General features: G+C 58.5%; 106 protein-coding genes and 5 pseudogenes (2 of these 111 cut by a window edge). 55 read left to right on the top strand and 56 right to left on the bottom strand.

What is annotated here, in order from left to right; genetic code table 11:
* Positions 1–1,237 carry the 5' portion of an IS1182 family transposase gene (locus MEB48_RS03500; protein WP_237881881.1) on the bottom strand. It extends 194 nt beyond the left edge of the window, so 1,237 of the gene's 1,431 nt are visible here — the first part of the coding sequence; the start codon lies at positions 1,235–1,237; the stop codon falls past the left edge of the window.
* Between the two features lie 230 nt (positions 1,238–1,467).
* Between MEB48_RS03500 and MEB48_RS03495 the strand changes: the two genes are divergently transcribed.
* On the top strand, positions 1,468–2,502 hold the full coding sequence (locus MEB48_RS03495; RefSeq protein WP_237881880.1) for an aldo/keto reductase: 1,035 nt from the start codon (positions 1,468–1,470) through the stop codon (positions 2,500–2,502).
* Between the two features lie 221 nt (positions 2,503–2,723).
* Complete coding sequence (locus MEB48_RS03490) at positions 2,724–2,963, top strand: DUF1652 domain-containing protein (RefSeq protein ID WP_237881878.1); 240 nt, start codon at positions 2,724–2,726, stop codon at positions 2,961–2,963.
* A 267-nt stretch (positions 2,964–3,230) separates the two neighbouring features.
* On the opposite strand, the gene MEB48_RS03485 is transcribed toward MEB48_RS03490, so the two are convergent.
* From MEB48_RS03485 to MEB48_RS03440, 10 genes and pseudogenes are all read right to left on the bottom strand, one after another.
* Positions 3,231–3,545, bottom strand: coding sequence for a hypothetical protein (locus MEB48_RS03485; RefSeq protein WP_237881876.1), 315 nt, complete (start codon positions 3,543–3,545; stop codon positions 3,231–3,233).
* Positions 3,546–4,093: 548 nt separating this feature from the next.
* Entirely contained in the window at positions 4,094–5,548 is a 1,455-nt protein-coding gene (locus tag MEB48_RS03480) for a tyrosine-type recombinase/integrase (RefSeq protein ID WP_237881874.1), read from the bottom strand.
* Positions 5,549–5,840: 292 nt separating this feature from the next.
* Positions 5,841–6,950 carry a phage integrase Arm DNA-binding domain-containing protein gene (locus MEB48_RS03475; RefSeq protein WP_237882022.1) on the bottom strand — a complete coding sequence of 370 codons (1,110 nt, stop codon included), beginning with the start codon at positions 6,948–6,950 and terminating at the stop codon, positions 5,841–5,843.
* Positions 6,950–7,162 carry a hypothetical protein gene (locus MEB48_RS03470; RefSeq protein ID WP_045060620.1) on the bottom strand — a complete coding sequence of 71 codons (213 nt, stop codon included), beginning with the start codon at positions 7,160–7,162 and terminating at the stop codon, positions 6,950–6,952. The genes MEB48_RS03475 and MEB48_RS03470 overlap by 1 nt, the downstream gene beginning before the upstream one ends.
* 36 nt (positions 7,163–7,198) lie before the next feature.
* Entirely contained in the window at positions 7,199–7,477 is a 279-nt protein-coding gene (locus tag MEB48_RS03465; protein WP_237882028.1) for a hypothetical protein, read from the bottom strand.
* Between the two features lie 36 nt (positions 7,478–7,513).
* Positions 7,514–7,873, bottom strand: coding sequence for a hypothetical protein (locus MEB48_RS03460; protein ID WP_237881872.1), 360 nt, complete (start codon positions 7,871–7,873; stop codon positions 7,514–7,516).
* A 50-nt stretch (positions 7,874–7,923) separates the two neighbouring features.
* The gene (locus MEB48_RS03455; RefSeq protein ID WP_237881870.1) at positions 7,924–8,196 is read right to left on the bottom strand and encodes a hypothetical protein; all 273 of its coding nucleotides are present in this window, start codon (positions 8,194–8,196) and stop codon (positions 7,924–7,926) included.
* A gap of 209 nt (positions 8,197–8,405) precedes the next feature.
* Positions 8,406–8,729 carry a hypothetical protein gene (locus tag MEB48_RS03450; protein WP_237881868.1) on the bottom strand — a complete coding sequence of 108 codons (324 nt, stop codon included), beginning with the start codon at positions 8,727–8,729 and terminating at the stop codon, positions 8,406–8,408.
* A 694-nt stretch (positions 8,730–9,423) separates the two neighbouring features.
* A complete protein-coding gene (locus MEB48_RS03445; protein ID WP_237881866.1) occupies positions 9,424–10,032 on the bottom strand; it encodes a hypothetical protein in 609 nt (202 codons plus the stop codon).
* 274 nt (positions 10,033–10,306) lie between these two features.
* Positions 10,307–12,364, bottom strand: a pseudogene (locus tag MEB48_RS03440) (DNA cytosine methyltransferase).
* Between the two features lie 85 nt (positions 12,365–12,449).
* Between MEB48_RS03440 and MEB48_RS03435 the strand changes: the two are divergent.
* The gene (locus MEB48_RS03435; RefSeq protein ID WP_237881864.1) at positions 12,450–12,755 is read left to right on the top strand and encodes a hypothetical protein; all 306 of its coding nucleotides are present in this window, start codon (positions 12,450–12,452) and stop codon (positions 12,753–12,755) included.
* Between the two features lie 52 nt (positions 12,756–12,807).
* Here the strand turns inward: MEB48_RS03435 and MEB48_RS03430 are convergent, their stop codons facing one another.
* Positions 12,808–13,662 (bottom strand): DNA adenine methylase, encoded by an 855-nt coding sequence (locus tag MEB48_RS03430; RefSeq protein ID WP_237881863.1) that lies wholly within the window; start codon positions 13,660–13,662, stop codon positions 12,808–12,810.
* 112 nt (positions 13,663–13,774) lie between these two features.
* On the opposite strand from MEB48_RS03430, the gene MEB48_RS03425 reads away from it, so the two are divergent.
* On the top strand, positions 13,775–14,494 hold the full coding sequence (locus tag MEB48_RS03425) for a hypothetical protein (protein WP_237881861.1): 720 nt from the start codon (positions 13,775–13,777) through the stop codon (positions 14,492–14,494).
* 18 nt (positions 14,495–14,512) lie between these two features.
* Here MEB48_RS03425 and MEB48_RS03420 read toward each other — a convergent pair whose 3' ends face one another.
* From MEB48_RS03420 to MEB48_RS03410, 3 genes are all read right to left on the bottom strand, one after another.
* The gene (locus MEB48_RS03420; protein ID WP_237881859.1) at positions 14,513–14,734 is read right to left on the bottom strand and encodes a hypothetical protein; all 222 of its coding nucleotides are present in this window, start codon (positions 14,732–14,734) and stop codon (positions 14,513–14,515) included.
* 174 nt (positions 14,735–14,908) lie between these two features.
* A complete protein-coding gene (locus MEB48_RS03415; RefSeq protein WP_237881857.1) occupies positions 14,909–15,208 on the bottom strand; it encodes a hypothetical protein in 300 nt (99 codons plus the stop codon).
* Between the two features lie 11 nt (positions 15,209–15,219).
* Positions 15,220–15,441, bottom strand: coding sequence for a hypothetical protein (locus MEB48_RS03410; RefSeq protein ID WP_237881855.1), 222 nt, complete (start codon positions 15,439–15,441; stop codon positions 15,220–15,222).
* A gap of 57 nt (positions 15,442–15,498) precedes the next feature.
* Between MEB48_RS03410 and MEB48_RS03405 the strand changes: the two genes are divergently transcribed.
* From MEB48_RS03405 to MEB48_RS03360, 10 genes and pseudogenes are all read left to right on the top strand, one after another.
* A complete protein-coding gene (locus MEB48_RS03405; RefSeq protein WP_237881853.1) occupies positions 15,499–16,788 on the top strand; it encodes a tyrosine-type recombinase/integrase in 1,290 nt (429 codons plus the stop codon).
* A gap of 2 nt (positions 16,789–16,790) precedes the next feature.
* The gene (locus MEB48_RS03400; RefSeq protein WP_237881851.1) at positions 16,791–17,105 is read left to right on the top strand and encodes a hypothetical protein; all 315 of its coding nucleotides are present in this window, start codon (positions 16,791–16,793) and stop codon (positions 17,103–17,105) included.
* A 3-nt stretch (positions 17,106–17,108) separates the two neighbouring features.
* Positions 17,109–17,672 (top strand): hypothetical protein, encoded by a 564-nt coding sequence (locus MEB48_RS03395; RefSeq protein ID WP_237881849.1) that lies wholly within the window; start codon positions 17,109–17,111, stop codon positions 17,670–17,672.
* A 164-nt stretch (positions 17,673–17,836) separates the two neighbouring features.
* Complete coding sequence (locus tag MEB48_RS03390) at positions 17,837–18,196, top strand: hypothetical protein (RefSeq protein ID WP_237881848.1); 360 nt, start codon at positions 17,837–17,839, stop codon at positions 18,194–18,196.
* Between the two features lie 62 nt (positions 18,197–18,258).
* Positions 18,259–18,489 (top strand): hypothetical protein, encoded by a 231-nt coding sequence (locus tag MEB48_RS03385; RefSeq protein WP_237881846.1) that lies wholly within the window; start codon positions 18,259–18,261, stop codon positions 18,487–18,489.
* A 98-nt stretch (positions 18,490–18,587) separates the two neighbouring features.
* Complete coding sequence (locus MEB48_RS03380) at positions 18,588–18,908, top strand: phage holin, lambda family (protein ID WP_237881844.1); 321 nt, start codon at positions 18,588–18,590, stop codon at positions 18,906–18,908.
* Positions 18,909–18,918: 10 nt separating this feature from the next.
* Positions 18,919–19,113 carry a DUF7940 domain-containing protein gene (locus MEB48_RS03375; protein WP_237881841.1) on the top strand — a complete coding sequence of 65 codons (195 nt, stop codon included), beginning with the start codon at positions 18,919–18,921 and terminating at the stop codon, positions 19,111–19,113.
* A 71-nt stretch (positions 19,114–19,184) separates the two neighbouring features.
* A complete protein-coding gene (locus MEB48_RS03370; protein WP_237881840.1) occupies positions 19,185–19,364 on the top strand; it encodes a hypothetical protein in 180 nt (59 codons plus the stop codon).
* A gap of 41 nt (positions 19,365–19,405) precedes the next feature.
* Positions 19,406–19,624: pseudogene (locus tag MEB48_RS03365) on the top strand (cell wall hydrolase); the annotation flags it as partial.
* Positions 19,621–20,121 carry a lysis system i-spanin subunit Rz gene (locus MEB48_RS03360; protein WP_237881838.1) on the top strand — a complete coding sequence of 167 codons (501 nt, stop codon included), beginning with the start codon at positions 19,621–19,623 and terminating at the stop codon, positions 20,119–20,121. The pseudogene MEB48_RS03365 and the gene MEB48_RS03360, both read left to right, overlap by 4 nt.
* Here the strand turns inward: MEB48_RS03360 and MEB48_RS03355 are convergent.
* The 3 genes from MEB48_RS03355 to MEB48_RS03345 form a co-directional block, all read right to left on the bottom strand.
* A complete protein-coding gene (locus tag MEB48_RS03355; protein WP_237881836.1) occupies positions 20,097–20,615 on the bottom strand; it encodes a hypothetical protein in 519 nt (172 codons plus the stop codon). The two genes, MEB48_RS03360 and MEB48_RS03355, sit on opposite strands and share 25 nt — an antisense overlap.
* 307 nt (positions 20,616–20,922) lie before the next feature.
* The gene (locus MEB48_RS03350) at positions 20,923–21,810 is read right to left on the bottom strand and encodes an RES domain-containing protein (RefSeq protein ID WP_237881834.1); all 888 of its coding nucleotides are present in this window, start codon (positions 21,808–21,810) and stop codon (positions 20,923–20,925) included.
* A gap of 421 nt (positions 21,811–22,231) precedes the next feature.
* The gene (locus MEB48_RS03345; RefSeq protein WP_237881832.1) at positions 22,232–22,369 is read right to left on the bottom strand and encodes a hypothetical protein; all 138 of its coding nucleotides are present in this window, start codon (positions 22,367–22,369) and stop codon (positions 22,232–22,234) included.
* Between the two features lie 894 nt (positions 22,370–23,263).
* Here MEB48_RS03345 and ltrA point away from each other — a divergent pair.
* Positions 23,264–24,684 (top strand): annotated as a pseudogene (gene ltrA / locus MEB48_RS03340) (group II intron reverse transcriptase/maturase).
* A gap of 301 nt (positions 24,685–24,985) precedes the next feature.
* Here ltrA and MEB48_RS03335 read toward each other — a convergent pair.
* From MEB48_RS03335 to MEB48_RS03315, 5 genes are all read right to left on the bottom strand, one after another.
* A complete protein-coding gene (locus MEB48_RS03335) occupies positions 24,986–25,963 on the bottom strand; it encodes a 2-hydroxyacid dehydrogenase (RefSeq protein ID WP_237881830.1) in 978 nt (325 codons plus the stop codon).
* 21 nt (positions 25,964–25,984) lie between these two features.
* A complete protein-coding gene (locus tag MEB48_RS03330; protein ID WP_237881828.1) occupies positions 25,985–27,283 on the bottom strand; it encodes an MFS transporter in 1,299 nt (432 codons plus the stop codon).
* Positions 27,284–27,382: 99 nt separating this feature from the next.
* Positions 27,383–28,369: a sugar kinase gene (locus MEB48_RS03325; protein ID WP_237881826.1), complete on the bottom strand. Its 987-nt coding sequence runs from the start codon at positions 28,367–28,369 to the stop codon at positions 27,383–27,385.
* Entirely contained in the window at positions 28,362–29,144 is a 783-nt protein-coding gene (locus MEB48_RS03320) for a sugar phosphate isomerase/epimerase family protein (protein WP_237881824.1), read from the bottom strand. Before MEB48_RS03320 ends, MEB48_RS03325 begins: the two co-directional genes overlap by 8 nt.
* An 83-nt stretch (positions 29,145–29,227) precedes the next feature.
* A complete protein-coding gene (locus tag MEB48_RS03315; protein ID WP_330932687.1) occupies positions 29,228–30,253 on the bottom strand; it encodes a LacI family DNA-binding transcriptional regulator in 1,026 nt (341 codons plus the stop codon).
* A gap of 313 nt (positions 30,254–30,566) precedes the next feature.
* Between MEB48_RS03315 and MEB48_RS03310 the strand changes: the two are divergent.
* From MEB48_RS03310 to MEB48_RS03295, 4 genes and pseudogenes are all read left to right on the top strand, one after another.
* Positions 30,567–30,677 (top strand): annotated as a pseudogene (locus MEB48_RS03310) (serine dehydratase beta chain); the annotation flags it as partial.
* 11 nt (positions 30,678–30,688) lie between these two features.
* Positions 30,689–31,696, top strand: coding sequence for a GlxA family transcriptional regulator (locus MEB48_RS03305; RefSeq protein ID WP_237881822.1), 1,008 nt, complete (start codon positions 30,689–30,691; stop codon positions 31,694–31,696).
* Positions 31,697–31,916: 220 nt separating this feature from the next.
* Complete coding sequence (locus MEB48_RS03300) at positions 31,917–33,128, top strand: M24 family metallopeptidase (protein WP_237881820.1); 1,212 nt, start codon at positions 31,917–31,919, stop codon at positions 33,126–33,128.
* Positions 33,129–33,333: 205 nt separating this feature from the next.
* Positions 33,334–34,674, top strand: a complete 1,341-nt coding sequence (locus MEB48_RS03295) for an MFS transporter (RefSeq protein WP_237881818.1) — start codon at positions 33,334–33,336, stop codon at positions 34,672–34,674.
* Between the two features lie 259 nt (positions 34,675–34,933).
* Here the strand turns inward: MEB48_RS03295 and MEB48_RS03290 are convergent, their stop codons facing one another.
* From MEB48_RS03290 to MEB48_RS03280, 3 genes are all read right to left on the bottom strand, one after another.
* Positions 34,934–35,950 (bottom strand): GlxA family transcriptional regulator, encoded by a 1,017-nt coding sequence (locus MEB48_RS03290; RefSeq protein ID WP_237881816.1) that lies wholly within the window; start codon positions 35,948–35,950, stop codon positions 34,934–34,936.
* 308 nt (positions 35,951–36,258) lie between these two features.
* Entirely contained in the window at positions 36,259–37,653 is a 1,395-nt protein-coding gene (gabP, locus tag MEB48_RS03285) for a GABA permease (RefSeq protein ID WP_237882018.1), read from the bottom strand.
* 79 nt (positions 37,654–37,732) lie between these two features.
* Complete coding sequence (locus MEB48_RS03280) at positions 37,733–38,515, bottom strand: creatininase (protein ID WP_237881814.1); 783 nt, start codon at positions 38,513–38,515, stop codon at positions 37,733–37,735.
* Positions 38,516–38,947: 432 nt separating this feature from the next.
* Here MEB48_RS03280 and MEB48_RS03275 point away from each other — a divergent pair, with 432 nt between their 5' ends.
* The 7 genes from MEB48_RS03275 (at position 38,948) to MEB48_RS03245 (ending at position 45,153) form a co-directional block, all read left to right on the top strand.
* Positions 38,948–40,075, top strand: coding sequence for an extracellular solute-binding protein (locus tag MEB48_RS03275; RefSeq protein WP_237882016.1), 1,128 nt, complete (start codon positions 38,948–38,950; stop codon positions 40,073–40,075).
* A gap of 23 nt (positions 40,076–40,098) precedes the next feature.
* A complete protein-coding gene (locus MEB48_RS03270; protein ID WP_237881812.1) occupies positions 40,099–41,019 on the top strand; it encodes an ABC transporter permease in 921 nt (306 codons plus the stop codon).
* The gene (locus tag MEB48_RS03265; protein WP_237881810.1) at positions 41,016–41,813 is read left to right on the top strand and encodes an ABC transporter permease; all 798 of its coding nucleotides are present in this window, start codon (positions 41,016–41,018) and stop codon (positions 41,811–41,813) included. Before MEB48_RS03270 ends, MEB48_RS03265 begins: the two co-directional genes overlap by 4 nt.
* Positions 41,814–41,852: 39 nt before the next feature.
* Positions 41,853–42,944 (top strand): ABC transporter ATP-binding protein, encoded by a 1,092-nt coding sequence (locus tag MEB48_RS03260; protein ID WP_237881808.1) that lies wholly within the window; start codon positions 41,853–41,855, stop codon positions 42,942–42,944.
* 181 nt (positions 42,945–43,125) lie between these two features.
* Positions 43,126–43,701 carry a hypothetical protein gene (locus MEB48_RS03255; protein ID WP_237882014.1) on the top strand — a complete coding sequence of 192 codons (576 nt, stop codon included), beginning with the start codon at positions 43,126–43,128 and terminating at the stop codon, positions 43,699–43,701.
* Positions 43,702–44,086: 385 nt separating this feature from the next.
* Positions 44,087–44,800: a helix-turn-helix transcriptional regulator gene (locus tag MEB48_RS03250; RefSeq protein ID WP_237881806.1), complete on the top strand. Its 714-nt coding sequence runs from the start codon at positions 44,087–44,089 to the stop codon at positions 44,798–44,800.
* Positions 44,801–44,844: 44 nt separating this feature from the next.
* Entirely contained in the window at positions 44,845–45,153 is a 309-nt protein-coding gene (locus tag MEB48_RS03245) for a hypothetical protein (RefSeq protein ID WP_237881804.1), read from the top strand.
* A 133-nt stretch (positions 45,154–45,286) separates the two neighbouring features.
* Here the strand turns inward: MEB48_RS03245 and MEB48_RS03240 are convergent, their stop codons facing one another.
* Positions 45,287–45,469 (bottom strand): hypothetical protein, encoded by a 183-nt coding sequence (locus MEB48_RS03240; RefSeq protein ID WP_237881802.1) that lies wholly within the window; start codon positions 45,467–45,469, stop codon positions 45,287–45,289.
* Between the two features lie 75 nt (positions 45,470–45,544).
* Complete coding sequence (locus tag MEB48_RS03235; RefSeq protein ID WP_237881800.1) at positions 45,545–46,474, bottom strand: LysR family transcriptional regulator; 930 nt, start codon at positions 46,472–46,474, stop codon at positions 45,545–45,547.
* Between the two features lie 126 nt (positions 46,475–46,600).
* Here MEB48_RS03235 and lysA point away from each other — a divergent pair, with 126 nt between their 5' ends.
* Positions 46,601–47,839, top strand: coding sequence for a diaminopimelate decarboxylase (gene lysA / locus MEB48_RS03230; RefSeq protein WP_237881798.1), 1,239 nt, complete (start codon positions 46,601–46,603; stop codon positions 47,837–47,839).
* A gap of 158 nt (positions 47,840–47,997) precedes the next feature.
* Here lysA and MEB48_RS03225 read toward each other — a convergent pair whose 3' ends face one another.
* The 3 genes from MEB48_RS03225 to pdxR form a co-directional block, all read right to left on the bottom strand.
* Entirely contained in the window at positions 47,998–49,263 is a 1,266-nt protein-coding gene (locus MEB48_RS03225; protein ID WP_237881797.1) for an MFS transporter, read from the bottom strand.
* 47 nt (positions 49,264–49,310) lie between these two features.
* Positions 49,311–50,369 carry a sugar phosphate isomerase/epimerase family protein gene (locus MEB48_RS03220; RefSeq protein ID WP_237881795.1) on the bottom strand — a complete coding sequence of 353 codons (1,059 nt, stop codon included), beginning with the start codon at positions 50,367–50,369 and terminating at the stop codon, positions 49,311–49,313.
* Between the two features lie 112 nt (positions 50,370–50,481).
* Positions 50,482–51,987: a MocR-like pyridoxine biosynthesis transcription factor PdxR gene (gene pdxR / locus MEB48_RS03215; RefSeq protein WP_237881793.1), complete on the bottom strand. Its 1,506-nt coding sequence runs from the start codon at positions 51,985–51,987 to the stop codon at positions 50,482–50,484.
* Positions 51,988–52,224: 237 nt separating this feature from the next.
* Here pdxR and MEB48_RS03210 point away from each other — a divergent pair, with 237 nt between their 5' ends.
* From MEB48_RS03210 to MEB48_RS03180, 7 genes are all read left to right on the top strand, one after another.
* Complete coding sequence (locus MEB48_RS03210; RefSeq protein WP_237881791.1) at positions 52,225–53,205, top strand: quinone oxidoreductase family protein; 981 nt, start codon at positions 52,225–52,227, stop codon at positions 53,203–53,205.
* Positions 53,206–53,219: 14 nt separating this feature from the next.
* The gene (locus MEB48_RS03205) at positions 53,220–54,068 is read left to right on the top strand and encodes a TauD/TfdA dioxygenase family protein (protein WP_237881789.1); all 849 of its coding nucleotides are present in this window, start codon (positions 53,220–53,222) and stop codon (positions 54,066–54,068) included.
* 87 nt (positions 54,069–54,155) lie between these two features.
* Entirely contained in the window at positions 54,156–55,208 is a 1,053-nt protein-coding gene (locus MEB48_RS03200; RefSeq protein WP_237881787.1) for a 3-keto-5-aminohexanoate cleavage protein, read from the top strand.
* Between the two features lie 92 nt (positions 55,209–55,300).
* Positions 55,301–56,632 (top strand): MFS transporter, encoded by a 1,332-nt coding sequence (locus MEB48_RS03195; protein WP_237881785.1) that lies wholly within the window; start codon positions 55,301–55,303, stop codon positions 56,630–56,632.
* Entirely contained in the window at positions 56,629–57,291 is a 663-nt protein-coding gene (locus MEB48_RS03190) for a DsbA family oxidoreductase (protein ID WP_237881783.1), read from the top strand. Before MEB48_RS03195 ends, MEB48_RS03190 begins: the two co-directional genes overlap by 4 nt.
* Entirely contained in the window at positions 57,288–57,614 is a 327-nt protein-coding gene (locus tag MEB48_RS03185; RefSeq protein ID WP_237881781.1) for a Rieske (2Fe-2S) protein, read from the top strand. The genes MEB48_RS03190 and MEB48_RS03185 overlap by 4 nt, the downstream gene beginning before the upstream one ends.
* A complete protein-coding gene (locus MEB48_RS03180; protein WP_237881779.1) occupies positions 57,611–58,621 on the top strand; it encodes a YeiH family protein in 1,011 nt (336 codons plus the stop codon). Before MEB48_RS03185 ends, MEB48_RS03180 begins: the two co-directional genes overlap by 4 nt.
* Positions 58,622–58,762: 141 nt before the next feature.
* Here the strand turns inward: MEB48_RS03180 and MEB48_RS03175 are convergent, their stop codons facing one another.
* From MEB48_RS03175 to MEB48_RS03160, 4 genes are all read right to left on the bottom strand, one after another.
* Positions 58,763–59,419 (bottom strand): DUF2931 family protein, encoded by a 657-nt coding sequence (locus tag MEB48_RS03175; protein WP_237881777.1) that lies wholly within the window; start codon positions 59,417–59,419, stop codon positions 58,763–58,765.
* Positions 59,420–59,487: 68 nt separating this feature from the next.
* Positions 59,488–60,141 carry a DUF2931 family protein gene (locus MEB48_RS03170; RefSeq protein WP_237881775.1) on the bottom strand — a complete coding sequence of 218 codons (654 nt, stop codon included), beginning with the start codon at positions 60,139–60,141 and terminating at the stop codon, positions 59,488–59,490.
* A 2-nt stretch (positions 60,142–60,143) separates the two neighbouring features.
* Positions 60,144–61,757 carry a phospholipase effector Tle1 domain-containing protein gene (locus tag MEB48_RS03165; RefSeq protein WP_442969054.1) on the bottom strand — a complete coding sequence of 538 codons (1,614 nt, stop codon included), beginning with the start codon at positions 61,755–61,757 and terminating at the stop codon, positions 60,144–60,146.
* A 260-nt stretch (positions 61,758–62,017) separates the two neighbouring features.
* A complete protein-coding gene (locus MEB48_RS03160) occupies positions 62,018–63,052 on the bottom strand; it encodes an AraC family transcriptional regulator (RefSeq protein ID WP_237881771.1) in 1,035 nt (344 codons plus the stop codon).
* 355 nt (positions 63,053–63,407) lie between these two features.
* On the opposite strand from MEB48_RS03160, the gene MEB48_RS03155 reads away from it, so the two are divergent.
* The 8 genes from MEB48_RS03155 to MEB48_RS03120 all read left to right on the top strand — a co-directional run bounded on the left by MEB48_RS03155 (position 63,408) and on the right by MEB48_RS03120 (position 75,858).
* The gene (locus tag MEB48_RS03155; protein ID WP_237881769.1) at positions 63,408–63,974 is read left to right on the top strand and encodes an RBBP9/YdeN family alpha/beta hydrolase; all 567 of its coding nucleotides are present in this window, start codon (positions 63,408–63,410) and stop codon (positions 63,972–63,974) included.
* Positions 63,975–64,101: 127 nt separating this feature from the next.
* Complete coding sequence (locus MEB48_RS03150) at positions 64,102–66,114, top strand: DUF1302 domain-containing protein (RefSeq protein ID WP_237881767.1); 2,013 nt, start codon at positions 64,102–64,104, stop codon at positions 66,112–66,114.
* 41 nt (positions 66,115–66,155) lie between these two features.
* Positions 66,156–67,514: a DUF1329 domain-containing protein gene (locus MEB48_RS03145; RefSeq protein ID WP_237881765.1), complete on the top strand. Its 1,359-nt coding sequence runs from the start codon at positions 66,156–66,158 to the stop codon at positions 67,512–67,514.
* A gap of 150 nt (positions 67,515–67,664) precedes the next feature.
* Positions 67,665–68,738, top strand: coding sequence for a WD40/YVTN/BNR-like repeat-containing protein (locus MEB48_RS03140; RefSeq protein ID WP_237881763.1), 1,074 nt, complete (start codon positions 67,665–67,667; stop codon positions 68,736–68,738).
* Between the two features lie 31 nt (positions 68,739–68,769).
* Positions 68,770–71,280 carry an efflux RND transporter permease subunit gene (locus tag MEB48_RS03135; RefSeq protein WP_237881761.1) on the top strand — a complete coding sequence of 837 codons (2,511 nt, stop codon included), beginning with the start codon at positions 68,770–68,772 and terminating at the stop codon, positions 71,278–71,280.
* Between the two features lie 7 nt (positions 71,281–71,287).
* Positions 71,288–73,066 (top strand): acyl-CoA dehydrogenase C-terminal domain-containing protein, encoded by a 1,779-nt coding sequence (locus MEB48_RS03130; RefSeq protein WP_237881759.1) that lies wholly within the window; start codon positions 71,288–71,290, stop codon positions 73,064–73,066.
* A 23-nt stretch (positions 73,067–73,089) separates the two neighbouring features.
* Positions 73,090–74,733 carry a fatty acid--CoA ligase gene (locus MEB48_RS03125; RefSeq protein WP_237881757.1) on the top strand — a complete coding sequence of 548 codons (1,644 nt, stop codon included), beginning with the start codon at positions 73,090–73,092 and terminating at the stop codon, positions 74,731–74,733.
* Between the two features lie 117 nt (positions 74,734–74,850).
* Positions 74,851–75,858, top strand: a complete 1,008-nt coding sequence (locus tag MEB48_RS03120) for an Ldh family oxidoreductase (protein ID WP_237881755.1) — start codon at positions 74,851–74,853, stop codon at positions 75,856–75,858.
* Between the two features lie 123 nt (positions 75,859–75,981).
* Here MEB48_RS03120 and MEB48_RS03115 read toward each other — a convergent pair whose 3' ends face one another.
* From MEB48_RS03115 to MEB48_RS03070, 10 genes and pseudogenes are all read right to left on the bottom strand, one after another.
* Entirely contained in the window at positions 75,982–77,562 is a 1,581-nt protein-coding gene (locus MEB48_RS03115) for an aldehyde dehydrogenase (NADP(+)) (RefSeq protein ID WP_237881753.1), read from the bottom strand.
* A gap of 132 nt (positions 77,563–77,694) precedes the next feature.
* The gene (gene abaF, locus MEB48_RS03110; RefSeq protein ID WP_237881752.1) at positions 77,695–79,092 is read right to left on the bottom strand and encodes a fosfomycin efflux MFS transporter AbaF; all 1,398 of its coding nucleotides are present in this window, start codon (positions 79,090–79,092) and stop codon (positions 77,695–77,697) included.
* A gap of 72 nt (positions 79,093–79,164) precedes the next feature.
* Entirely contained in the window at positions 79,165–80,082 is a 918-nt protein-coding gene (locus MEB48_RS03105; RefSeq protein WP_237881750.1) for a dihydrodipicolinate synthase family protein, read from the bottom strand.
* Between the two features lie 116 nt (positions 80,083–80,198).
* A complete protein-coding gene (locus MEB48_RS03100; RefSeq protein ID WP_237881748.1) occupies positions 80,199–81,227 on the bottom strand; it encodes a trans-3-hydroxy-L-proline dehydratase in 1,029 nt (342 codons plus the stop codon).
* A 137-nt stretch (positions 81,228–81,364) separates the two neighbouring features.
* Complete coding sequence (locus MEB48_RS03095; protein WP_237881746.1) at positions 81,365–82,087, bottom strand: amino acid ABC transporter ATP-binding protein; 723 nt, start codon at positions 82,085–82,087, stop codon at positions 81,365–81,367.
* Positions 82,080–82,730, bottom strand: coding sequence for an amino acid ABC transporter permease (locus MEB48_RS03090; RefSeq protein WP_237881744.1), 651 nt, complete (start codon positions 82,728–82,730; stop codon positions 82,080–82,082). The genes MEB48_RS03095 and MEB48_RS03090 overlap by 8 nt, the downstream gene beginning before the upstream one ends.
* Before the next feature lie 10 nt (positions 82,731–82,740).
* Positions 82,741–83,406 carry an amino acid ABC transporter permease gene (locus tag MEB48_RS03085; protein WP_237881742.1) on the bottom strand — a complete coding sequence of 222 codons (666 nt, stop codon included), beginning with the start codon at positions 83,404–83,406 and terminating at the stop codon, positions 82,741–82,743.
* Positions 83,399–85,177 carry a cis-3-hydroxy-L-proline dehydratase gene (gene lhpI / locus MEB48_RS03080; protein ID WP_237881741.1) on the bottom strand — a complete coding sequence of 593 codons (1,779 nt, stop codon included), beginning with the start codon at positions 85,175–85,177 and terminating at the stop codon, positions 83,399–83,401. The genes MEB48_RS03085 and lhpI overlap by 8 nt, the downstream gene beginning before the upstream one ends.
* 10 nt (positions 85,178–85,187) lie before the next feature.
* Positions 85,188–86,006: an ABC transporter substrate-binding protein gene (locus tag MEB48_RS03075; RefSeq protein ID WP_237881738.1), complete on the bottom strand. Its 819-nt coding sequence runs from the start codon at positions 86,004–86,006 to the stop codon at positions 85,188–85,190.
* Between the two features lie 373 nt (positions 86,007–86,379).
* A pseudogene (locus tag MEB48_RS03070) lies at positions 86,380–86,710 on the bottom strand (DUF6124 family protein).
* A 437-nt stretch (positions 86,711–87,147) separates the two neighbouring features.
* Between MEB48_RS03070 and MEB48_RS03065 the strand changes: the two are divergent.
* On the top strand, positions 87,148–88,752 hold the full coding sequence (locus tag MEB48_RS03065; RefSeq protein ID WP_237881736.1) for a methyl-accepting chemotaxis protein: 1,605 nt from the start codon (positions 87,148–87,150) through the stop codon (positions 88,750–88,752).
* Between the two features lie 4 nt (positions 88,753–88,756).
* Here the strand turns inward: MEB48_RS03065 and MEB48_RS03060 are convergent, their stop codons facing one another.
* From MEB48_RS03060 to MEB48_RS03050, 3 genes are all read right to left on the bottom strand, one after another.
* Positions 88,757–88,996: a DUF2789 domain-containing protein gene (locus MEB48_RS03060; protein WP_237881734.1), complete on the bottom strand. Its 240-nt coding sequence runs from the start codon at positions 88,994–88,996 to the stop codon at positions 88,757–88,759.
* 141 nt (positions 88,997–89,137) lie between these two features.
* The gene (locus MEB48_RS03055; RefSeq protein ID WP_237882012.1) at positions 89,138–89,368 is read right to left on the bottom strand and encodes a hypothetical protein; all 231 of its coding nucleotides are present in this window, start codon (positions 89,366–89,368) and stop codon (positions 89,138–89,140) included.
* A gap of 158 nt (positions 89,369–89,526) precedes the next feature.
* Positions 89,527–89,775: a hypothetical protein gene (locus MEB48_RS03050; protein ID WP_237882009.1), complete on the bottom strand. Its 249-nt coding sequence runs from the start codon at positions 89,773–89,775 to the stop codon at positions 89,527–89,529.
* Positions 89,776–90,185: 410 nt separating this feature from the next.
* On the opposite strand from MEB48_RS03050, the gene MEB48_RS03045 reads away from it, so the two are divergent.
* From MEB48_RS03045 to MEB48_RS03030, 4 genes are all read left to right on the top strand, one after another.
* A complete protein-coding gene (locus MEB48_RS03045; protein WP_007907879.1) occupies positions 90,186–90,656 on the top strand; it encodes a hypothetical protein in 471 nt (156 codons plus the stop codon).
* Positions 90,656–90,859, top strand: coding sequence for a hypothetical protein (locus MEB48_RS03040; RefSeq protein WP_237881732.1), 204 nt, complete (start codon positions 90,656–90,658; stop codon positions 90,857–90,859). Before MEB48_RS03045 ends, MEB48_RS03040 begins: the two co-directional genes overlap by 1 nt.
* 119 nt (positions 90,860–90,978) lie before the next feature.
* Complete coding sequence (locus tag MEB48_RS03035; protein WP_237881729.1) at positions 90,979–91,995, top strand: ABC transporter substrate-binding protein; 1,017 nt, start codon at positions 90,979–90,981, stop codon at positions 91,993–91,995.
* A gap of 118 nt (positions 91,996–92,113) precedes the next feature.
* A complete protein-coding gene (locus MEB48_RS03030; protein WP_237881727.1) occupies positions 92,114–92,551 on the top strand; it encodes a DUF3995 domain-containing protein in 438 nt (145 codons plus the stop codon).
* Between the two features lie 144 nt (positions 92,552–92,695).
* Here MEB48_RS03030 and MEB48_RS03025 read toward each other — a convergent pair whose 3' ends face one another.
* The 7 genes from MEB48_RS03025 to MEB48_RS02995 all read right to left on the bottom strand — a co-directional run bounded on the left by MEB48_RS03025 (position 92,696) and on the right by MEB48_RS02995 (position 99,991).
* Positions 92,696–93,058, bottom strand: a complete 363-nt coding sequence (locus tag MEB48_RS03025; RefSeq protein WP_237881725.1) for a Na+/H+ antiporter subunit G — start codon at positions 93,056–93,058, stop codon at positions 92,696–92,698.
* Positions 93,055–93,333 carry a K+/H+ antiporter subunit F gene (locus tag MEB48_RS03020; RefSeq protein ID WP_237881723.1) on the bottom strand — a complete coding sequence of 93 codons (279 nt, stop codon included), beginning with the start codon at positions 93,331–93,333 and terminating at the stop codon, positions 93,055–93,057. Before MEB48_RS03020 ends, MEB48_RS03025 begins: the two co-directional genes overlap by 4 nt.
* The gene (locus MEB48_RS03015) at positions 93,330–93,818 is read right to left on the bottom strand and encodes a Na+/H+ antiporter subunit E (protein ID WP_237881722.1); all 489 of its coding nucleotides are present in this window, start codon (positions 93,816–93,818) and stop codon (positions 93,330–93,332) included. The genes MEB48_RS03020 and MEB48_RS03015 overlap by 4 nt, the downstream gene beginning before the upstream one ends.
* Positions 93,815–95,500 (bottom strand): monovalent cation/H+ antiporter subunit D, encoded by a 1,686-nt coding sequence (locus tag MEB48_RS03010; protein ID WP_237881720.1) that lies wholly within the window; start codon positions 95,498–95,500, stop codon positions 93,815–93,817. Before MEB48_RS03010 ends, MEB48_RS03015 begins: the two co-directional genes overlap by 4 nt.
* Entirely contained in the window at positions 95,497–95,841 is a 345-nt protein-coding gene (locus MEB48_RS03005) for a Na+/H+ antiporter subunit C (protein WP_008029186.1), read from the bottom strand. Before MEB48_RS03005 ends, MEB48_RS03010 begins: the two co-directional genes overlap by 4 nt.
* Positions 95,841–98,771: a monovalent cation/H+ antiporter subunit A gene (locus MEB48_RS03000; protein ID WP_237881718.1), complete on the bottom strand. Its 2,931-nt coding sequence runs from the start codon at positions 98,769–98,771 to the stop codon at positions 95,841–95,843. Before MEB48_RS03000 ends, MEB48_RS03005 begins: the two co-directional genes overlap by 1 nt.
* A 212-nt stretch (positions 98,772–98,983) precedes the next feature.
* A complete protein-coding gene (locus tag MEB48_RS02995) occupies positions 98,984–99,991 on the bottom strand; it encodes a DMT family transporter (protein ID WP_237882007.1) in 1,008 nt (335 codons plus the stop codon).
* A gap of 15 nt (positions 99,992–100,006) precedes the next feature.
* Here MEB48_RS02995 and MEB48_RS02990 point away from each other — a divergent pair, with 15 nt between their 5' ends.
* The 8 genes from MEB48_RS02990 (at position 100,007) to MEB48_RS02955 (ending at position 114,885) form a co-directional block, all read left to right on the top strand.
* The gene (locus tag MEB48_RS02990; protein WP_237881717.1) at positions 100,007–100,570 is read left to right on the top strand and encodes a helix-turn-helix domain-containing protein; all 564 of its coding nucleotides are present in this window, start codon (positions 100,007–100,009) and stop codon (positions 100,568–100,570) included.
* 73 nt (positions 100,571–100,643) lie between these two features.
* Positions 100,644–102,101 carry an FAD/NAD(P)-binding protein gene (locus MEB48_RS02985; RefSeq protein ID WP_237881715.1) on the top strand — a complete coding sequence of 486 codons (1,458 nt, stop codon included), beginning with the start codon at positions 100,644–100,646 and terminating at the stop codon, positions 102,099–102,101.
* A 388-nt stretch (positions 102,102–102,489) separates the two neighbouring features.
* Entirely contained in the window at positions 102,490–104,217 is a 1,728-nt protein-coding gene (locus tag MEB48_RS02980; protein ID WP_330932686.1) for a ShlB/FhaC/HecB family hemolysin secretion/activation protein, read from the top strand.
* A gap of 31 nt (positions 104,218–104,248) precedes the next feature.
* Positions 104,249–112,534 (top strand): two-partner secretion domain-containing protein, encoded by an 8,286-nt coding sequence (locus MEB48_RS02975; protein ID WP_237881713.1) that lies wholly within the window; start codon positions 104,249–104,251, stop codon positions 112,532–112,534.
* On the top strand, positions 112,531–112,977 hold the full coding sequence (locus MEB48_RS02970) for a hypothetical protein (protein WP_237881711.1): 447 nt from the start codon (positions 112,531–112,533) through the stop codon (positions 112,975–112,977). The genes MEB48_RS02975 and MEB48_RS02970 overlap by 4 nt, the downstream gene beginning before the upstream one ends.
* 252 nt (positions 112,978–113,229) lie before the next feature.
* Positions 113,230–113,604 (top strand): SMI1/KNR4 family protein, encoded by a 375-nt coding sequence (locus MEB48_RS02965; RefSeq protein ID WP_237881709.1) that lies wholly within the window; start codon positions 113,230–113,232, stop codon positions 113,602–113,604.
* 141 nt (positions 113,605–113,745) lie between these two features.
* On the top strand, positions 113,746–114,087 hold the full coding sequence (locus MEB48_RS02960) for a hypothetical protein (protein ID WP_237881707.1): 342 nt from the start codon (positions 113,746–113,748) through the stop codon (positions 114,085–114,087).
* A 438-nt stretch (positions 114,088–114,525) separates the two neighbouring features.
* Entirely contained in the window at positions 114,526–114,885 is a 360-nt protein-coding gene (locus MEB48_RS02955) for a DUF6124 family protein (RefSeq protein WP_237881706.1), read from the top strand.
* A gap of 183 nt (positions 114,886–115,068) precedes the next feature.
* Here the strand turns inward: MEB48_RS02955 and ppnN are convergent, their stop codons facing one another.
* Positions 115,069–115,343, bottom strand: the final stretch of a protein-coding gene (gene ppnN / locus MEB48_RS02950) for a nucleotide 5'-monophosphate nucleosidase PpnN (protein WP_237881703.1). 1,099 nt of this gene lie beyond the right edge of the window; 275 of the gene's 1,374 nt are visible here — the last part of the coding sequence; its start codon lies beyond the right edge, outside the window; it ends in the stop codon at positions 115,069–115,071.

Genomic DNA, 115,343 nt, shown 5'->3' with positions numbered 1-115,343 from the left:
TCTCTGGCGCTTTGCTCAGGCGAAGCTGCATTTCCGCTAAGACGGCTTCATGCTCCCAGCGTCGAACTCGTCGTTCCGTGCTCGGCGTGCACTGTGCTTTCAACGTGCAGCCCTGGCATTTCGAACTCCAGTAACGATGCAACTTCAGGCCTTTTTCAACGTTGGAATAGCGCCAGATCAGCGCCTCTCCAGCCGGGCAAATGTATTGGTTTTTTGCCGCGTCATAGATGAAGGCATCGTTATTGAAACGCCCGTCAGCCTTGGCTCCAGAGGTCATCGGCTTGGGCACGTAGGCGGTGATGCCGGCATCGTGACAAGCGAGGATCTGCTCGCTTTTGAAGTAACCTCGGTCAGCCACTACCGACAACGTATCTGACGCCATCGCCTCGCGGGCCTGCTTGGCCATCGAGCTGAGTTGATCGCGGTCGGAACCGACGTTAGTCACCTCATGCGCAACGATCAAATGGTGCTGCGTATCGACCGCTGTCTGCACGTTGTAGCCAACGATTCCCGTGCCGCGCGTCATCATGGAGCGACTGTCTGGATCGGTCAGTGAGACCTGTTTATCCGGCGATTCATTAAGCTGGATTTCGATCGCCTGAAGCTCCTTCATTTGGGTTTTGAGCTTGGCGATTTTCTCTTCCAGTCGCACGGCATTGGGCTCGGAAGCTGTTGGTTCTTGCCGATCAGCAGCATCGAGTGCCGTCAGATAACGGTTGATGCTCGATTCTATTTCTTCCATTCGCCGCTTCAGTTTGGCGCTGGTGAAATTGCGGTCGCGGTTGTTGACTGCTTTGAATTTGCTGCCATCGATGGCGACCAGATTTTCTCCGAACAGTCCCAACTGCTGACACAGCACAACGAACTGGCGACAGACGCCTCGGATGGCCTTGCTGTTGTCTTTTCGGAAGTTGGCGATGGTCTTGAAGTCCGGCATCAAACGCCCGGTCAACCACATCAGCTCGACGTTGCGCTGGGCTTCTCGCTCCAAACGTCGGCTCGACTGGATGCGGTTGAGATAGCCGTAGATGTAGATCTTTAGCAAGATCGCGGGGTGGTAAGCAGGCCGGCCAGTATCGGTTGGAATGGCACCTTCAAAACCCAGATTGACCAGGTCGAGTTCGTCGACAAAGACGTCGACTACGCGCACCGGATTGGAATCGCTGACGTAGTCGTCGAGGCTCTCGGGAAGTAAGGTGCCTTGGCCTCGATGTTCACCTTGGATAAAGCGCTTCATGGGCGATCCCTGCGATGAAATCCTCAGAAATCATAGCAAGGGTTCGCGAAGGCGTTTTTACACACTCTGGGCCGATTGTAGTCCTCCACATCGGCAGCTATACGGCCATCACCGCCATGCAAAGGACCTTTCCGGCAAGTCTGCAATTAGCCGTCTAAACTCCCTGCGCACACATTATCCTCAAACCCTGCGCAGGTTGCCGAAGCTTCCTGCTTTTGAAGGAGCATGCCATGCGTTATCGCATTTTCGGCAATACCGGCCTGCGGGTATCTTCGCTCGCACTGGGCACTGGCAACTTCGGTAAAGGATGGGGTTACGGCTCCGAACTGGACGAAGCACGTAAGATCTACAACGGTTACCGTGAAGCGGGTGGCAATTTCATTGATACGGCCGATCAATATCAATTTGGCCAATCGGAATCAATGCTCGGCGATTTCATGGCTACCGAGCGCGACGAAGTCGTGCTGGCGACCAAATTTTCGCTCGGTGACTCACCCGGTGCCGGCGTCCTTCGTTCCGGCAATAGCCGCAAAGCCATGCTCAGTTCGGTGGAAGCCAGCCTCAAGCGCCTCAAGACGGATAGAATTGATCTTTTATGGGTGCATATGCCCGATGGCGTGACGCCTATCGACGAAATTGTACGGGGTCTGGACGACCTAATCCGCTCGGGCAAAGTTCTCTATGGCGGGCTGTCCAACTTCCCGGCTTGGCGTGTGGCGACAGCAGCCACCCTGGCCGAGCTTCGTGGTTGGTCCGCTATATCGGCAGTGCAATTGGAGTACAGCCTAGTGGAGCGGTCGGCCGAACGTGAACTTCTGCCGATGGCGGCTGCATTTAATCTGGGAACAGTCGGATGGTCACCGCTAGGAGGTGGTTTGCTGACAGGTAAATACCGCAAGGGGGAAACCGGTCGTGCGCAGGGTTTGGGCGCGGTCATCCACGACGAAAGCAGCGAGCGCAAGGTATCGACTGTGGATTCAGTGTTGGCGATTGCCAAAGAGACCGGCCATACACCGGGTCAGATCGCAATCGCCTGGGTGCTGGCCAAGGGAACACTTCCCATCATGGGTCCACGCACGCCGGAGCAGATGGCCGATAACCTTGCGTCAGCGGACGTTCAATTGACGGCGAATCAACTTGAACATCTGGACATTGCCAGCGCAATAACCCTTGGATTTCCACACGACGTGGTTACTGCATCGGGGCCCTCGCTTGCCGGAGGCAAGGCAGACCTCATTGATGCAACGAACCGGGTTATTCGATGACTTGAACAATGGCGTCAGGTACTAGCAGAAAATATTGCTGAAGGTGTATTGAGACAGAGCTGCCGCTTCTGGCCGACTTCTGCCTTTCGCGAAGGCCCCAATCGCCCCATAACGGACATCGACGAAAGGCACTCGCTGATACCAATTTTGCCTCACGCAAGGCCGCAGGCGACCTACTATTATTTCAGGGGAAATCCACTGTGACTCTGAGAACGTAAGTCATGATCTCGATGCGTGAGCTACGCCATATCATCGAATGCGGCTTTCTTCCGTTCTCCTGCACCTGCACGGCAAATCCGGATGGATCGTTGATGATCAAAGTATTCGATCCATCGTCCGGAGAGGTTGAATTGTTGGTCACTGCCGTCACGACAGAGAAGCTGACGTCCAGCCAAGCGATAGCGGAACTCATAGGTGAGTTACGTAGTGAGATAGCCGTCAGACGCACACATTTTGCCTAGGGACGCTTGGGCGCAGCTCTCGAGAGCCAAGATGACTATTGAAAAATTCGAAGAAGACTTGGCCCTGGCGCGTACGGAACTGGCTGCTGCGACTGCGGATGTTATGGCTTTCGTTAGAGCGGGAAAGGCCTTCGGGGACCAGTGGGAGGCCGCCGTTGAGCGAGAGCGCGAGGCACATAAAAGAATGCAGCGGGTGCTCAATAGCCCGTTGGCCTCATCCCTGAGTGGGAAGCAGGAGCCCTAACTGTCTCGCCACTTGCAGCCCAATCAGCTCGTCCCTGAACGACTGGTGGGGGCAAATGCCACCTGCTTCACTCCGGAGAGTGTCTCCGGCTCGTTTGAAAGGGCGGGGAATTGCTCATTGATTAATGAGAGATGATCCAGCGCTTCACGAAACCTGGCATCTGCTCTCGCTCGAAGTTGCAAATAGTGAAGAAACATTTCGCTATCAAGATCTGGTCGATCCAGCAAGTCGATTGCTGATCGATTGAGGGTATTCGCCTCTTCAAAAAGTTTTTCATTCTGCTCCATCGCCAAGCGGCGACAAGCGGAGGGATGGGCATTGGTGCGCTGGGAATACATGGCCACCTCCTAATTCATTTATCCCCTCGAACCGCCACGGCCAAGCCTTTAGGCGAGTAACGCAACCGTAAGATTTTTGATCTCGCGATAGAAGTATGACTGCCCGTATATTGATGAATATCAAAGGGAATCGGTTCAAAAAATCGATTGTTTGAGAGGTAGCGGCATTACCAAAAATTCATTTTTCTGAAGTGTTGGCTGACGCTCTGACGCAAAGACTGACAATGGGTTGCGTTAAGGAAACGTTGAGAGAATGAACGTTATCGCAATGGTCTGAATGGCTGCTACTGGCCGAGGCTGTGTAAAAACGTTTTTGAGCACGACAGATACTCAAAATCGGACTGGAATCGCGCGTCTACGCGAAATCCACATCTGCTGACGTGCCGATTAATTTCAGATTTAACGTAGACGCGTACACTTCAATTTTGGCGGAGCGTTTTTACACACTCTGGGCCGATTTCTGCCGGTTATGAAGCCGAAAATCAAGCTGAAGAACGTGCTCGGCGATGTTTGCGCAACTATGAGGACTCAACACTAAAGATGCCGACTTAAGAAGGCGGTAAAGAGCCAGTCGCGGTATAAGCAGGAAAAGACATCATCGATTCTGCTGGCAGATGCTCGTAGGTTGAGGACAACATGGCACTGAGTCGATCACCCAACAGGTTCCAGGCACACTTTTTTTCTTCGGCATAGTCGTGATGCAGGTAGTGGCGTCTCACCCGCGAGCCGGCCAGCACATGGTTTTGGCAGCGATCGATGACGTCCAGGCTGACACCCAAAGCCTGCATCATGGTCGCGCCCGTGCGGCGCAGGTCATGCGGGGTCCAGTCGCCGTTCTGGCCGTCGGCCAGCACCAGCGTATCGTCGTGACGCCGTCTTGAGAGGGCCTTGCGGTTTTTGAACCGGGCCTGGCGATCGCCGACCTGTTTGCTCACCACTTTCACATCCACATGCCCATCATCTTGCTTGTTGGGAAAGCACCACTGGGAGTCTCCCGTCAGGGTCTTGAGTTCCTGAAAGAAATGCAGCGCAAAGGGCGAGAGGAAAACATGGTGGTCCTGTTTCTTGCCGCGAGTGCCTTTGACGTTTTCACTGGGGAGGAACCACGTTTGCCGCTCCAGATCGACATTTTTCCATTCGGCCTGCAGCAACTCGCCAATCCGGCACAGCGTGCCCAGGCTGATCCAGAGCGCGAGTTGGGTTTCCTTCTTTAGCGGCCGAATGCCGTCATATTTTTGACCGGCGGGGAGGGCGTCGTAATCGGCGGTCATTTGCTGGAAGCGGTTGTGCAGTTCCAACAGCTCAGCCGGGGAAAGGATGCGGCTTCTTTCTGCCTCGTAGTCGGCTGGGATCAGAGGGGAGATGTCGACCAGTTCCGTCGGATCGCCCTCGAGCAATAAGGCCCGCCAGGGCTGACGCTTTCTGGCCCAGCTGAACATCTGAGCGAGGTCGGCGAAGAAACTGATGGCTTGCCGGTGAGCGCCGCGGTTGACCACGGTGCGGATCAGCGCCCGAACATCGTGTTCGGAGACGCTGCTCACCGCGGTCTTGCCGAGTGCCGGAAAAAGGTCTTTGTTAAAACGGCGTTGTAGTTCGGCATTGCCATCTTTGCGCGCCACGCCATCCAACAGCCACGCCTGGGCCAGATCTTGGACGGTCAGCGTTTTCACCTTCGCCGTTTTTACTTGTTCGGCCTCTACGTTAGCCGCGGCGTATGCCTGTGCCTTGGCGGTTTTCTTGTGTTCGTTGGGATTGATCTGCTCATCAATGAGCGCTCGAGCCTGGTTACGGGCCTTGCGGATGTCCGTCAGGGATTTGCGCGGCCAGGACCCGCAGGCGTACTCTTTGTTCTGGTCGCCCCACCGATACCGATAGAAAAAGCTGACCGATACGCCGTCCTTGCGGACTGAGATTCGACCGGCGAGATTGCCATCTTCCCGGAGGATGCGGCCGGCATCTTCAGCGGTCAGCGACTCAAGTTCTTTAATGGTGATTTTGGCCATGAAATGGGTTCCCCCTACTTTTCCCCCCACAAAAACGTCGGCTCTTGATGGACGTTACTGGACTCTCATAGAGCAGAACACCGCTGGAGCTCAAGTAAATACTAGCTTAGAAAAATCCAGAGTAAAATTAGGAAAGCTTTCAAGAAGTATAAAAAAGGAGATGGGGTGCTAGGGGTCGAGTGTTCGAATCACTCCGTCCCGACCATATTTCGTAAGGGGATCAAGCAGTTAGCGGCTTGGTCCCCTTTCTCGTTTCAGGTCTGCGCAAAACCCGCGCAAAACTGGCGCAAAACTACCCGGTGATTTCGCTGATATTCAGGTCTGGAACCTCGGACCAGACGATTTCCTCGTGGTCCCGCTGGTAGTTTTTGGTCATGCCCTCGCTCGCATGCCCCGCGATTTTCTGCCCATCCTTTCCGGCTTTCTTGTAGAGGTGTAGCGACAACGCTCGCACTTCGTGGAAGCCTGGCATCTCTTCTTCCTTCCACCCCGCGTAGCAGTTCGCCGCCTCCCTGGCTTCCTTGAATGCCCGCGTCAAATACCGCTCTTCAACCTTCGTCCAGTGATCCTTGGTCTGCGCCTGTTTCTGTTTCCGGCGATCGGGTTTCCGGTGCACCAGGTAGGGCGATACGACATCGTCACGACACCGGCTGATGACCGCCTGCAACTCCGGCGTTATCAGAAATCGTATCCATGCCGCGTCACTGGCCTTGGCTGTCTTCTTCTGCACCACGTACAGGTAACCCTCCCGACTGCCATCGAAGCGCATATCGAGGATGTCTGTACGGCGTTGAGCCGTGATCAAGGCTAGGTCGATTGCGTTCTGCAGCCAGGCCGGTGACTTCTCCCGAATGGCTTTCAGTCCTTCAATCGTGTGGCGTTTGCGCTGCTTCTTCTCGATCCGGTTGATGGTGCTGGCCGCTGGGTTGTCCGGGCACAGGCCCTTGGCCGCTGCGTGATTGAAGATGTCGATCAATAGCGCCCGGCACTGGTTCGCCGTGCGCGGAGTGAGCGCGTCCAGCATTTCCGCGACCATGCGAATGGATATCTGATCGACCGCCTTTCCTTCGAACTGTTTACGGAATCGCCGAAAGTGCACGGCGTACAGGCCCAGCGTTCCTTTTGCCAGCTCGCGCGGTGGCAAAACGTCGCGTTCGTAGGTATCGAGGAAGCCGGCAAATGATTCTGATGAGCTGCCCATCACAGCACCGATCAGGTCAGCGCCGCGCATGAACTCCAAGTTCAACTGCTTCGCGGCGTCGATCGCCCTGATTCGGTCGCTGCCAAATTGGAACCACTTACCGTCGGTAGGCCGCCGGTAGCGATAAGTCGAGCGCCGCGAATCGAAATACAGGTTAGGCGGGAGGCTCTTGTTCGTCTTGTTGCGCGGCCGTGGGACCATCATGCAGCTCCTTTCAATACCATCGCTACTAGATCATTGCCGTCCGAACGGTTGAATGCGGTCCAGTCAACGTACCAGAGTTTGCCGATCTGCTCGCCGGGTACAACGCCGTTGCGGATGTGGTTGCGGATCGCCTGGGGGCATTGCGGGGTACCGTTTTCGCCCCAGCGCCGACGCTGGAACTCACTGATCTTGATCAGCTCTCGCTTCATTGGATGCTCCATGCCGCGCGTGGCGGCAGAAGGTGGTTACTGGGTGGCTTTGGCGAGGGCGGCGTCAGCGTTCTTCATCGCCGCCAGGGCGTCGTTCACGTACGCCGGATCGAATCCGCCGCACAGGTGGATGGTTGCTTGGCAGGCGCGGAGGTTTTCACGCGTCTGCTTCAGTGCCCATTCATTGATCAGATCAACTGACTGCTGGTGGAGCGTCACGTCAGTTGCGAGAGGACCGGCCAAACAGCCCGTGTACTTTTCAATTCGTTTTTGCAAGCGGACCAATAGCGGTCGGCCGTCGAGTGCGTTGCCCATGGGAATTCCTTGTGGCAGAAGAAGGTGGGGATTGGGTTAGGCGGCGCTTCTCAGCGCTTTGGCGGAGAGCCGCCGGCGGCTCATGAGTGCCTGCAAGCGGTATGCGTGAAATCGGCGCCCATCCTGCGATGTGATTTCCGAAGCCAGGTACGAAAGGTCTTCTTCCAGCTGGCCGAAGTAATAAAGATGCTCGCCATCTCCACCCCATTCGGGCTGGACAGTGGCCCAGTTGCGGGCCTCGAGACACGGTATGCAGGTCTTGAACGACGCCATGTCGCCATCCCAGCTCCCGGAGATGAGTTGGTCTTTCTGGCCGGGCTCGATGTGCCCATGGCATTCCTCGCAGATGTGCACCTTGCGAGCGGTGGGCGTGGATTCCGTTTGAAAATCGGACATAGCGATTTCTCACCCGCCGTTCACCGGCAGGCTGATAGGTGGAAGAGGGGTTAGATGGTGCTGGTCGGGCCAAAGCCGCAGATAGTCAAAGTCTCATCGACCTCTTTCACGACCTTGAACTGGAGGGTCACTGCCCGTTGCGTTGAAAGGTTGAAGTGGTCCCAATACCTGACCACCCACTCGGCCATTTCTTTATGGCGCGGCCCCACCACGGTCCCGTAAATTCCGCAGGCGCCGAGATATCCCATGAACTCGTCGATGTTCATGTATGGCCGGATATCGTGGTCGTCGATGTCGAGCATTCGCTCAAACAGCTCGGCCACTGCGCCAAGGACTTGCGAAAGTGTTGGGAGGTGACGAAGTGCTTTTTGTAGAGCGCCCAGATTTTGAGGGTGAGGCCGCCCGAGTTGAACGCTGTGCAGGCTTCGTCCTCAGCTTTCAGATCGGCCGGATCAAATGCAATTTTAACGATCATCACCGCGGCCCCTTGTAGCAGTACACGTAGGCGAACCAGGCGAGGGCGATCATGGCGTCACCTGCCGGCCCCAGATGCAAACAGGGCATCCTCGGCGTCGTGAATCGAAAGGATGAACCAACCAGGTTCTGCGGGGTGCTGAATCTCCCACGCCGAACAATCAACCTGGCCATCATCCATGTAGGCGTCGAACACATCGACGGACGCGTCGCTCTCCATGTAGGTGATCTTTGTTTCCACCTGGTGGCGCGTACACCAGTCGGCGAACTGCTCTTCGGTAATTTCGTCGTCGAATTCCGACAGGTAGTCGGGGTGCGACCACCAGCCGTTTGCATCGCGATGGACCGGAAGTGAATCAATCAAAACTGTTTCTTCAGGCATGACTGTTCCTTTGCCGCTATAGCGGCTGACTTTGAATAGATGACGAATGGGGCTGGTGAGACGTTTTGCTTCTGCTCGGATCTCTAATCCAGGAAGCAGCAAATTATGGAGTTGCCTCTTTAGGGGGGTTACGGTGCCCCAAAATAGCTTTCGGCTAGAGGCAGCAATTGGACAAAATGGTGGTATTGACTAGCATTGTTAGGACTTCTACAGAATTGGGTGTATTGATCTCGGTCTGTAGGGGGGGCATGTTTTTTATGGGTGGTTTTCGCGCTCGATACGAAAGATTCCCGGTAAAATAAAAGCCTTAAAGAGTGTTGTTAAATGTTGTGTTGTGGGCGCCTAGTCTTGTGCTGGGCTTGGAGATGAGGTATGAAACTTCGTTTGTTAAGGGTTGTGTTTTTCGCGTTTTATTTCTATGCGGTATTGTTTGTGCTTTTTGAGTCTTTATTGATATTTACAGATGCGGATGAGCGAGACTTTTATGATCGCGTAAACGCTGCAATGCCAGTAGGAACTTATAGAACCCAAAATCCGGAGGTGGATAAAGTATATGGCATAATTCTTAGGAGCTACGCTAAGGGTGAGTCGCCGAGATTTGTGCTTTTGAATGTGAGGCTTCTTGAAGTGCTGTACTATATGTTGATTCCGTTTTCCTTGATAATAATGTTGCAGTATATATTGGTTGGAAGGTTTAATATGTTTTATTCGCTAAGACGTAATAATAAGGTTTAAGGTTTTGTATGGTTTGACACACTATTTTTAAACTCACGATACATAGTGAGAATGCCGAGCCACTATGTGAAGCAGCCGTCGCCCACTCGGGGCCGAACAGGTCGGTCAACAGTTCGTTGCGGCAGTGCGCCGCCATGATCGACTCGATATCCCGCAACTCGTCAATCTGGTCGTAGAGGTCGCGGGCATCTTCGAGGTTCAGGCTGTCGCCAAACTCCCAGTAGCCCTTCGTCATCCGGCGCCTGGAAATAACCGACTTACGTGCCAAGGCCAGCAGAGCGTCATTGCGGAACCGCTTCGACCTCAGGCCCTGCTGGAAGTATCCGATGATGTAGGCCTCATCGAGGCGGCAGAAGAATTGCGCGATGGTGTGACCATCCCACATGCCGCCCCAGTAGGCGTGCCAGCTCTTGTCCCAGCAACTGACGGTGATCTTGCCTTTGCACGGTGCCAGGTCTTCGAGGAAGACGGTGATCGGGTCGAGATTCGGCGCGCCGGTGATCACCAACTTCGTGACTGTCGAGCGCTCAACCTGCAGCGGCTGGACCGGTTTGTTTTCTGTGGGCATGGAGCGTCCTATGCCGGGGCATGCCCCAGCGGTGTGGATAGGGAGCGACGAACGGTTTGCCGCAACTAATTACTCATTGCGCCTCCCACGCGCGCGCGCAGGGATAGGATTAGCAATCGCCGGAGCTTCCGGCTTGCTGAACTGGGGGGCGCGCTGATGTATCAACTAATTGAAGAAATACTCTTACAACTGCTGATTAACGAAGTGATAACGCAGGTGAGTCGCCTGATCGAATGGCTTAACACAACGCCTTGGCAGCTATGGTTTGCTTGAGTCAGGCGGCAGCGGCTTGTCGTTCGGCGGCGCGCCAAGGGTCGTTGGCTCGGGCCAGTGCAGCCATCGGCGGTGGGCTAACGCTGTTGCCGCACATGTGCACCTGCTGAGTCTTGGTGAACGGCTTTCCGTCGGCACCGTGGCTGATGATGTAGTCGGCAGGGAAGCCCTGAGCCTTGTACAGCTCTGCCGGCTGCAACATGCGTAGGCAGATGTCGATGATCACGTACGGTGTGCCCTTGATCGTCACCGTGACCAGGGCGAGTCGGTCCTTGGTGGTGATCGTTGGTGCTGGCTCGCCGGCGCCGCTTACGTTCTCGGTGCCGTAGTAACTGATCAGGAATGCCGCGACCCGCAGTGCGCCGGCTTCAATTTCTGGCGAGAGCTGGAACTCGACCAGCGAACTCTTACCGTCGCCGCCCGCCGTGATGGTTGGGGCCGGCTCATTCACACCTTGGCCAACGCTGGCGCCAAACTGGCGCTCCATGAAGGCGGTGACCAGACCGTGGTGGGTGCCGCCTGCGCTGATGGTGTGCAGTGGGGCAGCGATGTCCCGAGCATCGCAGTTGCCGCGCAGATGCACCAGGTTGGCGGTCACCAGCTGCTGCTGGCTGCCAGTGTTGGTGACCGTTGTCATAGGGTCTTCGATGCTCTTGGCGTCGGTGGTGTTGAAGCCACCGTTCATCTGGGCCATGAACACCGTCGAGATCCCCATTGCATGGGCCGCACCGGCTGGGCGCTGGTAGTTGCCACCGCCGGTGATCGTTGGCAGCGGCTCGTCGAGCGTCTTGCCCTCATCAGCAAACCGAAACTTCACCAGGTGCGCCGAGGCGAGGGCATGCTTCACGCCACCAGCGACGACTGTGCCTAGCGGTTGATCCAGTCCAGGCACTCTCGGCTCCTGGCCAGTGCGTTCACCATAACCGGTTTGAATCAGGGTAGGGCTGATCAGCGTCAGCTCGCCGCGGTTGGCGCAGGTCACCGTCGGCAGCGGGGCGTGCGGGTCGTTGATCCGGTCGCTTCCCTGGTGCGTGGCCGGCGCGATGATCGGGCTGGCCATTGCGAATGATCCGCCGCGCGGCCAAGAGGTCACGGTGCGCAGTGGGTCGTGCGCTGACTGAACACTTTCGCCGGACCAGTTCGCGATCGGCACGATAAATGGGTCAGCGGCATCAATGACGAACTTCTTCATGCCTTTGGCAATACGTCGCAGGGTGGCCGGTGCCAGAGGCTTTGGCCGGTCAAAGATGCTTTTGCTCGGGATCGTTCAGTCGATGCACTCGGCGGCCGTGCGCCACTTCTGCTGCCCCTTCACCGGGTGCTTGGCGTGGGTAGGGGCTGGCCAGACAATCGGCTCACCGTCGCAACGGGCGATCATGAACAGGCGTTCCCGGCTGGTTGGCGCGCCGAAGTCGCAGGCTTTGAGGACGCGCCACTCGACGACGTAACCCAGGTGCTGCAGCTTAACGACGAAGGTTGCCCAAGTCTGACCACGTCGCTTCGGGTCAGGCACCAGAAACTGCTGGTGGACCGGAACGACTTCACCTGGCTCGGCAATGCTGCCGCCCAGCTTCATCACTCGGCCGGTCGCCTTGCAGCGCTTGGCGATCAGCGGCCCCCACTGGAGAATCTGTTTCACGTTCTCCAAGCTGATGACGCGAGGCTTCTTCTTGCCTGCCCATTTCAGGCCAATCCACGACAGGTTGCGAATCTCACGCTTGCGCGGCTGGCCGCCAGCGGCCTGGCTGTGATGCGTGCAGTCCGGCGACATGTGGAACCAGCCAACGGCTTTGCCGCCGCATTCGGTGTCCGGGTCACCGTCGAACACATCGGTGGTGTAGTGCACGGCGCCAGGGTGATTTACGGTGTGCATGCTGATTGCCTGGGGGTTGTGGTTCTTCGCCACATTCACCGCGCGACCCAGACCCATTTCCAAGCCGGTACCGGCGCCGCCACCACCACAGAAGAAGTCGACAACGATCTCATCGTCCTGAGTGCTGAAGCCGAGTCCGTATTGAGTTTTGAAATCGAAGGGGTGTTTCTTCTGTTGTGCGGACATAGAGGATCCTCGCCGGCTGGCGTGATTCGTTGAAGTGGGGTATTTGTGTTCGGCCCGGCATGGAGCCGGATCATTAGGAGCTTCTATGAAAATCGATTTGAACAACCCGGGTGCGCTTACGCTTGAGTCTGTAAGCAAGCTCATCGGTTCGGTAAACGATTCAACTCACACTCAACTTCGGGTTAGTGATGAAGGTGTCGCCTTCATGTCTAACACCGATGTAGGCAATCAAAACACTGAAGGCCTTGCATTCAGGTTGGAAACTTGGTGTCAGGGTAATGACTACGTCGGTCAGCGGGCATCAGGTGATGCTGAATGGGTTGGACGTATCTACAAAGTACTGAAGGAAAATTGGCCTGAACCTTCGTCGACTTACTTCGATGTCTACTAAAACGAGCAGTACTCCGCCCGAGCGGTGATCAAGCGCAATAGGTGAGGGTGGATCAGGCGCGTTCGCCGAGATCCAGTCCGATTTGGCTGACGCGATTGACACAAGCCGGGTTCAGCCAAATGCATTCAGTACGACTTGCAGTGCCTCGGGCGGCGGATATCCGTGCTGAGGTGCTGTAATTCGCCCAGCCTGGGAGCAGTTCTGCATACAGGTCGCTCGGATATCCGGACAACACGACCATTCCTTCTAGCTCGAGCAAAGTGCCGAGTAACTCGCGGTGCGCTGCGTCGTCCATCTCATGCTTGTAGTACCTGCCGCTAGATGCGCCCTTGTACCTGGTGACATGCACGTAAGGCGGGTCGACATAGTGCAAGGTCTGCGGCCCGTCGTGAGCTTGGATAACCTCGATCGCCGGTCTTTTCTCGATGAGTACGCCTGTCAGGCGCTGGCCAACCTCGGCAAGCTGTTCGGGGTATGTTGCCCACAGTGCCTGCGCCGTGCCGTACTGCCGCTTAGTGTCGATTCGAAAGCCCGTTACGCCTTTTGTGGCACCGGCAGAGCCGAAACCCATCTGGGCGCGAATGATCGTTCTCCGGGCTCGTTCGATTGGTTCAGTGCTCGGCTCCCACGACAATTCGAATTCCTCGCGGGAGTAGGGGGTGAAAATCAGCCGTTCGGTAAGTCCTGATCGCGTGACCGGATCCTGCAGAATGCGGAACAGGTTCACGATGTCGCCGTCCAGGTCGTTGTACACCTCGGCATACGATCGAGGCTTCTGCATCAGTACGCCAGCCGCACCGCCGAACGACTCGACATAGCATGTGTGTGGTGGAAAGTGTTGCAGCACCCAGGGTGCAAGCCTGAACTTGGCACCGTGGTAGCGGATGACCGGTGCGGTGATGCTCATAAGTGATTTCCAGTCAGGCGCCGTCCTCCGTGTTCGGAGCGACATAGTGGCAATTTGATCTAAAATGGGGTTACATGCGACATTGTCATCGAACCCACTACGGAAAATCGAATTGGATAAGCTACTAATCACAGCCTTTCTTACAGCTCTGGCAGGCTTCATTACTGCGGCTCTAAGTATCGTAAAGCTAGTCAATGAGAAAGAGAGTAAAACAACTGAGTATAGGCAAGCTTGGACGCAGTCTGTTCGAGTTGCTATGGCGGATCTTATTGCAAAAATAAATGCAAAGGCCTCAGCAATGGTAACTGCAAAAAAGAATGTCGATAATTTTTTCGATACGCTCCAGCATAAAGAGAATTCATTTGGAGACGAGGGAAAAAAGGCCATTGTAGAGCTTCAACAAAAATTGCTTGAAAAAGGTTATGAAAAATCTAATTCCTTAACTTCAGAAATTTATCAAGCGTATGCGAGTGTTAGGCTTCATTTTAAACCTGATGATATTGGGTTTAATCGGATAGAGCAGAAATTTGAATGGTGCATGGCTAAATTCGACGAGCTTAAAATTGAAACTAGTCCGGAGAAAACCGGAGCTTTGAAAGAGCAGATTCATAGCGCTGCTAATGATATGACGGGTTTTGCTAGGAATATTCTAAAAGTCGAGTGGGAGACAGTGAAGCTTGGTGAGCCAGCGTATAAGAGAACTAAAAAGTGGTCTATATATGCCTGTGTATTAATGCTGTTTACTTTGCTCACTATTGGTATTCATGCTGTAGTCGTAGATTCAAAGTCGGTCGCTTCAGTCGGTGCGGTTAAGGCTGAAGTAGTTCATTAAACGTTTAAGGTAACCCTCCTATTTCGTGGGATCGATACCAGTTTTTGCGAACTCATCAAGCTGTCGCGACCATTTTTCCGCAACGACAATTTCAGGTCGCGACATGGTGGCGAATCGAGTGGATTCGTAGGCAGTGGCGGCGGCGAGGTTGATCAGTAGGGTCGACACCGTCTCCTGCCATTCTTCGAATTCGTGGCGTTCGCCCAGAATATGAAGAGCATCATCCAATGCCTTCGACACAATCAGCGTGCGCTTCTCGGCGCCGATCCGATCGAGTAAGGCCTACTCCTTGGCGCGCTTGTCCTTCTGAATATCCGCGTTGCTCTTGGCCATGGCCTGCCTCTTCAATTCCTTGGGCCGGTAGATCCAGCCATGTCTGTCGTCGGCGCTGGCGCACCTGGTTGCTGAGTCGCTTCAAGGTGGCCCCGGGAACTTGATGTTGTTCTCACGGGCGATCAGCCTGGCGCGTTTCGATTCCATACCCATTTCCTTTGCCGCCTCGATGACGGTCTTGCCGGCCTCGGCCAGTTTCTTCAGCCTCGGCGCGAGCTTGTCGCGTTCTACCCGCAGCTTGTTGCTGTGGGATGTTCCGAACATGGCCTCTCTTTCACCGCTGACGCCGGAGGGGATTTCCTGCACTCCGTGGCCGGCGCCGAAGTACTGATCCAGCTGCTTGTTCAGGTTCGCGACGATCGAGTCTCGCGGGTTAGGCATTGGCATTCCGATCATTTGTCCCACCCATCGATATTCACCTTCGCTCCGTCGGCGCGCGCCTCCAACACCTGGGCCAAGTTGATCGCCGCCTTCCAGGTGAATCGAAAACCCTTCACCAAGCCGGTCGCCCGCTCGATGACGTGATATGCGTTCACGCCCTTGGTCACGACCTGAAAGCGGATTTTCGCAAACTCAATGAGCAGGGCTATCTGGCGGTGGTTTGCCGTGGACACTTTGACACTATGGAGCAGATCCGCCTACCTTCGACTCGCTCCCACAGTGGTGGCTGCATGAGCACCGCCGTGGTCAACCTCTCTGACGCCGAGATTCGCCGACAGGCCGCTGATTCATCAGTGTGCACTCTGCGTGATCCTCGTCACCCTGGTCTCTATTTTCGATTCAGTGAGGGGAGGGGACGCGGCTCCTGGTATCTGGTGGTGAATCGTTCGTGGCGGAGGATCGCCGGGTATCCTGATCTGAAAGCCAATGCAGTGTTGGCTGTCCTGCCCGAACTGCGTCAGCGCCTGGTGCTCAAACCAAATGCCAGTGCCGCCATCGAGGCGTGGAGCACCGTCGGTAATCTGCTCGACTGGTACGGTGACCGCATGTCATGTGACCGGTCGCTGTCGGACAAGCGCAAAGCGGGCGGCAAGACTGCGATCGCTTGCCACTTGAAGCCCCGCCTCGCCGATCTGCTGATTCGCGACGTCAGCGCCCAGAGCCTCGACCAAATGCTGATGTGGCCGCTGCAGGCCATCCTGTCACTGTCTTACGTCCAGCAGCTCTATCGACTGCTGTCCGCCGCGTTCCGTCAGGCACACAAGCTGGACCTGATCCCGACGAACCCAATGGCCGGCATGAAGTTCGCTGACTTCACCACCGCTCGAATCGTGCCCAAGGCGGCCCGGCTGCGCGGCGTTCAGATTCCTGATGTCCTCAACCTGCTGATCGGCCGTTTCGAGACTGCGCCGGCAGACGCCATGTTGGCCCTGATGATGCTCTGCCACGGTACCCGCATCGGCGAAACCCGCATGACCCGCTGGGCAGATATCGCGCTGCCCGAACGTGAGTGGTTCATCCCAGCCGAGCACACCAAGACCCGAACCGAGCACCGCCTGCCATTGACTGACCAGGTATGCGCGCTGCTGCGTCGGTACCGCGCCGTTCAGCTGGCGGCCGGCTATCAAGGCGCCTACCTGTTCCCATCGCGCCGTGGGCTCGCACTGAGCGACAACCAGGCGAGCGCCGTCTTCACCCGGTTAGGCATGGGCGAGTGGACCAGCCATGACCTGCGCAAGGTGGCCCGTACCGCTTGGACAGACCTCGGCATCGACGGCCACATCGGCGAGATGCTGCTCAACCACTTGCTGGGCAAGATCGCCTCGACCTACATCAACACCCAAGCCACAGAGCAGCGTCGACTGGCTCTGGTGAAGTGGCACGACTGGTTAGATGGGCGTGGCTTCAAGGCGATTCACGGGCAGACGGGCGTTAGATATGAAGATTCGCAAAACACCCTGCAAGTCACGAACGGCGAGGCCTGCAAGATGATTCCGCAATTTGTTAATGGCGAGGTTTAAAAATGATGAAAAAGCAGCATGGCCCCGCCCTTGTGCGCAGTTTGATACCGATGACGGACTGCCCGTCATGTGCCGGAAAGGGGGTAATCAAGGGAGTGTTTCATGAGTTCGATTGCATCGGCTGTCATTCATCCGGCTTCGTTCATGCCCAGACCCTGGAGCCGCTGTTGATTGAAGACCTGGTGGTCCAGCTTGGTCGGATAGTTCGTCGGGAGCGTAGTCAGTTGGTCGGCAAGAACCCAGCACGCTACATCGTTGATGAGTACCAGCAGAGCAATAGCCGCGGCGCCGGCCGCTCGACTTACAAGGGGGATTGAGTCATGGGTATCTATAAGGACGTGATGGGCACGCTGGTCCGGGTGCTGGCCGCCGACAACATCGACAACAGCACCAAGCAATCATGGCAGAAGTTGATCGATGCCGACCTTCGCCAGGGCGGTACCGGAAGTTCGCTTTCGGTACGTGACAAGTTCGATTACGACTGCTGCCTCTATGCCCTGCTGCACCGCCAGCTTGAGCCGGCTCAGTGGGATGTTCTTGTCGCCAAGTACTCGACCCACAAAGCCAACAAGGTCGCAGCTATTGGCCGTCTGGTGGCTCGCATGACTTCTCCGGCGCCGCAACTATTCATTTATAAGGCGCTCACCGCCTGGGCGATCCCAAAGCTGAAGGGTGTTCAGGTCGGCAAGCGATCCACTGACATGATCGTGCTCCCCGCCGAGTTCTACGACATGAATACCTGGGATCTCGCCGGCTCGCCGGAGCGCACTCGTCGCAACTGGCGTGCTGGAATTCACAAGCGTCTTGAGCAGTTGGAAGAGGCGGCAGTCATCAACGCCACCGAGATATTCGATCAAGAACAAATCTTTGTAGACGCCGCTTGACCCTGTGGCCGACTGGCCGTAAATTAGGCCCATCATGTCGATCTTGCGCGTTATGAGATACGACAAACAAAGCCCAGCCATTCGCTGGGTTTTTTGTGGGCAAAACCCCTATTTGCTGTGGTGGCAACTTGATATATTGCGGCCTTGTTTTTAGGAGGGATCCCATGAAAAAAGCTGCTATTGCAATGCTTCTTGCCGCCGTTGCTGCCTCGGGCTGCACTATTCGTGTCGCTGACATGACTGTTGCGAGCACCAAGAACTACAACATCAACGCCTCGAAATTCGTAAAAGGTAAGCGCGTCACTGGGGAGGATAACTACCCGGTAATTATCTTCCCGACTGGCATCCCAAACATGAAGACAGCAATGGATAACGCTATCCAGCAGGACAGTTGTGCGGTGGGCCTGACGGATGTCGTCATGAGTCAGCTGAACCATTCCTTCTTGTTCGGGATGATCGGCTTTCGCGTTGAAGGCGACTTGGTCATCGACACGACGCGTCCAGGGTGCGAAGTCCGCGCTTAAGACGTCAAGAAAAACCAGAGCCTCGGCATTTGCCGGGGCTTTTTCGTATCTGGAGATCGGCAATGCTTGAAGTCATCCGCTGCAAACTTATCTGCCGCCACGTCGAGCCAGGTAGTGACGCAACCAATCCGCTGACCACGGTTCGATTTGATGGTGTGACCGAGCAAGAAGACACCATCTTCGGTAAGTACACGCCATGCGCGAACTTCTACGCCGCCATCGCTTCGAGCGTGGCCGAGAAGCTTGATGTCGGTACGGCGTACTACTTCGATATTCAAAAGGCTGACGCCTAAGCCCTATTCGGCACCCACGTCCCGTCTTTGCTCCGAGCGGATGAGGAAGGTGCGGATTGCCGGACCTATTCAGCTGCCCGACACCGGGACAACGAGACATGAAGATGCCCGAAAAAGACCCGACGTTTTGGGCATTGGTCCTGCTCGCCCTGAAAGAGAACGGCCTCGCCATGTCGCTGACCTTTGCCCTGACCTGGCTGCGTGTGCAGTACGACGGCAAAGAGCCCAGCCCGTGGCGAAAGCTCATCGAGGCCAGTCTCGGCGCCCTGATCGTTATGGTCGTGGGTCTGACCGTGAAGGAGTTCGGCCTGAGCATCGCCTGGTCATTCGCCACCGCTGGCTTCGTCGGTGTGCTGGGCGTTGAGCAGGTTCGGCAATTTGGTAGGAGCTGGGCCAAACGCAAATCCGAAAGCATCTGAGGGCACGACCATGCAACTGATCGACAACTGGAAACAAGCGCTGAGCATGACCAGCGTTCAGGCGGGCGGCGCCATTGCTGCCTTGGGTATCGCTGAACAGCTGATGCCGCAACTACAGTCCGTGCTGCCGCCGGTGGCCTATGGCGTTTTGGGTCTGCTGGTGATGATCGCCCGCGTGGTGCTGCAGCCGAAGCTGACCAAATAGGTGAGCGGTGATGGCGTGCACTGGATGCGCCGCCCGGCGCGAGTGGATTAAAAAGTGGAGTGCAGTTGCATATGAGCGGGCCCGCGACCTCCTTGTTGGAGCAGATGTTGATCGAGCAGCGGAAGCAGACCGAACTGCTGACGCAGATCGCGAACAACCAGATAGTGCTGATCCAGGCAATGGCTGAGACCGAGCCTGAAGACTCTGATGCACAGCCCCTCACGTACATGGATGGCACGCCATGCCGCTGAGGCCGCAGAAGCCATGCAACGCCCAGGGCTGCAATGTGCTGAACTATGCCTACCTGAGCGGTGCAAAGCCGATTCCGTTCCGAGAGTTCGCCCAGGCACAGATCGCCGCTGAACAGGTGATGACCGGCAAGGTTCCAGATCCCACTGGTGGGGCTACGCACTATTACGCGACGACTATGCAAAAGGCTCCGGACTGGTCCGTGCGCGCCAAGCAGACGCTGAAACTTGGGCATCACCTCTTCTTCAAGGATGTGCCATGAGCCAGGTGCCGTGGCGATTGATTGGTGTGTTGGCGTTGGTTCTGATCGCAGTCGGCGGTACTTGGCAAGTACAGGACTGGCGCTACGGCAAGCAACTCGCCGAACAGGCTAGCTTGCACAAGGACGATATGACCGCGATCAACAACGCTGCTTCTGACCAAATACGCACCGCTCAGGACAAGCGACTGGCGGTGGAGCAGCGCCTGTCAGCCAGCGAACAAACCCATTACAGGAAATTGAGCGATGCACAAAAAGATCAGGATCGCCTGCGTGATCGCCTTGCCACTTCTGATCTGCGGCTGTCAGTCCTCCTTACCGATTCAGTCGGCTGTTCAATGCCAACCGGCGCCGCAGCCGGCGGCGTGGTTCATGGAGGAGCACGCGCCAGACTTAACCCAGCGCATGCTCAACGAATTGTCGCCATCACCGACGCCGGTGACCAAGGACTAATTGCGTTGGCTGCGTGCCAGGCTTATGTCAGGGAGTTGAATCGCTGACCATCGATCAGAGCGCGGTTGATAGTCGCCAGCCTGATTGTTGATACTGGTTTTTTATCCAGTATCGAGCAAGAAATGCATTTCCTGATTGTGCCGATGAGAGAACGCGGCGTCGCCAGATCGAAAAGGGATATCGCCAGTGCCGATCCAATAAGGGCGATATCATTTTCTCCTGCGCCCCATCTGACCTTTTGAAGAGAACAGCCAATACCGCATCTCTGCGACACGGCGCCTGGCCAGGTGATGCGCCACCGCTTCGGCCGCTTCTTGATGCTCGATTGACCAGCATGGCAACGCTCGGCTTCACGCTGAGCGGTCTGGAAGAAGTCGATGGTGTTCTGTACGCACAGTCTTGGTATTGCAGGGAGGTTTAATTGTGTTTCGGTCGGCAGGACGCCAGAGAGGGAATGGATCTCATACCAATTTTTGTACCAATGCATGTGTTTCGAGGGTGTTTTGTGTGTGGCGTAGGGTAGGAAAACGCCAATAAACATTGGGGTTTTCCACTCAGAGGAACCCAGCAGAACCCATTTTTAATATTAGGAGTGCCTTAACGGCTGATCGAGCAGACGCCTGAAGCTGCGAATGAGTCGGTCCTTTTGGTCGAGAACGATTTCAAGACTGCCGTTTTTCCCAGCAATTCAGTGGCTGCCTCGAGGTTCGCCATGCAGGCCCTGGCTTTTTTAATTCAGCGGTCACTCGTCCCTCACATCGACAACTAAGCGTCAACGTCCGCTTGGTGTTCACAGTTAAGTATCCCGCTCAACGAAGTACCGAAGACTGCCACGCTGCGTTTGTTTTCTACGATGGATATATGGTAGTGCCGTCCTCGGAACGCGCTACCCACATGTTATTCTCAACGGTGAAAATTAAAGTCTCTCCGGGATTTATAGTCCATTGCGTCGGGCGGCCAAGCCATTTTATATGTTCATCTTCAAAGGTGGCGCTGAAATCGATCTCTCGCACGGTTCTTGACTCAGCTTGCCGTTCGGTAATCTCAATTGCACGGACATTGCAAAGCCGCAGACATGACTGTGCTACCGCCGCTTGAATTGCAATATTATCGGAGCGTGTGGTGTGTGCAACCGATGGGTATACAACAGCACCTAGGTTCAGCCCGTTCAACGAATCAGAAGGGTCGGAGGCGCCACAAGTGGAAAATCTCTCGGTTATAGCGGCAGTCACTTTATACTGTGCTGAAAACGTCTCATGAATAGGTTGGGCGAATCGCGTCTCAAAAAACGTCTCGATTTTTGTGAAGGCTGCATCCTCCTCCATTCCCGTGCCTGCTACGGGTGGAATTCGGAAGAAAAGGAACTCTCTATCAACAATCCATTTTGATAGATAAACTATATTGCCAATATTCGCATCCACTTCAGAAAATACTGCAGCGGGATCGACACTTGCATAGAACATTGGTCTGCCTGGACCATTGCAGCGCTGAAAACTTGTCACTAAGTCGGCGGGTGGACTACCTAGATAACTCACTTCGCTCGGCCTCTCGGAGTAAATTATCCCCCGATACAGCGTGGTTCCTACGGGCACAGAATGCGCCATCATGGGAATACCCTTGATCAGGACCCCCACTTGAGCTAGGAGATACTCGTAATCGATAGCATTCAGGTCGGCACGGTTTAATGCAGTGACTATTTCACGTACTTTGGTTGAGCTCGTGCGTTCAATAGTCATGTTCAGCATCTTAGAAAAGGCGAAGCGGCGATTTTAGTCGGTTTGGCTATATCAATGTCAAATGCTAGGGGTTGAAGGCGGTCAGGAGAGGGGAATTCACTGTCTAAAATTACCTCAGGCCATCTTGGTTTTATTGGCCCAAAACGAACCCAGTTGGCAGTTCGGTTTTAGACAGTGCTCGGGCGCAAGCCATGTTGTGCGGGGGCTGTAGCCGGCTTCCCCACTACTGCGGCGTGACCGCAACGTAATCGAGGATCGATCGCGTTGCGGTCACGCCAGGCGTACGTCAGAGACTCTTACTTTGTTAACAGTTTCTGGCCAAGCTTGTAAGCACCCCATCCCAATCCACCCACTACGGCCGCACCTCCGATGGCGCATGCCACGATTGGTAGTATGGCGGTGCTGGCTGCGGTGCCAGCTATCACAGCAACCCCGCCAGCCATTCCTGTTCCACCAGCTGCAACAGCTCCGCCGCCCGCGGCTGCAATTGCTGCTGTAGTAGTTGCGGCCGATGCTCCGGCCGCGATTGCGGCAGTTGCCGCAGCCTCTGCGGCTGCAACGCCTATAACGCCAACCCCATAAGCCGCTCCGAGACCGGCCCCGGCAGCTGCTCCTACGCCCACGGCGGCGACTTCACCAACTTGCTCTGTTTTCATATGACCTAGCAGCCTTTAGGACTCAAAATAGATAGCGATCATAGTGAAGGCTAATTGCTATCTTTCAAGGGGAGGCCTCACTATTTTTTTGTAGCGGGGACTTTGGAACTTGGGGGAGGAGGAAACGGTTGGCAGGACGCCGGGAGGGTTGTGCGCAAAACCTCCGCTGCAGGCCACGGTTTACCGTTTGCATAAGAACAAAAAAGCGGATGTTTTGCCACCCTTGAAAATGCCTATTATCCTTATAAAACAAGTGCTTAGATAGCTACAGCCCCCAGCATGGGGTGCTAGGGGTCGAGTGTTCGAATCACTCCGTCCCGACCATATTTTCAATGACTTAGCCCAACCTCCACAGGTTGGGCTTTTTCACGGTGCGCCAGGCATGGCGCGTTGCGCGCAAGCGCAACCCGCTTGGCTGTGGTGGCCAAGCGGGTGACTTGGAGGTGCAAGTCCTCTACACACCCGGCAAGGGGAAGTGTTAGCCAGAGGCAAGGGTGTCGCGGGTGACTGCGAATCTGAAGGAAGCCCGAGGCAAAATGCTGGCCTGACGAACAGGAAGCGGATTAGGCGGCGCAGCGGGGTAAGGTGGCCATGATCATTAAAGCCCGATACTTGCACGGAACGCTGTGACGTAGATCCGACAGGCATAAGCAGGAAGGTCGCGCGAATTACCCTGGGAGATCTGTGCGTTTGCCGATGTGCTACCGAACGTCGAGAGGCGACGGGATGAGCGTACAGAAGTCAGCCGAAGCCGTAGTAAGTGGCGGTTAACCGCGCCACCAAGGGCCGAACAGGTTATGCCGCCAGTAGGCGTCAGAGTCTCGTTGAATACCGAAATGCAGAAATTTCTCCCAGAGAAGACTGTTACTCCGAGTCCCGGACAGTATCCGAGGATGACGGCTGACAGCGCACAGGTATCGGCGGCGTCTGTGGCGTGGACGAACGCGGAGCCGGACACGCTGATGGCGCGGGTGCTTGCACCGGCCAACCTCAAGCGTGCGTATCAGCGCGTGGTCAGCAACAAAGGCGCACCGGGTGCCGATGGCATGACGGTCGACCAGCTGGCGGGCTACGTGAAACAGTATTGGCCGATCCTCAAGACTCGGCTGCTGGCCGGCGAGTATCACCCGCAAGGTGTACGCGCCGTCGACATCCCCAAACCCAAGGGGGTACACGGCAACTGGGTATCCCCAGCGTCGTGGATCGCCTGATCCAGCAGGCGCTGCTGCAACAGCTCACGCCAATCTTCGACCCTTTGTTTTCGGACTACAGCTACGGCTTTCGTCCGGGCAGAAGCGCTCACCAAGCCATCGAAACAGCCCGCGCCCATGTGGCAGCGGGTCACCGCTGGTGCGTGGAACTTGATCTGGAGAAGTTCTTTGATCGGGTCAACCACGATGTCCTGATGGCTTACGTGGCGCGTCAAATCGAAGACAAACGGGTGCTCACGCTGATCCGTCGTTATCTCGAAGCGGGGACGATGTCAGGCGGACTCGTCAGCCGACGGCAGGAAGGGACGCCGCAAGGCGGCCCGCTCTCGCCATTGCTGTCGAACATCCTGCTCAACGAACTCGACCGAGAATTGGAGCGGCGGGGTCATCGCTTCGTGCGCTATGCCGATGACGCCAACATTTATGTGCGTAGTCAACGGGCAGGCGCGCGAGTGATGGCCGGCGTTGAACGCTTCCTGAGCCAGCGCCTGAAACTGGTGCTGAACCGGGAAAAGAGCCGAGTTGCGGGGTCGTGGATGTGTGATTACTTGGGTTATGGGATGAGCTGGCATCAACAGCCAAGGTTGCGAGTGGCAACGCTGAGTCTGCGTCGCTTGCGCGACCGATTCAGGGATCTGCTGCGCGGAGCGCGGGGCCAGAAGCTGGCGAATGCCATCGAACGGATAAACCCCGTGCTGCGCGGCTGGGCTGGCTACTTCAAGCTAACTCAGAGCAGGCGGCCACTGGAGGAGCTTGACGGCTGGGTGCGACACAAACTTCGCTGCGTGATCTGGCGCCAATGGAAGCAGCCCTCAACGAGGGCGAGAAATCTGATGAGCTTGGGGCTCAGCGAAGCACGCGCCTGTAAATCAGCCTTCAATGGTCGCGGCCCATGGTGGAGCTCGGGGGCGCCTCATATGAATCAGGCGTTACCGAAGAAACTGTGGGACAACCTTGGTCTGGTCTCAATACTGGATACGATCAACCGGCTTAGCTGCATAACCTGAACCGCCGTATACGGAACCGTATGTACGGTGGTGTGAGAGGACGGCGGATGTAAATCCGCCTCCTACTCGATCCTGCAGAATTACTCCCACGGATATTCGCCCTGAACAATGCCCGCCCCCGCCCCGGCCAGAACGCCGTCATTGAGATCCTGCGCCTACCATGAAGGCATAATCCGTCGGAAAGGCCACCTAGAAACAGACGGCCTTATACACGAAAAGCAAGGGTTATACAGTTCACTCCGTGTTTGATTTGTGGCGTTCACAGATCAAATGTGGGAGCGAAGACGGCCTCCAGGCAACGTCAGGCCTTCCACGCCCGCACATTCACCAGATTCCCCGGGCGCCTACCCGCCAGCGCCGCTAACAGGTTGTCCACCGCGCATCTGGCCATGGCCTCCCGTGTTTCATGGGTGGCCGAGCCGATGTGTGGTGTCGCCACCACGTTGTTCAACTGCAGCAACGGCGAGTCCTGATTCAACGGTTCGCGTTCAAATACATCCAGTCCCGCCGCGCGAATCTGGCCCGCGCGCAAGGCTTCGATCAGCGCTGCTTCGTCCACTACCTTGCCCCGTGAAATATTGATGAAGATGCTCTCGGGACGCATCAGGGCGAACTGTTCTGCGCCGATCAGCCCTGCGGTTTGCGCGGTCAGCGGCAACGTCAGGCAAACGAAATCGGCCTGTTGCAACAGCTCCGGCAGGCTTCGATAGTGCGCATTGAACCGCCGTTCCACCGCCGGTTTCGGTGACTGGCTGTGATAAATCACCGGCATGCCAAACCCGAAATGCCCGCGCTGCGCGAGGGCCTCACCAATGCGGCCCATGCCAATGATGCCCAGGGTTTTACCGTGCACGTCGCTGCCGAAATGCGTGGGGCCGATGTTGCGGGTCCAATTGCCTTCGCGAATCATGTTTGCCAATTCCACTACGCGCCGGGCCGTTGCCAGGATCAGTGCGAAACCGGTGTCGGCGGTGGTTTCTGTCAATACATCCGGCGTGTTGCTGAGCAGGATGCGCCTCTCGGTCAGGTATCCGATGTCGTAGTTATCGACACCCACCGAGACGCTGGCAATGGCTTGGAGGTTGGGTGCCAGATCGAGCAATTCGGCATCCAGCTTCAGGCTGGCACCCAGCAAACCATGGGCGCGGGGCAGGGCATCGCGTAGTTTGGCCAGACCCTGGGCATCAAGGTTTTCGATCAGCGTCACTTCGGTCTGCTCGTGCAGACGAGCCATCAGCAGCGGCGAGAGTTTCTTGTACAGGACGACCTGCTTTTTCATCTTTGAGATCTCAACTTCAATTCAGGAATGTGCCGTTGCGGTGCGCGTTACTGTGGCCGTGGGCCGCTCCCGATCGCTGGCGCCGGGCTTGAGGCAAATGGTCAGCAATACCGAAAACATCAGTGCGCCGCTCATCAACAGGTACGAGGCGCCGGGCGAGCCGGTGGAGCTGTTCAGGTAACCGACCAGATAGGAGCCGCCAAAGGAACCGAGGGCGCCCATGCTGTTGATCAGCGCCATGGCGCCGCCCGCGACGTTGGCCGGGAGGATCTCCGGAATGATTGCGAAGAACGGTCCGTAAGGCGCGTACATGCAGGCGCCGGCAATCACCAGCAAGGTGTAGGACCACCAGAAGTGTTCGGCACCCAAGGCGTAGGAGCCATAGAAGGCAATCGAGGCAATCAGCAGTGGCGGCCAGACGAAACGTTTACGTTTTTGCAACTTGTCCGAACCCCAGGACACCAGCAGCATGCCGATCACCGCCGCCAGGTACGGCAGCGCCGACAGCCAGCCGGCCTGCACCATGTCCATCTGCGCACCGGCCTTGAGGATCGACGGCAGCCACAACACGAAGCCGTACACGCCAATACTCCAGCAGAAGAACTGCAGTGCCAGGATGATCACTTTGGGTGAACGGAACGCTTCGGCGTAGTTCTTCACGGCCTTGATGCCAACCTGTTCGGCGGCCAGTGCGCTTTCCAGGTCCTGTTTTTCCTGATCGTTGAGCCACTTGGCTTGTGACGGACGATCATCGGCCAGGCGCCACCAGATGAATGCCCATAACACCGCTGGCAAACCTTCGACGATAAACATCCAGCGCCAGCTGTAATGCTGCACCAGATAGCCCGAGACCACCGACATCCACAGCATGGTCACCGGGTTGCCGAGGATCAGGAAGGTGTTGGCCCGCGAGCGTTCGGCGCGGGTGAACCAGTGGCACAGGTAGATCAGCATCGCCGGCATCACTGCGGCTTCGACCACGCCGAGCATGAAGCGGATAACGATCAGCCAGTAGGCATTGGAGACAACCCCGGTCAACGTCGCCAGGCTGCCCCAGAGGATCAGGCTGACGAAAATCAGCTTCTTCACACTGTGTTTCTGCGCGTAGATCGCGCCGGGTACCTGGAAGAAAAAGTAGCCGAGGAAGAACAGCGCGCCGAGCATCGACGACAGGCCTGGCGTGATCATCAGGTCTGCCGCCATGCCGGACGCGGCGGCAAACCCATAGTTGGCGCGATCCAGATACGCCAGGCTGTAGGTGATGAACACGATGGGCATGATGTACCACCAGCGGCGGGTGGCGAGCGTTGCGGTTTTCATGGTGGTGCTCCTGAGCTTGTTGTTTTTGTCGCAGCAGGTAACGGTTTGAATCTTCGGTGCCTTTACTGGCCTCATCGCGAGCAGGCTCGCTCATCGGATCTACGTTCGACACATATCCCCTGTGGGAGCGAGACTGCTCGCGATGGCGGCCTCAAATTCGCTGACCATTTCGGATCGGGTCGGCAACCCCTCCATATCCCCCCGGCTCTGCACCGCCCGGCTGCCAATCCAGTTGGCGCATTTCACGGCCTCGGCAACGCTTTGCTTTTCCAACAGCGCGCTGATCATGCCGACGGCAAAACCATCGCCAGCGCCCACCGTATCGACCACTGTTCGCACTGGTACGCCAGCCACGAAACCTTGATCAAGATGTGTGCGGTAGAAAGCCCCGTGTGGGCCAAGCTTGATCGCCACGGCCTCGGCGCCCTGGTCAAGGTAGAAGGCGGCGATGTCGGCCGGTTCTTCGAACCCGGTCAACAAGCGACCTTCGCTCAACCCCGGCAGCACCCAATGGGCGAGGGCGGCGAGGCGGTTGATCTCGGTGATCATTTGTCGTTCGCTGGCCCACAGGCTCGGGCGCAGGTTCGGGTCGAAGGACACACTGCGCCCGGCCTCGCGCATGCGGGTCATCAACTCGAACGACATTTGCCGCGCCGACTCCGACAGCGCCGGGGGAATGCCGGTGGCGTGCAGATGTCGGGCCTTGAGCAATTCGGGCATGATCGAGTGCGGCGACAGGTGACTGGCCGCCGAATCACGGCGGAAGTACTCGACCACCGGATCGCTTCCATCGTCGGTGCGGGATTTGAGTTGAAAACCGGTCGGGTGGGCGGCGTCGATGTCGACGTGGCGGCAATCCAGGCCTTCTTTTTCCAGGGTGTCGACCACGAACCGGCCTAACGAGTCGGCACCGACACGACTCAGCCATGCCACGTTGAAACCCAATCGGGAAAGGCCAATGGCGACATTGCTGTCAGCCCCGGCAATGCGTTTGTGGAAAGCGCCGACACAGGCCAGATCACCAGCCTGTTCAGCGACGAACATCGCCATGGTCTCGCCGAAGGACAGAATATCGATCTCAGACATGAGCACTCTCCAGCTGCGATTGGCCGAGGTGGGCGAGGGCGGTGACGTGCTCGGTAGTCAGTTGCACCAGGTCATCGCCTTGCAGCGGATATTCCGCGGCCCGCATAACGCCCTGGGCCATGTGCTGCAGCAGGTGTTCCCACTGTTGCAGGTCACTGACGGCGGGCGGGACGGCGACCAGTTTGCCGTCGGCACGGCGCGTGACCGCTTTGCAATGCACATAACCGACGTGACGACCGAGCAACCGGGCAGCACTGGCGGCGGACTGGTCCTGCCAGTGCCAATTGCCGATATCGAAAGTCATTTTTATCGGCAATTTATGCTGTTCGATCTCTGCGAAAAAACGCTGGAAGGGTTCAATGCGGCCGCCCTGCAGGGTCTGGTCGTTTTCCACCAGCAACTGCACGGCGCTTTCGCCCAGCACTCGGGTGAGGGTTTGCAGATCGCTGTTGTCGGTGAAATAGCCCAGTGACACCTTCAGCCATTTGGCGCCGAACGCCCGGGCACGTTGCAGGGCCGTGACCAGCTCGGGATTGGGCCTGGATTGACCGGCCAGCCATAGCTCCATCGGCGATGAGTACACGCTCTGCAGGCCTTGTGCTTGAGTGGCATCGGCCAGTTGAGCGGGGTCTTCGATGGTCAGTAATTCTTCGCGCCACTCAATGCCCGTGGCGCCGGCGGCGGCGAGAATCTCGATGAAACTGCCCTGGCCGCGTTGACGCACAAGATCGGCACCGTAGCTTGAAAGGCTGATGGAAACGGCTGGTTTGTTCATTGTTTTTCTACCTCTGAAACCGGTTTCATTTTTGTTCAAAAAAAATGGCTATGAATTCGTGCTGCTCTTCAGGGCCATTCCAGTCACCTGAAAACACCAAGGGTCGACCCCCGCACAATCAGCCGCGCGGAAAAATCCAGCATCCGTACCGCCCCGTCATCCCCGCGCAGTCGCTTGAGCAGACACTCAAATGCACTGGCGCCCATCTCGGTGGTCGGCTGCGCGAGAGCGGTAATGCCGCTGCCCACCAACGGGTACCAGTCCAGGTCATCGAGGGCGATCAAGCCCACGTCATCGAACAGATTGCACTTGAGTTCACGCAACGCATGGGTGCTGGCCAGCGCCGCAATTCCGTTCGCGCAAAATAGCGCCTTCGGGCCGGGGCCAGGCATGTCGAGGAAGGCTTTCAATTGTGCGCTCAGTTCGCTGCCGGTTTCGATGTGAGTGCCGCGAAGCGCCGGGCGTTGCTCGATTTGCGCCTTGAAGCTGCTGACCCGTTCGATCCGCGAACTGGTGCCATCAAGCGGCTCGGTCACCAGCAACACATCGCGGTAACCGCGTTCTTCAAGGTGGTTGAGGCCCATGTCGATGGCCTGCGGGTTATTCAGCCCGACCATATCGCTTTCAAGCTGCTCCACCTTGCGATCCATCAGCACCAAGGGCATTTCCCGGTGCAGGTCGTGCAACTCGTCACGGTGATGACCGAGGGTGTTCACGATCAAGCCTTCGATGTTGTACGAACGCAGCAGGGCCAGGTGCTGGCGCTCTTGCTCGTCATCGCGATCGGTGTTGCACACCACCAGGCTATAGCCGTGCTGACGGCACGCGGTTTCCACTCCGTGCATCACGGCAATGGAATAAGGGTTGCGGATATCGGCCACCAGCATGCCGATCAGGCGGGTACGCCCGCGTTTCAGGCCGCGGGCCATCTGGTTCGGGCGATAGCCGAGTTCGGCAATTGCCTGTTCGATGCGCTGAGCAATGGCATCGGAAAGCAGGGCACGATCATCGCCAATGAACCGCGAAACGCTGGCCTTGGAGACCTTGGCGTGTTTGGCCACGTCGAGCATGGTCACGCGGCTGCGCTGGGCGGCGGAAAAATCGTTCACGGTCTGAAACCTTCTTATTGGATTTATCAGGTCGGGTACATTTAATACATTGCTGAAACCGGTTTCAGGAAACAATAAAAAAAATGCGCCGTCAAGGGAGTGTTCACGTAGATACGGTTAGATCGACGGCCGGCGATCAGATCAGCACACTCAGTCAGGTTGAAACCGGCAACAACAAGGCCCGAGCAATACATCCAGCTCGCCATAGGTAGTGACGAGCACTTAGGAGTCGATATCTGACACGCCTTGATGATTCCTGACGCCGACAATCGGGTGAATTCCTGACACCTTTTATGCGGCGCGGAGATCGACGATGGCTATCAGTGTTTTTGACTTGTTCAAGATTGGTGTCGGCCCCTCCAGCTCCCATAGCGTCGGCCCGATGCGTGCCGGGGCTTTGTTTGTCGAGTATCTTGACCAACGGGGGAGTGGAACATGCTGCAATTGACCGAGTCTGGCCGACCACAACCGCCGATGCTGCGTATTGGTTTCTGGTTGATGGAAGCCTTCGATTTGTATGCCCTTGCCAATGCGCTGGAGCCATTGCGCCAGGCCAATCAGTTGGCGGGGTGCAATGTTTGCCAATGGCAAATGCTTAGCCTGGACGGACAGCAACTGAACGCCAGCAACGGCATCGCAACCGCCACTGCACGACTGGATCAGGCACAAATGTTCGATGTATTAATCCTCTGCGGTGGGGATAACCTGCATCTTCAAACTGAATATCCAGCCTTGCTCCAGCAACTGAACTACTGGGCGAGGCAACCGATCAGCCTGGGAGCGTTGGGTAAGGCCGGTTGGCTGCTGGCGCAGATTGGCGCGCTGGATGGTTTCCGCTGCAGCTTGCCGGAGCCCAGCCCATCACTGACCTTTGCTGCTTTTCGCAAGTTGACGCCGGTAGCAGCACCGTTCTGTGTCGATCGCCAACGTCTGACCTGCGTCGGCCCACAGGCTGTTCAAGGGTTGATGCACGAGCTTCTCGCCCGGACCCACGGTCGTGGTCTGATACTGCGGATGGAAAAACACGCAGCACGCCAGGCCCGGCCGCTACTTCCCCTGCATGACGCCCCGGAAAAACTTCAAGCAACACTGGCATTGATGAACGAGCACTTGCGCCGAACGCTGGGTATCGACGAACTGGCCGACACCATGGGCATTTCCCGGCGACATCTGGAACGGCTGTTCAAGTGCAGTCTGGGTTGTTCGCCGTCCCGACATTACTTGGACTTGCGGCTGCAACAGGCGCGGCAGTTGTTGCGGGCCGGTGAACATTCTTTGTCAGATGTCGCCGGGGAGTGCGGTTTCGTCTCGGTGCAACATTTCTTCCGCTGCTATCGCCAGTACTTCGGAGCACACCCTCGCGATCATATGGGCGCGAGCTTGCTCACGAAGGCGCAGAATCAGCGGGTAGCAATGTTGAACGCACCGGCACTCCCGCACTGACTGCGTTGCCAATGCCTCCGCCAAGCGGCTTTTACCCCGCTTGCCGGGGGCATTTTTGTTTCTGCCGGGGGGCTCGGGGACCACATTCGCAAACAGCGGATATGACCAATTACAGGTCGGATTCGCGCAAAAAACCTCACCTTGCATCTGTTCGAATGATCTTCAGCGGCCCGCCAGATTGGCGCCTTCTGTAGCTCAAACAATGACAAGGATAAATGACATGCAAATGCCGAAAACCATCCAGATCAAGAACGGCGAAAAAGTGAACCCGACGTTCTCGGCTCAGGAATATGCCAACCGCCAGGCCAAATTGCGGGCTTATCTGGCGCAGAACAATATCGACGCGGCAGTCTTCACCTCTTATCACAACATCAACTACTACAGCGATTTCCTGTACTGCTCCTTCGGGCGTCAGTACGCGCTGGTCGTGACCCAGGACAGCGCCGTGACCATCAGCGCCAACATCGATGGCGGTCAGCCATGGCGCCGTACCGTCGGCACTGAAAACATCGTCTACACCGACTGGCAACGCGACAACTACTTCGTGGCGATCCAGCAGGCCTTGCCGAAGGCCGGGCGCATCGGCATCGAGTTCGATCATCTGAACCTGCTCAATCGCGACAAACTCGCCAGCCGCTATCCGCGGGCTGAGCTGGTGGATATCGCCGCACCGTGCATGCGTATGCGCATGATCAAGTCCGCTGAAGAGCACGCGATCATTCGTCATGGTGCACGCGTGGCTGACATCGGCGGTGCGGCCATCGTCGAAGCCTTGCGTGATCAGGTTCCAGAATACGAAGTAGCCCTGCATGCCACTCAGGCGATGGTGCGTGAAATCGCCCGCACCTTCCCGGATTCCGAATTGATGGACACCTGGACCTGGTTCCAGTCCGGTATCAACACCGATGGCGCACACAATCCGGTGACCTCGCGCAAGGTCAACAAGGGCGACATCCTCAGCCTAAACTGCTTCCCGATGATTGCCGGTTACTACACCGCACTGGAACGTACCTTGTTCCTGGACCACTGCTCCGATGAGCATCTGCGTTTATGGGAAGTTAACGTCAAAGTGCACGAGGCGGGTCTGAAGCTGATCAAACCAGGCATGCGCTGCTGCGATATCGCGCTGCAATTGAACGAGATTTTCCTGGAACACGATCTGCTTCAATACCGCACCTTCGGCTACGGCCACTCCTTCGGCACGCTGAGCCATTACTACGGGCGCGAAGCCGGGCTGGAATTGCGCGAAGACATCGACACGGTGCTGGAACCAGGGATGGTGGTGTCCATCGAACCGATGATCATGCTGCCCGAAGGCCTTCCAGGTGCCGGCGGTTATCGTGAGCACGACATCCTGATCGTCAACGAGCAGGGCGGGGAAAACATCACCAAATTCCCGTATGGTCCGGAACACAACATCATCAAGAAGTAAGACCTCGCGCCGCACAGTGAACCTGTGCGGCGTTTCTTTTTGAGGAATGGTTGTGTACTAGCGAAAAAATAACGTATGCACGCTAAAAAACGCGCAGCATCTACTGAACCTTAACCCTGCCAAGTAAAACAATAGAGGGTTTTGTCATGTTCTACGTCCCGACGCTTTACCTCGATAACGGCGCCTCTAACACCGGAGGTGCCCAATGAGCACTCAAAACGCAAACCTGACGCTGACCATGGCGCAGAAACTTGAACAAACGGCCGAGCGCAAGGCCCTGCGACGCGCAGCCAGTGCCAGCTTCATGGGTAACTTTGTCGAATGGTTCGACTATGCGGCCTACGGCTATCTGGCCACGATCATCGCACTGACGTTTTTTCCGCAAACCGACAAGACCACTGCGCTACTGGCGACTTTCGCCGTATTCGCGCTGTCGTTTATCGTCCGCCCACTTGGCGGGCTGGTCTGGGGTCACTTCGGTGACAAATACGGGCGGCGCAGTGCGCTGTCCTGGTCGATTCTGATCATGTCGGTCTCGACCTTTTGCATCGGCATCCTGCCGACCTACAACCATATTGGCCTGTGGGCTCCGGCCTTGCTGTTACTGATTCGCTTGTTCCAAGGCTTCTCTGCTTCAGGTGAATACGCCGGGGCATCGGCCTTTCTCGCCGAGTATGCACCCGAGGGCAAACGCGGTTTGTACACCAGCATTGTCCCGGCGAGTACGGCGGCTGGTTTGCTCTTCGGCGCGGTCTTTGTCGCCGGCCTGCATGCGTGGATGAGTGTCGAGGATCTGCATAGCTGGGGCTGGCGTTTACCCTTCCTGCTGGCAGCGCCATTTGGGCTGGTGGGGCGCTACATCCGCATGAGTTTGCAAGACACACCCAAGTTTCTGGAGATGGAAAAACGCCTTGAGGCGAAGGAATTCGCAACCCACGCTCCGGTGCGTGAATTGCTGACCGTACACCGACGCAGCGTGATGATCGGGATCGGCGTGACCTGCCTGAATGCCGTAGCGTTTTACCTGTTGCTCAGCTATATGCCCACCTATCTGTCCACTGAAATGGGCATGAGCGAGAGTGATTCGTTCCTGGCATCCACGGTGTCGCTGGCGACCTATATCGGGCTGATTTTTCTGATGGGCAAGCTGTCGGATCGGTTCGGCCGCAAAACCATGTTGCTGACCGCTTCGGTATTCTTCCTGGCGCTGACATTTCCGCTGTTCGGGATGTTGGAGAATCAGCCGCTGATTGTGATTCTGATGATCCAGATTGCTTTCGGCGCAATACTGGCGATGAACGACGGTACCTTGCCGTGCTTCCTCGCCGAGATATTCCCCACCCGCGTCCGCTTCAGTGGTTTTGCCTTCAGTTTCAACATCGCCAATGCCGTGTTCGGCGGCACCGCGCCGTTTATCGCGACCTGGCTGATCCAACTGACCGGCAACAAAATGGCCCCGGCCTGGTATCTGCTGGCTGCAGCGGCGATAGCTTTGATTGCCATGTTGGCGAGCCGGGAAACTGCGCATAAAGCCTTACAGGATTGACCCGCACTCGACATGAAACACAACCAGCCCGCGATGGTGACATTGCCGACGCCATCGCGGGCAAGCCCCAACGCCTGTCAGTTAAGCCGCGAAACCCTGTAGGAGCGAGCTTGCTCGCGAAAGCGGTAGGTCAGGTGACATCAATGTTGGCTGTACTGCCGTCTTCGCGAGCAAGCTCGCTCCTACAGGAATTTCGCTTAACTGACCGGCATTGGGGCTTGCCCGGGAAGAGACCAGCCTGGCCAACATCAATGTCGAATCAATGCACCGCAGCCACTTGCTTACGTTCACCAATAGGCGATACGCCGAAGAAACGGCTGTAGCACTTGGAAAAGTGCGCCGGGGAAACGAAGCCGCAGGCGAGGGCGATATCACGTACCTGCGATTCGCTGCGCAGCAGTAATTGTCGCGCCCGTGCAAGGCGCAATTCCAGGTAGTACTGGCTCGGCGTGCGTTGCAGGTGCTTGTGAAACAGGCGCTCCAGCTGGCGCACCGATACCTCGTTCAACCGCGCGAGTTCCTCAAGGCCCACCGGCTCCTCGAGATTGGCTTCCATGATCGCCACCATCTGACTGAGCTTGGGCTGCGAGGTGCCCAGCTTTTGCCGCAATGGCACACGCTGTTGCTCCTTTGCCCCCCGTACCCGATCGCACAACAGCAACTCAGCTGCATGGTCTGCAATGTCCCGGCCACCGGGTTCGCGGGCAATCAGCTGCAGGGTCATGTCCATAGAGGCCACGCCACCGGAGCAGGTGTAGCGATCACGGTCCAGCTCAAACAGCTGGTTGGAAATGATAATCCCCGGGAAACGCTCCTTTAGTGCTTCGATATCTTCCCAGTGAATCGTGCAGCGATAGCCCTTGAGCAAATCGGCGCGTGCCAACAAGTGACTCCCCGTGCAAATCCCGCCCAGCGGCACTTGATCGTGCGCCAACTTGCGCAGCCAGTTGAGCAGTGGTCGGCTGCTGTGATTGGAGACGATCGGGTTTGAACCGACAACGAACAGCATGTCGAGTCTGGGTGCATCGGTGATGGTATGGTCAGGCAGGATGCGCATGCCATTGCTGGCCGTAACCGGGTCCAGGCTGGCTGCGATGATGACCGTGCGGAACATCGGTTTGCGTGCGGCCAGATTGGCCATGCGCAGTGTTTCCACGGCGGAGGCGAAGCCGATGGTGGTGAAGTTGGGGATGACCAGAAAACCCACGGTTTTCACTGGATTCAGTTCATTCGCCGAACGTCCTGCGGAGGTTTTCGCCGCCTGGAATTTCGCCATTATTACCGCTCCTCAACTGCATCAGTGACATGCTCCACGGCAAGCTGCCGAAACGGGCAACGTCATCTCGTTTTTATGATTGTAAGCCCTGTTGACAGGCTTCAGGATTTTACACTGTGTGTCCGGTCAATAGACCGTGACGAAAGGGATAAGCACGCAAGATGCCATGAGTCTCGATTGGCTGGAGGAGGGTAGAAAACGTGGGGAGTCAGGCATGAGTGATCAACAAAAAAAACCGGCCAGCTCCGTGGTGGAGAGCGGCCGGAAAGAGGTGAACGAGGATGAGTGTTGCTATCGTGGATAGCGCTTCAAGCGTTTTCGGTTCGTGCGATGTCGACGGCTTGCACTGTCTTCTTCCTGGAGTTGAAGATTGCACCCATACAGACGATGGACAGTGTCAGCGCACCCGTCGCAACCACTTCCATGCGGTGCTGCGGCAAGATCAGCATGACCACCAGGATGCTCAAGATACAGGCAATGACCAGATAGCTGAGCCAGGGGAAAAACCACATCTTGAACGCGATCGGTTGCCGCGAAGCATTCATCTTTCTGCGCAGTACCAGTTGCGAAACAGCGATGGCCAGATAGACCAGCAGCGCAACGGCCCCAGAGCTGGCCAGGAGGAAGGAGAAGACTTCGTTGGGTGCAAAGTAATTGAGTGCCGTGGTCAGAAAACCGACCGCTGTGCTGGCCAGCACCGCGATATAAGGCACCCCTGAAGACGACGTCTTCTGCAGTACTCGAGGACCATCACCGCGTTTGCTCAGGGAGTAGACCATGCGTGAGGCGGTATAGATGGCTGAGTTGAGGCAGCTGGCTACAGCAATCAGCACGACGATATCGACGATCATTTTCGCGTGTGGAATGTTCATCAACTCGAGCGCCCTCTGATAAGAGCCGACTTCCATGAGCATGGGGTCGTTCCAGGGGACGATGGAGATGATGAGGAATACCGAGACGATATAGAAAATCCCCATTCGCCAGACGACGGAATTGGTCGCGCGGGTGATCTGTTTGGAGGGGTTCTGCGATTCCGCAGCGGCAATGGTGACGATTTCCGTGCCCATGAAACTGAACACTGTAGTGAGCATCGCACCGATAACGGCGGTCATGCCATTGGGCATGAAACCTCCGAACTCATGACTGAGTTGAACGACCCCACTCACCGTCGTATCCGGTAATCCGCCCACCAGGGCAAGCGCGCCAAGCGCGATAAACCCCAGAACCGCGATGACTTTGAGCATGGCGAACCAGAACTCGAACTCCCCGTACCGGGCGACACTGAACAGGTTGGTCAATGTCAGCAGGCCGGTGACCGCTATGGCGAACTCCCAGGTCTGAATGGCGGGAAACCAGGCGTGCAGGATGGCGGCAGCGGCGATGGCTTCAATCGGAATGACCAGTACCCAGAACCACCAGTACAGCCAGCCGATGGTGAAGCCGGCGCTGCGTCCCATCGCCCGCTCGGCGTAGGTCGAAAACGATCCTGTATCGGGCGATGCGACGGCCATTTCTCCCAGCATGCGCATCACCAGCACGACCAGGGTGCCGGAAAAAATGTACGCCAGAATCGCGGCGGGTCCCGCCGAGGCGATGGCGTGTCCTGAACCGATGAACAGGCCGGCGCCAATGGCACCGGCAATGGACAGCATGGTGACGTGACGCTGCTTGAGGCCTGGGGCCAAGGTTGAGCTGCTGGACATGAGACTTACCCTTTTTATTTTACTTGGGGAGGGTGAAGCAATAACCGTGAGTACTCGTTTCGGCACGTCCGTGTGTTCTTCAGGTGTCCAAATCAAAAGCCTCGCGCACAGCGGCGCTGATGCCAGAGACACAGACTTCGAGAATCAGCTCGCCTTTCTCGCGACTGGAACCTTTAGGTGATGACAGTGTTCCGCAGGCCGGTGTGCGCTCCGGAATGATGGGAAAGACGTCGTAAGGCGGGAAGGTCGCGGGAGGATGATCAACCGCACGACTCAGATCGACCTTGTCGGGGTGCAGGGCCAGCATCAAAGAGGTTTCGAAAATTCCGCCATGCTCGATATCCCAGCCGAGGAATCCCTCGGGATATAACTTCTCGATGACGGCAGGATCGTTGACGAAGTCCCAATAGGACAGCACGACGACCTTGAAGTCGCTGATGCCACCGTAGCGAAGCTCCCGAAGGGCAAGGTCTATGCCCTCGACAATGAACATCGAGTTTTCAAAGTGCCCGTTCATCATCACCAGTTTGCGTGCGCCATGGCGGGCAAGTTCTCTGATGATGTCCTGCACGGTATGGGTCAGCGTGGCGCCATCGAGGCTGGTTGTTCCCGGGAAGTGGTTGCCGCCGCCTGATTTCTGCTGAGACTTGTAGCCATAGGCGAGGGCAGGCAAAACCAGGCCGCTGACATTCTGCGCTACCGCCTTGCATATTGCGCTTGGCAGCAGCACATCGACTTCCATGCACATGTGATGTCCATGTTGTTCCAGTGCACCCACTGGCAGAAAGATCGGGCAACCGGTAGCCACCTTCTGCGCATACTCAGGCCAGGTGAGCTCTCCAATAACGACACTGCTGTTCATCTACACACCCTCTGAAAGTGTTTGACCGTTGGCAATTTTTAACCGGTGGTTGGGGGCATTTGCCGATCGTCTGACCGACCTTGCGGATTGCAGGAATCGAAGGTGGTGCATGGATCAATTCGATCAGAGGGGGAGGGTGCAGATTTGTCTAAATCCGACCCGTAAATGACAAAACACCCTCTGGTTTGTCATTTCTGTCCGGTTATCGGATTAGGGCTCGTCGCTTTTGCGTGAGGAGGGGCATGAGTCGGATCTGACAAAGTCCAGGTCGAGCGCGCACAAAAACGGGTGATGGCGACCTGCTGCAATGCATCCAGCCAGCGAATGATGCTGTGGTTGGCAGCGATAGCAGGCAGCAGGCAAGAGCAAAAGGATGAGACGGACAGGAGCACTTTTCATCTGAGCCACTTTCCATCACCAGGCGAGACAATAATGAAAAATCGCATCGACCTTTCACGCCGTACATTCCTCAAGACCTCCAGCATTCTGGCAGGCACCGCAGCGCTTTCTGGTTTGCTGCCCTTGAGAAGCTTCGCCGCAGCGGAAAAAGAACTGGTCATACTCGCATGGGCCGGACACGCAGAGCCGGACATCGTCGCTGATTTCGAGCGCAAATATGGGGTCAAGGTCCGGGCCAAGTACTACACCGGCGGTGACAACATGCTGGGGTTGATCTCACAGTCCCCGCCCGGCACTTTCGACCTGATCCTGTCCGACGCCGAATATGTCCAGCAACTCAATGCGGCCGAGTATATCGAGCAACTTGACCCCGCTGACTACCCCTTCGATGACTTCTACCCGGAGTTCCAGCATTTTCCCGGCCACTGGCAGGGGGACAAACTCTACTCGGTGCTGATTCGCTTTGGCTTCCTCGGCATCGCCTACAACACCCAACTCGTTCCCCAAGCCAAGGTGCACAGCTATGACGTGTTCTGGGACGAAAGCCTCAAGGGCAAGGTTGGACACTTCGACTGGCACCTGCCGAATCTCGGACAGATCAGCTTGATGAATGGCAACGCGCGCCCGTACGACATCGATACCGCGCACTGGCAAACGGTGCAGCAGAAGATGATGGATCTGCGTCCGCAAATCGGCGGTTTCTTCGATTACGGCGGAACCTTTTCTTCACTGAAAAATGGCCAGATCCATGCCATGTGCGGCATCGGCGACTGGATCACCGGTGTCTTGCAACGTGCCGGCGCACCGGTGAAAACCGTATTGCCGAAGGAAGGCGGGTTGCAATGGACGGAGTCTTACTGCATCGCTAAAAAAGCACACAGCCCGGAGCTGGCGAAGAAGTTCATCCAATACATCACTGCACCTGAAGGCCAGGTCAAGTCGGCGAAGATGGCCGCTTATCCAGCGCTGATCCCCAGCAAAAAGGGATGGGAACTGCTGAACCAGACCGATCCCGCCGAGGCGAAGCGCCAAGGCATGCTGCTCGGGCAGCGCAACGTCATGGATGACATCCGCGATGGTCGTATCAAGTACCGCGAACTCCCGGTCCGGCAGAGTCTGGATGAGTGGAATGACTTCTGGTCGCAATACAAGGGTGCTTGACGAGACGAGTGGAGGTGGTCGCTGTGATTTCAGACAAGTTGAAGACTTCGCCGTCGGTACTCTCCGATAATGCAGGTGCCCGAACAGAGCATCATTCCAGGAGGGTGTGGCGCTTGCCCTGGTTTGGTCTCTGTTTCTCGATGCCTATCCTGATCTGGCAATTGATTTTCTTCGTATTCCCGCTGGCATTTCTGGTGGCCATCAGTTTTTGGCTTGTACGTAACTTCCGGATGGTGCCGACGTTCGAGTGGCAAAACTGGAGCTACATGCTCAGCCGCGGCTTCTTTTGGGATGCTTACGCTCATACCCTCGCAATAGCTGCGAGCGCCACCGTGCTGGTGAGCATGGTGGCCTTTCCCTGTGCTTATGCGATCGCCTTCAAGTTTCGCGAGTCGGCAAAGCAGCTGCTGGTGTTACTGCTGGTCACTCCGTTCTTCACCAGCTACCTGGTGCGCACCTATTCATGGCAGGTGTTCCTCAGCGATAACGGCATCTTCAATGCGGCGCTGGGTCAACTCGGGCTGGAGCCGTTTGCCATGTTGAATACCGCGTTCGGTACTTATGTCGGTTATTTCACGCTGTGCCTGCCGTTGGTGGTTTTGCTGCAACTGTTCAGCTTGATGTACATCGATCGTTCGTTGATCGAGGCGGCGCACAACCTGGGCTGCGGACGATTGCGAACGGTGCTCTTGGTGGTGGTGCCGTCGGCGCGGATCGGCATCGTGGTTGCGGCGCTGTTCTGCTTCATTCTGACCTTCGGCGACTTTGTCAGCCCGCTCTACCTGGGGGGTGGTCAGCCGCCGACCTTGAGCACGCTGATCACTGATACCACCAAGTCCGGCCAGCAATGGCCACGCGCGGCGGTGATCGCAACGATGATGATTGTGACGTTGCTCATCGCGGCCTTTGGTGCGGTTCGCTTCGCTTACCGGAGGCGCGCATGAACGAGCATCGGTTGATTAACTTCTTGCTTCGCAGCTTTGTCGTAATGGTGTTTCTCTTCATCTTTTTGCCGATTGCCGGCAGCTTCGTGTTCTCGTTCAACATTGACCGTTTCCCTTCCTTGCCACTGGGCGGTTTCAGCCTGCACTGGTACGAGACGATCGCCAGCGATCCGGCGGTCTGGCAGGCATTCAGGAACAGCCTGACGGTGGGTGTGGTCGTGTCGCTGGTATCAACCCTGCTTGGGTTTACGGCGGCTTACACAGACTTCCGTTACCCGTTCTTCGGCAAGTCGATCTACATGGCGCTCGCGCTACTGCCGCCCACCATTCCGGTGGTGATCATGGGGCTGGCGATGCTGGCTTTCCTGTCGCGGGTCGGGCTTTCCGGCGAGGTCTACGCGGTAATGATCAGCCATATCGTGATGTGCGCACCGTTCGCAATGGCGGTCATCAGGATGCGCCTGGCGCAGATGGATCCGAACATTGAGGCGGCGGCCTGGAACCTGGGAGCCAATCAGTGGAAGGCCATGCGTCATGTGATCCTGCCATTCACGGCGCCGAGCATTTTCGCCGCGCTGTTCGTGACCATGGCCGTTTCCTTCGATGAGTTCGCTGTCGCCTGGTTCGTGTCGGGGCTTAACGAAACGGTGCCCGTACGCATCCTCAATACGCTGCAAGGGCAGGTGAGCCCGACCATCAACGCGATCGGCACCATCGTCTTTATCACGACCATGACCCTGGTAATCCTCGCGCAACTGCTGTTGATGCGGCGGCGTAAGCCCGCCAGTGCCTGATACCACCCTGACAATCATCCGAACACGAAGGATTCAGCCATGACTCAACCGTTGGTGGTATTCGACAACGTGGTTAAACATTTCGGTAGCTATCAGGCTGTCGAGCGTATGAACCTGGAGATTTACAAAGGTGAGTTCGTCGCGATCATGGGGTCGAGCGGCTGCGGCAAGACCACAACACTGCGCATGCTCGCGGGGCTGGATAAACCCAGTGAAGGCGAAATTCGTCTTAACGGTGAGCGCATCAATGATCTCTACTCCTGGGAGCGGGAGACGCCGCTGGTCTGGCAAAACCTGGCGCTGTTCCCGTTTCTTAACGTGCTGGAGAATGTCGAGTTCGGTCTGCGAATGAGAGGGATGGCCAAGGCTGAGCGACGCAAGAAGGCGTTACTGTGGCTTGAGCGGCTTGGATTGGAGGAGTTCGCCACTCGCGATATAAGCCTGCTCTCCGGTGGCCAGCGGCAACGTGTGGCGTTGGCTCGTTCGTTGGTCACCGAACCGCCGATCCTGCTGCTCGATGAGCCCCTGAGCGCCCTCGACGCTCATCTGAGTGTGCGCATGCAAGGCGTGCTGACTGGACTGCAGAAGGACCTGGGTATCACCTTTGTCTACGTTACTCACAGTCAATCCGAAGCCTTTGCAATGGCCGATCGTGTCGTGATCATGAGTCGAGGCCGGGTCGAACAGATCGGCTCGCCGCAGGAAGTTTTCCTTGAGCCTCACAACCGCTTCGTTGCCGAGTTCGTTGGCGGTAAAAACATCCTTGATTGCACTGTCGTTGGCTTCGAGGACAGCGGGTTGGTTCGCCTCGATTCGCCGCACGGTGGATTCCTGGCGCGGCTGCCGCAGGGTAAAACGGTTGTTTCCGCTGAGCGCGTTACGGTCTGTGTAAGCGCCGAGCATATCGACCTGACCGCGCAGCAGCCTATGCGACGCAACCGGCTGAACTGCACCGTTGTCGGTGAAGAGTTCATCGGTTCGATGGTCAACATTTATCTGGAAGCCAGCGGCGGGCTTGAGTTGCAGGTGCAGAAACGGCATGCCGATTACAACTTGCTTGGCGTGCACTGCGGGCAAAAGATCTTCGCCGAGTGGGATGGCGCGCATGCATTGATTCTGCGGGGGAACTGACCTTGGTAACCTCGATCGACAGACTCGCAGCTTTATAAAGTAGTCGAGGGCGAGAGAGCGGGCGCTTCCGGATGGATGGTTGAATGTGTAACTTGTTGATACAAATATGAATCTGTATCATTTAGTTTCATATCAAGGGTGCGAGGGAGTGCATTGCCCATATAAAAATAAGGTCAAGGTAATGCTCAAAATGCTACTCGTGTATGGTCATCTGATTGCCACCTGTATTGCTCTGGGGAGGGTGCTACAGGCTGATCAAAAGCTATGGAGCTGGCGCAAGGATGTATTGAGCCAGATACAGCGTGAATACCTCGAAGAGACTCAAAAAATTGTCACGCTTGCGCTATTGGCGCTTTGGGGAAGTGGCTTGCTGCTGGTGCTCCAGGGTTACCTCGATGAGGGGAACGCATATCTGCTCAATCAAAAGCTCTGGGCCAAGGTGAGTGTTGTCGCGCTGCTCAGCCTTAATGGTGCTTTGTTGCATCGGATCGGTTTCCCGCTGCTGCAGAAGGCTCCCTTTGTCTCGTTACGTGCCTCCGGCCGCACTCGCCTCGCTCTCTTGGGGGCCCTTTCTATGAGCGGCTGGTTATTTGCCGCTTTCCTGGGGGTAGCTCGAGCGTGGAATCATGCACTGCCTTACTGGCATGTGATGGGGGTTTTTGCCGTGTTCTCGTTGCTTGCTTGTGTAGTGGCGCTGATAGTCGCCAGTGCAGCGGGCGCTACGGGAGAGGAATGGTCACGTACCGGCAGCCAGTGAAGCCTGGTTATGCTGGACGTTGAGCGACGATTACTCGTCGCGCGGCGATTAGCGTAAGGGTCCATGTAAAACGCAGGAAGATTGTGATGCCTCTATGCCCGAATTTCGTAGGCGTCTGACACCCACACCTTCCTGATGCCTACGCTTGGGAGTCCATCTATTGAGATGCCTTCTTCCGTCGGGCAAACTCCGGTTGCTTCATTGGTCGATAACAGGAGTTTACGGATGCCATTTCCACTGACGGAACATAATGCCTTGCTGGCCCTAAAGGGCGTAGGGCCGGCCGTTATCGCTCGCCTTGAGCAGTTGGGCATTGATTCGCTAGCTCGGGCCGCCATTAATGCGGCCATTGAGTTTGCAAAGGACTCTCGGTTGAGCACATCTGGTGCGTAAAGCTGATCGCTTATTTCAATTGGTCAATCTGATTCGTGTCCATCAGCCAATCTCTGCTGAACGACTGGCTAGCCGAATTGGTGTTTCCGTTCGCTCAATCTATCGATACATCGACGACCTTTCCTTCAGTGGAATCCCGATCTATGGGACCGCTGGCGTGGGGTATGCCTTGGATGCCGATTTTGAGATGCCGCCTTTAACGTTGAACAGGCTCGAGCTGGATGCATTGATGCTCGGAATGGAAATGCTTTCAGCTTCCGCCGATAACGATCTAAGTGCTGCGGCGAGGATGTTGTTGAGCAAAATCTCAGCGTCCATAGTCCATCACAAGGTTGACCCCAACGCGGCAAAAATCAGGGCACTTGGAACAACACCTTCCTCGACGCGGGGCCATCTGGCAACGCTTCGAAATGCCATCGAAAACACTCAGGCGCTGGAGATAACTTACACAAGCTTGGACGGTGTGGTTTCGCAGCGCGTTATTTCCCCCCTTGGCCTTTTCTACTGGGGAGGAAAGTGGACGGTTGGAAGCTGGTGCAGTGCCAGGGCGGCTTACCGCGATTTTCGGGTCGATCGCATAGTCTCCATCGCCATTGCCCAACAACCATTACCCGACAATCCTGCTCTTGATCTCCAAGCGTATATGAAGCACCAGGCAAGTCAGTGGAAAGCGATCACCACTACTGACACTACGCTGTCAGTATGAGCCACTGATAATTGGGACTTCCTAATACACAGCAGGTCATCCCTATGCAGCGCTCATCTCATGTACTCGAACTAGCCATTTTCAAGGTCAAACAGGAATGCGTTGCGCAAGTGCCTGTGCTCCGCGCAGGGCTTCGTGAAACGTTAAAGACCTTTCCTGGTTTGATCGAGTACCGTGCCTACTGCCCTATGAGCGACGACCGAGTCTTCGCGGACTTAGCAATGTGGGACAGTCTTGAGAACGCACAAAAAGTGGCAAAGGCGTTCAACGATGGAGATCCGAGATTCTCTGAGTATATGTACGCTATTGAAAACCTGACGTTCATGAGTCACCTCGTTCCAGAGATGAGTTGACCCCGACAGACTGCCAGAGCAGGCAAGAGACACCGATGCCTTTGCTGTCAGGTATCGGTGTCGTCGCTTCGTTCTCAGATCGATGCGCCAGCGCTACCACTCGCTCCTCGGGGCAGAGTGCGACACGGTTGGATCAAGAGGTTGAATATTCGAGATACAGTCTTTCGAGAGCCTCCCGGTATTTGTCTCCCTTTAACGTTTTTTTCAACACTGCCAGGGCTTCGAGCGCTGAAGCCGCAGCCAGCGCCTCGTTTTCTCCCCGGTAAGCGGCGCGCAGCCTGGCTGCTGCAATGATCGATTCTTCAGTCGTTGGCATGTGATTGCCCTCGAAGGATTGATTCTCACTGATAGTCGTAACCTTCAAAAATTTCAAGGTAAACGGCTGGTAACGTCACTCTTTCACTCGTACTAATCTCTTGTCGAGCGTTTTGGCGAGACACATCGCCTCATCGCTCAACGATTTGCAAAAGGCGTCGACGAAGGTAGAGGAGGGGCGATAATCAGGCCGGATCAACATAACGCGATAGGGAATGGACACGCTGATCGGCCGAATGACCAATCCTCTGCCTGACTCCTCCACTGCGCTCAACGGGTTGATAATCGCCACCCCCAACTGTTGCCTGACCATGGCGCAGACCGATGCAGCGTTGGTTGTTTCGATGACGGTATGCCGATTGACTCCGGCCTGACGGAAGTGTTCATCGAGCGTCTGACGATAGATGTCCAGACCCGAAAAGTTGATGAAGTCGACGCCGCGAAAGTCTTCCATTACCAGGAGCGACCTGGATAGCAAAGGATGACCCTCTGGCAGAATGCAGACCATGTCGGAACAAAAGAGCAATTCCCCTTGAGTACCTCGTGGTACATGCTCGCCCTCGGTCAATCCTAGGTCGTAACGCTGGGCGCTGAGAGACTCTTCCAGTAAGGGTGATTCCTGTGCCGCAATGCTCAAGCCTATGCCGCTATGCTGTTGTTGAAAGTGCTTACAGACTTTGGGCAACAGCGTCTGGGAAAACAACGGAAGGCAGGCGACGCTCAGTTGGCCATGTTCGAAGCGACGGATCGACTGTGCAACGCTGTTGATTCGTTCCAACCCGATGTAGGAGTGTTCAACCTCTTCGAGCAGCATAATGGCCTGAGCCGTCGGTACCAGCCTCCCTCCCTCTCGATCAAACAGCCGAAGGCCAGAGATACTTTCAAGCCGCGCCAGTTCCCGGCTGACCGTCGGTTGGGAAGTAAATAGCAAGCGGGCCGCTCCGGTAACACTCCCCGCCTGCATGATGGCGCGGAAGACTTCGATATGCCGTATGGAAATTCCCACCCGGGGCCTCCGTCAATTGATCAATCCCCATATCAAAACTGAATCGACCCACAAAGAATAGATATTTTATTGAATGCTGGGCGATCGACATGATGGTTTCTCTCTTTACCTCAGATTGAATACCGCATGCCCAACCATTCCGCTTTCCAGCAATTAGCCGAAACTGCAAAACAGCACGGGACCCCGCTCTGGTGTTATGACGCCCAGACCATCAGGGCACGCGTCGACCAACTGCAAGGCTTCGATGTCATTCGATACGCGCAAAAAGCTTGCTCCAATCTGCATATTCTCCGTTTGATCCGTGAACAAGGCGTGCGGGTCGATGCCGTATCATTGGGGGAAATCGAGCGTGCGTTGCTCGCTGGATACAGTCCTGTCGGCGACCCGGCGGGCATTGTTCTGACCTGTGATCTGTTCGATGAAGCGACATTGCGACGGGTCGTCGAACTGAACATCGAGGTCAATACCGGTTCAATTGACATGCTCCGTCAATTGGGCAAAGAGTCTGCGGGCCATCGCGTCTGGCTGCGGATCAACCCAGGGTTTGGCCACGGTCACAGCCGCAAGACCAATACCGGCGGTGAAAACAGCAAGCATGGAATCTGGCATGACCAGGTTCAGGAAGCGCTCGGCGTGATTCGGCAGTTCGGGCTGAAACTGGTGGGATTGCACATGCACATTGGTTCAGGTGTGGATTACGCGCACCTTGAGCAAGTGGGCTGTGCAATGGTCTCGGCTGTGAAGACACTTGACCACGATATCGAAGCATTCTCCATCGGCGGGGGGCTTTCCACGCCTTATCGTGTTGGGGATGAGCCGGTGGATATCCAGCGTTATGCGAACGCCTGGCGCCAGGCCAAACAGGACATCGAGGCTTTTCTCGCTCACCCGGTACGGATGGAGATCGAGCCCGGTCGATTCCTGGTAGCCGAGTCAGGCTATTTGGTTACCGAAGTTCGCGCGGTAAAAAAAGTCGGTAGCCGAAACTTCATCCTGGTGAACGCCGGCTTCAATGACCTGATGCGGCCAGCCCTCTATGGCGCCTATCACCAAATGACCTTGCTGGACTCCCAGGGTGTCCCGGTCAGTCGTCCGAAGCACCTCTGTGTAGTAGGAGGCCCCCTGTGCGAATCCGGCGATATTTTTACGCAGGATGAACAGGGCGTCACCCCACGTTTGCTACCTGAAGCGCAGGTTGGCGACTTGCTGATCATGCACGATACCGGCGCGTACGGCGCCTCTATGTCATCCAATTACAACAGCCGCACACTGTTGCCGGAAGTATTGATCGAACAAGGGCAAGCTAAATTGATTCGACGCCCGCAACCATTATCTGACTTGCTGGCCTTGGAATTGGGGCTTTAGGTGATTCCTGCCACGATATCGTCGGTGATGTCGAATCTATGACAGCTACTACACCTATTACCTCGATTTGGCATAAAGCGTCTTCCTGATTAGACGGGCGCCGCAAACGCTTCCAGGAGAGGCATGACGCACGCCCCTCCTGGTTGCCAAGGCAATATTCAGCTTTGCGCCGCGCTAACCGCACCGGTTACCGTGGATTTATTCTGAACGGTCCTATACAGCAAACTCGACACCATGAATCCAAGAATGGCCAACACACTCATCAAGCTGAAGACATAGTTGTAGCCTTGCTCACCCGGGAAATGATCAAGGATCGCGCCGTAGATGACGTAAGCGAACATGCCCGGTGCATAGCCGATCAGGCAGCCGATACCGAAGGCTGAACCGGTGATGTGCGAAGGGATGCCAACTTCACCCATGGGGCCCCAGAACACGCCGCGCATGGAAAACACAATCAGCGCGAAGGACAGTGTGGCTGCCATGCCCGCATAAATGAAACTCGGGCTTTTCGGGATCAGCATGATCACGCCCATCAGCGGCAGCAAGGCCAGGAATGCCCACTTCAGGTAGCGGCTGGTGCTCTTGAATTGCTTGTCGGCAATGAAACCACCGGCGGGGCCGCCGAGGATCTTGAGGAAGTACTGATTGATGATGCCGTAGGCGCCCACCAGTGCCACGGGCAGCCCGTACATTTCCTTGAGATAGGGAATGAAATAGGTCAGGCCACAGTAGACGATGTAGACCATGAACACGTTGAGGCTGACCAACCAGATACCCGGTACCTTGATGGCTTCGAGGAGGTTCGACAAGCCGTTCTTCGGTTTGGCAATCGTCTGCGCGCTGCCGCCCTTGAGCAGGAACCAGGTCAGGGTTCCGGCAAGAATGTCGATGACCGAGTAAAAGAGGATTGCCGATTTCAGCCCGGTTTCACCGGAGCCCATGGCGACGAATACGCCCAGTGCCGAAAAAGCCACAAGCGTGTCAATGACGCCACGCCCACCTTCCAACAGTCCAAACAACCGACCCTGTTCCTGATCGTCACCCAGATTGCGGATGGCTTTGAGCAGCGAGGGCCAGAAGAAGCAATCGGCACAGACGGCCAACAGGCTGAACACGATCAGCAGATTGCTGAACGGCGGAAAGGTCGCCAGATACAGCCCCAGGCCACCGGTACCGATCAGGCCGATGGGAATCATTTTGCGCGTGTCGTAGCGGTCGGCGAGCATGCCGCCGACAACAAAAAGCGCGGTGGCGATGATGGCGTTGGCGCTCAGCAGCAGGCCGATTTCAGTGTGGCTCAAGCCCATGAATTCTTGCATGGGGATATAGAAGGCGTCCTTGAGGTTCGCCAGTTTGTAGATGGTGCCACCACCGAGGATGAGAATCAGGAATCTGAGCCATTTGGCCTTGTCACGAGTTGTCATTATTGTTCTCCAGGCTTGGATAAGCAGTGCTGGTTGTTACGTCGGGTTCAGGCGTTCAGGGTCAACTCGGCCAGGGTTCGGAACTCGGCCAGCAGGCTTCGCACATAGGCGACCTGGTTGTTCGCCCAACGGTGTTCGTCGGCGAGCATTCGTTCGAGCGAGTAGCCGTCCGGGAGTGGCGTGTCACTCATTTCCCGGTACGCAATGAATGGATCGGCAGCCTCAACGGTCTGGCGGAACGCCGGGGCGATGTAGTGATTTTCCTGCTCAAGAATGAAGGCGATCACTTGTGGGGTTGAGTCGCCGAGCATCAACAGTTCGAACATCATGCGGGCGCTTGGCAGATCGTCCTCGTCGCTGCCCTGCAGCACGCCGTAATGGCCGAAGCCGTTGTGCTCGGGGACGATGCGCACACCCTTGAGGTGGGTCTGGCGTATGTGCGGCGCCAGGGTCTGCAGCGCCGGTAGTGGCTGTTCGCAGGCGTTGATCATGTTGCCGAAGTCGAACAAGGCATGCAGCCGTGGGTGGTTTAGCCGGTTCAGCAGTTGCGCGATTTCGGCGCTTTTGAGTTCTTCATGCTGCTCGAAGTCGAAGTACAGATCGTGCTTGTCGGCCTGCTGCGCAAGGTAATGCAGATCGGATTCGATGACATCCATGACCCGCGACAACGCGCCCTCGTAGCGTGAGTAAACACGGATATTGCGAACCCCAAGAGCTTTGGCAATGGCGATCACTTGATCGACATCTTTTTTCAGCGTGCTGCTGATTTCCAGATGCACATCCAGTTCTAGCGCATTGGCCTTGTCGGCAAACGCTTGCAACTGTGCGGGTGTCATTTGACTCAGGCTGTTTTCCTCGCCGTCCAGCAAGTGCAGGCTCAGACCTTGCAACTCGTGGCGATAGGCAAAATCCAGCAGATCGGCCGGTGTGACACGACCATGGGTGAGGTTGGTCAGCAAGGGATAGGCATGAGCAAACAAGCGCATCTGCCCAAGGCGATCGAGCAGTTGACGGGCCAGTGCTTCAGTCAGTAGGGGAGGCGTTCCTGCCTCGGCAGCCTTGTGGCTGAGCAAGGCATTGAATCGCTCTTGGATCTTATTGTTCATTCGAGTCGTTCCTGGTTCAGACGCCGGGTCTACCGGCGCAGCCTTTATCGCGCCAGTCAGGAACTCTCGATAGATCCATTATCAGTTAAATCATAAGACCACTTGCCTGGCTTCAAGTGGCCTGCAGGTACCCCATTTTGCTCAAGGCCCGGGCCAGCGCTTCGACACGCGCCTTGGCCTGGTCCTCAGGCGTGCCGGCAAAACCGATGAGCAGGGCAGGTGGCAGGACATGCTCAAGGCAGTAATCGCTCAAGGCATAGGTGTGGATGTTGTGCCGGGCCAGTTCCCTGGCGATGGCGTCGTCATCAAGCGTGGGTGGCAGCCAGGCGATCAGGTGCATGCCGGCGTCCACCGCAGTGATGTTGAAGAAGCCGCCCAGCTGTTGCTGAAGCTGCTCGACCAGTGCTTGCTGGCGAGCCTGGTACAGCGCACGCATGCGGCGGATGTGCCCGAGGAAGTGGCCTTCGCGCATGAAGTCCGCCGTCGTCGCCTGGAGAAGCGTGGGCGGGCTGCGATCCATCACCGCGCGCAGGGTACAGAAGGGTTCGATCAGGGCTTGCGGCAATATCACATAGCCCAGTCTGAGTGAGGGGAAGAGGACTTTGCTGAAGGTGCCGACGTAGATCACTCGAGCCATCTGGTCCATGGCATAGAGCGCGGGAAGGAGGCGGCCGCTGTAGCGTAATTCACTGTCGCAATCGTCCTCGATGATCCAGCTCTGATACTGCGCAGCCCAGTCGATGAGTGCCTGGCGTCGCGCATAACTCATGGTCACGCCCAAGGGATGCTGGCGAGAAGGCGTGGTAAACACCAGGCGGGCGTCAGGGCACTCGGCCAGGCCTTGCTGAATATCAATCCCCTGTTCATCGATCCGCAACGGCACCACGTGGGCCCCCTGGGCCTGCAACGCAATGCGCGCCGCGATGTGTCCTGGGTCTTCCATCCACACGCTGTCCTGCGGATTAAGCAGCAACATGCCCAGCAGGTTGAAGGCTTGCTGCGCGCCGGAAACGATCACCACCTGCTCGGCACTGCAATCGATGCCACGGGCGTCGAAGACGTACTCGGCAATCGCCGCTCGCAAGGCCTGTAGCCCTTGCAGTTCGCCATAACCAAGCATGGCCTTGGTCGGCTTGAGCAGGTGGCGGTTCATCAAGCGACGCCACACCGCGAGCGGGAATGTGTCGTAGGTACTGTGGCTGGGCAGGAATGAGGTGGGGGTCGCGGGGTCCCAATCGGTATAGGAAACCCCGCGAAAGTGACTGCTGCGCAACGACAACATGGACTGGCTCAGGTCGGACAGGCGCGGTGGCTGGCGCTGCTGTTCTTCGTCGGCCATCCCGCGCCGCTCCCACTCATTGCCGACATAGGTGCCCGCCCCGGTGCGCGAGGCCAGGAAACCCTCGGCAATCAGCTGATCGAAGGCATTGAGGATGGTGATCCGCGACAGCGCCAACTCTTTGCTCAGCGTCCGCGTCGAGGGCAGGCGCACGCCCCCTTGCATTTTTCCGCTGAGAATCTGTTTGCGAATCTGCAAATAGAGTTGGCGGTACAGGGGGATGGCGCTGGCACGGTCCAGCTCGATAGCCGACAGCAGCAAACCTGCAGGGGATTTCATTACATGCTCGTCTGGAGGAGGGTGGTTTTAGACCTGGAAGCCATCAGGTACCGACATGCGCAGGGTATCGAGAGGCACTGGATAAGTCATCCACCGCGGGCGTTGATACAAAGCGCACTGTCATGAAATGAAAAGCCATTGTCGTCTGATGAGAAGCGACTCACCAGACGGCGTCCTACAGTCCAATCAGCGCAATTCGACGCAGCACGCCCAACTGAGACTGGAGAATAAGAAAAAATGGCCAAAGCCGTACGCTTCTACGAAACCGGTGGTCCCGAAGTCCTTCGTTATGAAGAGGTCGAAGTCGGCGATCCCGGTCCAGGCCAGGTTCGTCTTCGCCATGTGGCGGTGGGCCTGAACTATGCCGACACCTACTTTCGCAATGGCACTTACCCGATCCCGATGCCCAACGGCATGGGGGTTGAAGCGTCCGGTGTGGTCCAGGCCATCGGCGAAGGGGTGACCAATGTACAAGTCGGTGATCGCGTCACCTACACCGGTTTTCTCAATACATTGGGTGCCTACAGCACCGAGCGTCTGATCCCGGCCGCGCCGCTGATCAAATTGCCGGAAACCATCAGTTTCGAAACCGCTGCGGCCATGACCATGCGCGGCCTGACGTCCTCGTACCTGATGCGGCGCATTTACGACTTCAAGGCCGGCGACAGCATTCTGCTGCACGCCGCTGCCGGTGGCGTGGGGCTGATCGTTTCGCAGTGGGCCAAGCTGCTCGGCCTGAACGTCATTGGCACCGTATCCACCCAGGCCAAAGGTGAAATTGCCCTGGCCCATGGCTGCGAGCATGTCATCAATTACAGCCATGAAGACGTCGCCCAGCGCGTTCGCGATTTGACCGATGGCGTGGGGGTCAACGTGGTGTTCGACAGTGTCGGCAAGAACACCTTCATGGGCTCGCTGGATTCGCTCAAGCGTCGTGGCCTGATGGTCTGTGTCGGCACGGCGTCTGGCCCGATCCCGGCCTTCGATCCGGTGATGCTGGCGATGAAAGGCTCGTTGTTCCTGACCCGTCCGGCCCTGGCCGACTACATCGCCGACCCGGCGGAAAAAGCCGCATTGGCGGGCGAGTTGTTCGACCACGTCGGCAGCGGTCGGATCAAGATCGAGATCAACCAGCACTATGCTTTGCAGGATGCCGTCCAGGCCCATCGCGACCTGGAATCACGCAAGACCACGGGCTCATCGATTTTCGTCATTTAAGGGAGTTGTCTGCCATGAAAGTCGAACAATTGACCTGCAGCATTGGCGCGGAGCTGGTGGGCGTCAACCTCGCTGATGCGGTGCATGACGAAGGTCTTTTTGCCGAGATTCGAGCTCAGTTGCTCAAGCATCGGGTGGTGTTCCTGCGTGATCAGGACATCACACGCGACGAGCATGTGGCCTTCGCCCGGCGCTTCGGCGAACTGGAGGATCATCCGGTGGCCGGCAGTGATCCAGATCATCCAGGGCTGGTGCGCATCTACAAGCGGCCGGACCAGCCGGCGGACCGCTATGAAAACTCCTGGCACAGCGACGCGACCTGGCGCGAGGCGCCGCCGATGGGCTGCGTGCTGCGTTGCGTAGAGTGTCCGCCGGTGGGCGGAGACACCATGTGGGCCAACATGGTTGAGGCCTATGCGCGCTTGCCGGAAGACGTGAAGGTGAAGATCGCCGACCTGCGTGCCCGCCACAGCATCGAAGCGAGTTTCGGCGCCGCCATGCCGATCGAAAAGCGTCTGGCGCTCAAGGCAATGTACCCGGACGCCGAGCACCCGGTGGTGCGCATCCACCCGGAAACCGGGGAAAAGGTGCTGTTCGTCAACGCCTTCACTACGCACTTGAGCAACTACCACACCCCCGAGCGGGTGCGCTTCGGCCAGGACGCCAATCCTGGTGCGAGCGATCTGCTGCGCTACCTGATCAGCCAGGCCTACATCCCCGAGTATCAGGTGCGCTGGCGCTGGAAACCCAACAGCATCGCCATCTGGGACAACCGCAGCACCCAGCACTACGCCGTCATGGATTACCCGCCGTGCCATCGCAAGATGGAGCGCGCCGGCATCATCGGCGACAAGACTTACTGATCGACCGCCGCTGCATTCGCTCTCGTAGACACGCCTGCCCGGCACGATCCCGGGTGGGCGGAACAATCATAAGAACAGGAGTAACTCATGCAATTCTTCGACGATTCCCTGCACCCGGAAAACATGGAAAAAGTGGTCATTACCGTGGCCCCGTATGGCCCCGAGTGGATGCCGGAAGATTTTCCCGAAGACATCCCGCTGACCATGGATGAGCAGGTGCAGAAGGCGGTTGATTGTTATGAGGCAGGTGCAACGGTATTGCATCTGCACGTGCGTGAATTGGACGGCAAGGGTTCCAAGCGTCTGTCCAAGTTCAATGAATTGATCGCCGGTGTGCGTGAAGCCGTGCCGGACATGATCATCCAGGTCGGTGGTTCGATTTCCTTCGCGCCGGAAAGCGATGGCGAAGCCGCCAAGTGGCTGTCTGACGACACTCGCCACATGCTGGCCGAACTGACACCAAAACCGGATCAGGTCACGGTGGCCATCAACACCACCCAGATGAACATCATGGAGCTGTTGTATCCGGAGTATCTGGAAGGCACTTCCCTGGCCAATCCTGCCTATCAGGCGGCCTACAGCGAGATGACCGTACCGGCCGGCCCGGCCTGGGTCGCCGAGCATCTCAAGCGCCTGATGGACAACGGCATCCAGCCGCACTTCCAATTGACCGGCATGCATGCCATGGAAACCCTTGAGCGCCTGGTGCGCAAAGGCGCGTACAAGGGGCCGCTGAACCTGACCTGGATTGGTATCGGCGGCGGTTTCGATGGCCCCAATCCGTTCAACTTCTTCAACTTCATCCACCGCGCGCCGGACGGTTGCACCCTGACCTCCGAGTCACTGCTGAAAAACGTCATGCCGTTCAACACCATGGCGATGGCCATGGGTATGCACCCACGTGTAGGCATCGAAGACACTATCATTGATCACAAGGGTGATCGTTTCAGCTCGGTGCAGCAGATCGAGCAAACCGTACGCATCGCCCATGAACTGGGTCGCGAAATCGCCACGGGTAAAGAAGCCCGCGAGATCTATCGCATCGGTGTGCAGTATCAGAGCATCGAAGAAACCCTGCTGGCCAACGGCATGGCCCCCAACCGCAAGGCTGGGCAAAAAGGTGTGCCGCAACGCGGCTGACCGGCAGGCGACGCGGGAGGTCAATGGCTTCCCGCTCGCTGCACTGCAACACGCTTGATAACAACAATAAAACGAAGCTTTGAGGAGGCTGCATGGCCTTTCACCCAATCGCCGCAGACGATGACGACTGCAGTGGCGTCGGCGTTGCGCGCAAGTACGCCTGGATCGTCTTTGCATTGACGTTCGGCCTGTTGATTTCCGATTACATGTCGCGCCAGGTACTGAACGCGGTGTTCCCGATGCTCAAGGGCGAATGGGCCCTGAGCGACGGCCAGCTCGGCCTGCTCAGTGGCATTGTCGCCCTGATGGTGGGGCTGCTGACAATTCCCCTGTCATTGCTGGCGGATCGTTTCGGCCGGGTCAAGAGCCTGGCGCTGATGGCGTTGCTGTGGAGCCTGGCGACGCTGGGCTGTGCGTTGGCGCAGGATTACCAGCAGATGTTCATTTCACGGTTCATGGTCGGCGTCGGCGAAGCGGCGTACGGCAGTGTTGGCATCGCGGTGGTGATTTCGGTGTTTCCCAAACACATGCGTGCAACGCTCGCCAGTGCGTTCATGGCGGGCGGCATGTTCGGTTCGGTATTAGGGATGGCGCTGGGCGGTGCAATCGCCGCCAAGCTTGGCTGGCGCTGGTCGTTCGCCGGCATGGCGCTGTTTGGCCTGGTGCTGGCGGTGCTCTATCCGCTCATCGTCAAGGAAGCGCGCATTGCGCCGCAACGTACCGCTCAAATTGCGAACAAAGCGGCTGCCGTGGTCAAGCGGCCGTTGCGTACGCTGTTTTCCAGCCGCTCGGTGATCGCTGCCTACATCGGCAGTGGCTTGCAACTGTTCGTCGGCGGCACCGTGATTGTGTGGATGCCCAGTTACCTCAATCGTTATTACGACATGGCCACCGACAAGGCGGGCGGCGTCGCGGCGATCATCGTGCTGTGCAGCGGTGCGGGGATGATCCTGTGCGGCATGCTCAGTGATCGACTGTGTCGCCATTCGCCGGAGCGCAAAGTCGCTTTGGCCATCGCCTATTGCCTGGGCAGTTGTCTGCTGTTGTCGGCGGCATTCGCCCTGCCGGCAGGGCCTGTGCAACTGGCGTTGATTTGCCTGGGGATGTTGATTGCCGCCGGCACGACCGGCCCTTGCGGCGCCATGGTTGCCAACCTGACTCATTACTCGGTCCACGGCACGGCCTTCGCCACGCTGACCCTGGCCAACAACATGTTGGGGCTGGCGCCTGGGCCGTTCATCACCGGCAGGGTGTCCGATGTGATCGGCTTGCATGCTGCTTTTCAACTGGTGCCACTGGTCAGCATCGCGGCAGCGGCGGTGTTCTTTTATGCCAAGTGTCATTACCACAAGGACATTGCCCGGCTTAAGGGCGAGCGGATCAACGATCCGGTGAGCGAATCCGTAGTAGAGGTGAAGTTGTGAGTCGTCGTTTACGTATTGATGTGTTTTTCGATTTCATCTGCCCTTGGTGCCTGATCGGCAAACGCCAATTGGAGCATGCGCAGGTACAGTTTCGCAGTCGCCAACCGGATGTGCAGATCACCACGGTGTGGCATGGCGTGCAGTTGCTGCCACAGTTGCCGGTAGAAGGTGAACCTTTCGCCGATTTCTATCGCCAGCGTCTGGGCAATGCCGACGCTGTGGCGATGCGGCAGGCCCAGGTACAGCAGGCCGCCAAGGCAGTGGGGGTGTCCATCGACTTCAGTCGCATCGCCACCATGCCCAATACCGCAGACGCCCATCGGCTGTTGGAGCGAGTCAGCATACTGGGCAATCCTGCCCGGCGTGACGCCTTGCTCGAGCGTCTGTTCGCCGCTTATTTCCAGAAGGGCGAAGACCTCGGTTGCCGTGAGACCTTGCTCGCCATTGCCCGGTCCTGCGGCATTGATGCAGAAACTGTGGTCGACTGCCTGAAGGGCGACGCCAGTCCCTTTGACGGATTCCCCGGCGCCGCCAGTGGCGTGCCGTGTTTTCAGTTCGACCGGCGGATGACCGTGGTGGGCGCGCAGCCTGCCGAAGCGCTACTCAAGGCCATGAGTGACGCCTTGAAAGAAAGTGCTCGTGAGCGTCAGCCGGCATGACTCGGCGCATTCCCGTACCCGCTGGCAAACATCCGCAGGCCGGTGGTCGTGCGCTGTTCGAATTCGATGGCAAAAGCCTGGCGTTATTCAACGTCGAAGGTGACCTGTTCGTCATCGACGACAGTTGCCCCCATCAAGGCGCCTCGCTGTGTGGCGGGCGCCTTGAGGGGCGGGTGATTCAGTGCTGTGCCCATGGCCTGCGCTTCGATTTGCGCAGCGGTTATTTGCTCAATTCAACCCAGCTCAAAGTCGCCAACTACCCGGTCGAGATCATCGACGGCCAGGCATTCATCGTCATTGTCCCCGAGGAGTCCGCGCCATGAGCGCCATCGCTCTTACCCGTATCCACAGCCGAACGCGCGAACTGGCGCCGGGTTTTGTCGTCAGTCTGATCGTGGCGGCGGCCGCGTCGTTTTTGTCCGAGCATTACGGCGCGCCGGTGATGCTGTTCGCATTGTTGCTGGGCATGGCGCTGAACTTTCTGGCCGGTGATGGCGTCTGCAAGGCCGGCATCGAGTTCACCGCACGCACCGTGTTGCGCATTGGTGTGGCGCTGCTGGGCATGCGCATCACCCTCGAACAGATGGTGGCGCTGGGCTGGAAGCCTGTGGCCCTGGTGGTGATTGTGGTGGTGGTGACGATCGGCGTTTCGGTGATCGCGGCCAAGGCGCTGGGATTCCAGCGTTTGTTCGGCATGCTCACCGGTGGGGCCACCGCGATTTGTGGTGCGTCGGCCGCATTGGCGCTGGCGGCGGCATTGCCAAACCATCCGCAGAAAGAACGCGCGACGTTATTCACGGTAATCGGCGTGTCGGCGCTGTCGACCCTGGCGATGATCGTGTACCCGATGATTGCCAACTGGCTGGCGTTGTCGCCACAAGTGGCGGGCGTGTTCCTCGGCGCCACCATTCATGATGTCGCCCAAGTGGTCGGTGCCGGTTACAGCATGTCCACCGAGACCGGTGATACGGCCACGGTGGTCAAGCTGATGCGGGTTGCCATGTTGCTGCCGGTGATCGTCTGCGCCGCGATGATTACCCGGATGCAGGGCGCCGACCCGACCGGCAAACGACCGCCGCTGCTGCCATGGTTCGCCGTCGGATTTCTGATTCTGGCGTGTATCAACAGCACCGGTTGGATAGCCCCTGTAGTGCAGGGATCGGTCAATGAATTGTCGCGCTGGTGCCTGGTGGTTTCCATCAGCGCCCTGGGCATGAAGACCCAGCTCAAAGAGCTGGCGGCTGTCGGCATCAAGCCGATCCTGCTGATGGTGGGGGAGACGGTGTTCCTTGTCGTGCTGGTGCTGCTGTTGCTGCGGTGGGGAATGTAGGTACACAAAACAGTAGCAAGGGAGCTTGCTCCCTCGCCACAGGGCTCCTCGGCCGGTGTCTCAAACACCGGTTCTTTTGCGGCGACTGTACCAGCGGTCGCCGTTTTTTTATGGGGTCGGTTCAGGCGCCAAGACACCTCATCACCAACTGCCATAGGGAATGCCGAAACGTTCGATGTAGCGTTTGGAGGAGTCTTTGATTTCCCAGACGTAGCGCCCTTCGTTTTTGCCGAGATAAGGGCCTAGGGGCTCGATGCCGACTTGCCCGCGATCGACTTTGTGAGCGCGGAAACAGTCGTCCCAGACCCAGACTTGAATGATGCCGCCCGGTGCCAGTCCCAGATTCAGGGCCGCGCTCGGGTTCGCGGTAAACTCAGGGGTCTTGTGGCAACGCCGAGCAGTCGAGTTGCGCATGATGTCGCGGGTGGATTCGGAAATATCGATCCAGCCCGCATAGGTCTTGCGCTCGACAATGGATTGCCAGCGCACAAAGAGGCGTTTCGGCAGGCCGGCGCCTGTGACGGGCTTGCCGGCGCCACCGATGCCCACCCAGCCCCGTGCATTCTCGGTTCCATTCTCGTGGTCGCTGCTACCCGCTCCCCCCGCAGCGATATTGTAAAAAATCCGCCCCTTTACATCCTCGACAGCGGAGGTCTCGACCCATACCGTCATATGAGCGGGCTCGGTGAAGCCGATGCCCCACGAAGGCAATTTGTAGTCATATTTGGCCGACAATGGATCGACGGATTGGCAGGCACTTATCGATACAAGCATGAATAATGCGATCAGGATTCTCATGTTGGAGCGTCCATTCTTCCAGTGAACGTATGGTGTGTTGGTAAGCGCGGTGCCAGCAAAAAAGTTATTCACCAACTGCCATAGGGGATGCCAAACCGTTCAATGTAGCGTTTGGAAGAGTCTTTGATCTTTCTGTGATAATTGTTGTATTTGCCTTGATAGGGACCTAGCGGCTCGATGCCGACTTCCCCGCGATCGACTTTGTGGGCGCGGAAACAGTCGTCCCAGACCCAGACTTGAATGATGCCGCCCGGTGCCAGTCCCAAATTCAGGGCCGCACTCGGGTTGGCGGTGAACTCAGGGGTTTCGTGGCAACGCCGGGCAGTCGAGTTGCGCATGATGTCGCGGGTGGACTCGGAGATATCGACCCAACCCGCATAGGTCTTGCGCTCGACAATGGACTGCCAGCGCACAAAGATGCGTTTCGGCAGGCCGGCGCCTGTGACGGGCTTGCTGGCGCCACCGATGCCCACCCAGCCCCGCGCATTCTCAGTTCCATTCTCATGGTCGCTGCTACCCGCTACCCCCGCAGCGATATTGTAAAAAATCCGCCCCTTTACATCCTCGACAGCGGAGGTCTCGACCCATACCGTCATATGAGCGGGCTCGGTGAAGCCGATACCCCACGAAGGCAATTTGTAGTCATTTTTTGCCGACAGAGGATCAACGGCGTGGCAGGCGCTCATTGATAACATGGTTAATAGTGCAAACAGGATTCTCATGGTTACAGCGTCCATTCCGGTACATGAGGGTGATGTACCCTTACGGCATCCGTCGTCGGGACATTGACGTAGGCCATTTCGAATCGGGTGATGCGAGGTCCAGAGAGGAAAGTCGGGGTCCAGTGCGCTGACAGGTGGATGTAGTGCAGTTTCAGCAACTGCTCCTCGGCGGCGGTAATTCGGTAATCACCTGTGACAAACCGCTCGCACATAGGCTGAAGTTCGGCGGGTGGTGCCAATTCGGGATCTTCCTGAAGATCGTCAAATTCAGCCCCATGCTTTTTGGCCGCTTCATACATCACCCGCAGATACACCCGCGACAGTCCGGCGCCAATCTTGCGCCGTAGCTGCAACCCGACAAATACCCGCTTTTGTTTCGGCGCGTTCCGCACTCTCGGTTCAGGCAGCAGCATTACCGGATCAGGGGTGATCAGTTCCAGCATCTCCAGTGGCCAGCCCTTGGCGTGCCAGTTTGCCCGTTCCCGTTGGGCATCACGGTAAATCGAGGTGGTTTTTACGTCGGTGAACGCGCCCACTTCCAGGGCTTGCATGGGGCTGAGTAGCACGCACTCTTCGATATCATCGCGGTAACCACCGCCGATATCCGAGTGAACTCCCGGCAGGCTGATTTCCTGATGATCCGGTCCGACACTGTTGAGTGCGAAATTGGCGCGGTATTCGTCCCGTGCCACCAGTTGCAAAACATTGGGAAAGAAGCGCGGCATCAAATACAACTTGACTCCGGGGGCTGTCGGGCTACGCACATACCCCAGATTACTCAGGCCACCCACGGACGCAACGGTGTCGAACAAGCCGATAAACCCGATGTTGACCCCTTCACCAAACACCTTGCTGAAGCCCCGGGCGAACAGGCTATTTGGCAGGTCCAGAGTTTCCCTGAGCGGGCTGTTGGTTCCGGACAGGCACAAACAGGCGAAATGTCGGGCGGCGGCCGCACCGCGGCTGAAGCCGAACACGTCTAAGATCAAGGAGCTGATCTGAATGTCCGGGTAACGTCCTTGAAAGGTACGCAACCTTTGTTTGATTCGACTAAATGCCTGGAATACCCGAGCTTCAATACCGGTCTCACCACGACCCCAAGCCATGCCCAACAGACTGTCTTGCCCGCCTGCGGTCGTGCCAATACCTTCGACATAGACCTTATCGAATGCCAGCTTCTTCTGAATGATTTCCCCCTGGTCGATAGATGTCATGTACAAATCATGTAACCGCGCAACATTCGTCACGTCCCCCCCATAACTACTGTCAGGATCCTGCATATACGGCTTGCAACTCCCACCCATATCCTCCGCCGACACCGGATGATGAGCCCCGCATTTACGCCCCATCTCCACATTGAACGGGTTATTGCCGGTGCCATCGAAAAACACCCCGATACGCAGGGTGATCTTCACGTGGGTGGCTTCTTCGCGCGCTTCCTTGGCTTCCCAGGCAGCGTTACATTGATCTTCCAGTGCCCGTTGCCGGGCCATCATTTCGTCGTATTTGCGTTGTTCTTCCGCCGGGTCTGGTCGAAGCCCGGGTTTTCGGGCCCGTTCTGCCAGCGCGCGGTCGCGGCAGACGGCACAGTGGTGACCCCCAAAGTCCTTTTCCATGAATGCATCCCTTTAGCGCAAAGCCCCTCCCTGGGCGCCAGATAAGTAATGGACAACAATGGGCGTTGAGGGCCAGGTGACGCTGCCAGTCGCGACTTAATCGCTTGTAGGATCGGGATGGGATGCTTGAAGCCTGCGGCTGTCAGAAAAGCCTTCAGGCAATGATTGTGGGGGGAAGGAGGGCGACGGGAGACGCATCCGGTAATTCGCTGCGGATTTTTTGCCCGCGCCAGCGACAGATTATTCGGAGGTCGGCTGGCTCAGGACTCTTTGAAACCAGAGAGCGATTTAGAGGTGTGCTTTTGCGCGCTGCGCCATGCGGCGGGCGGCATGCCGAATTGGGTGATGAACCAGCGTGTGAAGGAACTCGCCATGGAGTAGCCGAGCATGTCAGCGATCCGGCCCAACGAGTAATTCGGGTTTTCCAGGTAGCGCAACACCAGGTCGCGGCGCACGTCGTTGATCAGATCGTTGAAGGCACAGCCGTCATCTTTCAGGCGACGTTGCAGGGTCCGCACGTTCATGCCCTGGGTCTGAGCGATCTGCTCAATGGTAGCGCGCCCCATCGGCAGCAGCAGGTAGATGGCTTTGCGCACCTCGAACAGCATCGATGGGCCTTCATGGCTCAGCAGCGAGTCGAGGTAACTCTGGGCGTAGCGCGCCATGGCCGGGTCGGCATTGGGGTTGGTCACGTCGAGGCTGGCGTCGGAGCAGACAATGCCATTGAACTCGCTGCCGAATTCCAGCTTGCAACCAAACAGACGGCGATGCAGTTGCAGGTTGTCGGGAGGCTGGTGCGTGAAGTTGACGCTGTAGGGGTGCCAATGGGTGCCGAGCAGGGCGGCGCACAAGCGGAACATTACCCCGATGGCCAGTTCGGTGGCTTGTCGGCTGGGCATCGGCGATTCGGTGACCACCTCTTCGCGAATGATCACCATCTTGCCGGCCTCTTCAATGAAGATGGCCAGCGAATCGTTCATCAGATGCCGGTAATGCACCACGACCTGCAAGGCATCTCGTAGCGTTCGCTGATGGCTGAGCAGCAGGCTGACCACGCCGAAGTCCGAGAGCTGGCGCGACTCGGCCATGCTCAGGCCGAAGTTCTGGCAGCCACTGGCGGCGGCCGAATCTTCCAGCAGGCGCACGGCGGCATCGATGGGAATGCGATGTTCAGGGGCTTGCAACTGGGCTTTGCTCAGGCCGACAGCCGCCAGTAAATCGCGCGGGTTGAACCCCAGGTACTGGGTGACCTCCAGGTAGTTGGTCAAGACGGCGGCGCGAACAAGCTTGGGCATGCGAGGTCTTTCCTGGGCCGGTTGCGATTCAAATGAGCGTGGCGACTATATCCAGCACTTCAGCAATTGAACAGTTGTGACGTTGGCGAGGGCGCTCGGCCAATCCTGTCCCGAATCACGATCATTCTCATGGGGCAATCGACGCTCATCCATTGATTACAGTGACCCGCAGAGAAGCTGCGGGGTTTTTCGACCAATGGTCGCGGCACGCCAAACACCTGGAAAACTGTCATGAAAAGAAAAGTGCCTGACGTCCAATGAAAAGCGCCTGGGGTGGGCGCTCTTTAATGTCAGTCCTACAAAAAGCCCCTGGCGATAGAGCCAGTCGAGTCATCGAGAAAGCGAAGGTGTTGAAGTGGACAAACTGCAAACTGCCGCAACCGTTCTGATCGTACCCGGCCTGCGCGAGCACGTTGCCGAACATTGGCAAACGTTGCTTGAAGCCAGGCTGTGCAAGGTGCGCAGTGTGCCGCCGCTGGAAACCGACAAGCTCGACTGCGCCAAGCGGGTCGAAGCGATCCAGCACGCGCTGGAGCAGATCGACGGGCCGGTGATTCTGGTTGCCCACAGTGCCGGCGTGTTGATGGTCGCGCACTGGGCCGCGCAGCACAGTCGGCGGATCAAGGGCGCGCTGCTGGCCACCCCTCCAGATCTCGATGCTCATTGGCCGCAAGGCTACCCATCCGCTGAAACCCTGCGTACCCAGGGTTGGAATCCTCTACCAAAAGGGCCACTGCCGTTCCGCAGCCTGGTGGCCGCCAGTACCAACGACCACCTCGCCAGCCTGGACGCCGTCACTCGCCTGGCCGAAGGCTGGGGCAGCGAACTGCTCAACATGGGCGAGGTGGGTCATCTCAATCCGGCTGCAGGGTTTGGCCACTGGCCGCAAGCCGAAGCATTGATCCTGGAACTGGATCGCTAGTTCAGGCGCCGGTTGGCCGCATCCATCCGGCATTTGCCCTCACTCCTGAAAACGCAAACCCCTGAAACAAGAGGGTGCGCGAGGGCGGCTGCGCTTAAAACAAATACAAAAAGGCGGAGACAACGCAATGCACAACAATAAGAGTCACGGGTTCGCACCCTCGCGTTACACCTTGTTGGCCTCGGCCATTCTGGTCGCCGCCGTGCCGGTCGCCCAGGCGGTCGAACTCGACACCGGTAACCCGGACTGGACCGTGCGTTTTGACAACACCGTGAAGTACAACTACGGCGTACGCACCGAAAGCGCTGACAAGCGCATGTTGGCGACACCGAACAACAACGATGGCGACTACAACTTCCGCAAGGCCGGGACCAACATCACCAACCGTGTTGACCTGTTGACCGAAATGGATGTGGTTTACCAGAACCACATGGGCTTTCGCGTCAGTGCCGCCAGTTGGTACGACAAGGCCTACGAGAACACCGGTTCCAACTCCAACCCGTTCGTCAACGGCAATGACGCACGGTCGGGTCTGGTCGCCAACGATCCGCGCCTGGCCGGGGTCACCGGTGACAATGTCGGCAATGGCAGCCCGCACCTGAGCAACTACGCCCAGCGTTACTACACCGGTCCATCCGGCGAAATTCTCGATGCCTTCGTGTTTTACAGCACCGAAGTGGGCGAGGAGTCGCTGTTGAGCGTCAAGGCCGGTCAGCACAACGTGTTCTGGGGCGAGACCATCCTCAACCCGGTGCACTCGGTCAGCTACGGCCAGTCCGGCCTCGATCTGGCCAAACTGGCCGCGTCGCCGGGCACCGAAGCCAAGGAGCTGTTCGTCCCGCGTAACCAGTTGTCGATGTCGTTCACCGTCAATCCCGAGTTGACCGTGGGCGCTCAGTATTTCCTTGATTGGGATGCCGCCCGCCTGCCTGAAGCCGGTACTTACTATGGCGGTTCCGATCTGGTCGGCTTCGGTGCGCAGTCGTTCCTGTTGGGCAACACCAATGGCGTGGTGCCGGGCAGTCCACTGGGTTGTGGTCTGGCGCCGTGCAACGGGCTGACCAATGTGCGTCGCGGTCATGACCTGACGCCGGACAAGCGCGGCGACTGGGGCGTGATGGCCAAGTGGTCGCCGGTCTGGCTGGATGGCACCCTCGGTGTCTACTACCGCGAAACCTCGGAGATCCTGCCGCAAGCCTGGTTGAACGCCACCGGCCTGACCTCGGCCAATCCCAACGGCACCCCGCCTGCCGGCATGGTGCCCGCTGTGGTCAACACCCTCAATTCGTTGAGCACCAGCACCTATCAACTGGCCTATGCCGACAACATCAAGATCGTCGGCCTGAGTTTGTCCAAGGATGTGGGCGGAATCAGTGTGGGTTCGGACCTGAACATTCGGCACAACATGCCGCTGGCCAGTATTCCCGCCGTTGTCAGCTCGACGGGGCCGCGGGGTTTGGGCGCGGGTCTTGGGCTATTACCGGCCCGCACGGCGGCCACCGGTGTGATCTATGACACCCCGCAAAAGGGCGACAGCATGAGTGCCACCGGTGACACGTTGCACTGGACGCTCAACGGCCTGATGACCTTCCCGAAAACCCCGGTGTTCGATTCGGCCAGCCTGCTCGCCGAGTTGTACTACAGCAACTTGCTCAAGCTCGATAGCAAGAACGAAGCGCTCTACAAGGGCAAGGACACCTATCGCGGCATCGACCAGCCGACCCGGGACAACTGGGGCATCGCGGTCAATTTCACACCGACCTGGTACCAGGTGTTTCCCGGCGTCGACCTCAACGCACCGATGTCCATCAACGTCGGTCTCGACGGCGTGTCACCGGTGTCCGGTGGCGGTGCCAAAGACACCGGCAACTATGCCGTGGGCGTGGGGGCCGTTGTGTACAACAAATACTTCGTCGACCTGAAGTACGTGGACTCCTTCGGTGAGACCGACAAGTGCGATACCAGCGGTTCGAGCACCGGTGCCGCTAATGCCGGCAGCGGCGACGGCTCCACACCCAATGCCTTTAGCGGCAATGAAAACTACGCGTGTTACGGCGGCGGCTACTCGGCCTTCTCCGGTGGTGGTGCCACGACTGAGGACCGTGGCGCCGTTTACCTGACGATGAAAACCACTTTTTGATGCACCACTGATTTGCTCAATGCAAGCAGGAGAATAACAAGATGAAATTCGCAAAAACCGTGTTGGCCGCTTCGCTGGCCATGATCCTTGCCGCCCAGGCACAGGCCGCTGTTTCAACCCAGGACGCTGCCAAATTGGGCAGTAGCCTGACCCTGGTGGGCGCCGAGAAGGCCGGGAACGCTGATGGTTCCATTCCCGCCTATGACGGTGGCCTGACCACGCCGCCGGCCAGTTTCAAATCCGGTGACAGCATGCGTCCGGATCCCTTCGCCAACGAAAAACCGTTGCTGGTGATCGACGGCAAGAACGTCGATCAGTACAAGGGCTTGCTCACTGCAACCACGGCGGAACTGGCCAAACGTTTCCCAAGCTTCCACGTCAATGTCTACCCGACCCACCGTACAGTCTCTTTGCCCAAGGCTGTGCTGGACAATGGCGTGAAAAACGCCACCGGCGCCAAGTCCCTTGAGGGCGGGTTGGCCATCGATAACGTACTGCCCGGTGTGCCGTTCCCGATTCCGCAGTCGGGCAACGAGGCGATGTGGAACTTCCTGTTGCGTTTTCAGGGGGTCAACATCAACTCCAAGTACGACTCCTGGAACGTCGACTCCGCAGGCATTGCGAGTCTGGCGATTACCGGGCAGGCATCCATTTCCTATCCGATCTACGAGAACCTCACGCAGCCGATCAGCAGCGCCGACGTCTACTATCAAATGAAGTTGTCCTATACCGGCCCGGCACGCCGGGCCGGCGAAGCAATAATGCTCAAGGACGCGGCCAACCCGTTGCAGCAGCCACGCCGCGCCTGGCAATACTTGCCTGGCCAGCGTCGGGTCAAGCTGGCACCGAACCTGGCTTACGACACGCCTAACCCTGGCACCGCCGGCGCGGGTACCTACGATGATGTTTTCGTGTTCAACGGTGCCCTGGACCGTTACGACTGGAAGCTGGTGGGCAAGCAGGAAATGATCGTGCCCTACAACACCTACAAACTGACCTATGCCCAGGACCCCAAGGCGCTGACCACCGCCAATCACCTGGCACCGGATTACGTGCGTTGGGAAAAACACCGGGTCTGGGTGGTGGAGGGCAATCTCAAGTCCGGCGCCCGGCACATCTATCAGAAGCGTCGCTTCTACCTCGATGAAGACAGCTGGACCGCTCTGGCTTCCGACCAATACGACGCCCGTGGTCAGCTGTACCGTGGCTCTTTCGCGTTCCTCAGCCAGAGCTATGACAAGCAAACCCCGGACTCCACGCCCTTCATGATCTACGACCTCGTGGGTGGTTCCTACAACATCAATGGCGTGGTCGGGCCTTACGGCGGCATCAAGTACATCGATCCGCTTTCCAAGGCGCAGTGGTCGCCGGAGTCCCTGGCCGGTGCCGGGATTCGCTAAGCAAACCGTGAAAAAGCGTCCGTTCGGTTCGCTGCCTGCAAGGCAGGGGACCGCACGACGGTCGGCGCATGCCGATCGTTTCGGACGTCTGGTTGGAATGTCAGGCACACGGACGTGTGTCCCGGCGCGGTTATCCGAAGAGGACGCGGTATGTGTTCGTATAAAAATTACCTGCAGCTGGCGCTCGGCGTTGTGCTTGCAATGTTGCAGGGCCTGAGCCAGGCATCCGGTTATGTCGACGTGCTGGATCTGCCGGCCAGAGTCAGCGCCTTGGCCGCCAACAGCCCGTTATCCGGCATGGCCCGCGCCGGCGACCGCTTGGTCGCAGTCGGGCAGCGTGGCCACATTCTGTTTTCCGATGACGTCGGCAAACACTGGCAACAGGCAGCGGTGCCGGTCAGTGCCGACCTCAATGCCGTGAGTTTTCCTTCCGCTACCCAAGGCTGGGCGGTGGGCGGTGACGGCGTGGTATTGCACAGCAGTGATGCGGGTGCGACCTGGCACAAGCAACTGGACGGTCGCCAGATCGGTGCCTTGCTGGTCAAGCATTACGGCGCGTTGGCCCGTGCAGAACCGGGCAACGAACAATGGCCACTGCTGGTCACCGAAGGTGAGCGCCTGGTGGCGCAGGGCGCCGACAAACCCTTGCTCGATGTCTGGTTCGCCAACGACCGCCTCGGCTATGTGGTCGGGGTGTTCAACCTGATCCTGCGCACCGAGGATGGCGGCCAGAGCTGGACACCGTTCCAGGACCGCACCGACAACCCGCAGGGCTTTCACCTCAACGCCATCGCCTCCACCGGCGATGCGCTGTACATCGCCGGCGAGCAGGGCTTGTTGCTCAAATGGGATGACGCCCAACAGCGGTTCGCCGCCGTGCAGACACCCTATCAGGGCAGTTTTTTCGGCGTGCTCGGCAAGCCCGGGGAAGCGCTCGTCTACGGCTTGCGCGGCAATGTGCTGCGCAGCACCGATGGCGGTCGCAGCTGGACTCCGCTGGACAGTGGCCTGCACGTCAGCATCACCGCCGGCCTCGTGGATGCCAATGGTAATTATCGCTTGTTCACTCAGGGCGGGCAGATGCTGGTCAGCCAGGATGCAGGCGCGCAATTGCATCTGGTTCAGCAGCCGGCACCGACACCGGTGACCGGCGCCACTCAGTCCGCCGACGGTGCGCTGGTGGTCGTTGGCAGCCGTGGTGCACGGACGCTGTCCGTTGAATAAGCCCTCGAACCCTTAGAGCGAGAACCCAGACATGGGCCATACCAAACAAGAAACCATGCCGGTGATCCGCGATCTGCGGGACTTCGATCGCCATTCCGGCAACCTGCTTGAGCGACTGGTATTCAACTACCGTCCGCTGTTCATGCTGCTGATGGCGCTGGCCACCGTGGTGTTGGGCTACATGGCCGCGACTCGCCTGGAGCTGCGCCCCAGCTTCGAAAAGATGATTCCGCAGAGCCAGCCATACATCCAGAACTTCCTGGAAAACCGCCAGTCGTTGCGCGGTCTGGGCAACTCGGTGCGGGTGGTGGTGGAGAACACCCAGGGCGACATCTTCGACCCCGCTTACCTGGACGTGCTCAAACAGGTCAACGACAAATTGTTCCTCACCGAAGGCGTTGACCGCGCCTGGATGAAGTCGTTGTGGAGCCCGGCAGTGCGCTGGACCGAAGTCACCGAGCAAGGTTTCCAGGGTGGCCCGGTGATGCCCGATACCTATCAGGGCAAGCCTGAAGAAATAGAACAGCTGCGCCAGAACATTTCCCGCGCTGGCATCGTCGGCAGTCTGGTGGCCAGCGACTACAAATCGACCATGCTGATCGTGCCCCTGCTGGACAAGGCCACGGCCAGCGGTCAGCGCATCGACTACCACGCCTTTTCGCAAATGCTCGAAGAGCAATTGCGCGACCAGATCGAATTCGCCGGTGACAGCGCTGCGCGCAAGGCCGGGGAGGAGGGCAAGGGCCAGTACAAAGTCCGGGTGATCGGCTTCGCCAAACTGATGGGCGACCTGATCGACGGGCTGATTCAGGTGATGATGTTCTTCGGCCTGGCCGTCGCCACTTCGCTGATCATCATTTACGCCTACACCCGATGCGTGCGCAGCACCTTGCTGGTGGTCGGCTGCTCGCTGATTGCGGTGGTCTGGCAACTGGGCATCGTCGCCTGGCTGGGTTATGCCATCGACCCGTACTCGGTGCTGGTGCCTTTCCTGATCTTCGCCATCGGTGTGTCCCACGCGGCGCAGAAGATGAACGGCATCATGCAGGACATCGCCCGTGGCACCCACAAACTGATCGCCGCACGCTACACCTTCCGCCGCCTGTTCATTGCTGGCGTCACCGCGCTGCTGGCCGACGCCGTCGGGTTCGCGGTGCTGATGCTGATCGACATTCCGGTGATTCGCGACTTGGCGATCACCGCCAGTATTGGTGTGGCGGTGCTGATTTTCACCTCGCTGTTGCTGATGCCGGTGGCGCTGTCTTATGTCGGCGTCGGCGCCAAGGCTGCCGAGCGTGCGCTGAAAATCGACACGCGTGCAGAAGGGCACAAAGGCTTCGGCAAACTGTGGGACTTGCTCGACCGCTTCACCACGGCCAAATGGGCCACGGGGGCGGTATTGGTCGCGGCACTGATGGGCATCGGCGGCTTCATGGTCAGCCTGAACCTGAAGATCGGCGACCTGGAAAGCGGTGCGCCGGAGTTGCGTGCCGATTCTCGCTATAACCGTGACAACGCCTACATCACCAGCCATTACGCGCTGTCTAGCGACCTGTTCGCGGTGATGATCAAGACTGCGCCGGAAGGCTGCTTGAACTACAAGACGCTGGTCCTCGCCGACCGTCTGGCCTGGGAGCTGCAGCAGTATCCGGGCGTGCAGGCGACGGCTTCACTGGTCAACGCGGTGCGCCAGATCACCGCCGGTACTTATGAAGGCAACCCCAAGCTCAACAGCATCCAGCGCAATCAGGACGTGCTGAACTACGCCGCCCAGCAAGCCTCGGTCAACTCCCCGGAGTTGTTCAACACTGATTGTTCGCTGATGCCGGTGATCACCTTTCTCAAAGATCACAAGGCCGAAACCCTGGATGCCGTGGTGGGCATCGCCGAAAAGTTCGCCCGGGAGAACAACAGCGAAGATCGCCAGTTCCTGCTGGCGGCAGGGTCGGCCGGGATTGAAGCAGCGACCAACATTGTGGTGCGCGAGGCCAATCGCACCATGCTGCTTTACGTTTACGCAGCGGTGACGCTGTTCTGCCTGATCACCTTCCGCAGTTGGCGCGCGACCCTGGTGGCGCTATTGCCGCTGGTCCTGACTTCGATCCTTTGCGAGGCGTTGATGGTGGCCATGGGCATTGGCGTCAAGGTCGCGACCCTGCCGGTGATCGCCCTCGGCGTGGGCATCGGCGTGGACTACGCCCTGTACTTGCTCAGCGTGCAACTGCATTTCCAGCGTCAGGGTTTGCCGTTGTCCCAGGCCTACCGCAACGCCGTGTCGTTCACAGGCAGAGTGGTCGGTCTGGTGGGCATCACCCTCGCGGCGGGCGTGGTGTGCTGGGTCTGGTCACCCATCAAGTTCCAGGCCGACATGGGCATCCTGCTGACCTTCATGTTCCTGTGGAACATGCTCGGCGCGCTGATCCTGATTCCGGCCCTGTCGTACTTCCTGCTGCGCGAACGGGCCCCTGAGCCTGCTCCCGTTGCGTCAACCGAAACCACTGAACGTCCCGGCATGCCACATGCCCTGACCACTTCCGAGTAAGCCAACGATGTCTGATTACAAAGCTCCTTTGCGCGACATGCACTTCGTACTCAATGAGGTTTTTCAGGTGTCCCGGCTGTGGGCAAAATTGCCTGGCCTGGCCGAGGTGATTGATGAAGAAACCGCCGCCGCCATTCTTGAAGAGGCCGGCAAGATCAGCGCCGAAGTGGTCGCGCCGCTGAACCGCAGCAGCGACGAACAGGGCTGCACCTGGAACAACGGCGCAGTCCAGGCGCCGGATGGTTTTATTGCCGCCTATCAGGCATTCGCCGAAGGCGGTTGGGTGGGGGTTGGCGGTGATCCGCAGTTCGGTGGCATGGGCATGCCCAAGGCGATTTCGGCTCAGGTCGAGGAGATGATCAACTCGGCGAGTCTGTCGTTCGGCTTGTACCCGATGCTGACAGCTGGTGCGTGCCTGTCGATCAATGCCCACGCCAGTCAGGAACTCAAACAACGCTATCTGCCGAACATGTACGCCGGCACCTGGACCGGTTCGATGTGCCTGACCGAGGCGCATGCCGGCACTGACCTGGGCCTGATACGCACTCGAGCCGAACCTCAGGCCGATGGCAGTTTCAAGATCAGCGGCAGCAAGATCTTCATCACCGGTGGCGAGCACGACCTGACCGAAAACATCATTCATTTGGTGCTCGCCCGATTGCCGGATGCACCGGCCGGTCCCAAGGGTATTTCGCTGTTTCTGGTGCCCAAGGTGCTGGTCAATGATGATGGCTCGCTGGGCGAGCGCAACGCGCTGTCCTGCGGTTCCATCGAGCACAAGATGGGCATCAAGGCCTCCGCCACTTGCGTGATGAACTTTGACGGGGCGACTGGCTGGATCGTCGATGCGCCGAACAAAGGCCTGGCGGCAATGTTTACCATGATGAATTACGAACGCCTTGGCGTGGGCATCCAGGGCCTGGCGTTGGGTGAGCGCTCGTATCAGAACGCGGTCGAATACGCCCGTGACCGTTTGCAAAGCCGTTCACCGACCGGCGCGCAGAACAAGGACAAGGCCGCCGACCCGATCATCGTGCACCCGGATGTGCGGCGCATGCTGTTGACCATGAAAGCCTTGAACGAGGGTGGGCGTGCGTTCTCCAGCTACGTGGCGCTGCAACTGGATACCGCCAAGTACAGCGATGACGCGGCAACCCGCACCCGCGCCCAGGAACTGGTGTCGCTGCTGACCCCGGTGGCCAAGGCGTTCCTCACCGACATGGGGCTGGAAACCACGGTGCACGGCCAGCAGATCTTCGGCGGCCACGGCTACATCCGCGAGTGGGGCCAGGAGCAACTGGTTCGCGATGTGCGCATCACGCAGATCTACGAAGGCACCAACGGTATCCAGTCACTGGACCTGGCCGGCCGCAAAATCGTTGGCAGCGGCGGGGCGCTCTACCGTCTGTTCGCGTCGGAAATCCGAAAGTTTACCGCCAATGCCTGTGCCGACCTCGGCGAGTTCACCAAACCGTTGAATGCCGCCGTGGACACCCTCGACGAACTGACCGCGTGGTTGCTGGATCGGGCACAGCACAACCCGAATGAAGTCGGCGCGGCTTCGGTCGAATACCTGCACGTGTTCGGCTACACCGCGTACGCCTACATGTGGACGCGAATGGCCAAAGCCGCCATGAGCACGCATTCCCAGGACGATTTTTATGCCAGCAAACTGGCCACCGCGCGCTTCTACTTCGCTCGCCTGCTGCCGCGCATCCACTCGTTGAGCGCCTCGGTCAAGGCCGGTAGCGAATCCCTCTACGAGCTGGAAGCAGCGCACTTCTGATCGAAGGACAAGGAACCCCAACCATGATGGCGACAAAAATAATTCCGCCCGCCGACGGCGCCTATGCCTATCCCTTGCTGATCAAGCAATTATTGCTGTCCGGCGTACGTTACGAACCGGGTCGGGAAATCGTCTACGCCGACAAATTGCGCTACAGCTACCAGACCCTCAACCAACGAATCCGCAGGCTGGCCAACGCCTTGACCGCTGCCGGCGTCAAGGCCGGGGATACCGTGGCCTTGCTCGACTGGGACAGCCACCGCTACCTGGAATGCTTCTTTGCCGTACCGATGATCGGCGCGGTGCTGCATACCGTGAACATTCGTCTTTCGCCGGATCAGGTGCTCTTCACCATGAACCATGCCGAGGACGACCTGGTGCTGGTGCATGATGATTTCCTGCCGCTGGTTGAACAGATTCAGGGCCGGCTTGAAACCGTCAAAGGTTACCTGCAGCTCACGGACGACACAGCAATCGATACGTGGTTACCAGTGCTGGGGGAATATGAAAACGTATTATCCAGAGCCTCCGACCAGTACGAGTTTCCCGATTTCGATGAAAACTCGGTGGCGACCCTTTTCTACACCACGGGCACCACGGGCGACCCTAAAGGCGTGTATTTCACCCACCGCCAATTGGTCCTGCACACCTTGAATGCCGTGGGCACTTTGGGCGTCTATCAAGGCCTGCCGTTGCTGCGTTCCGATGATGTGTACATGCCCATCACCCCGATGTTTCACGTGCATGCCTGGGGAGTGCCTTATGTCGCCACCCTGATGGGGCTCAAGCAGGTGTACCCCGGCCGCTACGAACCCAACAGCCTGGTCAGGTTGTATCGTGAGGAAAAGGTCACTTTTTCCCATTGCGTGCCGACCATTCTGCAAATGATCCTGAGCTGCGAAGAAGCAGCACAGACCCGTTTCGATGGCTGGAAAATGCTCTTGGGTGGCAGCGCGCTGACGCTGGGCATTGCCAGCGAAGCGAGTGCCAAAGGTATTCAGGTGCACAGCGGTTATGGCATGTCGGAAACCTGCCCGTTGCTGTGTCTGACGTACCTGCGTGATGAAGACCTCGAACAATCCACGCAAGCCCAACTGGCCACCCGCATCAAGACGGGCACGCCGGTGCCGATGGTCGACCTGAAAATCATCGATGCCAATGGCAATGACGTTGCCCATGACGGCGAGTCTCTGGGCGAGATCGTGGTGCGCGCACCCTGGCTGACCCAAGGCTATTTGAAGGCGCCCGAAAAGGGTGCCGAGCTTTGGCACAACGGCTGGATGCACACTGGCGATCTGGCCTCTATCGACGTTTTGGGAGGGGTGGAAATCAAAGACCGAATCAAGGATGTCATCAAGACGGGCGGGGAGTGGATCAGCTCACTGGAACTGGAAAGCCTGATCAGCGAACACGCGACGGTGATGTCGGTCGCGGTCGTGGGCATTGCCGATGAGCAATGGGGCGAACGGCCGATGGCGCTGGTGGTGTGCGAGCCGGGGCAGTATCTCGACAGCAAGATTTTGGAGGTGCATCTGCAAGGGTTTGTCGAGCGTGGCCGCATCAACAAATGGGCGATCCCCAAGCAGTTCAAGTTCGTCGCCCAGATTCCTAAAACCAGCGTGGGGAAGATTGATAAGAAGCTGATTCGGCAAAGCGAATCGAGGTGAAAGGCACGGCGCCCCATCGCTAACCCTGTGCCAATTTCGTCATCCCTTGCGCCCAAACCCATCAAGCCACACCTCTGCGGATAGACCACCCTGACCGGTCTGTCCTGGGAGATGAGCATGATTCGACTGACTCTGATCGAAGCCTATGAACTGGCCGAATCGATCCTGTTGCACAACGGTTTTAATCTGGCCCACGCGCAAGCGGTGGCGGCGACGGTGGTTGCCGGCGAGCGCGATGGCTGTGCCTCCCACGGTTTGTACCGGATTCTGGGCTGCGTGAATTCCCTGCGAGCCGGCAAGGTGTCGGCCGATGCCGAACCGCAGGTGATCGACCAGGCGCCGTCGATCGTGCGGGTGGATGCCGCGGGTGGTTTCTCGCAGTTGGCGTTTCAGGCGGGGCTTGGGTTGCTGACGGAGAAAACCCGGGCCAACGGGATTGCGGCGTTGGCGATCAATCGCTGTGTGCATTTCTCGGCGCTGTGGGTGGAGATCGAGCAGTTGACCGCCATTGGTTTGGTGGCGCTGGCGTGTAATCCGAGTCATGCCTGGGTGGCACCCGCCGGGGGACGCGTGCCGGTGTTCGGCACCAATCCCATTGCCTTTGGCTGGCCGCGGGCGGGGCAGGATCCATTTGTGTTCGACTTCGCCACCAGTGCGATTGCCCGTGGCGATATCGAGTTGCATCGGCGTGCGGGCAAGGCGATTCCCGAGGGGTGGGGTGTAGACGCTGAAGGTCGGCCGAGTACCGACGCCAATGTGGTGCTCGACGGCGGCGCGATGCTGACTTTCGGTGGGCACAAGGGCTCGGCGCTGGCGGCGATGGTGGAGTTGATCGCCGGGCCTTTGATCGGTGATTTGACCAGTGCCGAGTCGCTGGCCTATGACGCGGGCAGCCAGTCGTCGCCGTACCATGGCGAGTTGATCATTGCGCTGGACCCGCGGCGTTTTCTGGGAGCGGCCACTGAGGAACATTTGGCCCGGGCCGAGGTGTTGTTTCAGGGCATTGAAGGGCAGGGCGCACGCTTGCCATCGCAACGGCGTTATGCGGCGCGGGCACGCAGTGTGGTGGAGGGGGTGCAGATTCCCGAGGCACTGTACAACGACCTGAAAGCACTGCTTGCCTGAAACGAAATACCCAACCCTGTGGGAGCGGGCTTGCTCGCGAAGGCGGTGTGTCAGGCAATGCAAATGCCGACTGACACTCCGCTTTCGCGAGCAAGCCCGCTCCCACAGTTTTTCGAGTGTTTTTTAAATCGGGTCGCGCTGGTTGATGCCGTCAACGAGTCGCGCAATACCCAATAGGTTCGCATTTTTCAGGGCAGCGGGCAGCAACGCGTCCGGGCAGTTCTGGTAGCACACCGGGCGCAGAAAGCGCTCGATGGCCAGGCTGCCGACCGAAGTGCCACGGGCATCGGAGGTCGCCGGGTAGGGCCCGCCATGCACCATGGCATCGCAGACTTCGACGCCAGTGGGGTAGCCGTTGAACAGCACACGGCCGACCTTTTGTTCCAGCAGCACCAGCAGATCGGCGTGTTCCTTCAGGTCCTGTGCTTCGCCAATCAACGTGGCGGTGAGTTGACCGTGCAAACTGTTCAGCGCCTGTCGCAACTCGACCTTGTCGGCCACCTCGATGACGAGTGTGGTCGGGCCGAACACTTCTTCCTGCAACAGCGGATCACCCTTGAGCAGCAGACTGACGTCGGCCTTGAACAGTTGCGGCCGCGCCTGATTGCCGTGCTGATCCTGGCCCGCCAGGCGGGTGATTCCCGGATGGTCGAGCAAGGCCTGCACACCTTTTTCATAGCTGCCGAGGGTGCCGGCATTGAGCATGGTTTGCGCCGGTTGTTCTGCCATCAAGGCACTGAGCCGCGCGATGAAAGCGTTGAACTGGGGTGAGCGCATACCGATCACCAACCCCGGATTGGTACAGAACTGACCACAACCCTGGACCACCGACGCCACCAGTTCACCAGCGATTTTCTCGCCACGCACAAGCAGGGCTTCAGGCAGTACCAGCACCGGGTTGATGCTGCTCATTTCGGCAAACACCGGGATCGGTTGCGGCCGGGCGGCGGCCATGTCACAGAGGGCGCGACCGCCTTTCAGCGAGCCGGTGAAACCGACGGCCTGGATCGCCGGATGCTTGACCAGCGCTTCACCAACGCCCGCGCCGTAGATCATGTTGAACACACCTTTGGGCATGTCGGTTTGCTCGGCGGCGCGGATGATCGCATCGGCCACGCGCTCGGCGGTCGCCATGTGTCCGCTGTGGGCCTTGAACACCACCGGGCAACCGGCGGCCAGGGCGGCAGCGGTGTCACCGCCGGCGGTGGAAAAGGCCAGCGGGAAATTACTGGCGCCGAACACAGCCACCGGACCGACACCGATCCGGTATTGGCGCAGGTCAACCCGTGGCAATGGCTGACGTTCGGGCAACGCGCGGTCGATGCGCGCACCATAGAAATCGCCCCGGCGCAGCACCTGAGCGAACAGGCGCATCTGGCCGCTGGTACGGCTGCGCTCACCTTGAATGCGCCCGGTCGGCAGGGCGGTTTCGCAGGTGACCAGAGCGACCAATTCATCATCCAGCGCATCCAGTTGCGTGGCGATGGCCTCAAGAAATTCTGCACGGCGAGTTGCCGGCAAGTTGCGAAAGGCCGGGTAAGCGGCAGCAGCGGCCTGGGCGGCGGCGTCCACTTCTTCCACGGTGGCTTGCATGAAAGAGAAGGGCAGCGCTTCACCGGTACTGGCGTCGTGACTGTGCAGGGTGATGCTGCCAGCGGCGCTACGCGCACCGCCGATGTAGTTGTGGCCGATGATCTCGGGCATGGAAAACTCCTGTCGAAAAAGTGAGGTCCTTGTAGGAGCGAGGCTTGCCCGCGAAGACGGCGTGTCAGTCGACATCGATGTTGAATGTGATGGCGCCTTCGCGGGCAAGCCTCGCTCCTACAGGTCTGTGGCTCAAACCAACGAATCACCCCCACGGGCCATGGCCGGCGCGCCGCCATCCAAGGCAGCAATCCGCGCAGCAGATTCGGCATCCACCTGATGCAACGACTTGCCACGGGTTTCCCGGGTCAGGCCGACGGCGACGATGGAAATCAACGCGGCGCCCACCAGGTACCAGGCAATGGGTGTCGAGCTTTGATATTTGTTGAGCAGGGTGATGGCGATCAGCGGAGCCAGGGAACCGGCGAAGATTGGCGCCACCTGGTAGCACAGTGAAAGTGCGGTGTAGCGCACATGGGTCGGGAACATTTCGGCCATCAGCGCCGAGTAGGGCGCATAGGTCATCGACTCGATGCCCAGGCCCAGAATGATCGCCGCCATGATCAGCCAGTTATTGCCGGTGTCCATCATCGGGAAACCGATAAAGCCCCAGAACGCAGTGAGCACCGCGCCGGTCAGGTAAATCGGTTTGCGCCCGACGATATCCGACAGATAACCCATCAACGGAATCAGGAAGAAGTGCACCAAGTGCGCGCCGAACATCAGCAGCAGAACTTCCGAGGTGTCCTTGTGCACCACCAGTTTCAGGTAAGTGATCGAAAAGGTGACCACGGTGTAATAGAGGATGTTCTCGGCAAAGCGTGCGCCAATCCCGACCAACACGGCGCGCCAGTGATGGCGCAGCACTTCGACCACGCCCAGCTGTTGCTGCTGGGTCTGTGCCTGACGGGCCTGGGCTTGTTTGAAGATCGGCGCGTCGTCGACGCTGGTGCGAATCCAGTAGCCGATCAGCACCACCACCGCCGAGAACCAGAACGCCACGCGCCAGCCCCAGGCGAGGAATTGTTCCTCCGACAGGTTCGACGACAACAGCAACAGCGCGACCGTGGCCACCAGGTTGCCGGCCGGCACCCCGGCTTGTGGCCAACTCGCCCAGAAGCCGCGACGGTTGTCGGGGCAGTGTTCGGACACCAGCAAAATCGCGCCGCCCCATTCACCGCCAAAGGCAAAGCCCTGGATCAGCCGCAGCAGCACCAATAACACTGGCGCGGCGTAACCGATGCTGTCGAAGCCCGGCAGGCATCCCATCAGAAAGGTCGTGACGCCGACTACCACCAGGCTCAGTTGCAGCAGGCGTTTTCGGCCGAATTTGTCACCATAGTGACCAAACACCAGACCGCCCAATGGACGAGCGAGAAAGCCGACCGCGTACAAGGCGAAGGCGGCGATGATGCCGTCGATGGGGCTGTCGGTCTGGCGGAAAAACAACTGGCCGAAAACCAGTGCCGAGGCGGTGCCATAGAGAAAGAATTCATACCACTCGGCAACGGTGCCGGCCATGGCGGCGGCCACTACGCGTTTGAGTCCCGAGGGGGTGGTTGCGCTTTGCGTGTGTAGAGGATTGGACATGCTGGCGTTTCCTGTAGAGGCGCAAAAACAGGCAGCCGGGCCGGGTCTGCAAAGAACTCGCCCGGCAATCACTCAGAGACCGACGTCTGGCAACTCCGGACGGTTGGCCAAGGCCTTGGCCATGATCTGCTCGACGAACACCCGATCGGCTTCCGGCAGGGCCAGGCGTGGCGGACGGGTCAGCGCGCTGCCGCGACCGGCGATGGCTTCACAGAGCTTGATGCACTGCACCAGGTCGGCACGGGCATCGAGGTGCAGGATCGGCATCAGCCATTCGTAGATCGGCATGGCTTCGGCGAAGCGACCGGCCTTGGCCAGGCGGAAGATGGTTTCGCCCTCTTTGGGGAACACGTTCGACATGCCCGAAACCCAGCCTTCGGCACCGACCGCGATGCTTTCCAGCACCACGTCATCGAGACCTGCGAACAGCACGAAACGGTCGCCGACTTCATTGCGCACGTCGATGAAACGACGGGTATCACCGGACGAATCCTTGAAGCACACCACGTTGTCGCAGTCAGCCAGGGAAATCAGGATGTCCGGGGTGACGTCGTTTTTGTAGATCGGCGGGTTGTTGTAGACCATCAGCGGAACGTCGGCATTTTTTGCCACGTAGCGGTAGTGCTCGGCAGTCTCGAACGGCTTGGAGCCGTAGACCAGCGCCGGCATCAGCATCACGCCGTCGACGCCGACCCGGCGCACTGCATTGGCGACCTTGGCCGCTTGCACGCTGGTGAATTCGGCCACACCGCAGATCACTGGCACGCGGCCCCGGGAGGCGTCGACCGCGACTTCGGTCACGGCGATTTTTTCTTCGGCGCTCAATGAGGTGTTTTCCCCCACCGAACCGCACACCACCAGGCCTGATACGCCGTCACGGATCACGTTGGAAATCACCTGATGGGTTTTTTCCAGGTTAATGGAGAAGTCATCGTTGAATTGAGTGGTCACCGCGGGGAAGACGCCACTCCAGTTAATACGTTTGCTCATTGTTGCCTCCGGTTCGTTAATTGTATTTCGTATACGATATTTTAAGTGCCAGGGATTCGGCTAGTGTTTTTTTCAATTAGTCAGGGGTTTTTGGTAGTCGTTGGTCTGGGTCAGTTTCAGGCACCCGGCCAAGTGTCTGACAGGCGATAGCCCTGTGGCCACGGATCGCACGGATCGAGCAGCAATTGGTGGGTGCCGGTGATCCAGGCCCGGCCGGAAATGCACGGATAGATCGCTGGACGTCCGGCTACTTCGGTCAACGAATCGATGCGGCAGTGGAATTCGGAACCGATGATCGAACGCCCAATAAAGCGCTCGCCCACCTGCATCAACCCCTTGGCCTGCAGCACCGCCATACGCGCCGAGCAGCCAGTGCCGGTAGGCGAGCGGTCAATCTTGCCGGGTTGAATCACCACCGCGTTGGCGCCAGTGGCGATGCCATTTTCAACGACGATGGGCGCGGCAATCTGGCAGAAGGAAATATGTGACCACTCCGGGTTCAGCGGATGGACGAAGCCCAATTGTTCATTGGCCGCGCGAGTGATTTTCAGCCCGACCGCCACCAGGTCGGCGGCCTCATCAGGGCGGATGGAAAAGCCCAACCCCTTGGCGTCGGCGATCACAAAACTGTCGCCGCCATACGCAGTGTCGACCTGCAACGAGCCGAGGCCTTCGACTTCGATCCAGGCGTCGAGGCGATCAGCGAAAGAGGGCACGTTCTTGATTTCCACCCGCTCGACCTTGCCATCACGGCAATCGGCCACGGCCTCGATCAGGCCGCCGGGCGCTTCGAGCACCAGTCGGGTTTGCGGTTCGGTCATCGGCAGGATGCCGCTGTCGAGCAGCACGGTGGCGACGCACAGCGAATTGGAGCCGGACATCGGTGGCGTGTCCGCCGGCTCCATGATGATCCACGCCATTTGTGCCCGAGGATCCTTGGCCGGCACCAGCAGATTGACGTGACGGAACACGCCGCCGCGCGGCTCGTTGAGCACGAAGTTGCGCAGTGTTTGGTCCTTGGCGATCCAGCGCGATTGCTCCCACACAGTGGCGCCCGGTGGTGGGGCGACGCCGCCGACGATCACATCGCCGACTTCGCCTTCGGCGTGGCAGCTGACTACATGAATCACTTTCGATGAGCGCATTGTCTGCTCCTTGTTTTGTCTGTTAGGGCCCCTTCGCGAGCAAGCCCGCTCCCACATTGGATCTCCTGTGTGCCACAGATCTCGAATGCACCGAAGTTCTAATGTGGGAGCGGGTTTGCTCGCGAAGGGGCCAGCCGCTATTTCACCGATTTCAGAAACGCCGCAGTCTCCGCATACACCGGATCACCAATCACCTGATCCGGCGAGCCGATCTCGTGCACCAGGCCATTGCGAAAGAACGCCACGCGGTCGGATACATCGCGGGCAAAGCGGATTTCGTGGGTCACCAGCACCATGGTCATGCCGTCTTCGGCGAGCATGCGCATGGTGTCCAGCACTTCACCGACCAACTGCGGGTCAAGGGCCGACGTGGCCTCGTCGAACAGCATGTAGTCCGGCGACATGGCCAAGGCGCGGGCGATGGCCATGCGTTGCTGCTGGCCGCCGGACAACTTGCCGGGGAAGGTCTTGAGCTTGTCACCCAAGCCCACATGGGTGAGTTGCTGCACCGCCAGCTCCTCGGCGTCGCACTTGCTTTTACCCAAGACTTTGCGCGGCGCCAGCATCACGTTTTCCAGCACCGTCAGGTGCGGGAAGGCATTCCATTGCTGGAACACGATGCCGATTTTCTGCCGCAGGCGATTGAGGTCGGTGGCGCTGTCGTGGACCTCGACGCCGTCGACGCGAATGCTGCCTTTCTGGATCGGTTCCAGGCCGTTGATGCACATCAGCAGGGTCGATTTGCCGGAGCCCGAACCGCCGATGATCGACACCACCTCGCCCTTGTTTACCGTCAGGCTGACACCCTTGACCACGGCGAGGTCGCCGAAGGATTTATGTACGTTGTCGATCTCAATCATTTTCTTGCCACCTTCTTTCCAGACGAGCGCCCAGGCGTGCGACCACCAGGCTCATGACGTAGTAAATAAGGCCCGCGATGCACAGCACCAGCAACGGTTCCTGGATGCGGGTGACGATGGTTTGCGAGGCGCGCAGCAGTTCGACGATGCCGATCCACATCACCAGCGCGGTGTCTTTCATCACGCCGAGCACCAGGTTCAGCCAGCCGGGAAAAGCCACCCGGGTGGCCATCGGCAGGACGATCCAGCGCAAGTCCTGCAGGAAGCTCAGGCCCAATGAGCGACTGGCCCGGCGCACGGTGAACGGCACCGACAACACACCAGCCCGTACGATCTCGGTGAAGTACGCGGCGGCGTAAACCCCCAGCACAATGCAGCCGACGCTGAAGGCGCTGATGTTCAAGCCGACGATGCTTTTGAGCGAGTTGAACAGCACGAACTGGATCAGCAACGGCACGCTGCGAAACACGTCCAGCACCCAGGCCAGAGGCAAACTGGCCCGCGGCAACAAGGCCCGCAGCAGGCCGAAGAGCAAGCCGGCCAGGGAACCGAGCATGATCGACCAGAACGTCAGTTGCAGCGTGACCCAGGCGCCATTGAGCAGGAACAACAGGTCATTGGAGGAAAACCCGGTATTAAACATGGACGACTCCTCAGTAACGGAATAACCGCCAGGCCATCAGCCGGGCTGCCGCGACGATCGCCTTGGCAATCAGGTAATACAGCACCGCTGCGATGGCGAAGAACTCGAAGGTGCGGAACGTTTTGACGTTGTAGTCCTGGGTCACGCCGGTCAGGTCATTGTTCAGCCCGACGATCACCCCCAGCGACGTCATCAGCACCGCCCAGACCATTTGGTTAGTCAGCGGGTAGAAGACGATCCGCAGCAGCTGCGGGACGATGATCATGCGGTAGGCCTGAAAGGCACTCATGCCCAGCGAACGTGCGGCGCGCACTTGTGTGTCCGGTACGGCCTTGAGGCCACCGCGAAAGTTCTCCGCCAGATACCCGGCATTGTTGAAGGTGATCCCGGCCAGCAGGGCGAGCCATGAACTGACGTGCAGGCCCAGCGAGCCGAGGCCGAAGTAGAGGACGTAGATCTGGAACAGCGACGGGGTATTGCGCGCGATCGATACCCAACCGTTGCCGATGCCGCGCAGCAGCGGGTTTTTGCTTTCGCGCATCACGGTCAGGGCCAGGGCGATCAGCACACCGAAGATCATCGACAGCGCCGCGGTCTCGAAGGTGACGACGGCACCGGCAAGCATGTCCGGCAGGGCGCGTAGCGCTGAGCGCCATTGGAAACTGTAGTCAAACATGCTCAGGGCTCTCCAGTAGGGCGGCAGGTTGTAACCAGGCCGGCAGGCGTCCGCTGGCGGTGGCATTGCAGGCGGCATCGACGCATTCTTTGAGGCTGGCGAAATGCACTTTGCGGCCCACCAGGCCGGGTGCGTAATGGGCGTATTTGCCGGAGTTGGTCATCAAGGTTTTCGCGGCCAGCGGGATCACCGGTTCGCCGAGCATGCACCAGCAGGTATCGGTGACCAGGGTCGCGCCGAACGCTTCGATCACGGCGATATGCCCGGCTTCGCGAGCCTGCTCCAGCACGGCGCGGCCGCAGGTAATGGCGAGGACCACCTCTGGGTGTTTGTGCTTACCGAGGCACAACCGCGCGAGGTGGGCGAACTCGCTGAGGGAGAAATGCGGATTGCCCAGCGAGATCACATCAACCTTTCTGTCGCGGGCACTGTTGAGTTCGCGCCAGCTGAGCAATAGATCGTTCAGTCGGATTTTTTCCACGGGTAGGGATACATCCACCTCCAGCACCCGCGACGGGTCGATGGCCTCCGGAGTTACTCCGGCGATATGGAACAAGGGCGCGGCGGACGTGGTGGCAAATGCCGCGCCGAAAGCTTTGAGGTCGTCCAGGCTTGGCTTGCGGTTTTCCAACCCGCGCACCAGTGGAATCCGGCTGCCCGCCAGCGCGCCGATGTGGTAACCGAGCAGCGGGTAGAAGGCATCGTCCAGTTCACTCAGGGCGGGCAACTCGATCTGCAGTCGGGCCTTGCGTTGCGCGTCCAGATGGCAGCCGATCAAGGGCGCGCGGCCGGTCAGCGCGATGCAGATGTCCAGATAGTCCGGGTACTTCAAGGTGCGTGCGCCGAGCACGCTGTTGGCGTAGACCACCGCGTTGGATTCGGCCCAGACGATCTGCTCGCCAGCCTTCGGCGCGCTGTCGAGCAGGTAGGGCGCGCAGGTGAAACTCAGCTGTGCACCCATCGCCATATAGGCATCGCCCAAGGCACTGGCCGGTTCACCGAGGGCCGGGTCGATGCCCAGCTCGCGCCAGCGCCGCTGGTCCACGGAAATCGAATTGAGGGTGGTGGGCACCCGCACTGTTGCTCCCCATTGCACCAACTGTTGGGCAAAACGCAGGCTCGCAGGTCCCGTGTAGATGCAGCCGTCAATGTGCGCCTGGGTGACATCCACCAGATGGCGAGCACCTTGCAGTTCGGCCATGCGCAGGACGATCTGCATCGCTACCTGCGCGGCCTTGCCATGCTGGCCGTCGAGCAGCGCGTGGTCGTGTTCGGTGAGTTCGATCGCGGTGGCAATATCGGTGCTCGGCAAAGGGCTGTCGAGTGCCCGCCAGGTATCGCCCGGCAGGTGCTCGAACAGGCTCAGCGTTGTGTCCTCGACCCGAGCGAAAGCCTTGCCGCGCAGGGCGGCGAAGGCCTCCCGGCCGATGCACAGCACCGGCAGGGAACGCTCGAAAATGGTCTGTGCCACAAGCACGCCCAGGGTCAGGATCTCATCGGGTTCGGCCAGCAACAGTGCGGCCGGTGCGTGACCGTTGCTGATCAGTTCCATCAACACGCTACTGCCGGTGCACGAGCCACGACCGCTGGGGATGGCCAGCACGCGGCCGCCCAGGTATTCGCCGCTAAGGGGGTGGTGACGGTCAATGATCTCGCCGCTATACGGATCGACCCCGCCCCAGAAACTCAACCCGATATCGGCGAACAGCAGAGCGCCCTCGGCGGCGCCCGCGACCAGGCTGCGACCGGTCAGAGAAGTGGGCCTAGGCATGCCGGACACCTCAGTAGTAGACCTGTGGCACGGTCAGGTTGGTCGGCGAAATTTCAGTGCCGACCCATTTGACGAACAGCTCCTGGTAACGACCGGTGCGCACCTGCTGGTTGACGAACAGGTTGAGGTAGTTGAGCAGTCCATACTCGTTGCGCTTGGCACCGAGGGACACGTAGTCGATCACGTACGGCGCGTTACCGGCGACTTTCAGGTTTTTGTATTTGCCGGATTTGAGGGTGGCGGCGGCCACAGTGTTGGTGACCACGGTGGCGTCGATATGACCTTGAGCGATCGCCAGCAGGGTGTCGTTCTGTGACTGGTAGGCGCGGAAGCTGCCGGTGCCCCAGTTCTTCACATCTTTTTCCAGGGCGATGGCCTCATAGGTGCCGCTGGTGTTGCCGACGGGTTTGCCCTTGATGTCATCGAAACTGTTGATGCCGGTGTTGTCGCGGGTCAGCACCACCATTTGGAAAGCAAAGTAGGGCACGGTAAGGCCGACGGTCTTGGCCCGTTCGAGGGTGTCGGAGGTGGAGGCGACGATCACGTCAGCCCGCCCGGAAACCAGCGCCGGAATGCGGTCCGGGAACGGCGTCTCGACCACTTCGGCCTCGACCCCGAGGATTTTCGCCAGGTCATGGCAATAGTCCACGTCGAAACCGGCCGGGTTGTTACCGGCATCGCGAAAACCCATGGGCGGGAAGTCCAGGGTCACGGCGCAGCGCAGCTTGCCCGAACCGATGATGTCGTCGAGCTTGTCAGCCTGGGCGGTGGCGATAAAGGAGGTACTGAGAACAGCGCTGAGGGCTACGGCAAATGCGGGGTTTTTCATAGAGGCCTCGTTGATGTGAAGTGCTGTTGGATATCGTATTGAGGATTTCGTATACGATATTAACAATAGCAATCAACGTGCCTATTTCCAGGCAGAAGCGCGAATTAATCGTCATCCCTTGAAGTAGAGGTGTTGTGGTGCCGCAACTGCAGGCGGAGTGATGCCCTGAAGGCTTTGGCCCGCAACGGTAGGTGTTACAGATGGGAGCAATGGTTGTGCGGGGCGCCCCTTTAAGGAACACCGAGCCCTGATGATCGTTCCCACGCTCCGTGTGGGAATGCAGCCTGGGACGTTCCGCGTCCCTTCCAGAGCCGAACGCAGAGCGTCCGTTGAGGTATTCCCACGCAGAGCGTGGGAACGATCAGGGTGTCTGTTAGCCTTGTGGATCGAGATTATCCAGCACCCGATTCACTGCTAACTCCCCAAGCATCACCACTTGTTGAATCCCCAACATCATGTTGCGATGTGGCATGTCCATCAATCCGGCGAACTCACTGAGCATCATGCTCGCTGACGCCAGGGTTTCGCAGGCGTTTACCAGCAGGGTTTCGTTATCGGCCGACATGGTAAATGGTGCTGGGTTTGCGCTTGGTGTCTTTGGGGATGGGCGGCTTGAGGTATTGGTCGAGGGCGCAGTCGGCGGCTTCGTTGAGTTTTTTGGAATCGAGGGATTCGTAGGGGGATGTAGGATCGGTTTCCTTGATGACTGGAGCTACCGCCGTTCGCAGTCAAACGAACAAGGTGGCAGCTGTACGCGGGTTGACCGACCGGACATCAAGGAATCCCGCACACCCGAAGGTGTCCCCACGCACAGCCACCGCGACACGATATTTCAGACAGTGCCTGAATTAGGTCTTGGACGCTGACGCGCCTTGATTGATTCGGACGGTCAAATCCGATCGCTGATTCGTCAGCGCCGGAAACGATAGAGCCCGGCCTCAAGGCCGCAGAAATGGATATGTACTCCAATACCAAGCCCCGCCAGATCCGACTTACCCGCGAACCTTTTTGTCGCCCGAACAATCTCACGCACTTCTATTGATCTGCTGCAACCCCCCACTACTAACGGACCATAGATAATGGCCTTGTGGTGGCGTTTAATGCGGATACAACAATTAGAAGATGTCTGGGGTGACAAACAATGATGCGAGACGGGTCTCTGGCTGGGGCAGTGCCCGCAGCCGTACTTTTGCCGAAAAACCTTTGGCTCACGCCGACCTTGCAAAGCATCGCCCTGATGCTGTTGCTGTGCGCCATGGCATTGGCTGGTTGGTCGCTCTACCTTGGCCTGCCATTGGCCGTGCTGATTATCTGGCTGCCGCGCCTGCGCTCGCGCACTCTTCCTGACGCAACCCCTGCGGACAGTACCAGCGCCATCGCCGGGTTGACTCGCGATCTTTCCTACACCACCAGTCACAACGCCTTGTCGGCCGCCGGCGTGGCCTATTCGGTCAAGCAACTGGCAGACAAACTGCAATCGCAGCTCAACGCCGCGGCGCAGATTGTCAGCAGCGCCGAAGTGATGATCGCGACCGAACACGCTACCTCGAAGCTCAGTCGGGAAGCCTTGAGCGCGGCCAGCGAAGCCCATCAGAGCAGCGCGGCAGGGCGCACTGAACTGGTCGAGTCCATTGCGCGCATGCATCAACTCAGTCAGCGTGCCAGCAGCAGCCGCGAGCTGATCGAAGCCCTGAGCCTGCGCAGCGACGATATCCAGCGGGTCACGCTGGTGATCCAGTCCATCGCCAGCCAGACCAATTTGTTGGCGCTGAACGCGGCCATCGAAGCGGCGCGGGCCGGCGAGCACGGTCGCGGCTTTGCGGTGGTGGCCGATGAGGTTCGCGGGCTGGCCGCGCGCACGGCGACGGCGACCGGTGAAGTCGGGGAGATGGTCGCCGACATTCAACAACGCACCGCGCAAGTGGTGGAACAGATTCGTCAACTGGCGAGCGATCTGAACACTGGCGTCGCGCAAGTCGAGCACACCGGACAGCACTTGGAAAACATCGCGCGCCTGGCCGCCGGCGTCGAAAGGCAGGTCGGGGAAATCGCTCAGGGTGCAGATACCAATCGCGAACAGCTCGACAGTCTGTTCCACGCCATCGAACAGATGCGCAGCGATTTGGCGATCAGCGACCAGCAGACCCAGCGGCTCGCCCAGGCTGCGGTACAAATGGAAGGGCAGGCCGAAACCATCAGTGAACGCCTTGCTGCAGTCGGACTGGATGATTATCACCAGCGAATTTACGACCTGGCCCGCGAAGGGGCGAGTCAGATTGCGGCGCGTTTTGAAGCGGATATCGATCAGGGCCGGGTCAGCCTCGATGACTTGTTTGATCGCAATTACCAGGCGATCCCCAACACCAGTCCGGCCAAATACCAGACCCGCTTCGACCGCTACACCGATCAGGTCTTGCCGGCGATTCAGGAACCGTTGCTGCCGCGCCATGAAGGCCTGGTATTCGCCATCGCCTGCACGCAGCAGGGTTATGTGCCGACCCACAACACCGTGTTCAGCCAACCACTGACCGGTGATGCGCAGGTCGATACCCTGCAAAACCGCACCAAGCGCAAGTTCGCCGACCGCACCGGGATTCGCTGTGGCAGCCATCAACAGGCCGTGCTGTTGCAGACCTACACCCGCGACACCGGTGAACTGATGCACGATCTCTCGGTGCCGATCATGCTCAAGGGCCGGCATTGGGGTGGGTTGCGCTTGGGTTACAAACCAGAACGTCCTCGCTGAGAGATTAGTGGATCTGGTGCATGCGCAGGTTCAGGTCGTCGACCACATGCGCCCAATCGGCGTCTTCACGCAGTTGTTCCTTGAGGAAGCCGGCTTGTTGCGGGGTCCAGAACTCGGCGTCGATGAGTTTCTTGTCATCGGGCAAGGGTGAATGACGGGCAATGAAATCGTCGATGGCCTTTTCGCTGGAATCCAGACCAAGCTGATCGAACAAGCCTTTCAAATCATGTGTGGGTGAATCCATCTTCATCTCCTTGCAGATAATCCGTCGCGTCGAGTGCGAGATCCGAGGTGCAGCGTTTCATTACAGAGAAGGGAGCCGCGCTCCAAGCGTTCGATAGCAATATTCAAAAGCAGAGATGAGCATAGACTGCAAATCCGATGTTCAGGCTTTCAATGCCCCTTCATCGACGGCAAGCTTCAGGGCTTTCGCGGACTCCTGGGCGGCAATGGCCGCGACATCCGCGGTCTTGAACCAGCGATCCTTTTCGACCTGGTGATACGTCACAGTGGTCAATGGCGGTTTGGCGCGCATGATAATGACTGCCTGGAATTCACCTTCGACCTCTCTGGCTTCGCCCCGGATAAAAAATTCACCGATATCAAATTCCGTCACGTAGCAGTCTTCCCTTGGAAATAGTCTGTTGTATTGAACGCCGTCCGCCTTGGGGCCGGGTTTCATTGTTCGGGCAGTATGGCAGTAGTTGCCTGCCGGCGGCTGAGTTAAGTCGCCGGCGTGACGGAACGTCTATAGACGTGAATGCTGCAGGTGCCTCAACTGCATGCCTCAAGCGAACGGGCAAGGGCGCAGGCTTCGTTATGATTGGCGCGGAAACCTCTTACACGTCCAGTGGATATTTCTCTGATATGGAAAAAGGCGTTGCCGGCCAATACCACCTGAAAACGCGGGAGCAGAAGCTCTTCAGGAAGGAAGTCCTGCTGCTGGAGCCCCATCGAATGCAGAGGTGACGAGCCGTTTGTGTATTGGGTATGAGGTTGGGCAAAGTGAGTCAGTGTGCACATATGAAGTCCTTTTCGTGGTTTTACCGACGTGTGTACGTTGTTATGGGTAGTCTCGGTGAGCATGGCTGCTCTAGAATCACCATCAATGGTTGGCGATTGACGCTCATCTAAAGCAATTTTTTACTGGCGATATGTCGGAAAAGTGCTTTTTTTAAAGAGATTTTTCCCTAAAGTTGGTAATCCGGTTTTATCTGGCCGTCAGAAGGGCCTTTTCCTTCAACATCTGACGACCGCCAGGCAAGACGACGTGAGGGATGTTCCAGTAATCTTCTCGAACCTCGCGATGAATGGGTCCTCTGCTCATTCCAGGATTCCACCCGGGTCATTTGGCTACACCTCGGCATTGCCGCTTTTTTCTGCTGTGCGCGTTTCCCGCCCACGGCGTCATTTTCAGATGTGGGGATGTTTCCTTGGCAGTAAGTAATCTCGATATGCATGCTTTGTTCGTACTGGGTGATTTGCGCGCAAAGCTGGTTAAACAGTTTCAGTCACGTTTCGTCTACATCACTGAACAGAACGCTGAAGGCATTTATATTGCCGAACTGGACACTGAATCAGCGCTGGTGGTGGATGACAAACCCGGGCTTAAACTCAAGGTCGGCGATCATTTCAGCGCCTCCGTATTGCCCAGTCGCGAAGGCGGCAAGCTGGACATCAAGTTCCGTGAAATCAAACTGACGGTATACGGGCTGGGGGATTACGCGTTCGTGACCACCGCAGACGGCCACGGCATCGTGTTCAAGGAAGGTCATAGCGTGGTGATGGTGTTTGCAGCCCACCAACAATTGCAGGAAGGCCTGACCAAAACCCTGAAAGCCGTGACTGCCAAGGCTGCCAAGTGGCGCAAGGGCGAACTGGTGACCTTCAAGGCCAGCGAGTAATGACCCTGACCCGCGCCGATTTCCATGAACAGAACCAGGCCAGTGCCCACGCCGAGGCGCAGCGCTTGTTGGCTCAAAAGGCCGTTCTACAGGGAACCTGGCTGAATTGGGTGGCGTCACAGATCTACCTGTTGCGTCCGGCGGCGTACGCCAGCATGGTCAGAAGAGAGCTTGCACACTTGCAGGAACCTTCCGAAAATTAATCCTCGCCCCTCGAAAGCAAGAACCTCAACTACAGTCAGATGACTGAGTATTCAGAGGCTTGCGGTCTTCTTTGTCAGGCTATCCTGCTATTGCTGTGAACAGCACGAGGTGCAAAAGCATGAAGGGATTTCGACGGTTACTGGCCGCTACCCTGGCCACGTTCGGTTTGTTGGCTTCACCCGTTCCGGCGTTCGCCGCCCAGGCGCCGATCCACTTCGCCGACCTGAACTGGGAAAGCGGCAGCCTGATCACCGATATTCTGCGGATCATCGTCGAGAAGGGTTATGGCTTGCCGACCGACACCTTGCCGGGGACGACCATTACCCTGGAGACCGCACTGGCCAACAATGACATTCAGGTCATTGGCGAAGAATGGGCCGGTCGCAGTCCGGTCTGGGTCAAGGCTGAAGCCGAAGGCAAAGTCGTGGCCCTGGGCGATACGGTCAAGGGCGCCACCGAGGGCTGGTGGGTGCCGGAGTACGTGATCAAGGGCGACCCGGCCAAGGGCATCAAGCCGATGGCGCCGGATCTGCGCAGTATCAGTGATCTGCCACGCTACAAAGACGTGTTCAAAGACCCGGAAACCCCGGGCAAGGGGCGTTTTCTCAACAGCCCGATCGGCTGGACGTCGGAAGTGGTCAACAAGCAGAAACTCAAGGCGTACGGGCTGGATGACAGCTACGTGAACTTTCGCAGTGGTTCGGGGGCGGCGCTGGACGCAGAGATCAGTTCGTCGATTCGTCGCGGCAAACCGGTGCTGTTCTATTACTGGTCCCCGACGCCATTGCTCGGCCGCTTCAAGCTGATTCAGCTGCAAGAGCCGCCGTTCGATGCCGAAGCCTGGAAAACTCTGACCGACGCCGACCACCCCAATCCGAAACCGACGCGTTCGTTGCCCTCGAAACTGTCCATCGGCGTGTCCACACCATTCAAGAAGCAATACCCGCAGATTGCCGAGTTCTTCACCAAGGTCGATTTACCGATCGAAGCGTTGAACAAGGCCCTGGCTGACATGAGCGAAAAACACACCCCGCCGCGTCAAGCCGCGGAGGCGTTCATGAAGGCGCACCCGGACGTGTGGCAGGCCTGGCTGCCCAAGGATGTGGCGGATAAAGTCTCTGCCGAACTCAAATAAAATCCCTGTAGGAGCTGCCGCAGGCTGCGATCTTTTGAGCTTGTTTTTCAAAAAGCAACGTCAAAAGATCGCAGCCTGCGGCGGCTCCTACATTAAATTTCACACGGGACGTCTGAATATGAGCCTATTGGTCGCGCAATGGATTGCTGCAATCTTTCTATTCATCAGCTTGATCCACCTGTATTGGGCGGCGGGTGGCAAGTGGGGCAGCGAGGCGGCGGTGCCGCGCGTGCCCGTGAAGGGCGGTGAAGCATCAAGGCCCGCGTTCAAGCCGTCGGGCTTTGCCACGTTGCTGGTAGCGGTGGGTTTACTGCTGATCGCGATGCTGGTGTGCCTGCGGGTCGGGCTGTATTTGCCCACGGTGCATCATTGGTCGTTGCAATGGGTGATCAGCGCGATCGCGATGCTGATGTTTGCCCGGGCGATCGGTGATTCGAATCTGGTGGGGTTTTTCAAGCAGGAGAAAGATTCGAGGTTTGCCCGGCTGGATACGTGGGCGTATTCGCCGTTGTGTGTGGTGTTGGGGGCGGGGTTGTTGGCAGTCGCCTGGATTTAAGGTGACACGACTGTCGCCTTCGCGAGCAAGCCCGCTCCCACATTGGATCTGTGTCGTGTAGAGAATATGTGTACACAACTAATCTAATGTGGGAGCGGGCTTGCTCGCGAAGAGGCCCTATCAATCAACACAAAACCCGCAGATTTAACTCCCCGTTTCCGTCCTCCGACTACTCACCTCAGCCGGCACATCATCCCCCGCCATGCGCTTGCGAAACAGCGCTGCCCGGGCCAGCAGCAGTGTGGTCACCGGCACGGTGATGGACAGCAAAACCGGGATCAGCCAGGCATGCAGCACCGGCGCCGAGTTGAGCGCCGAAAAGTAAATGATCGAGGCCAGTGCCACGCACCATGCGCCCAGGGTCGAGGCCAGCGCCGGCGGGTGCATGCGCTGGAAATAATCCTTCATCCGCAGCAGCCCGATCGCACCGATCAGCGCAAACAGGCTGCCGAGCACCAGCAGAATCGCTACCGGTACTTCCACCCAAAGAGACAATTCAGCACTCATTCGATCACCTCGCCGCGCAACAGGAATTTGGCCAGGGCAAACGAGCCGACGAAGCCAAACAGGGCGATCAGCAGCGCCGCCTCGAAGTAAGTGTCACTGGCATAACGAATGCCCAGCGCAAGCATCATCAGCATGGCGACGATGTACAGGTAATCCAGGGCAAGAACCCGGTCCTGAGCCGACGGGCCTTTGAACAGACGGATCAGGGTCAGAATCATCGCCACCGAGAAGAGGAACAGGCTCAGCAGGATCGCGTTCGACAGCAATGCGCTCATTCGAAGATCTCCATCAAGGGACGCTCATAGGTCGTCTTGAAGTGCCGGATGAATTGGCTTTCGTCATCCAGATCGAAAACGTGCAGCAACAGAATGCTGCGATCCAATGCCAGTTCCGACCAGACCGTGCCGGGGACCACCGTGCAAATAATCGACAACGCTGCCAGGCCGTTGGCATCGCGCAAGTCCAGCGGCACCTTGATGAACTGCGAGCGAGGCGCACGACGGCCCGCGTTGAGCACGCCCCAAGCCACGGCGAGGTTGGACACAAGTACGTCACGCCCGACCAGCAAGAACAAACGCAGAATCACCCCAGGACGACGAATGCGGATCGGCAGCGGTCGCAGCTTGCGCATCATCAACGGTGCGCAGAACCCCAGCATGGCGCCCAGCAATAGATTGCCGGGGCTCATCGACAGGTTCAACACTAGCCACAGCAGCCATAGCGCCAACGACAACCACGGTGCAGGAAACAGACGCTTCACGGTTGCACCTCCAGCAGCGCTGTCTTGGCTTGCGGGCCTGGAATCACACGAGTGCCGAGCACCGCCATCACGTATTGCTGCGGGTTATTCAGCGCTTGAGCGGCGGCCTGGGTGTAGCGCAGCAGCGGTTCAGCCTTGAACGTCAGCGCAATGCTCAGCCCCAGCAGAAGGACGATCGGCACGCATTCCAGGCGCCTCAGCAAGGGCGACGGTCGCTCTTGCGGGGTCCAGAAACGCTGGATGCCCAAACGCGCGAAAGCGATCAGCGAGGCCAGTCCGGACAAGATCAACAGGACGAGCAAACCCCACGCGCCGTTCGATACCGGTTCGTCGCTGCCATTGCCCAGACCCAGCGGGTTAAGCAGGGCGCTGAGCAGACTGAGTTTGCCGATGAACCCAGAGAGCGGCGGCATGCCGATGATCAGCAGGGCGCAGGCGATAAAGCTCAAACCGAGGAAGGCCATGGTCCAGGGAATCACTTGGCCGACCACGGCTTTGCGGTCGTCATCGAGGTTGAAGCCTTTGGGCGGCTGCAAGGATTCCAGGGGGCGTGGAAGTAGCTCACCGTCATCGAACAACGGCATTTCATTGGCCGAACGCGAACGCTCGATCAACTCCGCCAGCAGGAACAGCGCGCTCAAGGCCAGGGTTGAGCTGACCAGATAGAACAGCGCCGCGCCGATCAGGTTCGGCTGGGCGAAACCGATGGCCGACAACAGAATGCCGGCCGACACCAGAATGCTCAGGCTGGCCATGCGTTCCAGGCGTTGCGCGGCGAGGATCGCCACGGCGGCGCAGACGATGGTCGCCATGCCGCCGTAGATCAGCCAGTCGCCACCGAAATACGCGGATGCCCCGGCCTGCCCGGAAAACAGCAGCGTCCACAGGCGTAGCAAGGTGTAGACGCCGACCTTGGTCATGATCGCGAACATCGCCGCCACGGGCGCACTGGCCGCGGAGTAGGCCGGCACCAGCCAGAAGTTCAGCGGCCACATCCCGGCCTTGGCCAGGAACGCCACCGCCAGAATGGCCGCGCCAGCATGCAGCAAGCCGCGATCGGCTTCCGGCACCAGCGGGATTTTCAGCGCCAGGTCGGCCATGTTCAACGTGCCGGTGACGCCGTAGATCAGCGCCGCGCCAATCAGAAACAGCGATGAGGCCAGCAGGTTGATCGAGATGTAATGCAGCCCCGACGACACCCGCGCCCGGCCCGAACCGTGCAGCATCAGTCCGTAGGAGGCGGCCAGCAGCACTTCGAAGAATACGAACAGGTTGAACAGGTCTGCCGTCAGGAAGGCGCCGTACAGGCCCATCAACTGAATCTGGAACAGCGCGTGGAAACTCGAACCGGCGCCGTCCCAGCGGGCCATGGCGAACAGCAGGGCGCTGACGCCGATGATTCCGGTCAGCACCAGCATCAGCGCCGACAGACGATCGACCACCAGCACGATGCCGAACGGCACCGGCCAGTTGCCCGGCAGGTACACGCCTATGGAACCGGGCACGCCGGTGGTTTGGGTCCATTGCAGCAACATCACGGCAATGCCCAGCCCCAGCAGGCTGGAGAACAGATTGATTTTGGCCTTTAACGGGCGGTGTTTCTCGCCGAGCATCAGCATCACCGCGGCGGTCAGCAGCGGTAGCAGAATCGGTGCAGCGATCAGGTGCGCCATCGGATTCATTCTTTAGGCTCCCGACCATCCACATGGTCGGTACCGGTCAGGCCCCGGGAGGCGAGCAGTACTACCAGGAACAGCGCGGTCATGGCGAAGCTGATGACGATCGCGGTCAGCACCAACGCTTGCGGCAGCGGGTCGGTGTAGTGCAGCAAATCCTGAGGCACGCCGTCCTTGATGTTCGGCTCCTTGCCGATGAACAGGCTGCCCATGCTGAAGATGAACAGATTGACGCCGTAGGACAGCAGGCACAGGCCCATGACCACCTGGAACGTCCGTGGCCGCAGCACCAGCCACACGCCGGACGCGGCCAGCACACCGATGGCGATTGCGATGACTTCTTCCATCAGATGGCTCCTTGCGTGGCAGCCGCTTTGGCCACGGGCTTGGGTTGCGCGCTGGTTTTATGACCACGGACCGATTGGTGAGCGAGAGCGGTGAGGATCAACAGGGTCGAACCGACCACCACGGCGTACACACCAATGTCGAAAAACAGCGCGCTGGCAATGTGAATGTCGCCCAGCAGCGGCAGGGTGAAATGCCAGGTGTGAGTGGTAAGGAATGGATACCCGGCCGCCATCGCCCCGAGCCCGGTGACTGTGGCGAATAGCAGTCCGGTGCCCATCCAGCGCAGCGGGCGCAGGCTCATTTGCGCCTCGACCCATTGGGTGCCGGCGACCATGTACTGCAGGATGAATGCCACCGACATCACCAGGCCGGCGACGAAACCGCCACCGGGTTGATTGTGCCCGCGCATGAACAGGTAGACCGACACCACAAACGCAATCGGCAGCAGCAGACGGACCAGCACCGCCGGCACCATCATGAAGCCAAGCGCGGTGTCGCTGGCGTGCCGCGGGTTGACCAGATCGGTGACCACGTCCGGCGCCAGCAAACGTTGCTGGGCCGGCAACTGCAGGCTTTCTTTCGGTGGACGGAAGCGTCGCAGCAGGGCGAACACGGCCAGGGCCACCGCCACCAGCACGGTGATTTCGCCGAGGGTGTCGAAACCACGGAAGTCCACCAACATCACGTTGACCACGTTGCTGCCGCCGCCTTCGGGCAGGGCGCGACTGAGGTAGAACGAGGAAATGTCGTTGGGCGTCTGGCGGGTCAGCATCGCGTAGGACAGCAGCGCCATGCCGCCACCGACCGTGATCGATAGTGCCAGGTCGCGAACCCTTCGCACTCGCGCCTTGCGCAGGCTGCTCGGCAAAGGCGACACCTCTTCGATCCGTCGCGGCAGCCAGCGCAGACCGAGGAGGATCAACACCGTGGTCACTACTTCGACCACCAGTTGCGTCAGGGCCAGGTCCGGTGCAGAGAACCAGACGAAGGTCACGCAGGTCATCAGGCCGCAGACGCTGACCATGGTCAGGGCCGCGAGGCGGTGATACTTGGCTTGCCACGCCGCGCCGAGGGCGCAGGCCATTGCCAGCAGCCAGAGGATCACGAACACGATCGAGCCCGGAATCTTCGGCCGGTCGCCCCAGCTCAGGCTGCTGTGCAGCATCGGGATCAACCCGGCCAGCACCGCGGCGAGCACCACCAGAAACAGCTGGGTTTGCAGGCGCCGGGTGTTGATCAGTCGCTCCAGACGTCGAGCCAGGCGCATCATGATCACCAGGCTGCGCTCGAACAGACGCTTGCCATTGAACCGGCCAATGATTGGCGGATAGACGAAGCGCCCGCGCTTGAGCTGATTACGCAGCAGCAGATAAAGCACAACGCCGCAGGACATGGCGATCAGGCTCATGATCATCGGCGCGTTCCAGCCGTGCCAGATCGCCAGGCTGTACTCGGGCAGCGTGCCGCCCACCACTGGCAATGCCGCCGCCGCGAGCAATGGGCCGACCACTTGAGCGGGGAAAATTCCCACCACCAGACAGGTGAATACCAGCAATTCCACCGGCGCGCGCATCCAGCGTGGCGGCTCGTGCGGGGTGTGCGGCAGGTCGGTGGCGGTCGGGCCGAAGAACACGTCGACGGTGAAGCGCAGGGAGTAGGCCACGCTGAACGTCCCGGCGATGGTCGCGACGATCGGCAGGGTCATCTCGATCCAGGCCGTGGCGTTGATGAACACGGTTTCGGCGAAGAACATTTCTTTTGACAGGAAACCGTTGAGCAGCGGCACGCCGGCCATGGAGGCACTGGCGACCATGGCCAGGGTGGCGGTGAACGGGATCAGTTTGATCAGGCCGCTGAGTTTGCGAATGTCCCGGGTGCCACTTTCGTGGTCGATGATCCCGGCGGCCATGAACAACGAGGCCTTGAACGTGGCGTGGTTGAGAATGTGGAACACTGCGGCCACGGCGGCCAGCGGACTGTTCAGCCCCAGCAGCAAAGTGATCAGGCCCAGATGGCTGATGGTCGAGTAGGCCAGCAGGCCCTTGAGGTCGTTCTGAAACATCGCGCAGTAAGCGCCGAGCAACAGGGTGCAGGCCCCGGCCCCGCTGACGATGTAGAACCATTCTTCACTGCCGGACAGCGACGGCCATAGGCGTGCGAGCAGGAAGACCCCGGCCTTGACCATAGTCGCCGAGTGCAGATAGGCCGAAACCGGTGTCGGCGCCGCCATGGCGTGGGGCAGCCAGAAGTGGAAGGGGAATTGTGCGCTTTTGCTCAGGGCGCCGATCAGGATCAGGGGCAGCAAAATAGGGTAGAGGGCATGTGCGCGAATCAGCTCGCCGGCGGCCAGGACCTTGTCCAGGTCATAGCTGCCGACCACATGGCCGAGCAACATGACTCCCGCCAGCAAACACAAACCGCCCGCGCCGGTGACCATCAGTGCCATGTAGGCGCCACGTCGCGCATCGGCGCGGTGGTGCCAGTAGCCGATCAGCAGGAATGAGAAGAGGCTGGTCAGTTCCCAAAAAAATACGATCTGGATCAGGTTGCCGGAGATTACCAACCCGAGCATGGCGCCCATGAACGCCAGGAAAAACGCGAAGAAACGTGGCACCGGATCGTCCGGTGACATGTAATAACGGGCGTACAGCGAAACCAGCGTGCCGATGCCCAGCACCAGCATCGAGAACAGCCAGGCGAAACCGTCCATGCGCAGCACGAAGTTCAGGCCAAGGCTCGGTAACCAGAAGAACTCTTCGCGGATCACGCCGCCATGGGCGATTTGTGGGTACAAGAGGGCGACCTGGACGGTGCCGATCAGGGCGACCAGGCCAGCCAACAGCGATTCGGTGTTACGCGCGTTGTGCGGCAGCATCGCTGCCAGACAGCTGCCAATGAAAGGCAGAAGCAGTAGAACTATCAGGGACATAGGCTTCTAATCTGCGGAAGTTTGTGAAGCATCATACGTGCCAGCTTCCGGATCACCAAACGCCAAGCTGTCGCAGAATCCTACAAGGTAAGCGGAAAATTCCTGCTTATCGTTCCCACGCTCTGCGTGGGAATGCCTCAATGGACGCTCTGCGTCCGCTCTTGGGACGCGGAGCGTCCCGGGCTGCATTCCCACGCAGAGCGTGGGAACGATCAGTGCTCGGCTTCGCGATCCAGATCGTCCTCAACCTCAAGAACCGCCTTACCCTTAGTCTTCAACTCACTGACAATCACCGCCGCCACAATCAACCCCGCACCGACCAACGCAATCGCCGGCAACCGCTCCCCGGCAATCCGCCCGACAATCCCGGCCCATACCGGCTCCCCGGCGTAGATCAGCGTCGCCCGCGTCGGTGACACACTCTTCTGCGCCCAGTTCATCGCCACCTGAATCGCCGCACTCGCCGCGCCCAGCCCCAATGCGCTGCACAACAGCAACCAGGAAAACCCCGGAATCACTTCCTGAGTCGGCACCACCATCAGAAACGCCAGCACCGAAGTCACCGCCAGTTGCACCACCGTCACCCGGCGCACGTCGACTTGGCCGGCATAGGTGCTGATCAGAATGATCTCCGCCGCAATCGCCACGGCGCTGATCAATGTGGCGATTTCACCTGGGCTGAAATTGAACGAAGCGCCGGCCGGTCCCGACAGCAGCATCAACCCGGTAAAGGCCAGCATGATCCCGATGCTCGGCATCAACCCCGGACGTCGTCCCAACACCAGCCATTGCAGCAATGGCACGAACGGCACATACAACGCGGTAATAAATGCCGACTGGCTACTGGGAATGCTCTGCAAACCCACAGTCTGCAAGCCGTAACCGAGCATGATCGCCACGCCGATAAACGACCCGGCCTTGAGTTCGAACAGGGTCAGTTCGCGCAGATGACGCCAGGAGAACAGGGCAACGATGCTCGCCGCCGCCGCAAAACGCAGACCGACGAAAAACATCGGCCCGCTGACGGTCATCGCATGCTGCACCAGCAAAAAGGTCCCGCCCCAGACCATGGTGATCAGCACCAACACGCATTCAGCTTTGCTGAACCGTGAGAAACGGGAGGAAGCAGGGGAGGAGTTCACCGACGTCATGACCTTGCGCGCTACCTGAGGGAGACGCACAATGCGCCGGAAGTTGGGCAGTATACTGCGCAACACCATCAAGTGAGCAATATAGTGCACAAAGATTCCACCCAACGGGCGTCGGTCCTCCAGCACGTCAGCCAGAATGTCCGACGTCTGCGCCACGCCGCCGACATGAGCCAGAGCGCCCTGGCCGAAAAGTCCGGCGTCAGCCGTCGGATGCTGGTGGCCATCGAGGCCGGCGAGAAGAATGTCAGCCTGACCACCCTCGATCGCGTGGCCGAAGCGCTAGACGTGGCCTTCAGCGATCTGATCCAGGCCCCGGATGCGCGCGACCCGAGCCGCATCAACGAAGTCGCATGGGCGGGAACGATCCCCGGCAGCAAAGCCGTTTTACTGTCAAAAGCCACCGCCACCCGTGAAGTGGAACAATGGGAATGGTGCCTGCAACCGGGCGAGGTGTATCCATCGCAGCCGGATGCCGAAGGCTGGAGTGAGCAGCTCTATGTGTTCGAAGGTTGCCTGACCCTGATGCTCGGCGACCAGCCGCAGAAAATCGCTGCCGGCGAGTTCTTCATGTTCGCCAGCAACCAGCCGCATTCCTATCGCAACGATGGGGAAGTCGCGGCTCGATTTGTGCGTAACGTGGTGATTTGACTGTTTAGCGGCCAACATTGGATAAATACCGGAATCGGCTCGGGACAGGTCACTATCAACCAATGAGAACGCCATGACTGACACCTCACACGGACAGGCGACTGACATTATCCGCCACGCGGACATCCTGATCATCGGCGGCGGCCTCAGTGGCACGATGCTGGCGGCGCAGTTGTTGCGTTTGCCGGGCAAGCGCCAGGTGCTGGTGATCGAACCCCGGGTCGAACTTGGTCGGGGCGAGGCCTACAGCGCGGTCGAGCTCGGCCATACGCTCAACGGCAATGCGGCGCGCATGAGTGTCGACCCGGACAATGCCGACGACCTGACGCAATGGCTGACGGAGTACATTGCGGCCGGCGGCTGGCCGGAGTCGGATGAGCAGCATGTGCCGGTCAGTGAACTGTTCCCGCCTCGGGGGATTTTCGGGTTGTACGTGCAGCAGCGTCTGGCCGAGGCGCAAGCGGTGGGTGCATTGAATGGTTCGAGTGTCGAGCATGTGCGAGCCGAGGTGGTCGACCTGCAGACTCAAGACGATACGGTGCTGCTGACCTTGAATGACGGGCAACGCTTGCAAGGTGCTTATGCGGTGTTGGCCACGGGAATGTTTGCTGCCGCCCGCACGCAGCAAACCGAATCCAGCGGCCTGAACGCAGCGGCGCTCGATCCATGGGATGTGGCCGCCATGCGTCAGCTCGATCCGCAGTCGACGGTGCTGATCATCGGTTCCGGCCTGACCATGGTCGATGCCGTGGTGTCGCTGGAACAGGCCGGGCATCGCGGGCCTATCGAAGTGTTTTCCCGTCATGGCCTGCTGCCCCATGTGCGCCGGCAACCGCCGACGTGGGTGGATTTTCTGGCTGAGGATCACAGCATTCGCACGCCGCGCCAGTTGATGCGCGAACTGCGCCGGCAGTGCCGCAATGCCATCGCTCAGGGCATTGACTGGCAAGCACCACTGGACACCGTGCGGGCGCACATCGGGCGGTTATGGAGTCAGGCGACGGATAGGCAGCGTCGGCAGTTTGTGCGCCATGTGCGGCCGTGGTGGGAAAGCCATCATCATCGCTCGCCGCCATTGAGTGCTGAGTTGGTGGCGCGGCTGCACGGGGAAGGGCGGTTGCGGATTCAGGCCGCATCGTTCAAAGGGCTGGAGCCTTCGTTGAGCGGGGAGGTCAGCATTCGTATTCGGCGCCGTGGCGAGGCACAGACGTGCGTTGTCAGCGGCGCGGCGTTGATCAACTCCAGCGGCATCGAGTACGACTGGCGGCGGGTGGCGCGGCCGTTACCGCAGCAGCTGTTAGCGCGCGGTCTGGTGCGTCCGGGGCCATTGGCGCTGGGGATTGCGGCAGCGGTTGACGGCGCGGTATTAAACGCCGATGGACAGGTCGCCAGCCGTTTGTTCGCCATGGGCCCGCCGTTGCGCGGGATGTGGTGGGAGAGCACGGCGGTGACCGACGTGGCAAGCCAGGCCAAGGCGCTGGCGGCACGGCTCTGCGAGCTTGCTCGCGACAGGGACTTTCAGTCGACATAGATATTGCCTGATACACCCTCTTCGCGAGCAGACTGTAGGAGCCAGGCTTGCCGGCGAAGGCGTCCTTAAGTGCGCTTTCGCCGGCAAGCCTGGCTCCTACGAAAAGCGGCGCGAAAGCGGTGTGTCAGGCGACATCCATGTTGACTGGGCCGCCGCCTTCGCGGGCAAGCCCGCTCCTACATTCCCGGCGCAACGCTCGGTAGGTCGGCCTGACACAATTAATAATAAGTTTCTTGTCGGCTGAATTTTTCAAAATGTGTGCGGTCTGTTTCACGTCCGTGATAGCTGGCGTCATTTAGCCAGTATTTCTGGCATCAGTTTCAGGGGAACTACGACCCTGCCTCTGCGGGCAATTTGCCCCTTCAGCACTTATTAACGATGGAGCGTTATGTTTATCTCCCCACGGATGTGGCCGGTGCTTTGCGCCCTATTGCTTGGCTTGGGCACACAGAACAGTGCCAATGGCGCCAGCCCGTCAACGCCGGGTGACCAGGACCTGATCCGCGATCGCCAGAACCGCCTGATCGAAGAACAGCAGCGTCGGCTCGAAGAACTCAAGGCACTGCCGGGCAAGCCAACAATGCCCGCAACACCTGCCGCCCCGGTGGATACACGTTGCTTTCCTATCAAAGACATCGAGCTCAAGGGCGCCGACAGTCTTTCTGCTGCCGACCGTGAGCGCTTGCTCAAGCCTTACATCGGCCAATGCCTGGGCGTCTCGCAACTCAACGAATTGCTCAAGGCCATCACCGACCATTACATCGGCAAGGGCATGATCACCAGCCGCGCTTACTTGCCGCAGCAAGACCTCTCCAGCGGTCACCTAAGTGTGTTGGTGGTCGAGGGCAAACTCGAGAGCCTGAAAGGTGCCGACGACAGCACGCTCTCCGATCGAGAACTGTCCATGACCTTCCCCGGTAAAACCGGCGAATTGCTTAATCTTCGTGAAATAGAACAACTGGTGGATCAGCTGAACCGTTTGCCCTCCAACCAGGCGCAAATGGAGCTGAGCCCTGGCGTTCAGGTCGGTGGCAGCAGCGTGCTGGTCAGGAACAACCCACAGAAGCCTTGGCGCGCCAGCCTGTCGCGTAACAACGACGGTCAGAAAAGCACCGGTGAACAGCAGTGGGGTGCAGGCTTTGAGTGGGACAGCCCGCTGGGTCTGGCCGACCAGTTGATGGTGCGCGGCGGCCATGATGCGTTGAGCGATCACCAGAAAACCTCGAAAAACGCCATGCTCTATTACAACGTGCCTTGGGGCTGGTGGAATTTCAGTTACACCTACAGCCAAAGCGAATACCGCTCTCGGGCCCAAGGTGAGGGTTTCAATTTCAGCCAGAATGGCGACAGCAAGAATCATCAATTGCGCGCCGAGCGCCTCGTCCATCGCGATGCGGTGAGCAAAACGTCGATCAATGCCGGTTTCGCTCACCTGCGCACCAACAACTACATCGAAGACAGCCGTCTGGATATCAGCAGCCAGCGTATTACCGAAGCCCAGTTGGGGATCAACCACGGCCGGCGTATTGGCCATTCGTTCGTCAACCTGGACCTGGGCATGCAGCAGGGGATCGGCGCGCTGGATGCGCAGGGCAACGACCAGCGTCGTGATGAGGCCGGCAACCTTACCGCCAACGCCCGTTATCGAAAATATACCGCCACGGCCAGTTACCTGTTGCCGTTCAACTGGCTGGGCGAGTCCTTCACGTTCAGCAGCCTCGCCACGGGCCAGCGCAGTGAAGACGTGTTGTTCAGCCCGCAACGCATCAGCCTGGGTGGCAGCTCATCGGTGCGTGGCTACAAAGACCAGTTTTTATCCGGGGACAGCGGCGGCTACTGGCGTAATGAGCTGCGCTGGACCCGCCCGGTGACTGCCGATTGGCTGCGTCCGGCCCTGAGCGAATACGGCACCAGTGTCGGTTATGACCAAGGCGTCATCAGCAATGACCGATACAACAGCGAAGTGCATGGCCGAATGTCCAGCAACTCGCTGGAGTTCTTTGCCCGTGGCAAGTACCTCGCCACCCGCGTGACATTCGCCCATTCGCTGGAACGCCCCTCGGTGCTCACCGAGCGCGAGGCGCCGATCTATTTCCAGGTCGACCTGTTTCTTTAATTGATTTGTCATCGCGTCAGGATTTTTGAATATGGACGTTCACCAGCTTGCCTTTCTGTCTCGCCAGCCTTCCGCTGCCGTGGCCCCTCGCACGCACTTCCTGGGCATGCCCAAACGCTTGCTGGCCTTGCTGCTGGCGAACGTCATGTTTTGGCAGCCGATTTGGGCCCAGGCCGAGGGCATCGCCATCAGTGGCGGCACCCAGACCGGCATCGGGCAGGCCGGCAACGGCGTACCGGTGATCAATATTGCCGCGCCCAACGGCGCCGGGCTCTCGCACAATCAGTTCAAGGATTACAACGTCGGTCGTCAGGGCGTGATCCTCAACAACGCGACCAACGCGGTGCAGAACACCCAACTGGGTGGCCACATCCTGGGCAACAGCCAGCTCGGTGGACGGGCCGCCAGTACCATCCTCAACGAAGTCAACGGCGGCAGTCCCAGCCAGCTCAACGGCTACACCGAAGTGGCGGGGCGGTCAGCGCGGGTCATTGTCGCCAACCCCTACGGCGTGAGCTGTAACGGTTGCGGTTTCATCAACACGCCGCGCGTGACCCTCAGCACCGGCAAACCTGTACTCGACGGCACCGGCAAGCTTGATCACTTCGAAGTCGATGGCGGCAGCATCACCATCGATGGCATGGGGCTTGATGCGGCCAACATTGATCAATTCGACCTGATTACCCGTTCGGCGAAGATCAACGCCAACATTTATGCCCGGCAGTTGAACGTCATCACCGGTGCCAACAATGTCAACGCCGACAGCCTGGCGACCACGCCTCGCGCGGCCCGTGATGCCGACAAGCCGCAACTGGCAATCGATGCGGCGGCACTGGGCGGGATGTATGCCAACACCATCAAACTGGTGGGCACCGAGCAGGGCGTCGGAGTCAAGCTGGCGGGCAACATGGCCGCCAGTGCCGGCGATATTCAAATCGATGCCGGCGGCCATCTGAGCATGGCGCAGGCATCGGCCCAAGGTGCCTTGCGGGTCAACGCGCAAAGTGTCGAGATGACCGGCAAGGCTTACGCCGGCAGCGTCGATGTGCGTACGCCCGGCGAGCTGTTCAACCGGCAGAGCCTGGCCGCCCGCGATCGCATCGACATCAATGCCGACAAACTCACTAACTCCGGTGTGATTGCCGCCGGCATCGAAGCCGACAACAGCCGCAACACCACGGGCGACCTGAGCATCACCAGCCCCTCCGTGACCAACAGTGGCAGCCTCGAAGCCAGTCGCGCGTTGAGCATCCGTGCGAGCAAAGACCTGACCAATCAGGGCGTGGTTCAAGGCGCGGCGGTCGATCTGACCAGCGCCCGGGTAACCAACCAGGGGGCTGCCGCGCGAATCGTTGGTGACCGGTCGCTGGTGATCAACACGCCGGCCATCGTCAACCTGGCGGGGGTGATCCGCTTTGGCGCCGGGCAGGCGGCCACCTTGCAACTCGACAGCCTGGACAACCGCGAAGGCTTGATCCAGGTGCTGGGCGGCAGCCTGACCATCACCGCCCGCCAACTGAATAACCGTGGCGGGCAAATCGGCGCCGATGGCCTCATCATCGATACCGATATGCTTGATAATCGCGCCGGCCTGCTTTCTGCCAGCGCAGGTAATGCGCAGGTGCACACCCGTGGCAGGTTCGACAACACGTCAGGCACGCTTCAGGCGCAAAACCAGCTCTCAGTCACAGGCAAGGAGGTGATCAACCGGGGCGGCAGACTGCTGGCGGTCAACGGAGACCTCGATCTGAAAGCCTCGAGCCTCGATAACCAGCGCGGCAGCATGCTGGGGGCCAAGGTCAACATTCGTGCGCCAGGCGGGCAGGTCGATAACCGCGGCGGGAAAATCGTCGGCGAACGCATTGATCTGAACGCCTCGGGGCTCGACAACAGCAATGCGGGGCTGCTGGCGGCAGGCGCCCAGGGCATGAGCCTGATCTTCGATCCGGCAGCCATCAAGGCGCAGCTGCTCAATCACAATGGACGCATACAGAGTGATGGGAGCCTGCTGCTGCAAGGTGGCTGGCTGGACAACAGCGGCGGCGTCATTCTCGCCAACGGTGGGCATGCCAGCCTGAAATTCGGCCAGGGCAGCATCAGCAACCTTGGCGGTACGGTCCAGGGCCACACCGTCGAGGTGACCGCCGGCAGTCTCGATAACAGTAGCAATGGTACCCGGGCCGGCATGATTGTCAGCCTGGTAGGCGGGCTGAAGCTGACGGTTGATTCGCTGACCAGTCGCGCCGGCAAACTCTTCGCCAAAACCGCGCTGGTGTTCAAAGGTTCCACGCTGGACAACAGCGGTGGACAGCTCAGTGGCAACACCGTTGACCTGACAGCCGACCACTTGATCAATCAGGGCGGCCTGATCGAATCCAACACCTGGCTTGCATTGCAGGGCGGCGCGCTGGACAACAGCGCTTCGGGAAGGATCCGTGCACTGGGCAACAACGCCAGTACGCTTCGCGCCTCGACAGACACCAGCACGTTCGATTTCACCGGCACCGTCAATAATCAGAACGGCACTATCGAGATCGGTAACTCGTCATTCAGTTTCAAGTCCGGCACGCTGGATAACCGTACCGGAACCCTCGAACACGCCAACACCGGGCTGTTCACGCTACACCTCGATCACCTGACCGGTGCCGGTGGTGATATCAGCGGCCTGGGCAGCGGCGACTGGGACTTTGGCGCAGTGGATGGGCTGGGTCATGCACAACTCAACGAGGCCCTGACTTACACCAGCGATTCGCTGACGCTGCAGTCCGGCGATCGCCTGGCCAGCAGCAGCGCTCTGGTGTTGAACCTTGGCAGCCTGAACAACGCTGGCGAGCTGCTCAGCGATGGCGACCTCACGCTGAACCTTACGGGCGATCTGTTCAACAGCGGTCGGTTATCCGCGCAAAGAAAGCTGAACATCACCGCCCATGACGTCAACCAGAACGGTGGACGCCTGGGGGCCGGCGCTGATACCCGCCTCAACCTGAGCGGTACGCTGGATAACCTCGGTTACCTGACGGCACGCCAGAACCTGCGCATCGACGCGGCGCAAATCAACAACCGTGGCACATTGGGTGCGCTAGGCAAGGTCGACCTCACCGCCCTCGGCGGCATCACCAACGGCGCCGACACATTGCTGTTCAGCGGCGGCGACATGACCTTGCGCGCCAGTAGCCTGCTCAACCGCTATGGCGACCTCTACAGCGCCGGAAACCTGAGCTTCGCCGGTATCGACGGCGGTGCCGCGCAAAGCTTCAGCAACCTCTCCGGAACCGTCGAAAGCCTAGGCAACATCAGCCTTCACGCCGTCTCGCTGGAAAACGCCAAGGCCGAATTCGAGCTGGAACAACAACGGGTAAGCGGCACCTTGAAGTGGGCGTGCAGCCAGCACTGTCGCGGTCATGACTCCTTCAAACGCGGCTGGATCACCATCGGCCAAACGTTCATCGAGCGCGCCGTCAAGGACTCTCCTTCGGCGCGGCTGGTCGCAGGCAAAGACCTCAACATCCAGGCTTCAAGCGTGCAGAACCGCTACAGCCTGCTGGCCGCCAACAACAACCTGACCATCATTGCCGATGACCTGCTCAACCAGGGCGCGTCCACCCGCACCGGGCAGAACACCATCGTGATCCGTACACCGAGGCGCATTTCCACCGGTTATTGGGATCAGATGCAATACGTCGACATCCCTGCCTTCAACAAGGCCGTGGCCGCTGGCAATTACGACGATGCCCGCTTCGAACTGCTGAAATCTCGCTCCAGCGACAGCCGTTTCCAGGAACGCAGCAATGTCACCGTCTGGTCCGACGATCCTCAGCCGACCTATGCCGCGACGATTCAGGCCGGCGCTACCGTCAACCTCAACGTCACGCGTACCGTGCAGAACGGAACGCTGCACCAGAACACGCTCGCGCAATTGACCGGGACGCTGGGCGACGACCAGACCGGCGTCAAGGTCGGCGGGATCGACATCAACCTCAACCCGCAGACGACCGGTGACGCCGTACAGCCCATCAAACCTGCCGCAACGGCTGGCAGCGTCCAGACTGTCTTCAAACCGGTGGATTACAGTGGCATCCCGTTCACCACCGTGGACCCGACGGCCGGGCCCACCTTCCAACTGCCCCAGGGCGACTACGGGTTGTTCATCAAGAACCCCGACCCGACAAGCCGCTATCTGATCGAGACCAATCCTAACCTCACGAACCTGTCGCAGTTCTTTGGTTCGGACTACCTGCTCAAGCTGTTGAACGTCAACGCCGACAGGACGTGGCGCCGACTCGGCGATGGCCTTTACGAGCAGCGCCTGATTCGCGATGCAGTGCTGGCGAAAACCGGCCAGCGTTTTCTCGCCGGCGGTTTGACCAGTGATTACGACCAATACCGCTACCTGATGGATAACGCCCTCGCCAGCAAAGATTCGCTGCGCCTGAGCCTTGGCGTCTCGTTGACGGGCGAGCAGGTCAGCGCGCTGACCCATGACATTGTCTGGATGGAAAACCGCATCGTCGACGGGCAAAAAGTCCTCGTGCCGGTGCTGTACCTGGCCCAGGCCGATAGCCGCAATGTACGCGGCGGCAGCCTGATCCAGGGTCGGGACTTGAACCTGTTCACCGGCGGCGATCTGGTCAACGTCGGCACGCTGCGCGCCAGCAACAACCTCAACGTGCAAAGCGCCGGCAGCGTCTACCAGGGCGGGCTGATCGAGGCCGGCAACGATCTGCAAATACTGGCGCAAGACAGCATTCGCAACGCCATGGCCGGTGAGATCCGCGCCCGCCAGGTCAGCCTTGTCGCGCTCAGGGGCGACATCATCAACGACCGCACCGCGATTCAGGTTCGCGACGGCGCCGGCATGCGCACCCTGACTGACGCGGGCAGCCGCATCAGCGCCCGGGATAACCTGGCCATTGCGGCCGGCCGCGACCTGACCAGCCACGGCGCATTAAGCAGTGGCGGCAACGCGACCCTGACGGCGGGTCAGGACATCAACCTGGCGGCCAAAACCGACACTCGCGTGAAGCATGAATTCAGCCACGGCGGCCACAAGTCGAGCATCACCACCGACGTAAAAAACCTCGCCGCGACCGTTACCGTCGGCGGCAACCTGACCGTGGATGCGGGCCGCGACGTCACTGTCATCGCCAGCCAGGTCAAGGCCGGGAACAACCTGACCATCAAGGCCGGCCAGGACTTCAACGTGACCTCGGCCGACGACATCCACAACGTCACCAGCAAAACCAAGGACGGCAAAAAACGCATCACTGAAGAAAACGACCGCACCACCCAAATCGCCAGCATCTTGAGCGCGGGCAACAACTTCAACGCCCAGGCCGCCCGCGACATCAACCTCATCGCCAGCAAGATCAGCGCCGGCAACGAAGCGTATCTGTACAGCGGCAACAAGCTGAACCTGCTGGCTGCGCAGAACAGTACGCATACGCTGTATGACATGAAGGAGAAGGGTAACTGGGGCGCCAAGAAGGCCCAGCGCGATGAAGTCACTCAGATCACCCACGTCGGTACCGAGATCAACACCGGCGGCCGCCTTACCCTCGCCAGTGCCGGCGATCAGCGCTACCAGGTGGCCAAGCTCAACAGTGGCAAAGACCTGATCCTTGAAAGTGGCGGTGCCATTGCCTTTGAGGGGGTCAAGGACTACCACGACGAAAGCCACACCAAGAGCAAGAGCGATTTGGCCTGGACCAGCTCCAAGGGCAAGGGCAATACCGATGAAACGTTGCGTCAGAGCAAGCTGATTGCCCAAGGCTCGTTGGCCATTCGGGCTGTCGATGGGCTGAAAATCGACATCAAACAGATCAATCAAAACACCGTCAGCCAGACCATCGATGCGATGGTCAAGGCCGACCCGCAACTGGCCTGGGTCAAGGAAGCGGAAAAACGCGGGGATGTGGACTGGCGCCAAGTGAAGGAGGTGCATGACTCCTTCAAGTACAGTCACTCCAACCTGGGCCAGGGCGCGATGCTGGCGATCATCATCATCGTGACGATCCTCACCGCTGGTGCGGCCAGTGGTCTGGCTGGCGCGGCAGCCGGGGCTCAGGCCGGCACTGCCTCCGCCATGGCGGCGGCGACGACTGCCGAGGCTGTGGCCGCAGGGGCAACCTATGTCGGGGCAGGCTGGGGCAACGTCATGGCCACGGCGGCGATGACGTCCATGGCCAGCACGGGTGCCGTCAGCGTCATCAACAACAAGGGTAATCTGGGCGCGGCTGTTAAAGACACTTTCAGCAGCGACAGCCTGAAAAATGCCGCCATTTCCGGGATGGTCGCCGGGTTTACCACCGGCGTGATCGATCCGAAATTGGGTGGGACAACCAAGCCTTACAACAGCATCACCAAGGGTTTTGACTTATCTACCCTTGAGGACGTAGGTGGTTTCGCCGTGCATGCCGGCGCACAAGGCGTTACCTCGGGCGTGGTCAAAACCGCAGTCAACGGCGGCAGCTTGGGCGACAACCTGGTCGATGGACTCGTGGCCCAGGCCGGGACCGTTGCCGCGGCAGTGGGGTTCAGCCAGGTCGGCAGTTTCGCTCAGAAAGAGTACCTCAAGGCAGTGGCCGATAAAGACTCAGTCGGCATAGCGCTGTGGGCCGAGGGTGGCGCTGGACGAACCGCGCTGCACGCCATGATGGGTGGCGCGATGTCCTCGGCCACCGGCGGCGACTTCGCGACCGGTGCGGTGGCCGCCGGTGCCAGCCAGGCCATGGCTGGCGCTTTGAATGATGTTTTCAAAACGCAGCCGGAATATCGCGAGGCCGCCGCACAAATTGTCGGCCTGACCGCCGCCGGGCTTGCCGGTAAAGACGTTGAGAAAGCGGCCTGGGTTTCGCTGATGGCCGATCAGTACAATCGCCAGCTTCACCCGGACGAAATCCCGCTGCTGGAGAAACAGGCCGATAGTCTGGCGAAGGAAGCCAATCTCAGCCCTGCAGAAGCGGAAAGACGCCTGGCCAAAGCGCTGGTGTATTACACCGACAAAGACTGGAACGGTGTGCTGAACGGCCAAGGTGCTGCACCCGATGCCCTGACGGTCAAACACTTGGGTATCGCGCTCTCGCCGCTGGGCGCCACGTACGCACCCGCAGCAGCGACGGATATTCCGGCAACCGGTCCCGCGAAAACCTACACCCCTACCGAAACCGCCGCGTTAATCGCCAACTACAGCAGCACCCATGCGGCGCAGTACGCGGACAAAACAATCAATGCCATCAATCTGCAAGGGCTCTACACCGGCGATCTCAGTTATGAATACGCCAATTACTACCGCAAGAACCTGGCAGTCGGCCCGGGCCTGACGGATTGGGGTACGGTAACCGGCAGCACCCAAGGTGCGGGGAGGGCATTGTCGGAGGCAACGGGTTCGGCGTGGGCCTTGCTGAGCAATCCGGTGCAAGGCAGCGAACAAATCGCCAATGGCCTGGTAGGGCTGACTAAGCACCCGGTCGACTCGTTGATGAGCAGCGTCGAGGCGAGCCAAACCAAAATGGCGTTGGCGAGCCTCTACGACATGCAGGGCAACACCGCCGCCAGCGCCGCGATCCGTGCGCAAAGCGACGTTGAATTTGCGTTGAATTTCCTTCCGGTGAACCGGGTTAAGACGCTGGCCCAGTTGGGGGCAAGTAGTACGGTCGTTAAAGCCGCTGACAACGTTGTACTTCCAGCGGGTTATCGTGAGGGAAGCTCAGCAGGAGCGGCGTTTAACGAGACGGGTGCACTGCCGGAAGGCTATCGTCGGGTCGTTAATACCAGGACCGGTAATACTGAAGTCGTCGGCTCAGATGGCGTCTTTTATTACGAAGCCGCTGAGGGTGGACTGAGGCCGAAGGCTGGGGGTAATCTGGCGGAGTTGGTGGCGGCTGAGGCGAGGGTTGCGGGGGCAAAAGGGGCAGGTACATTATCTCCAGAACGAGGTCTTGCCTATGAGAATCCATCAAGCCTTATCCAAAGTCGTGTAAGTGAAATCCAGTCACAAATTCCTGAAAACTCCCAAGGCCGAATAACGATGGGCGTTGCGGTGGTAGAGGATGCGAATGGTGTCCGCTCTGTTCTAGTCAGTACTAGTGAACCTCGTGGTTATCTTCGCCAAGGAGTGAGTTTACAAGAAGGTGAAAAGGTAGTAGTTGGAACCGGTCACGCAGAGGCCGATATTGTTAATTATGCCAACACTAATGGGTTGAAAGTTGTTGACATTGGAGCGACGAGACCAGTCTGTGCATCATGTCAGAATGTAATTGAACCTACAGGAGCCAATGTATCAACACCATTAAAACCACTGCCAAAGGTTAAGCAATGATTATGCGTTTAGAAGCGGTTGAGAAAGGTCTTGTAGAAAGGCTGAAAGCAGCTAGCCCAAAACGGCAGCGAAGCGCGGTCAGGGTTGCTTGTGAGCTTGCTTTTCAGGCAGTTTCAGTGGATATGCCTCTTGTTGTTGACGCCCTTGAACAACTACGTCGCGGGGAAGAATTTACAAGTGGGCAGATATCTGCGTTAGAAGGTTTGGTTGCAAAGCTGGATGATCAATACTTTGACTTGCAGGATAGGTTAGAAGATGAGCAGGGTTTAGATGTGGATGCTCTTCAGCTGTTTAGCCAGGCGCGAGCTGTCTCGGCGTTGTCCTTGGCTGGTGGAGAAAATTCGCTTATGTCAGCGGCGGAAGCAATATATGAGGCATCATCTGCCGTTGATGATGGAGCCAGTATCTTTGGAGCGGTGCTTTTGGTTTTGTCAGAGCCCTAATCTGAAGCCCTTTTGTGCTGTATAAACCTTGAGCCTGGGAAGGGAAAGGGGACGAATTTATTTGTCCGATGGTTTGACCGAAAGTTAGAGGGTGTTTTTTCGGGCATCTTCGCGAACAACCCCGCCCACAACGGGATAGGACGGAAAAGGGACGGATTTATTTGTTTGCTTTGGGCGTAGCGAGCAGAAAATAAATCTGTCCCCTTATTTTTCTTGGTGGAACAAATTGCTGAAAGATCTAGGAAGATAGAGATGAAATATAATTTGACAGAGGGACAGCTCAATGGTCCTGCTCAATCTGAAACTCTTGATGGTCTGTCGACACTTCCTAAGAATTATATCGACTTTCTCAAGGAACATAATGGTGGTGAGGGCTTCATAGGCGACAACTACATTATTTTTTGGAAAGCTGAGGAACTGGTCGACTTCAATCGAGAGTATGAGGTCGAAACATATGCCCCAGGCATCTTCTTGTTCGCTTCAAGCGGAGGCGGAGAAGGATATGGCTTCGATACTGACGATGCAGCTATGCCGATAGTGCGCATCCCGTTTATAGGTATGGATCGGCAGTATATTGACATAGTAGCCCGCGACCTTCCGGGTTTATTTGCTTGGTTGGCAGACTGAAATGAATAAGCAAGTGCGCCCCAAGGGCATGGAGCTGTTCGAGCTTACACCGGTCATTATGGGGGGGATCCAACCTCTCCTGAAAACAAAACCTGGTTGACGAGGCAGCAGCATTTTGAGAATAGTGGTGTTGAAATCAGTATGCCGGTACATGAGAGGCTTAATTTGCTTCCTGATAGAACTGGCGTTTTAGTGGTTTTTGATAAGGAACCTTCAAAATTTAGTTGTCCTGAAGTCCCTTGGTTTTTTGGTTTTCCCAATAATGCTGCGATCTACAATGCCGACGGGTCATTGCGTTTTCAACTGCACAATCCCGAGGGTGAAAACAGTTATATTGGGGCAATCCATACCGGTGCGATGCCCGATCATCCTGACACGCTAGGGGTCTTGGTAGGTACGGTAGGGCATGATCCAGAATGGCTTTATTTAGTTGATTGTAATAGTCCAGAAATAATAAGTACGGGGAAGTGGATTCGCTATTAGTTACGGCCTGGTTTATGTGAGTAAAAAGAAATTGTATTGGGTGAAGGGGGCGGCCCATCCACCGCAAAACCCGAAGTGCGGCCAATAAACAGGCGATGTTTAATCGACATCTCCAGATACTCACTCAGGCTACACATTCTTGCGCCGTTGCCTACGAATACGCCAGAATTCGCCGGCTTGTGCGCCTTGAGGCCCGGCTCTATCGTTTCCGGGTCGCTGACGAATCAGCGATCGGGTCTCGCAGCCCGTGTATCTCTAGACGCACAACATCCTCCGTTCGTGAACAGGTACGCCTGTCCGTTCATGTTATGGCGGCTGTACGTGGGAGACCTTCGGGTCTGCCGGTTCTAGAGTCCCGGTCTGCGACCTGCGTATAGCTGCCACCTCTTTTCGTCTCGCAGCGAACCGTGGCCGCTCCATGACTCTAGGAGCTTCATCATGATCAAACCGACACCCAATCCGCCGGAAACCGATCCAACATCCCCCTACGAATCCCTCGACTCCAAAAAACTCAACGAAGCCGCCGACCGCGCCCTCGATCACTACCTCAAACCGCCCATCCCCAAAGACACCAAGCGCAAACCCAGCACCATTTACCATGTGGGTGCGAAGGTCGATAACGAAACCCTGCTGGTCAACGCCTGCGAATCCCTGGCGTCAGCGAGCATGATGCTCAGTGAGTTCGCCGGGTTGATGGACATGCCCCATCGCAACATGATGTTGGGGATTCAACAGGTGGTGATGCTTGGGGAGTTGGCGGTGAATCGGGTGCTGGATAACCTTGATCCGCAAGGCTAGCGAGGATTTGATCGTTCCCATGCTCCAGCGTGGGAATGCCTCAACGGACGCTCTGCGTTCGGCTCTGGAAGGGACGCGGAGTGTCCCGGGCTGCATTCCCACGCAGAGCGTGGGAACGATCAAAACCCCGCATCATGCGGGGTTTCTTGTCAAAGTGTGGTGTTAAAGCTCACATCAATATTGTTACGCCACCACCTGATAACACGGCACATACTCCGCGCCGCCCGGCAGTTTCATCCGGTGCTGGGCGACGAAGGCTTTGAGCAGTTTGTCCAGCGGTTGCATGACGGCGGCATCGCCACGGATCTGGTATGGCCCGTATTCTTCGATCAGGCGGATGCCCTTGTCCTTGACGTTGCCGGCGACGATGCCGGAGAACGCGCGGCGCAGGTTGGCGGCCAGTTCGTGGGAGGGCAGGTTGCGGCTCAGTTGCAGGTTGGCCATGTTGGCGTGGGTCG

It is taken from the genome of Pseudomonas sp. PGPR40, from assembly GCF_022014505.1.
In the GTDB taxonomy this organism is placed as follows: Bacteria; Pseudomonadota; Gammaproteobacteria; order Pseudomonadales; family Pseudomonadaceae; genus Aquipseudomonas.
This window is presented reverse-complemented; position numbering and strand designations above follow the sequence as displayed.

Coding starts and splice junctions, on each gene's coding strand:
- MEB48_RS03360 (WP_237881838.1), top strand. CDS start 19,621: ATGAGCCAGGTGCCGTGGCGATTGATTGGTGTGTTGGCGTTGGTTCTG.
- MEB48_RS03325 (WP_237881826.1), bottom strand. CDS start 28,369: ATGTCTGAGATCGATATTCTGTCCTTCGGCGAGACCATGGCGATGTTC.
- MEB48_RS03385 (WP_237881846.1), top strand. CDS start 18,259: ATGCTTGAAGTCATCCGCTGCAAACTTATCTGCCGCCACGTCGAGCCA.
- MEB48_RS03260 (WP_237881808.1), top strand. CDS start 41,853: ATGACTCAACCGTTGGTGGTATTCGACAACGTGGTTAAACATTTCGGT.
- MEB48_RS03435 (WP_237881864.1), top strand. CDS start 12,450: ATGAAAATCGATTTGAACAACCCGGGTGCGCTTACGCTTGAGTCTGTA.
- MEB48_RS03280 (WP_237881814.1), bottom strand. CDS start 38,515: ATGAACAGCAGTGTCGTTATTGGAGAGCTCACCTGGCCTGAGTATGCG.
- MEB48_RS03150 (WP_237881767.1), top strand. CDS start 64,102: ATGCACAACAATAAGAGTCACGGGTTCGCACCCTCGCGTTACACCTTG.
- MEB48_RS03430 (WP_237881863.1), bottom strand. CDS start 13,662: ATGAGCATCACCGCACCGGTCATCCGCTACCACGGTGCCAAGTTCAGG.
- MEB48_RS03370 (WP_237881840.1), top strand. CDS start 19,185: ATGAGCGGGCCCGCGACCTCCTTGTTGGAGCAGATGTTGATCGAGCAG.
- MEB48_RS03030 (WP_237881727.1), top strand. CDS start 92,114: ATGAGCCTATTGGTCGCGCAATGGATTGCTGCAATCTTTCTATTCATC.
- MEB48_RS03130 (WP_237881759.1), top strand. CDS start 71,288: ATGTCTGATTACAAAGCTCCTTTGCGCGACATGCACTTCGTACTCAAT.
- MEB48_RS02980 (WP_330932686.1), top strand. CDS start 102,490: ATGTTTATCTCCCCACGGATGTGGCCGGTGCTTTGCGCCCTATTGCTT.
- MEB48_RS03145 (WP_237881765.1), top strand. CDS start 66,156: ATGAAATTCGCAAAAACCGTGTTGGCCGCTTCGCTGGCCATGATCCTT.
- MEB48_RS03445 (WP_237881866.1), bottom strand. CDS start 10,032: ATGCCCACAGAAAACAAACCGGTCCAGCCGCTGCAGGTTGAGCGCTCG.
- MEB48_RS03405 (WP_237881853.1), top strand. CDS start 15,499: ATGAGCACCGCCGTGGTCAACCTCTCTGACGCCGAGATTCGCCGACAG.
- MEB48_RS03295 (WP_237881818.1), top strand. CDS start 33,334: ATGAGCACTCAAAACGCAAACCTGACGCTGACCATGGCGCAGAAACTT.
- MEB48_RS03275 (WP_237882016.1), top strand. CDS start 38,948: ATGAAAAATCGCATCGACCTTTCACGCCGTACATTCCTCAAGACCTCC.
- MEB48_RS03205 (WP_237881789.1), top strand. CDS start 53,220: ATGAAAGTCGAACAATTGACCTGCAGCATTGGCGCGGAGCTGGTGGGC.
- MEB48_RS03240 (WP_237881802.1), bottom strand. CDS start 45,469: ATGCCAACGACTGAAGAATCGATCATTGCAGCAGCCAGGCTGCGCGCC.
- MEB48_RS03075 (WP_237881738.1), bottom strand. CDS start 86,006: ATGAAAAACCCCGCATTTGCCGTAGCCCTCAGCGCTGTTCTCAGTACC.
- MEB48_RS03085 (WP_237881742.1), bottom strand. CDS start 83,406: ATGTTTGACTACAGTTTCCAATGGCGCTCAGCGCTACGCGCCCTGCCG.
- MEB48_RS03335 (WP_237881830.1), bottom strand. CDS start 25,963: ATGAAAAAGCAGGTCGTCCTGTACAAGAAACTCTCGCCGCTGCTGATG.
- MEB48_RS03185 (WP_237881781.1), top strand. CDS start 57,288: ATGACTCGGCGCATTCCCGTACCCGCTGGCAAACATCCGCAGGCCGGT.
- MEB48_RS03375 (WP_237881841.1), top strand. CDS start 18,919: ATGCAACTGATCGACAACTGGAAACAAGCGCTGAGCATGACCAGCGTT.
- MEB48_RS03290 (WP_237881816.1), bottom strand. CDS start 35,950: ATGGCGAAATTCCAGGCGGCGAAAACCTCCGCAGGACGTTCGGCGAAT.
- MEB48_RS03225 (WP_237881797.1), bottom strand. CDS start 49,263: ATGACAACTCGTGACAAGGCCAAATGGCTCAGATTCCTGATTCTCATC.
- MEB48_RS03060 (WP_237881734.1), bottom strand. CDS start 88,996: ATGGATTCACCCACACATGATTTGAAAGGCTTGTTCGATCAGCTTGGT.
- MEB48_RS03475 (WP_237882022.1), bottom strand. CDS start 6,950: ATGGTCCCACGGCCGCGCAACAAGACGAACAAGAGCCTCCCGCCTAAC.
- lysA (WP_237881798.1), top strand. CDS start 46,601: ATGCCCAACCATTCCGCTTTCCAGCAATTAGCCGAAACTGCAAAACAG.
- MEB48_RS03125 (WP_237881757.1), top strand. CDS start 73,090: ATGATGGCGACAAAAATAATTCCGCCCGCCGACGGCGCCTATGCCTAT.
- MEB48_RS02955 (WP_237881706.1), top strand. CDS start 114,526: ATGATCAAACCGACACCCAATCCGCCGGAAACCGATCCAACATCCCCC.
- MEB48_RS03200 (WP_237881787.1), top strand. CDS start 54,156: ATGCAATTCTTCGACGATTCCCTGCACCCGGAAAACATGGAAAAAGTG.
- MEB48_RS03450 (WP_237881868.1), bottom strand. CDS start 8,729: ATGCCTGAAGAAACAGTTTTGATTGATTCACTTCCGGTCCATCGCGAT.
- MEB48_RS03220 (WP_237881795.1), bottom strand. CDS start 50,369: ATGAACAATAAGATCCAAGAGCGATTCAATGCCTTGCTCAGCCACAAG.
- MEB48_RS03005 (WP_008029186.1), bottom strand. CDS start 95,841: ATGGAAGAAGTCATCGCAATCGCCATCGGTGTGCTGGCCGCGTCCGGC.
- MEB48_RS03195 (WP_237881785.1), top strand. CDS start 55,301: ATGGCCTTTCACCCAATCGCCGCAGACGATGACGACTGCAGTGGCGTC.
- MEB48_RS03465 (WP_237882028.1), bottom strand. CDS start 7,477: ATGGGCAACGCACTCGACGGCCGACCGCTATTGGTCCGCTTGCAAAAA.
- MEB48_RS03305 (WP_237881822.1), top strand. CDS start 30,689: ATGCTGCAATTGACCGAGTCTGGCCGACCACAACCGCCGATGCTGCGT.
- MEB48_RS03180 (WP_237881779.1), top strand. CDS start 57,611: ATGAGCGCCATCGCTCTTACCCGTATCCACAGCCGAACGCGCGAACTG.
- MEB48_RS03470 (WP_045060620.1), bottom strand. CDS start 7,162: ATGAAGCGAGAGCTGATCAAGATCAGTGAGTTCCAGCGTCGGCGCTGG.
- MEB48_RS03120 (WP_237881755.1), top strand. CDS start 74,851: ATGATTCGACTGACTCTGATCGAAGCCTATGAACTGGCCGAATCGATC.
- MEB48_RS03065 (WP_237881736.1), top strand. CDS start 87,148: ATGATGCGAGACGGGTCTCTGGCTGGGGCAGTGCCCGCAGCCGTACTT.
- MEB48_RS03395 (WP_237881849.1), top strand. CDS start 17,109: ATGGGTATCTATAAGGACGTGATGGGCACGCTGGTCCGGGTGCTGGCC.
- MEB48_RS03105 (WP_237881750.1), bottom strand. CDS start 80,082: ATGAGCAAACGTATTAACTGGAGTGGCGTCTTCCCCGCGGTGACCACT.
- MEB48_RS03400 (WP_237881851.1), top strand. CDS start 16,791: ATGATGAAAAAGCAGCATGGCCCCGCCCTTGTGCGCAGTTTGATACCG.
- MEB48_RS03140 (WP_237881763.1), top strand. CDS start 67,665: ATGTGTTCGTATAAAAATTACCTGCAGCTGGCGCTCGGCGTTGTGCTT.
- MEB48_RS03480 (WP_237881874.1), bottom strand. CDS start 5,548: ATGGCCAAAATCACCATTAAAGAACTTGAGTCGCTGACCGCTGAAGAT.
- MEB48_RS03380 (WP_237881844.1), top strand. CDS start 18,588: ATGAAGATGCCCGAAAAAGACCCGACGTTTTGGGCATTGGTCCTGCTC.
- MEB48_RS03010 (WP_237881720.1), bottom strand. CDS start 95,500: ATGAATCCGATGGCGCACCTGATCGCTGCACCGATTCTGCTACCGCTG.
- gabP (WP_237882018.1), bottom strand. CDS start 37,653: ATGTCCAGCAGCTCAACCTTGGCCCCAGGCCTCAAGCAGCGTCACGTC.
- MEB48_RS03490 (WP_237881878.1), top strand. CDS start 2,724: ATGATCTCGATGCGTGAGCTACGCCATATCATCGAATGCGGCTTTCTT.
- MEB48_RS03245 (WP_237881804.1), top strand. CDS start 44,845: ATGCAGCGCTCATCTCATGTACTCGAACTAGCCATTTTCAAGGTCAAA.
- pdxR (WP_237881793.1), bottom strand. CDS start 51,987: ATGAAATCCCCTGCAGGTTTGCTGCTGTCGGCTATCGAGCTGGACCGT.
- MEB48_RS03040 (WP_237881732.1), top strand. CDS start 90,656: ATGACCCTGACCCGCGCCGATTTCCATGAACAGAACCAGGCCAGTGCC.
- MEB48_RS03330 (WP_237881828.1), bottom strand. CDS start 27,283: ATGAAAACCGCAACGCTCGCCACCCGCCGCTGGTGGTACATCATGCCC.
- MEB48_RS03095 (WP_237881746.1), bottom strand. CDS start 82,087: ATGATTGAGATCGACAACGTACATAAATCCTTCGGCGACCTCGCCGTG.
- MEB48_RS03300 (WP_237881820.1), top strand. CDS start 31,917: ATGCAAATGCCGAAAACCATCCAGATCAAGAACGGCGAAAAAGTGAAC.
- MEB48_RS02970 (WP_237881711.1), top strand. CDS start 112,531: ATGATTATGCGTTTAGAAGCGGTTGAGAAAGGTCTTGTAGAAAGGCTG.
- MEB48_RS03025 (WP_237881725.1), bottom strand. CDS start 93,058: ATGAGTGCTGAATTGTCTCTTTGGGTGGAAGTACCGGTAGCGATTCTG.
- MEB48_RS03175 (WP_237881777.1), bottom strand. CDS start 59,419: ATGAGAATCCTGATCGCATTATTCATGCTTGTATCGATAAGTGCCTGC.
- MEB48_RS02975 (WP_237881713.1), top strand. CDS start 104,249: ATGGACGTTCACCAGCTTGCCTTTCTGTCTCGCCAGCCTTCCGCTGCC.
- MEB48_RS03495 (WP_237881880.1), top strand. CDS start 1,468: ATGCGTTATCGCATTTTCGGCAATACCGGCCTGCGGGTATCTTCGCTC.
- MEB48_RS02965 (WP_237881709.1), top strand. CDS start 113,230: ATGAAATATAATTTGACAGAGGGACAGCTCAATGGTCCTGCTCAATCT.
- MEB48_RS03050 (WP_237882009.1), bottom strand. CDS start 89,775: ATGTGCACACTGACTCACTTTGCCCAACCTCATACCCAATACACAAAC.
- MEB48_RS03160 (WP_237881771.1), bottom strand. CDS start 63,052: ATGCCCAAGCTTGTTCGCGCCGCCGTCTTGACCAACTACCTGGAGGTC.
- MEB48_RS03135 (WP_237881761.1), top strand. CDS start 68,770: ATGGGCCATACCAAACAAGAAACCATGCCGGTGATCCGCGATCTGCGG.
- MEB48_RS03255 (WP_237882014.1), top strand. CDS start 43,126: ATGCTCAAAATGCTACTCGTGTATGGTCATCTGATTGCCACCTGTATT.
- MEB48_RS03100 (WP_237881748.1), bottom strand. CDS start 81,227: ATGCGCTCATCGAAAGTGATTCATGTAGTCAGCTGCCACGCCGAAGGC.
- MEB48_RS03415 (WP_237881857.1), bottom strand. CDS start 15,208: ATGCCTAACCCGCGAGACTCGATCGTCGCGAACCTGAACAAGCAGCTG.
- MEB48_RS02995 (WP_237882007.1), bottom strand. CDS start 99,991: ATGGTGTTGCGCAGTATACTGCCCAACTTCCGGCGCATTGTGCGTCTC.
- MEB48_RS03485 (WP_237881876.1), bottom strand. CDS start 3,545: ATGTATTCCCAGCGCACCAATGCCCATCCCTCCGCTTGTCGCCGCTTG.
- MEB48_RS03020 (WP_237881723.1), bottom strand. CDS start 93,333: ATGAGCGCATTGCTGTCGAACGCGATCCTGCTGAGCCTGTTCCTCTTC.
- MEB48_RS02985 (WP_237881715.1), top strand. CDS start 100,644: ATGACTGACACCTCACACGGACAGGCGACTGACATTATCCGCCACGCG.
- abaF (WP_237881752.1), bottom strand. CDS start 79,092: ATGTCCAATCCTCTACACACGCAAAGCGCAACCACCCCCTCGGGACTC.
- MEB48_RS03355 (WP_237881836.1), bottom strand. CDS start 20,615: ATGTTTATTGGCGTTTTCCTACCCTACGCCACACACAAAACACCCTCG.
- lhpI (WP_237881741.1), bottom strand. CDS start 85,177: ATGCCTAGGCCCACTTCTCTGACCGGTCGCAGCCTGGTCGCGGGCGCC.
- MEB48_RS03115 (WP_237881753.1), bottom strand. CDS start 77,562: ATGCCCGAGATCATCGGCCACAACTACATCGGCGGTGCGCGTAGCGCC.
- MEB48_RS03035 (WP_237881729.1), top strand. CDS start 90,979: ATGAAGGGATTTCGACGGTTACTGGCCGCTACCCTGGCCACGTTCGGT.
- MEB48_RS03000 (WP_237881718.1), bottom strand. CDS start 98,771: ATGTCCCTGATAGTTCTACTGCTTCTGCCTTTCATTGGCAGCTGTCTG.
- MEB48_RS03350 (WP_237881834.1), bottom strand. CDS start 21,810: ATGACTATTGAACGCACGAGCTCAACCAAAGTACGTGAAATAGTCACT.
- MEB48_RS03165 (WP_442969054.1), bottom strand. CDS start 61,757: ATGGAAAAGGACTTTGGGGGTCACCACTGTGCCGTCTGCCGCGACCGC.
- MEB48_RS03320 (WP_237881824.1), bottom strand. CDS start 29,144: ATGAACAAACCAGCCGTTTCCATCAGCCTTTCAAGCTACGGTGCCGAT.
- MEB48_RS03390 (WP_237881848.1), top strand. CDS start 17,837: ATGAAAAAAGCTGCTATTGCAATGCTTCTTGCCGCCGTTGCTGCCTCG.
- MEB48_RS03210 (WP_237881791.1), top strand. CDS start 52,225: ATGGCCAAAGCCGTACGCTTCTACGAAACCGGTGGTCCCGAAGTCCTT.
- MEB48_RS02960 (WP_237881707.1), top strand. CDS start 113,746: ATGCCGGTACATGAGAGGCTTAATTTGCTTCCTGATAGAACTGGCGTT.
- MEB48_RS03170 (WP_237881775.1), bottom strand. CDS start 60,141: ATGAGAATCCTGTTTGCACTATTAACCATGTTATCAATGAGCGCCTGC.
- MEB48_RS03460 (WP_237881872.1), bottom strand. CDS start 7,873: ATGTCCGATTTTCAAACGGAATCCACGCCCACCGCTCGCAAGGTGCAC.
- MEB48_RS03265 (WP_237881810.1), top strand. CDS start 41,016: ATGAACGAGCATCGGTTGATTAACTTCTTGCTTCGCAGCTTTGTCGTA.
- MEB48_RS03090 (WP_237881744.1), bottom strand. CDS start 82,730: ATGTTTAATACCGGGTTTTCCTCCAATGACCTGTTGTTCCTGCTCAAT.